Source organism: Streptomyces sp. NPDC020192, from assembly GCF_044388685.1.
Classification (GTDB): Bacteria; Actinomycetota; Actinomycetes; order Streptomycetales; family Streptomycetaceae; genus Streptomyces.
In genome coordinates this window covers 1-113,758 of the sequence record NZ_JBIRXG010000022.1, presented here as the reverse complement: position 1 = coordinate 113,758, position 113,758 = coordinate 1, and the positions used below count along the sequence as shown (strand labels likewise).

At 72.5% G+C, this 113,758-nt stretch carries 99 protein-coding genes and 4 pseudogenes (1 of these 103 cut by a window edge); 53 read left to right on the top strand and 50 right to left on the bottom strand.

The genetic code is table 11. The annotated features are described in order from the left end of the window. Positions 1–984, top strand: the 3' portion of a protein-coding gene (gene asnB, locus ACH47Z_RS34415; protein ID WP_399080820.1) for an asparagine synthase (glutamine-hydrolyzing). 858 nt of this gene lie to the left of the window's left edge; only the last 984 of its 1,842 coding nucleotides appear in the window; its start codon lies beyond the left edge, outside the window; the stop codon is at positions 982–984. Here the strand turns inward: asnB and ACH47Z_RS34410 are convergent. Together ACH47Z_RS34410 and ACH47Z_RS34405 are read right to left on the bottom strand one after the other, a co-directional pair. Continuing rightward, the gene (locus tag ACH47Z_RS34410; protein WP_399080818.1) at positions 977–1,516 is read right to left on the bottom strand and encodes a DUF4232 domain-containing protein; all 540 of its coding nucleotides are present in this window, start codon (positions 1,514–1,516) and stop codon (positions 977–979) included. The two genes, asnB and ACH47Z_RS34410, sit on opposite strands and share 8 nt — an antisense overlap. Positions 1,517–1,647: 131 nt before the next feature. Continuing rightward, positions 1,648–3,243, bottom strand: a complete 1,596-nt coding sequence (locus ACH47Z_RS34405) for an alpha/beta hydrolase (RefSeq protein WP_399080816.1) — start codon at positions 3,241–3,243, stop codon at positions 1,648–1,650. A 308-nt stretch (positions 3,244–3,551) separates the two neighbouring features. On the opposite strand from ACH47Z_RS34405, the gene ACH47Z_RS34400 reads away from it, so the two are divergent. From ACH47Z_RS34400 to ACH47Z_RS34390, 3 genes are all read left to right on the top strand, one after another. Next, the gene (locus ACH47Z_RS34400; RefSeq protein ID WP_399080814.1) at positions 3,552–4,226 is read left to right on the top strand and encodes a chaplin; all 675 of its coding nucleotides are present in this window, start codon (positions 3,552–3,554) and stop codon (positions 4,224–4,226) included. Positions 4,227–4,300: 74 nt separating this feature from the next. Next, entirely contained in the window at positions 4,301–4,810 is a 510-nt protein-coding gene (locus ACH47Z_RS34395; RefSeq protein ID WP_399080812.1) for a hypothetical protein, read from the top strand. Continuing rightward, entirely contained in the window at positions 4,807–5,661 is an 855-nt protein-coding gene (locus ACH47Z_RS34390; RefSeq protein WP_399080810.1) for a GNAT family N-acetyltransferase, read from the top strand. Before ACH47Z_RS34395 ends, ACH47Z_RS34390 begins: the two co-directional genes overlap by 4 nt. 41 nt (positions 5,662–5,702) lie before the next feature. Here ACH47Z_RS34390 and ACH47Z_RS34385 read toward each other — a convergent pair whose 3' ends face one another. Both ACH47Z_RS34385 and ACH47Z_RS34380 read right to left on the bottom strand, forming a co-directional pair. Further along, positions 5,703–6,179 (bottom strand): nucleoside deaminase, encoded by a 477-nt coding sequence (locus ACH47Z_RS34385; protein ID WP_399080808.1) that lies wholly within the window; start codon positions 6,177–6,179, stop codon positions 5,703–5,705. Then, positions 6,163–7,461: an MFS transporter gene (locus ACH47Z_RS34380; protein WP_399080806.1), complete on the bottom strand. Its 1,299-nt coding sequence runs from the start codon at positions 7,459–7,461 to the stop codon at positions 6,163–6,165. Before ACH47Z_RS34380 ends, ACH47Z_RS34385 begins: the two co-directional genes overlap by 17 nt. A gap of 59 nt (positions 7,462–7,520) precedes the next feature. On the opposite strand from ACH47Z_RS34380, the gene ACH47Z_RS34375 reads away from it, so the two are divergent. From ACH47Z_RS34375 to ACH47Z_RS34365, 3 genes are all read left to right on the top strand, one after another. Beyond that, complete coding sequence (locus ACH47Z_RS34375; RefSeq protein ID WP_399080898.1) at positions 7,521–7,907, top strand: MerR family transcriptional regulator; 387 nt, start codon at positions 7,521–7,523, stop codon at positions 7,905–7,907. Positions 7,908–7,947: 40 nt separating this feature from the next. Next, a complete protein-coding gene (locus tag ACH47Z_RS34370; protein WP_399080804.1) occupies positions 7,948–8,724 on the top strand; it encodes a GNAT family N-acetyltransferase in 777 nt (258 codons plus the stop codon). Positions 8,725–8,899: 175 nt separating this feature from the next. Further along, positions 8,900–10,390 (top strand): hydrolase, encoded by a 1,491-nt coding sequence (locus ACH47Z_RS34365; RefSeq protein WP_399080802.1) that lies wholly within the window; start codon positions 8,900–8,902, stop codon positions 10,388–10,390. Positions 10,391–10,428: 38 nt separating this feature from the next. Here ACH47Z_RS34365 and ACH47Z_RS34360 read toward each other — a convergent pair whose 3' ends face one another. Further along, complete coding sequence (locus ACH47Z_RS34360; RefSeq protein WP_399080800.1) at positions 10,429–13,128, bottom strand: glycosyl hydrolase 2 galactose-binding domain-containing protein; 2,700 nt, start codon at positions 13,126–13,128, stop codon at positions 10,429–10,431. A gap of 108 nt (positions 13,129–13,236) precedes the next feature. Beyond that, complete coding sequence (locus tag ACH47Z_RS34355; protein ID WP_399080798.1) at positions 13,237–14,439, bottom strand: ROK family protein; 1,203 nt, start codon at positions 14,437–14,439, stop codon at positions 13,237–13,239. Positions 14,440–14,558: 119 nt separating this feature from the next. On the opposite strand from ACH47Z_RS34355, the gene ACH47Z_RS34350 reads away from it, so the two are divergent. The 3 genes from ACH47Z_RS34350 (at position 14,559) to ACH47Z_RS34340 (ending at position 17,574) form a co-directional block, all read left to right on the top strand. Then, a complete protein-coding gene (locus tag ACH47Z_RS34350) occupies positions 14,559–15,992 on the top strand; it encodes an APC family permease (RefSeq protein WP_399080796.1) in 1,434 nt (477 codons plus the stop codon). Between the two features lie 66 nt (positions 15,993–16,058). Beyond that, entirely contained in the window at positions 16,059–16,607 is a 549-nt protein-coding gene (locus ACH47Z_RS34345; protein ID WP_399080794.1) for a GNAT family N-acetyltransferase, read from the top strand. 199 nt (positions 16,608–16,806) lie between these two features. After that, positions 16,807–17,574 (top strand): ArsR/SmtB family transcription factor, encoded by a 768-nt coding sequence (locus ACH47Z_RS34340; protein ID WP_399080896.1) that lies wholly within the window; start codon positions 16,807–16,809, stop codon positions 17,572–17,574. Between the two features lie 91 nt (positions 17,575–17,665). Here ACH47Z_RS34340 and ACH47Z_RS34335 read toward each other — a convergent pair whose 3' ends face one another. Next, on the bottom strand, positions 17,666–18,103 hold the full coding sequence (locus ACH47Z_RS34335) for an SPW repeat protein (protein ID WP_399080792.1): 438 nt from the start codon (positions 18,101–18,103) through the stop codon (positions 17,666–17,668). A 195-nt stretch (positions 18,104–18,298) separates the two neighbouring features. On the opposite strand from ACH47Z_RS34335, the gene ACH47Z_RS34330 reads away from it, so the two are divergent. The 3 genes from ACH47Z_RS34330 (at position 18,299) to ACH47Z_RS34320 (ending at position 20,569) form a co-directional block, all read left to right on the top strand. Continuing rightward, a complete protein-coding gene (locus ACH47Z_RS34330) occupies positions 18,299–18,382 on the top strand; it encodes a putative leader peptide (RefSeq protein WP_399080894.1) in 84 nt (27 codons plus the stop codon). 284 nt (positions 18,383–18,666) lie between these two features. Continuing rightward, complete coding sequence (gene ssuE / locus ACH47Z_RS34325; protein WP_399080790.1) at positions 18,667–19,221, top strand: NADPH-dependent FMN reductase; 555 nt, start codon at positions 18,667–18,669, stop codon at positions 19,219–19,221. A 205-nt stretch (positions 19,222–19,426) separates the two neighbouring features. Then, on the top strand, positions 19,427–20,569 hold the full coding sequence (locus ACH47Z_RS34320; RefSeq protein WP_399080788.1) for an LLM class flavin-dependent oxidoreductase: 1,143 nt from the start codon (positions 19,427–19,429) through the stop codon (positions 20,567–20,569). A gap of 30 nt (positions 20,570–20,599) precedes the next feature. On the opposite strand, the gene ACH47Z_RS34315 is transcribed toward ACH47Z_RS34320, so the two are convergent. Beyond that, positions 20,600–21,637: an acyl-CoA dehydrogenase family protein gene (locus ACH47Z_RS34315; RefSeq protein WP_399080786.1), complete on the bottom strand. Its 1,038-nt coding sequence runs from the start codon at positions 21,635–21,637 to the stop codon at positions 20,600–20,602. Between the two features lie 122 nt (positions 21,638–21,759). Here ACH47Z_RS34315 and ACH47Z_RS34310 point away from each other — a divergent pair, with 122 nt between their 5' ends. From ACH47Z_RS34310 to ACH47Z_RS34275, 8 genes and pseudogenes are all read left to right on the top strand, one after another. Further along, positions 21,760–22,110, top strand: a complete 351-nt coding sequence (locus tag ACH47Z_RS34310; protein ID WP_399080784.1) for a YciI family protein — start codon at positions 21,760–21,762, stop codon at positions 22,108–22,110. Further along, positions 22,110–23,379: pseudogene (locus ACH47Z_RS34305) on the top strand (RNA polymerase sigma factor). The gene ACH47Z_RS34310 and the pseudogene ACH47Z_RS34305 overlap by 1 nt, the downstream one beginning before the upstream one ends. A 136-nt stretch (positions 23,380–23,515) precedes the next feature. Continuing rightward, the gene (locus ACH47Z_RS34300; RefSeq protein ID WP_399080782.1) at positions 23,516–24,838 is read left to right on the top strand and encodes an aldehyde dehydrogenase family protein; all 1,323 of its coding nucleotides are present in this window, start codon (positions 23,516–23,518) and stop codon (positions 24,836–24,838) included. Between the two features lie 55 nt (positions 24,839–24,893). Next, positions 24,894–25,799, top strand: coding sequence for an aldo/keto reductase (locus tag ACH47Z_RS34295; RefSeq protein WP_399080780.1), 906 nt, complete (start codon positions 24,894–24,896; stop codon positions 25,797–25,799). A 174-nt stretch (positions 25,800–25,973) separates the two neighbouring features. After that, the gene (locus ACH47Z_RS34290; RefSeq protein WP_399080778.1) at positions 25,974–26,354 is read left to right on the top strand and encodes a BlaI/MecI/CopY family transcriptional regulator; all 381 of its coding nucleotides are present in this window, start codon (positions 25,974–25,976) and stop codon (positions 26,352–26,354) included. Then, the gene (locus ACH47Z_RS34285; RefSeq protein ID WP_399080776.1) at positions 26,351–27,280 is read left to right on the top strand and encodes a M48 family metalloprotease; all 930 of its coding nucleotides are present in this window, start codon (positions 26,351–26,353) and stop codon (positions 27,278–27,280) included. Before ACH47Z_RS34290 ends, ACH47Z_RS34285 begins: the two co-directional genes overlap by 4 nt. 152 nt (positions 27,281–27,432) lie before the next feature. Beyond that, positions 27,433–27,828 carry a VOC family protein gene (locus ACH47Z_RS34280; protein WP_399080774.1) on the top strand — a complete coding sequence of 132 codons (396 nt, stop codon included), beginning with the start codon at positions 27,433–27,435 and terminating at the stop codon, positions 27,826–27,828. 35 nt (positions 27,829–27,863) lie between these two features. Beyond that, a complete protein-coding gene (locus tag ACH47Z_RS34275; RefSeq protein ID WP_399080772.1) occupies positions 27,864–28,934 on the top strand; it encodes an adenosine deaminase in 1,071 nt (356 codons plus the stop codon). On the opposite strand, the gene ACH47Z_RS34270 is transcribed toward ACH47Z_RS34275, so the two are convergent. From ACH47Z_RS34270 to ACH47Z_RS34255, 4 genes are all read right to left on the bottom strand, one after another. Further along, complete coding sequence (locus ACH47Z_RS34270; protein ID WP_399080770.1) at positions 28,916–29,431, bottom strand: DinB family protein; 516 nt, start codon at positions 29,429–29,431, stop codon at positions 28,916–28,918. The two genes, ACH47Z_RS34275 and ACH47Z_RS34270, sit on opposite strands and share 19 nt — an antisense overlap. 28 nt (positions 29,432–29,459) lie before the next feature. Further along, positions 29,460–30,029, bottom strand: a complete 570-nt coding sequence (locus ACH47Z_RS34265) for a carotenoid oxygenase family protein (RefSeq protein ID WP_399080768.1) — start codon at positions 30,027–30,029, stop codon at positions 29,460–29,462. Further along, positions 30,014–30,760: a carotenoid oxygenase family protein gene (locus tag ACH47Z_RS34260; protein ID WP_399080766.1), complete on the bottom strand. Its 747-nt coding sequence runs from the start codon at positions 30,758–30,760 to the stop codon at positions 30,014–30,016. The genes ACH47Z_RS34265 and ACH47Z_RS34260 overlap by 16 nt, the downstream gene beginning before the upstream one ends. Before the next feature lie 273 nt (positions 30,761–31,033). Beyond that, a complete protein-coding gene (locus tag ACH47Z_RS34255) occupies positions 31,034–31,960 on the bottom strand; it encodes a LysR family transcriptional regulator (RefSeq protein ID WP_399080764.1) in 927 nt (308 codons plus the stop codon). 111 nt (positions 31,961–32,071) lie between these two features. Here ACH47Z_RS34255 and mgrA point away from each other — a divergent pair, with 111 nt between their 5' ends. Then, on the top strand, positions 32,072–33,064 hold the full coding sequence (mgrA, locus tag ACH47Z_RS34250; RefSeq protein ID WP_399080762.1) for an L-glyceraldehyde 3-phosphate reductase: 993 nt from the start codon (positions 32,072–32,074) through the stop codon (positions 33,062–33,064). Positions 33,065–33,134: 70 nt separating this feature from the next. Here the strand turns inward: mgrA and ACH47Z_RS34245 are convergent, their stop codons facing one another. After that, the gene (locus ACH47Z_RS34245; RefSeq protein WP_399080760.1) at positions 33,135–33,533 is read right to left on the bottom strand and encodes a nuclear transport factor 2 family protein; all 399 of its coding nucleotides are present in this window, start codon (positions 33,531–33,533) and stop codon (positions 33,135–33,137) included. A 328-nt stretch (positions 33,534–33,861) separates the two neighbouring features. On the opposite strand from ACH47Z_RS34245, the gene ACH47Z_RS34240 reads away from it, so the two are divergent. The 4 genes from ACH47Z_RS34240 to ACH47Z_RS34225 all read left to right on the top strand — a co-directional run bounded on the left by ACH47Z_RS34240 (position 33,862) and on the right by ACH47Z_RS34225 (position 38,224). Then, positions 33,862–34,272 (top strand): hypothetical protein, encoded by a 411-nt coding sequence (locus ACH47Z_RS34240; protein WP_399080758.1) that lies wholly within the window; start codon positions 33,862–33,864, stop codon positions 34,270–34,272. 72 nt (positions 34,273–34,344) lie between these two features. After that, positions 34,345–36,681 carry an FHA domain-containing protein gene (locus ACH47Z_RS34235; protein WP_399080757.1) on the top strand — a complete coding sequence of 779 codons (2,337 nt, stop codon included), beginning with the start codon at positions 34,345–34,347 and terminating at the stop codon, positions 36,679–36,681. Positions 36,682–36,689: 8 nt separating this feature from the next. Further along, positions 36,690–37,241, top strand: a complete 552-nt coding sequence (locus tag ACH47Z_RS34230; RefSeq protein WP_399080755.1) for a hypothetical protein — start codon at positions 36,690–36,692, stop codon at positions 37,239–37,241. After that, positions 37,241–38,224, top strand: coding sequence for a serine/threonine-protein kinase (locus tag ACH47Z_RS34225; protein WP_399080753.1), 984 nt, complete (start codon positions 37,241–37,243; stop codon positions 38,222–38,224). The genes ACH47Z_RS34230 and ACH47Z_RS34225 overlap by 1 nt, the downstream gene beginning before the upstream one ends. An 18-nt stretch (positions 38,225–38,242) precedes the next feature. Here ACH47Z_RS34225 and ACH47Z_RS34220 read toward each other — a convergent pair whose 3' ends face one another. Next, positions 38,243–39,517 carry a streptophobe family protein gene (locus ACH47Z_RS34220; protein WP_399080751.1) on the bottom strand — a complete coding sequence of 425 codons (1,275 nt, stop codon included), beginning with the start codon at positions 39,515–39,517 and terminating at the stop codon, positions 38,243–38,245. Positions 39,518–39,710: 193 nt separating this feature from the next. Here ACH47Z_RS34220 and ACH47Z_RS34215 point away from each other — a divergent pair. The 3 genes and pseudogenes from ACH47Z_RS34215 to ACH47Z_RS34205 all read left to right on the top strand — a co-directional run. Further along, positions 39,711–40,922 (top strand): annotated as a pseudogene (locus ACH47Z_RS34215) (DUF6777 domain-containing protein); the annotation flags it as partial. A 457-nt stretch (positions 40,923–41,379) separates the two neighbouring features. Then, positions 41,380–41,832, top strand: coding sequence for an ATP-binding protein (locus tag ACH47Z_RS34210; RefSeq protein WP_399080749.1), 453 nt, complete (start codon positions 41,380–41,382; stop codon positions 41,830–41,832). Positions 41,833–41,915: 83 nt separating this feature from the next. Further along, positions 41,916–42,314, top strand: coding sequence for a helix-turn-helix domain-containing protein (locus ACH47Z_RS34205; RefSeq protein ID WP_399080747.1), 399 nt, complete (start codon positions 41,916–41,918; stop codon positions 42,312–42,314). Positions 42,315–42,327: 13 nt separating this feature from the next. On the opposite strand, the gene ACH47Z_RS34200 is transcribed toward ACH47Z_RS34205, so the two are convergent. Continuing rightward, complete coding sequence (locus tag ACH47Z_RS34200; protein WP_399080745.1) at positions 42,328–43,548, bottom strand: epoxide hydrolase family protein; 1,221 nt, start codon at positions 43,546–43,548, stop codon at positions 42,328–42,330. 120 nt (positions 43,549–43,668) lie between these two features. Here ACH47Z_RS34200 and ACH47Z_RS34195 point away from each other — a divergent pair, with 120 nt between their 5' ends. Continuing rightward, a complete protein-coding gene (locus tag ACH47Z_RS34195; protein ID WP_399080744.1) occupies positions 43,669–44,151 on the top strand; it encodes a VOC family protein in 483 nt (160 codons plus the stop codon). A 15-nt stretch (positions 44,152–44,166) separates the two neighbouring features. Here the strand turns inward: ACH47Z_RS34195 and ACH47Z_RS34190 are convergent, their stop codons facing one another. The 4 genes from ACH47Z_RS34190 to ACH47Z_RS34175 form a co-directional block, all read right to left on the bottom strand. Then, complete coding sequence (locus ACH47Z_RS34190; RefSeq protein WP_399080742.1) at positions 44,167–45,042, bottom strand: aminoglycoside phosphotransferase family protein; 876 nt, start codon at positions 45,040–45,042, stop codon at positions 44,167–44,169. Positions 45,043–45,146: 104 nt separating this feature from the next. Then, positions 45,147–46,022: a geranyl diphosphate 2-C-methyltransferase gene (locus tag ACH47Z_RS34185; protein ID WP_399080740.1), complete on the bottom strand. Its 876-nt coding sequence runs from the start codon at positions 46,020–46,022 to the stop codon at positions 45,147–45,149. 64 nt (positions 46,023–46,086) lie between these two features. Next, entirely contained in the window at positions 46,087–47,139 is a 1,053-nt protein-coding gene (locus ACH47Z_RS34180; protein WP_399080738.1) for a family 2 encapsulin nanocompartment cargo protein terpene cyclase, read from the bottom strand. A 16-nt stretch (positions 47,140–47,155) separates the two neighbouring features. After that, positions 47,156–48,592: a family 2B encapsulin nanocompartment shell protein gene (locus ACH47Z_RS34175; protein WP_399080736.1), complete on the bottom strand. Its 1,437-nt coding sequence runs from the start codon at positions 48,590–48,592 to the stop codon at positions 47,156–47,158. A 395-nt stretch (positions 48,593–48,987) separates the two neighbouring features. Between ACH47Z_RS34175 and ACH47Z_RS34170 the strand changes: the two genes are divergently transcribed. Further along, positions 48,988–49,782 (top strand): VOC family protein, encoded by a 795-nt coding sequence (locus ACH47Z_RS34170; protein WP_399080734.1) that lies wholly within the window; start codon positions 48,988–48,990, stop codon positions 49,780–49,782. 72 nt (positions 49,783–49,854) lie between these two features. Beyond that, on the top strand, positions 49,855–50,547 hold the full coding sequence (locus ACH47Z_RS34165) for a ribonuclease H (protein WP_399080732.1): 693 nt from the start codon (positions 49,855–49,857) through the stop codon (positions 50,545–50,547). A 9-nt stretch (positions 50,548–50,556) separates the two neighbouring features. On the opposite strand, the gene ACH47Z_RS34160 is transcribed toward ACH47Z_RS34165, so the two are convergent. Continuing rightward, on the bottom strand, positions 50,557–51,378 hold the full coding sequence (locus tag ACH47Z_RS34160; protein ID WP_399080730.1) for a tyrosinase family protein: 822 nt from the start codon (positions 51,376–51,378) through the stop codon (positions 50,557–50,559). Positions 51,379–51,412: 34 nt separating this feature from the next. Next, positions 51,413–51,805, bottom strand: a complete 393-nt coding sequence (locus ACH47Z_RS34155) for a tyrosinase cofactor (RefSeq protein ID WP_399080728.1) — start codon at positions 51,803–51,805, stop codon at positions 51,413–51,415. Between the two features lie 340 nt (positions 51,806–52,145). On the opposite strand from ACH47Z_RS34155, the gene ACH47Z_RS34150 reads away from it, so the two are divergent. From ACH47Z_RS34150 to ACH47Z_RS34135, 4 genes are all read left to right on the top strand, one after another. After that, positions 52,146–53,342 (top strand): FAD-dependent monooxygenase, encoded by a 1,197-nt coding sequence (locus ACH47Z_RS34150; RefSeq protein ID WP_399080726.1) that lies wholly within the window; start codon positions 52,146–52,148, stop codon positions 53,340–53,342. Positions 53,343–53,399: 57 nt separating this feature from the next. After that, the gene (locus tag ACH47Z_RS34145; RefSeq protein ID WP_399080724.1) at positions 53,400–54,221 is read left to right on the top strand and encodes a lipase family protein; all 822 of its coding nucleotides are present in this window, start codon (positions 53,400–53,402) and stop codon (positions 54,219–54,221) included. A gap of 105 nt (positions 54,222–54,326) precedes the next feature. After that, on the top strand, positions 54,327–55,808 hold the full coding sequence (locus ACH47Z_RS34140; protein WP_399080723.1) for an MFS transporter: 1,482 nt from the start codon (positions 54,327–54,329) through the stop codon (positions 55,806–55,808). Beyond that, on the top strand, positions 55,805–56,401 hold the full coding sequence (locus ACH47Z_RS34135) for a TetR family transcriptional regulator (protein ID WP_399080721.1): 597 nt from the start codon (positions 55,805–55,807) through the stop codon (positions 56,399–56,401). Before ACH47Z_RS34140 ends, ACH47Z_RS34135 begins: the two co-directional genes overlap by 4 nt. A gap of 8 nt (positions 56,402–56,409) precedes the next feature. On the opposite strand, the gene ACH47Z_RS34130 is transcribed toward ACH47Z_RS34135, so the two are convergent. Further along, on the bottom strand, positions 56,410–57,309 hold the full coding sequence (locus ACH47Z_RS34130; protein WP_399080719.1) for a LysR substrate-binding domain-containing protein: 900 nt from the start codon (positions 57,307–57,309) through the stop codon (positions 56,410–56,412). Between the two features lie 139 nt (positions 57,310–57,448). Here ACH47Z_RS34130 and ACH47Z_RS34125 point away from each other — a divergent pair, with 139 nt between their 5' ends. Next, positions 57,449–58,336 (top strand): SDR family oxidoreductase, encoded by an 888-nt coding sequence (locus ACH47Z_RS34125; RefSeq protein WP_399080717.1) that lies wholly within the window; start codon positions 57,449–57,451, stop codon positions 58,334–58,336. Here the strand turns inward: ACH47Z_RS34125 and ACH47Z_RS34120 are convergent, their stop codons facing one another. Beyond that, positions 58,337–60,076: a cholesterol oxidase substrate-binding domain-containing protein gene (locus tag ACH47Z_RS34120; protein WP_399080892.1), complete on the bottom strand. Its 1,740-nt coding sequence runs from the start codon at positions 60,074–60,076 to the stop codon at positions 58,337–58,339. A gap of 151 nt (positions 60,077–60,227) precedes the next feature. Between ACH47Z_RS34120 and ACH47Z_RS34115 the strand changes: the two genes are divergently transcribed. Then, complete coding sequence (locus tag ACH47Z_RS34115) at positions 60,228–61,211, top strand: aldo/keto reductase (RefSeq protein ID WP_399080716.1); 984 nt, start codon at positions 60,228–60,230, stop codon at positions 61,209–61,211. Between the two features lie 51 nt (positions 61,212–61,262). Beyond that, the gene (locus ACH47Z_RS34110; protein ID WP_399080714.1) at positions 61,263–61,802 is read left to right on the top strand and encodes a DUF6328 family protein; all 540 of its coding nucleotides are present in this window, start codon (positions 61,263–61,265) and stop codon (positions 61,800–61,802) included. Here ACH47Z_RS34110 and ACH47Z_RS34105 read toward each other — a convergent pair. The 5 genes from ACH47Z_RS34105 to ACH47Z_RS34085 all read right to left on the bottom strand — a co-directional run bounded on the left by ACH47Z_RS34105 (position 61,799) and on the right by ACH47Z_RS34085 (position 67,427). Next, positions 61,799–62,212: a VOC family protein gene (locus ACH47Z_RS34105; RefSeq protein WP_399080712.1), complete on the bottom strand. Its 414-nt coding sequence runs from the start codon at positions 62,210–62,212 to the stop codon at positions 61,799–61,801. The genes ACH47Z_RS34110 and ACH47Z_RS34105 overlap by 4 nt on opposite strands. A gap of 292 nt (positions 62,213–62,504) precedes the next feature. Beyond that, positions 62,505–63,563 (bottom strand): hypothetical protein, encoded by a 1,059-nt coding sequence (locus ACH47Z_RS34100; protein WP_399080710.1) that lies wholly within the window; start codon positions 63,561–63,563, stop codon positions 62,505–62,507. A gap of 121 nt (positions 63,564–63,684) precedes the next feature. Continuing rightward, positions 63,685–64,656, bottom strand: a complete 972-nt coding sequence (locus tag ACH47Z_RS34095; RefSeq protein WP_399080708.1) for an LLM class F420-dependent oxidoreductase — start codon at positions 64,654–64,656, stop codon at positions 63,685–63,687. A 50-nt stretch (positions 64,657–64,706) separates the two neighbouring features. Beyond that, complete coding sequence (locus tag ACH47Z_RS34090) at positions 64,707–66,323, bottom strand: serine/threonine-protein kinase (protein WP_399080706.1); 1,617 nt, start codon at positions 66,321–66,323, stop codon at positions 64,707–64,709. 144 nt (positions 66,324–66,467) lie between these two features. After that, positions 66,468–67,427 carry a threonine/serine dehydratase gene (locus tag ACH47Z_RS34085; protein ID WP_399080704.1) on the bottom strand — a complete coding sequence of 320 codons (960 nt, stop codon included), beginning with the start codon at positions 67,425–67,427 and terminating at the stop codon, positions 66,468–66,470. A gap of 88 nt (positions 67,428–67,515) precedes the next feature. Between ACH47Z_RS34085 and ACH47Z_RS34080 the strand changes: the two genes are divergently transcribed. Beyond that, on the top strand, positions 67,516–67,644 hold the full coding sequence (locus ACH47Z_RS34080) for a hypothetical protein (protein ID WP_399080900.1): 129 nt from the start codon (positions 67,516–67,518) through the stop codon (positions 67,642–67,644). On the opposite strand, the pseudogene ACH47Z_RS34075 reads toward ACH47Z_RS34080, so the two are convergent. The 4 genes and pseudogenes from ACH47Z_RS34075 to ACH47Z_RS34060 all read right to left on the bottom strand — a co-directional run. Continuing rightward, positions 67,617–68,041 (bottom strand): annotated as a pseudogene (locus ACH47Z_RS34075) (polyprenyl synthetase family protein); the annotation flags it as partial. The gene ACH47Z_RS34080 and the pseudogene ACH47Z_RS34075 sit on opposite strands and share 28 nt — an antisense overlap. Before the next feature lie 133 nt (positions 68,042–68,174). Then, positions 68,175–68,852 carry an AIM24 family protein gene (locus tag ACH47Z_RS34070; RefSeq protein WP_399080702.1) on the bottom strand — a complete coding sequence of 226 codons (678 nt, stop codon included), beginning with the start codon at positions 68,850–68,852 and terminating at the stop codon, positions 68,175–68,177. 56 nt (positions 68,853–68,908) lie between these two features. Next, on the bottom strand, positions 68,909–70,189 hold the full coding sequence (locus ACH47Z_RS34065) for a CAP domain-containing protein (protein ID WP_399080700.1): 1,281 nt from the start codon (positions 70,187–70,189) through the stop codon (positions 68,909–68,911). 26 nt (positions 70,190–70,215) lie between these two features. Then, positions 70,216–71,382, bottom strand: coding sequence for a serine hydrolase domain-containing protein (locus tag ACH47Z_RS34060; RefSeq protein WP_399080698.1), 1,167 nt, complete (start codon positions 71,380–71,382; stop codon positions 70,216–70,218). 312 nt (positions 71,383–71,694) lie between these two features. Between ACH47Z_RS34060 and ACH47Z_RS34055 the strand changes: the two genes are divergently transcribed. From ACH47Z_RS34055 to ACH47Z_RS34035, 5 genes are all read left to right on the top strand, one after another. Further along, entirely contained in the window at positions 71,695–73,494 is a 1,800-nt protein-coding gene (locus ACH47Z_RS34055) for a M4 family metallopeptidase (RefSeq protein WP_399080696.1), read from the top strand. Between the two features lie 170 nt (positions 73,495–73,664). Further along, positions 73,665–74,852, top strand: coding sequence for an ROK family protein (locus tag ACH47Z_RS34050; RefSeq protein WP_399080694.1), 1,188 nt, complete (start codon positions 73,665–73,667; stop codon positions 74,850–74,852). Between the two features lie 37 nt (positions 74,853–74,889). Then, complete coding sequence (locus tag ACH47Z_RS34045) at positions 74,890–76,692, top strand: alpha-galactosidase D (RefSeq protein ID WP_399080692.1); 1,803 nt, start codon at positions 74,890–74,892, stop codon at positions 76,690–76,692. A 238-nt stretch (positions 76,693–76,930) separates the two neighbouring features. Beyond that, on the top strand, positions 76,931–79,291 hold the full coding sequence (locus tag ACH47Z_RS34040; protein ID WP_399080690.1) for a glycosyl hydrolase family 95 catalytic domain-containing protein: 2,361 nt from the start codon (positions 76,931–76,933) through the stop codon (positions 79,289–79,291). Next, complete coding sequence (locus ACH47Z_RS34035) at positions 79,288–80,502, top strand: SGNH/GDSL hydrolase family protein (RefSeq protein WP_399080688.1); 1,215 nt, start codon at positions 79,288–79,290, stop codon at positions 80,500–80,502. Before ACH47Z_RS34040 ends, ACH47Z_RS34035 begins: the two co-directional genes overlap by 4 nt. Before the next feature lie 16 nt (positions 80,503–80,518). On the opposite strand, the gene ACH47Z_RS34030 is transcribed toward ACH47Z_RS34035, so the two are convergent. The 4 genes from ACH47Z_RS34030 to ACH47Z_RS34015 are packed head-to-tail and all read right to left on the bottom strand — an operon-like array spanning position 80,519 to position 87,026. Further along, entirely contained in the window at positions 80,519–83,491 is a 2,973-nt protein-coding gene (locus ACH47Z_RS34030; RefSeq protein WP_399080686.1) for an AAA family ATPase, read from the bottom strand. Between the two features lie 54 nt (positions 83,492–83,545). Continuing rightward, positions 83,546–83,896 carry a UBP-type zinc finger domain-containing protein gene (locus ACH47Z_RS34025; RefSeq protein WP_399080684.1) on the bottom strand — a complete coding sequence of 117 codons (351 nt, stop codon included), beginning with the start codon at positions 83,894–83,896 and terminating at the stop codon, positions 83,546–83,548. Then, a complete protein-coding gene (locus tag ACH47Z_RS34020; RefSeq protein ID WP_399080890.1) occupies positions 83,893–85,338 on the bottom strand; it encodes an ATP-binding protein in 1,446 nt (481 codons plus the stop codon). Before ACH47Z_RS34020 ends, ACH47Z_RS34025 begins: the two co-directional genes overlap by 4 nt. Before the next feature lie 11 nt (positions 85,339–85,349). Next, on the bottom strand, positions 85,350–87,026 hold the full coding sequence (locus tag ACH47Z_RS34015; protein ID WP_399080682.1) for an FAD-dependent oxidoreductase: 1,677 nt from the start codon (positions 87,024–87,026) through the stop codon (positions 85,350–85,352). A 206-nt stretch (positions 87,027–87,232) separates the two neighbouring features. On the opposite strand from ACH47Z_RS34015, the gene ACH47Z_RS34010 reads away from it, so the two are divergent. Continuing rightward, positions 87,233–88,099 (top strand): universal stress protein, encoded by an 867-nt coding sequence (locus ACH47Z_RS34010; RefSeq protein ID WP_399080680.1) that lies wholly within the window; start codon positions 87,233–87,235, stop codon positions 88,097–88,099. A 1-nt stretch (position 88,100) separates the two neighbouring features. On the opposite strand, the gene ACH47Z_RS34005 is transcribed toward ACH47Z_RS34010, so the two are convergent. The 3 genes from ACH47Z_RS34005 to ACH47Z_RS33995 all read right to left on the bottom strand — a co-directional run bounded on the left by ACH47Z_RS34005 (position 88,101) and on the right by ACH47Z_RS33995 (position 90,871). Beyond that, positions 88,101–89,336 carry a DUF4032 domain-containing protein gene (locus tag ACH47Z_RS34005; protein WP_399080678.1) on the bottom strand — a complete coding sequence of 412 codons (1,236 nt, stop codon included), beginning with the start codon at positions 89,334–89,336 and terminating at the stop codon, positions 88,101–88,103. Positions 89,337–89,409: 73 nt separating this feature from the next. Beyond that, positions 89,410–90,156 (bottom strand): MBL fold metallo-hydrolase, encoded by a 747-nt coding sequence (locus ACH47Z_RS34000; protein WP_399080888.1) that lies wholly within the window; start codon positions 90,154–90,156, stop codon positions 89,410–89,412. An 85-nt stretch (positions 90,157–90,241) separates the two neighbouring features. Then, positions 90,242–90,871, bottom strand: a complete 630-nt coding sequence (locus tag ACH47Z_RS33995) for an alpha-ketoglutarate-dependent dioxygenase AlkB family protein (RefSeq protein WP_399080676.1) — start codon at positions 90,869–90,871, stop codon at positions 90,242–90,244. A 110-nt stretch (positions 90,872–90,981) separates the two neighbouring features. Here ACH47Z_RS33995 and ACH47Z_RS33990 point away from each other — a divergent pair, with 110 nt between their 5' ends. After that, the gene (locus ACH47Z_RS33990) at positions 90,982–91,608 is read left to right on the top strand and encodes a TetR/AcrR family transcriptional regulator (protein WP_399080674.1); all 627 of its coding nucleotides are present in this window, start codon (positions 90,982–90,984) and stop codon (positions 91,606–91,608) included. Between the two features lie 17 nt (positions 91,609–91,625). Next, complete coding sequence (locus ACH47Z_RS33985) at positions 91,626–93,299, top strand: FAD-binding dehydrogenase (RefSeq protein WP_399080886.1); 1,674 nt, start codon at positions 91,626–91,628, stop codon at positions 93,297–93,299. Between the two features lie 21 nt (positions 93,300–93,320). Here the strand turns inward: ACH47Z_RS33985 and ACH47Z_RS33980 are convergent. Further along, positions 93,321–93,653 (bottom strand): annotated as a pseudogene (locus ACH47Z_RS33980) (DUF488 domain-containing protein); the annotation flags it as partial. Positions 93,654–93,819: 166 nt separating this feature from the next. Between ACH47Z_RS33980 and ACH47Z_RS33975 the strand changes: the two are divergent. From ACH47Z_RS33975 to ACH47Z_RS33965, 3 genes are all read left to right on the top strand, one after another. Beyond that, complete coding sequence (locus ACH47Z_RS33975; RefSeq protein ID WP_399080672.1) at positions 93,820–95,247, top strand: M1 family metallopeptidase; 1,428 nt, start codon at positions 93,820–93,822, stop codon at positions 95,245–95,247. Between the two features lie 122 nt (positions 95,248–95,369). After that, entirely contained in the window at positions 95,370–96,074 is a 705-nt protein-coding gene (locus ACH47Z_RS33970) for a response regulator transcription factor (protein WP_399080671.1), read from the top strand. Next, positions 96,071–97,906 (top strand): sensor histidine kinase, encoded by a 1,836-nt coding sequence (locus ACH47Z_RS33965; protein WP_399080669.1) that lies wholly within the window; start codon positions 96,071–96,073, stop codon positions 97,904–97,906. The genes ACH47Z_RS33970 and ACH47Z_RS33965 overlap by 4 nt, the downstream gene beginning before the upstream one ends. 179 nt (positions 97,907–98,085) lie before the next feature. Here the strand turns inward: ACH47Z_RS33965 and ACH47Z_RS33960 are convergent, their stop codons facing one another. Both ACH47Z_RS33960 and ACH47Z_RS33955 read right to left on the bottom strand, forming a co-directional pair. Beyond that, entirely contained in the window at positions 98,086–98,337 is a 252-nt protein-coding gene (locus ACH47Z_RS33960) for a WhiB family transcriptional regulator (protein WP_399080667.1), read from the bottom strand. A 341-nt stretch (positions 98,338–98,678) separates the two neighbouring features. Beyond that, positions 98,679–99,563, bottom strand: a complete 885-nt coding sequence (locus ACH47Z_RS33955) for a LysR family transcriptional regulator ArgP (RefSeq protein ID WP_399080665.1) — start codon at positions 99,561–99,563, stop codon at positions 98,679–98,681. Positions 99,564–99,630: 67 nt separating this feature from the next. Between ACH47Z_RS33955 and ACH47Z_RS33950 the strand changes: the two genes are divergently transcribed. After that, positions 99,631–100,248, top strand: coding sequence for a LysE/ArgO family amino acid transporter (locus ACH47Z_RS33950; protein ID WP_399080663.1), 618 nt, complete (start codon positions 99,631–99,633; stop codon positions 100,246–100,248). Positions 100,249–100,331: 83 nt separating this feature from the next. Then, complete coding sequence (locus tag ACH47Z_RS33945; protein WP_399080661.1) at positions 100,332–101,633, top strand: MFS transporter; 1,302 nt, start codon at positions 100,332–100,334, stop codon at positions 101,631–101,633. A 9-nt stretch (positions 101,634–101,642) separates the two neighbouring features. On the opposite strand, the gene ACH47Z_RS33940 is transcribed toward ACH47Z_RS33945, so the two are convergent. The 8 genes from ACH47Z_RS33940 to ACH47Z_RS33905 form a co-directional block, all read right to left on the bottom strand. Beyond that, positions 101,643–102,101: a cyclic nucleotide-binding domain-containing protein gene (locus tag ACH47Z_RS33940; RefSeq protein WP_399080659.1), complete on the bottom strand. Its 459-nt coding sequence runs from the start codon at positions 102,099–102,101 to the stop codon at positions 101,643–101,645. Positions 102,102–102,383: 282 nt separating this feature from the next. Further along, positions 102,384–104,636: an FUSC family protein gene (locus tag ACH47Z_RS33935; protein WP_399080657.1), complete on the bottom strand. Its 2,253-nt coding sequence runs from the start codon at positions 104,634–104,636 to the stop codon at positions 102,384–102,386. Positions 104,637–104,776: 140 nt separating this feature from the next. Further along, positions 104,777–106,153 carry an NAD(P)/FAD-dependent oxidoreductase gene (locus ACH47Z_RS33930; RefSeq protein ID WP_399080655.1) on the bottom strand — a complete coding sequence of 459 codons (1,377 nt, stop codon included), beginning with the start codon at positions 106,151–106,153 and terminating at the stop codon, positions 104,777–104,779. 240 nt (positions 106,154–106,393) lie between these two features. Next, positions 106,394–108,292, bottom strand: coding sequence for an AMP-dependent synthetase/ligase (locus tag ACH47Z_RS33925; RefSeq protein ID WP_399080653.1), 1,899 nt, complete (start codon positions 108,290–108,292; stop codon positions 106,394–106,396). Positions 108,293–108,463: 171 nt separating this feature from the next. Next, a complete protein-coding gene (locus ACH47Z_RS33920; protein ID WP_399080651.1) occupies positions 108,464–109,552 on the bottom strand; it encodes a glutamate--cysteine ligase in 1,089 nt (362 codons plus the stop codon). A gap of 92 nt (positions 109,553–109,644) precedes the next feature. Further along, entirely contained in the window at positions 109,645–111,858 is a 2,214-nt protein-coding gene (gene glgB, locus ACH47Z_RS33915) for a 1,4-alpha-glucan branching enzyme (RefSeq protein ID WP_399080649.1), read from the bottom strand. 4 nt (positions 111,859–111,862) lie between these two features. Then, positions 111,863–113,227, bottom strand: a complete 1,365-nt coding sequence (locus tag ACH47Z_RS33910; RefSeq protein ID WP_399080647.1) for a maltokinase — start codon at positions 113,225–113,227, stop codon at positions 111,863–111,865. A 30-nt stretch (positions 113,228–113,257) separates the two neighbouring features. Then, positions 113,258–113,758: alpha-glucosidase C-terminal domain-containing protein (locus ACH47Z_RS33905; RefSeq protein ID WP_399080645.1), on the bottom strand; the 501-nt coding region annotated here is incomplete at its 5' end.

The following is a 113,758-nucleotide window of genomic DNA, read 5'->3' as shown; positions in this document are numbered from 1 at the left end:
CGGAGTTTCGCCGTCGACTTCGTCGGCCAGACCGACAACTTCGTCGCCGACGAACTGCGCGGCACCCCCGACACGCCCTTCGTGCACGACGTGGCCGAGCTCGCCCGGACCGACCACCAGGACATCGTGCTCGACGCCCAGTCCCTCGCCGACCCCGCCGTGCGCGAGCGGGTGATCCGCGCCCGCGATCTGCCGGCCGGCTTCGGTGACATGGACTCCTCGCTGCTGCTGCTCTTCCGTGCCATCCGAGAGAAGTCCACGGTCGCCCTGTCCGGCGAGTCCGCCGACGAAGTCTTCGGCGGTTACCTGCAGTTCTTCGACGAGGAGGCGCGCCGCGCCGACACCTTCCCCTGGCTGGCCAGTTTCAGCCGGCACTTCGGCGAGGACGCCGACGTCCTGCGCGCCGACCTCACCAAGTCCCTGGACCTGGAGAGCTACGTCGCCGACGGCTATCGCACCGCCGTCGCCGGCATCGAACGGCTCGACGGCGAGAGCGACTTCGAGTACCGGATGCGGCAGATGAGCCATCTGCACCTGACCCGCTTCGTGCGCGCCCTGCTCGACCGCAAGGACCGGATGAGCATGGCCGTGGGCCTGGAGGTCCGGGTGCCGTTCTGCGACCACCGGCTGGTCGAGTACGTCTACAACGCCCCCTGGGCCCTGAAGTCCTTCGACGGCCGGGAGAAGAGCCTGCTGCGCGAGGCGGCCGCGGACGTCCTGCCGCGCTCGGTGTACGAGCGGGTGAAGAGCCCGTACCCCTCCACCCAGGACCCGGAGTACGCCGTCGCCCTGCAGGCACAGGCCAAGGACCTCCTCTCCCGGCCCTCCCACCCGGTCTTCGACCTCGTCGACCGGGAGCGGCTCCGCGAGGCCGCCGAGCGCGAGACCCCGGTCAGCACCCAGGTGGAGCGGCGTGTCCTGGAACGCGCCCTGGAACTCGCGGGCTGGCTGGACGCCTATTCCCCCGAGGTGGTGCTCAGCTGAGGCCGATGGCCCGGTCCGCGGCCGCCGCCGTGGGCTGCCACCACGTGGTCACCGGCTCCCACACCGGCACCTGCCTGCCGGTGCCGAGCCGGTCGGCAGGGAACGTGCGGCCCCAGTGCGCGGCCGAGGCGGCCACGGTGAGGCTGTCCGTCCGTCGGGCCTGCGGGTCCGCCGGGTTCACGATGGTCCGCACGTCCGCGTACGCGGACCGGCCCGCCGCGAGCCGGTAGCTGCCGGTGCCGCCCGCCGGCACCGGCAGCGCCGCTCCGTCCAGGTCCCCGAAGGTCACCGTGGGCACGCGGTCGACCACGCACGCGCGGGCGGTGCGGTTGGTGACGCTCATGCGCACCACGGTCGGACGGCCGGGCACGGCCTTCGCCCGGACCGTCAGCGCCGACTCGGCGCAGCGGACGGCCCGTGCGTGATCGCCGGCGGCCTTGGTGGTCGTGGTCGTGGCGGCCTGGCCCGGCTGCGCGGTCAGCAGCAGGGCCGCCGAGGCGGCGGGTACGGCGAGGGCGGCGCGGATGCGCATGACGGTCTCTCCCTGTCGCGGTCACGTACGCGGATACGGCGGCCGAAGCGCGCCTGCACAGGGCGACGTCCGGGTACGGCGGAAGGTTGTACCGGATGCACGCCCGTCACCCGGTTGCGCCTCACCTGTCATCAGTTGTCGGTGTTGCCGCTCGCGCTCCAGTCCTTCCCGTCCGCCGGGCAGGAACTGCCGCTCGGGGGCAGGGTGCCGTACAGCAGGAAGTCGTCGATCTTCTGGTGGACGCACACGGAGGAGGTGTACCCGGTGTGGCCGTCACCCTTGTTGTCGAGCACCACCGCCGACGGGCCGAGCCGGGCCGCCGTCTCCACGGTCCACCGGTACGGCGTCGCCGGGTCGCCGCGCGTGCCCACGAGCAGCATCTTCGCGCTGTCGACGTTCTTCACCCGGTCGCGGATGAAGTCGGTGCCCCTGGGCCGGCCGTAGCACATGAGCAGCTGGGTGAGCCGGTAGCGGCCGAAGACCGGGGAGGCCTGCTGGTACCTGTCCTGCAGATCCCTGAGGTCCTCGGTGATCCGGGCCGCGTCGGGCCGGTCGGGGTCGTCCGCGCAGTTGATCGCCATCAGCGCGGCCGCCAGATTGTCCGCCGGGACGTCCTGCGGATCGACCGGCCCGCCGCCCGACCGGACCGGCAGGCCGGTGCCCCCGGTGGCGAAGTTCAGCACGCCCCGGGTGTCGTCGTCCTGGACCAGCGAGGCCAGCGCCCGCTCCAGCGAGGGCCACAACTGCTTGCTGTAGAGGGCCTGTCCGATGGCTCCCACCAGATCCTGCCCGGAGAACTTGGTGCCGAAGTCGGTGGGCACCGGGTGCTCGTCGAGCGAGTTCACCAGCCGTACGACCTGGTCCCCGGCCGCTCGCCGGTCCTGCCCGAACGGACAGGCGACATCCGCCGTACACCAGTCCAGGAAATCGTCCAGCGCGGTCTGCTGTCCCTCGGCCCCGGCCACCCCCTGCTCGGACAGCGGCTCGGTCAGCGTGTCCACGCCGTCGAGGGCGAACCGGCCGACCCTGTGCGGGAACTGCGCCGCGTACACCGCGCCGAGCCGGGTTCCGTAGGAGAAGCCCAGGTAGTTGAGCCTCTTGTCGCCGAGTGCCTGGCGGATGACGTCCAGGTCGCGGGAGGCGTTCACGGTGCCGATGTGGGCCAGCACCGGGCCGGAGTACCGGGCACACTCGCCGGCGGCCCGCTCCAACTGCCGCAGCAGTGCCTGCGGATGGGCGAGGTCGACGGTGCCGTCCGTCGTGCCGGAGGCGTCGTCGCCGCCCTCGCCGCAGCTGACGGGGGAGGAGCCGCCGACACCGCGCGGGTCGAAGGTCACCACGTCGTAGCCGTTGGTCAGGTCCATGAACTCCCGGCTGTCGGAGGCGAGTTCACTGACCCCCGGGCCGCCCGGTCCGCCGAAGTTCAGCAGTACCGAGCCCTGTGACGTCCCCGTCGCCCGGTAGCGGGCCAGGGCTATGTCGAGGGTGCCCGCGCGGGGGCGGGCGTAGTCGAGCGGGACGGTGACCTTGGCGCACTGCAGGTCCTTCGGCATGTCCGGGCCCTTGCAGGCAGTCCAGGTCGGCTTCTGCCGGTAGAACCGGGACAGGTCGGGCTGCGGCCGGTCGGCCACGGCCGCGGGCAGCCCCGCGCCGAGCAGCGCCAGGGTGAGGAATCCGATACCCGCGCAGCGCCGCACGGCGGGCCGTGTGGACGGCTTGGCCTGCATCGATCGCCTCCCGGGACGCCTGTCGCGGACCGGGGGACGGCGCCCTCGGATCACCATAAGCGGGCCCCGGAGCGCCCGCCTCCGGACGAGCGGGACGGTGCCTGGTGTCATATGATTCGCACTTTTTATTTCCAGGTGATGATCATTGAGAGGCTTTGTGTACGGTTCGATGACAGTGTCGCCCAAGTGGGTGAAAGACCGATTGGCCATAACTCGGATGGTTCGCCTGCGTTTTAGAGGGTGCGGGCGAGTGCCCGCGACGATGTCTGGAAGGCAGGGAACCTATGAGACGGGCTACCCGAAACGGCGTGATCGCCCTCGTCGCAGCCTCCGGAGCGATGGCCGTGGCGCTGCCGGTGTCCGCCGCTTTCGCGGCCGACGGCGCCGCCGCCGACGGCTCCGCGGCCGGCTCGCCCGGGCTGATCTCCGGCAACGGCATCCAGCTCCCGGTGGACGTGCCGGTGAACGTGTGCGGCAACACCGTGAACGTGGCCGGACTGCTCAACCCCGCGGCGGGCAACCGCTGCGCGAACACCGGCGCAGCCGCGACGAGCGGATCGGCCACGTCCGGCGGCGCCTCGGCCCACGGCACCGCCCAGGACTCGCCCGGCGTGCTCTCCGGCAACGGTGTCCAGCTTCCGGTCCACCTGCCGGTGAACGTCAGCGGCAACAGCGTCAACGTGGTCGGCATCGGCAACCCGGTCGAGGGCAACACATCGGTCAACGGTCCCGCCGAGGAGCCCCGGCAACCGCAGACCCCGCACACGCCGGCCCCCACATCCCCGGCCCCCACAGGCCCGGCCCCCACGCCCCCGGCGCCCGTGAAGCACCACCCGGCCCCGGCCGCCGCTCCCCACTCGATCGTGACCTCCCTGGCCCACACCGGTACGGACGCGACCCTCCCCGCGGTCGCCGGCAGCGCCGCGCTGCTCCTCAGCGGCACGATGCTCTACCGCCGCTTCCGCCCGGGCCGCACCCGCTGATTCACCCCACCCCGCACGGCCCCACCGGACGCCGGCCCGGTGGGGCCGGATCATGGGTGCAGTACGTTGTCCCGGTGACGGACGGCATACGCGGACGATGGCGGGCGCTGCCGCGCCGGGCGCGGGCGGCTCTCGTGGTCTACGCCGCCGGATTCCTGGAAGGGACCGGCGATCACGCCCTGGTCCTGGCGCGCGGCGGACCGCACGCCTATGCCGGCTTCGGCCCCGTGCCGTTGCAGGTGTTCTTCGTCGCTCTGGTCGTCCTCGACCCGCTCGCCGCCGCCCTGACCCTGGGGCTGCGGCCCTGGGGCTTCCGGCTGGCGGCCGCGGTGATGACACTGGACGTCCTCGGCAACTGGTACGTCAACCGGCGCTGGGTGAAGGCGCATCCCGAAGAACTGCTGCGGCCGGTGGGGCTGTTGCCGATCACCCTCTTCGGACTGTTCGTCGTCGCCACGGCGCCTGTGCTGCTGCGTGTGGTGCGGGGTGTCGTAACGGCTGATCTTCCCGTGGCGCGGCCTGCGTCGGTCCGCAAGGATGCGGTACGGCAGTCCGGTCCCGACGGAAATGGAGCGCACCGATGACCTCTGCGGCCCCCCACGACCTCGTCGTCACCCAGGCCACCCTCGCCGACTGGCCGGTGATCGCCGGGTGGGCGGCGGCGGAGGGCTGGAATCCCGGAGTGTCCGACGGGCCGGCGTTCTTCGCGCAGGACCCCGACGGGTTCTTCCTCGGCCGGATCGACGGGGAGCCCGTCTCGGCCATCTCGGTCGTCAACTACGGCTCCGACTACGCCTTCCTGGGCTGCTACCTGGTCCGCCCCGACCTGCGCGGCCACGGCCACGGCCTCACCACCTGGAAGACCGCCCTAGCCCACGCCGGCAACCGCACCGTCGGCCTGGACGGAGTCGTCGCCCAGCAGCACAATTACCGCCAGTCCGGGTTCGAACTCGCCTACCGCACCATCCGGTTCACCGGCACCGCACCCGAGGGCGAGGTGCCCGACGGCATCCGGCCGGCCGGTCCCGCCGACCTCGCCGCGATCAGCGCCTACGACGGTGTCTGCTACCCGGCCGACCGTCCGCGCTTCCTCGCCGAGTGGCTGACCGGCCCCGGCCACCGGGCCTTCGTCCGTCACGACGGCGAACGTCTCACCGGCTACGGCGTGCTGCGCCCCGGCCGCGACAGCCTGCGCATCGGCCCCCTCTTCGCCGACACCACCGAGGACGCCCGGGCTCTCTTCGCCGCCCTCACGGCCGAGGCCGCCGGCCGCGAGGTCGCCATCGACGTGCCCGAGCCGAACACGGCCGGCCTCGCCCTCGCCGAAGAGGCCGGATTCCACGCCTCGTTCGAGACCGCCCGGATGTACACCGGGCCGGTCCGCGCCCACGCCCAGCACCGCGTGTACGGCGTCACCACCCTCGAACTCGGCTGAAATACCAAGGAGTTACCGAACCAGGCGGTGAGGCGGGGGAGTTACGACAGGAAGCGGCGCCGGTGCAGCTCGCGTACCTGGTCCACCAGCTCCGGCACCGGCCCCTCCACGGCCACACCGGGTGCGACCTCCTGGACGGGCAGCGCCCGCACCGGCGCCTGCGGTACCCCCCACTCGGCCAGCCAGCCGGACAGTTGCGCGGACGAGGCGACGTACACGATGCGGCCGAGCCCCGCCCAGGCGTGCGCGGCCGCGCACATCGGGCAGTGCTCGCCGGAGGTGTAGACGGTGGCCCCCGTCCGTTCCTCGGGCGTCAGATGCGCGGCCGACCAGCGGGCCAGCTCGAACTCGGGATGCCGGGTGCCGTCGCCGCCGGCCACCCGGTTGCGGTCCTCGGCCAGCACCGTGCCGTCCGCGCCCACGAGCAGCGACCCGAAGGGCTCGTCACCGGCGTCCAGCGCCTCACCGGCCAGCTCCACACAGCGGCGCAGATACCGCAGCTCACAGTCGTTCACCATCGCGCACCGACCTCCTCACCACATGATCTCCGGCGGCGCAGGGTACGGCCACCGCACCCGGCTCGGCCGACGGGCCTGCCTCCGGGGCACCACCGCGCCGCACGGCCGGGAAGGCGTACCGGCGGCCCGCCGTGACCGTGGCGAGCGCCAGCACGGCCGGTGCCAGCGCGGTCCACGGCAGGGCACCGACGCCCAGCGAGTCCAGCGCCACCCCGCCGGTGAGTGAACCGGCCGCGATGCCCGCGTTGTACACCGTGGTCTGCAGCGAGGTCGCCACATCGGCGTCGGCCGGGCCGGATGCGTCGACCAGCGCGGTCTGGATCAGCGTCGGCGCCCCGCCGAAGGCCATGCCCCACACCGCGACCGCGCCGACCAGCAGCGCGTGCGCCCCCGCACCCAGGCCCAGCACCGGCAGCACGCCCGCGAACAGGGCGAGCGCCACCAGCAGTGTGCGGCGCGGCCACCGGTCGATCAGCACACCGGTGAGCCAGATCCCGGCCACCGTGGCCGTCCCGAACACCGCGAGCAGCAGGCCCGTACGGCCGTACCCCACCTGCGCGGCGAACGGGGCGATGTACGTGTACATCACCTGGTGCCCCAGCAGCAGGAACAGGGTCACCGACAGCACCGGGCGGATCCCGGGGCGCCGTGCGACCCGGGTGAGCGGCACGCGCGCGTGCGCCGGTTCGCCGGGGAAGGCGGGCACGGACAGCCGTACCCAGCCCACGAGCAGCACGGCGAGCGCGGCCAGCGTGCCGAAGGCCGCGCGCCAGCCCACCGCACCGGCCAGCGCGGTACCTGCGGGCACGCCGAGCGACAGCGCCAGGGTGATCCCGGCGAGCACGACGGCGATGGCCCGCCCGCGCCGCTCGGCCGGCACCATCCGGGCCGCGTAGCCGGCCAGCATCGCCCACAGGGTGCCGCCCATCGCACCGGCCAGCAGCCGCGCCGCGAAGGTGAGCGGGTACGACGAGGACAGCGCGACCAGCGCGTTGCTCACGGCGAAGCCGAGCAGCGCCCCGGACAGCACCAGCCGCCGCGGCAGCCCGCGCAGCGCGGCGGTGACCGGGACCGCGGCCGCGAACGAGGCGGCCGCGTAGGCCGTGACGAGGAACCCGATCCGGGACTCGGCGACCCCGAGCGGCGGCGCCATCGCGGGTAGCAGCCCGGCCGGGAGGAGTTCCGTCATGACGGCGGTGAACGCGGCGCAGGACAGGGCGAGCAGCCCCGACCACGGCAAACGAACGCCCTTGACCTGGGAAGACGTGGAGAACATGGTCATGCGACCATGGTCGGAGCCTCACATCAATGTGAAGGTCAAACATGTGGCGGGAGGCCATGATGCGGATCGGTGAACTGTCGCGCCGCACCGGTGTCCCCACCCGGCTGCTGCGCTACTACGAGGAACAGGACCTGCTCCACCCCGAGCGCGCGGACAACGGCTACCGCAGCTATCCCGAGTCCGCGGTGGCCGACGTCCAGCAGATCCGCGGCCTGCTGGACTCCGGGCTCACCACCGAGATGATCCGCGTGATCCTGCCGTACCTCTCCGGGCCCGGCGAGCTGCACCCGCCCGCCGAGTGCGTGACCCCGCAGACGGCCGCCCTGCTCCAGGGGCACATCGACCGCATCCAGACGCGCATCGACTGCCTGGCCCGCAACCGTGACCGGCTCACCGCCTACCTCGCCGCCGTACGGCCGGACGCGAGCGGGTCCGACAGGCGGTAATTCCGTTGCCCGGCCGGGGCCGACCTGATCGGCTGTGCGCATGGATCACACAGCGGTACTCGCCCTCTACGACCGAGACATGCGTGAACGCGTCCGCCCCGACGGCCCCGGCGCCCGGATCGAACGGGCCGGCGCGGTCGTGCGCCACGTCGCGGACGCCCAGGGCTGGAACGGCGTGCTCTGGAGCGACCTGGACACGGCCGGCGCCGACCGGGCGATCCGCGAGCAGATCGAGTACTTCACCTCTCTCGGCCGGGACTTCGAGTGGAAGCTCTACGGCCACGACCAACCCGCGGACCTGGGCGCCCGGCTCACCGCCGCCGGATTCCGGGCCGAACCCGAGGAGACGCTGCTCGTCGCCGAGACCGGCCGGCTCGCTCTGGACGCCGAACCACCCGCCGGCATCCGGCTCGTGGCGGCCGCCGACGAGGCCGGCGTCGACCTCGTCGTGGCCGTGCACGAGCAGGCCTTCGGCACCGACGGCACCCGGCTGCGGCACCAGATGCTCACCCGGCTGGCCGCCGACCCCGGCACCGTCGTCGCCGTGGTCGCGCTCGCCGGGGACACACCGGTCAGCTCCGCCCGGATGGAGCTGGTGCCCGGCATCCCCTTCGCCGGGCTGTGGGGCGGCGGCACCGTCGAAGCCTGGCGCGGCCGGGGCATCTACCGCGCCCTGGTCGCCCACCGCGCCCGCATCGCCGCCGCCCACGGCTACCGCTACCTCCAGGTCGACGCCTCACCCATGAGCCGCCCGATCCTCGAGCGCCTCGGCTTCCACGCCCTGAGCACCACCACGCCCTATCTGTACGGAGAGTGAGGCGCCGCCCTCGCCCAGGGGGCTGTCCGTTCATTGCCAGGACTTTCTGTTCACCGGGCCTTCATGCCATGTACCTTTCAAACAGTCCACGCGTGTAGAACCCTCAATCCGGTTCTACGCGCGCAGATTTGGGCGCCCCCACCGCCCCTCCCCACCCCTCATGGAGGTTCGCCGGATGCTTGGATCCAGGAGATCCCGCCGCAGACTCACCACCGCCCTGGCCGGATTCGGGCTGCTCCTCACCGGAGCCGCCGTCCAGGTCGGCAGCGGCAGCACCCCCGCCCACGCGGCGACCACGCACCGCATCCTGTTCGACAACGCCCACGCCGAGACGGCCGGCAACGCCGACTGGATCATCTCCACCAGTCAGCCCGACCCGCTCGGCGAGAACTCCTCACCGTCCGCCGAGACGGACTGGACCGGCGCCCTCTCCTCCTGGGGTGTGGCGCTGCAGAAGACGGGCAACTACAGCCTGAAGACGCTGCCTTCGGGCAACAGCCTCAGCTACGGCGGCTCGTCCTCGCTCGACCTGTCGAACTTCGACACGCTGGTCCTGCCGGAGCCCAACACGCTGTTCACGAGCGCCGAGAAGACGGCGATCATGAACTTCGTGAAGAACGGCGGCGGGCTGTTCATGATCTCCGACCACACGAAATCGGACCGCAACAACGACGGTTACGACTCGGTCCAGATCCTCAACGACCTGATGACCAACAACAGCGTCGACTCGACCGACCCGTTCGGCTTCTCGATCGACTCGCTCAACATCTCCTCCGACCACCCGGCCGCGATCAGCGACAGCACCGACCCGGTGCTGCACGGCTCCTTCGGCACGGTCACCAAGAGCCTCATCGCCAACGGGACGACGGCCACGCTCAAGCCCGCCGACAACTCCTCCGTCAAGGGCCTGCTCTACCGCACCGGTTACTCCGGCAACACCGGCGCCTTCTTCCTGACCAGCGCCTTCGGCAGCGGCCGCGTCGCCTACTGGGGCGACAGCTCCCCGATCGACGACGGCACCGGCCAGGCGGGCAACACCCTGTACGACGGCTGGAACGACTCCAGTGCCACCAACGCGGCCCTCGCGCTCAACGCCACCGAGTGGCTCTCCGGCGCGAGCGGCACCAGCGGCGGCGGGACCGGAGGCGGCGGCACCGGAGGCGGCGGGACCGGAGGCGGCGGCACCGGCACCTGCACCGCCGCCCAGCTCCTCGGCAACCCGGGCTTCGAGTCCGGCAACACCACCTGGAGCGCGTCCAGCGGGGTGATCACCAACGCGACCGGTGAGTCGGCTCATTCGGGCTCGTACTACGCCTGGCTCGACGGCTACGGCACCGCCACCACCGACACCCTCTCCCAGTCGGTGACCATCCCGTCCGGCTGCTCAACGGCGACATTCGGCTTCTCCCTGCACGTCGACACCGCCGAGACCTCCACCAGCACGGCCTACGACACCCTCAAGGTGCAGGTGCTGAACAGCTCCGGCACGGTCCTGGGCACCCTGGCCACGTACTCGAACCTCGACGCGGCCTCCGGCTACACCCAGCGCAGCTTCGACCTCAGCGGCTACGCCGGGCAGACCGTCACGCTGAAGTTCACCGGCACCGAGGGCTCCCAGTACCAGACGTCCTTCGTCGTGGACGACACCGCGCTCAACGTCGCCTGACGCACCGGGGCCCGGCCTCGCGCCGGGCCCCACTCATGTCACGCCGCCGGAACCGTCCGCTCCGGCGTGTTCCAGCCGGAGATCCGCACACCCGGCGCCGAGCCCGCCAGATCGGCCGTCCGGTACGTCGCCGTCAGCGTCACCGACTCGCCCGGCCACAAGCTCACCTCGTTGTCCGACCAGCGCACCGGCAGCACCGGCCTGCCCTGCGTGTCCACGAGATGAACGTCCGTCAGCAGGGCCGGGGTCGTCCCGCTCCCGGTGTTGCGCAGGGTCACCGTCGTGGTCGACGTCCCGTCCGACGCGCTCGTGGCCGCCGTCGCCGAGACCGGCACCTGGGCCATCGAGGCGAGCCCCGTGAGATCGGCGTAGCTCGTCGTCGGTGTGTAGTACCAGGTGGTGCCGGACCAGTCGAGGGTGTCGGGCCGGGTGGAGAGCCAGTACACGTTCCGGCTCACCTCCTTGCCGTCCGTGTCCGTCAGCGTCAGGCGCAGCAGATACGTCGTCGACAGTGCGCTCACCGAGGCGGGCAGGGTGAGCGGGGTGGTGTGGGCGCCGTCGCCGGTCACCGAGACACCGCTCACCGACCTGTCGTACTTCTGTGTGCCGTCGGGGTCGAAGAGCGTGGCCCGCGCGGTCAGTCCGTGGACCGCGTCGTGCCGGTTGTTCACGACGGCGACCGAGCGGCTGTCGTAGCCGTACTGGATGTGCAGCGGCTCGTTCGCCTTCTTCGCGCCGAAGTAGGCGCCGCCCTGGTCGAGATAACGATCCGTCAGCTGCCAGTGCAGGGACGTCCAGCCGCTGTTGAACATCCAGTGGATCACTCCGGTGGCGGGCTTCGCGGAGTCGGCCGCGTTCCGCCCGTACGCCTCGAACTGGGCGCGGACGTTCTCGTACTGGGCCAGCTGGGCCTTGCGGACATAGTCGGCGAGGCTCTTCGGGGCGCCGTAGCGGCCGGTGAGGGCGGCGCCGTAGATCTTGAGGGTGTCGAAGACGGGGGACGGCGAGCGGTGGTACTGCCGGGCGCCCGGGTCCTTCCAGAGGGTGTCGAGTTCGGCCGGGGTGAGCATGCGGCGCAGGGTGTCGAGGGTGGGGATGCTCGGGCCCGCGCTGGTCTCGGAGTTGAAGCCGGTGGCCCCGCCCTCGCGCTTGGCGTACCAGTAGCCGGGCGGCACCCAGTCGTACGGCCCGGTCATCTTCAGCCCCGAACTGCCCAGCTGGGGCGAGGAGTTGTCGGAGGCGGCGGAGATCACCGGGGTGGTCCAGTCGGCGGCCTTCAGGGCGTCGAGGTAGGTCTTCTCGATCGTCGCGTCGGGTGCGAAGTCGCTGCCGATCAGGAAGGAGATCACGCTGGGGTGGTCGCGCAGCCGGGCGGCCTCGGCGGCCATGGACGCCTTCGCCACCGGATAGTCGGCGTCGGTCCACGGCTCCCCGGGCTCCGCGTCGCCGTTGACGTTGCCCTCCCACTTGTCGCAGCATTCCCAGCCGGGGAGGATGAGGATGCCGTAGCGGTCGGCCAGGTCGAAGAACTCGTCCGGCTCCAGGTGTCCTTCCAGGCGGATCGCGTTCAGGCCCAGGTCGACGGCGTACTTCAGCCGGTCCTCGGCGTAACGGCTGTCCCAGCGCAGGAACTCGTCCGGTGACCAGCCGCCGCCCTTGATCAGCAGCCGGCGGCCGTTGATCCGGTACTGGCGGGCGCCGTCGGAGTTCAGCGGTGCCCGGACGTCGCGGATGCCGAAGCTCTCGTGCGCGGTGTCCGAGGTCGTCCCGGCGACGGACGCGGTGAGGTCGAGGTCGTACAGCGGCTGTCCGCCCATCCCGGCCGGCCACCACACCCTGGGTGCGCTCAGACGCAGGCCCGGGGTGTCGGCGGGGGAGAAGGCGACGGTCCTCGTCTCGTGCGCGGCGAGCGTGACCTGCCGGGAGAAGCTCGCCCTGCCCACGGTGCCGGTGATCTCGGCCGTGACCGGCGCGCCGGTGTCGTTGCGGGCCTGTGCCTTCACCGTCAGGTCGGCGGTGGCGAGCGAGGGCACGGCCAGCCGGGTGAGCACGTGCGCGTCGCGCAGCGCGACCGGGCCGCCCCTGCGCACCAGGACGTCCCGGACGATCCCCATGTTCCGGTCGGGCGGCGGCTGGAGCCAGTCGATCCAGCCCATGGTCAGCTCGTTGTCGGGGTCGTTGGGCCGGATCCGGAAGGCGACCGTGTTCGTGCCCGGCCTGACCAGCGAGGTGACGTCCAGCTCGTGGTGGGTGTAGGCGCCGGTGACGTCCTCGGCGGTCGCGGCCCGGCGGCCGTTGACGTAGACGTCGGCCGCCGAGACGACCCCGCTGAAGTCGAGGGACGTGCGCCGGGCGGTGTCGTCGACGGTGAAGTCGGCGCGGTACCACCAGGGAACCTGGAAGTCGGCCCGCGGGATCTTCCGCAGGTTGGTGGAGAAGAACGGGTCGGCGTAGACGCCGTCGGCGAGCAGCGCGGCCAGCACGGTGGAGCGCGGGCCCGCCGGATACCAGCCCTGCGCCGGATAGCCGGGCGAGGAGACCGTGGCGGCGGAGTCGCTGACCTTCGCCGAGGACTGGATGGCGTATCCGGCGAGCGGGGTGCCGGTGCCTGCGGCGGAGGGGACCCGGGTGACCGGGGCCGGTGCCGGCTGATGGCGGGCGCCGGCCCAGGCGCCACCGCTCAGCGAGCCGAGCAGGCCCAGGACCAGTGCGGTGACGGCGTACCGGCGTGCGGACACGGCAGAGCTCCGCTCTTGTAAAGTTAGGAAACTTTACTAATCCGGCTTCACGTTAGGGGCCGGTGCGGGCCATGTCAATGAGCACGGCCGCCTCCGCCCCCGACATGGTCAGGCGCCGGCCGCCCGGCGCTCGAACACCAGGTCCCGGGCCGTGTCCAGCGCCGTGGCCACCGCGCCCAGCAGCACCGCGTCCTCGCCGAGCCGGCTCGGGGCGATGTGCGGGCGCAGTGGGGTGAGGGCGCGCAAGTGCTCCTGGACGGGGCGCAGCAGCAGGTCGACGCTGTGGCCGACGCCGCCGCCGAGCACCACGAGGTCCGGGTCGAGCACGGCGGCGGCCGCCGCGACGGTGTGCGCGATCCGCTCGCCCTCCAGCTCCACCGCCTTGACCGCGGCCGGATTGCCCTGCCGGGCCGCGTCGAAGACGGCCTTCGCCGTGAGCTGCCCGCTCATCCCGAACTGCCGGGCGGCCTCCACCACGGCCACCCCGGACACCGCGTCCTCCAGCCGCTCCGGCTTCTGCCGCCCCGGCCAGGGCAGGAAGCCGATCTCGCCGGCCAGTCCGTGCGCCCCCGTGAACAGCCGCCCCTCGCTGACCACCCCCATGCCGAGGCCGGTGCCGATGAGGATGTACGCGAACAGCCGGCTGCCGGTGCCGACGCCGTACGTGTACTCGCCGAGCGCGGCGAGATTGGCGTCGTTGTGCACCTCCAGCGGCACGCCCAGCTCCTCGCGCATCCGGTCGACCAGCCCCGCGCGGCCCCAGCCCGGCAGATGCATCGCGTACCGCACGCGCCGCTGCTTGTCGTCGTAGACACCCGGCGTGCCGATCACCCCGTGCACCACCTCGGCCGGGTCCACGCCCGAGCCCGCGATCACCTGGCGGGCGGTGCCCACCACCAGGTCGGCCAGCGCGGCGGAGGTGCGGGCCCGGTTGCGTACGTCGGCGCGGGCGACGACCGTGCCGTCCAGGTCGGCCACCGCCACCCGCAGCCAGCCCCGGCCGATGTCGACGCCGAGGGCGTGCCCGGCGGCCGGGTCGGGGGAGTAGAGCACGGCGGTACGCCCGCGCTCCGGGGCGTGGGTGCCGACCTCGTGCACCAGGCCGGCCCGGGCGAGTGAGGCCAGCGCGCTGGAGACCGTCGGCTTCGACAGGCCGGTCTCCCGGGCCAGTTGCGCGCGCGAGGCGGCGCCCTGGGCGCGCAGCCGGTCCAGCAGCAGCCGCTCGTTGGTGCTGCGCAGGCGCCTGCGGTTCCAGGGCTGTTCCTGCTGCTCCATGACATCACCGGCGGCCATCGCACCATTCTCACGCATTGCCCACGGATACTTGACGCAGCTAGTAAGGCTCCTTAACTTTATCGGCCAGTCAGCCCGGCCCGGGCGAGTCAGAGCGCCGGCACGTGGGCCGCGCGCCCGTCGCGTCAGGAGTCCCCATGTCCGGTAGCCCGCCGCCCACGGGTGGTTTCGTCCGCCGTGTCGGCCTGTTCCAGGCCACGGCCATCAACATGAGCCAGATGTGCGGCATCGGTCCGTTCGTGACGATCCCGCTGATGGTCGCCGCGTTCGGCGGTCCGCAAGCCGTCATCGGCTTCGTCGCGGGCGCGGTCCTCGCGCTGTGCGACGGACTGGTCTGGGCCGAGCTGGGCGCCTCGATGCCCGGTTCCGGCGGCAGTTACGTCTATCTGCGCCAGGCCTTCCAGTACCGCACCGGCCGGCTCGTGCCGTTCCTGTTCGTGTGGACGGCGATGCTCTTCATCCCGCTGATCATGTCGACCGGAGTGGTCGGTTTCGTGCAGTATCTGGGCTATCTGGCCCCCGGTCTCGGGCAGACGGCGGGCGACCTGACCGGCCTCGGCGTCATCGCCCTGGTGGTGATCCTGCTGTGGCGCGGCATCGAGCACATCGCCCGGATCACCGCCGTGATGTGGGCCGTGATGATCGCCTCCGTACTGCTGGTGATCACCGCCGCCGCCACCGACTTCAGCCCGCACCTGGCCTTCACCTACCCGTCGGGCGCCTTCGACCTGACGAGCGATCACTTCTGGCTCGGCTTCGCCGCGGGCCTGACCATCGGCATCTACGACTACCTCGGCTACAACACCACGGCCTACATGGGCGCCGAGATCAAGGACCCGGGCCGCAACCTCCCGCGCTCCATCCTCTACTCGATCGTCGGCATCATGGCGATCTATCTGCTGCTGCAGATCGGCACCCTCGGGGTGATCGACTGGCGCCGGATGACCGACCCGCACGACATCGCCTCCACCTCGGTGGCCTCGGCGGTGCTGGAGAAGACCTGGGGCAGGGGCGCGGCCGACACGGTGACCGTGCTGATCCTCGTCACCGCGTTCGCCTCGGTCTTCACCGGCCTGCTCGGCGGCTCCCGCGTGCCGTACGACGCCGCCCGTGACCGCGTCTTCTTCCGCCCGTACGAGAAGCTGCACCCGAAGCACCGCTTCCCCGTGCTGGGTCTCGCGACGATGGGTGTGATCACCGCGGTCGGCTTCCTGATCGGACGGCACACCGACCTCGCCACTCTGATCCAGTTGCTCACCACGGTCATGGTGATCGTCCAGGCGCTCGCCCAGATCGTCGCGCTGACCGTCCTGCGCAGGCGACAGCCGGAACTGCCCCGCCCGTACCGGATGTGGCTCTACCCGCTGCCGAGCATCCTCGCGTTCGCCGGCTGGTGCGTGATCTACGGCTACGCCGACAAGAGCTCCCCGGGCCGTCACCCCATCGAATGGTCGCTGGCCTGGCTGGCCCTCGGCTGTGTGGCCTTCCTGGTCTGGGCACGGCTGGAGAAGGTGTGGCCGTTCGGGCGGAAGGAGATCGCCGAGGAGTACAAGGTCCTTGAGATGAGCTAGAGTTACGGCAGTCTTCGCGAGCCTCCCCGGAACGGACGTCCTGTCCGCCGGGGAGGCTCTCGTTCTATGACCGACACATTCTCATCGGACGTGACCGTCCGACCCGCGACCCCTGACGACCGGCCCACCGTCGAACGCCTGTGGCTGATGTTCCGCCACGACCTCTCCGAGTTCCGGGGTGTCCTGCCCGGCCCGGAAGGTACCTTCCGCGACGAGTGGGTGGAGTACGCCTTCACCCGGCCGGGCTGGGCGCCGTATCTGTTCCTGTGCGGCGAACGGCCGGCCGGCTTCGCGTTCGTGCGCGCGCTGGACGAGCCGGTGCGGGTGCTGAACAGCTTCTTCGTCGTGCGCGGGGCGCGGCGCCGGCGCGTCGGGCTGCGGGCCGTACGCGCGGTGCTCACCCGGCATCCCGGCCCCTGGGAGATCGCCTTCCAGCACGACAACCCCGCCGCCGTGGCCTTCTGGCACGGGGTCGCCTCGGACCTCGCCGGGGACGCCTGGACGCGGGAACTCCGTCCGGTTCCGGACCGGCCCGAACTGCCGCCGGACGTCTGGCTGTCCTTCCACGTCGGGCCGGCCGTGCCACCGTTCGGGCTTCAGCGCACGGGTGGCTGACGGGTCACCGGGGAGCGACGGCCGTCGCCCGCAGCGGGGCCGGTCACCACGCCACGCGCGCGGACCGATCGAGGTGACGGTGAGCGCCTCGGACATCCGGGCACCGGAGACCGGCCGGGCCGTCCGGGTTTCGGGTCCGATTGACATGCAAGTGATTGCCTGCATAACGTTGAGTGTGCGATCAGACGACGACACCGGGATGGACAAGGTCTTCAAGGCGCTGGCCGACGACACACGCAGGCGCCTGCTGGACCGGCTCCACGAGAACAACGGCCAGACCCTGGGCGAACTGTGCGAGCGCATCGCCATGACGCGCCAGGCGGTGACCCAGCACCTGGCCGTCCTGGAGGCCGCCAATCTGATCACCACCGTGCGGCGGGGGCGGGAAAAGCTGCACTACCTCAATCCCGTGCCGCTCCACGAGATCCAGGAGCGGTGGATCGACAAGTTCGAGCGCCCGCGCCTGCGCGCGCTCGGCGCCCTGAAGCGACGAGCCGAGGAAGCCATGACCGACAAGCCCAGCTTTGTGTACGTCACCTACATCGCGAGCACGCCCGAGAAGGTCTGGGAGGCGCTCACCGACGCCGACCTCACGGCCGCCTACTGGGGTCACCGCAACGAGTCCGACTGGCAGGTCGGCTCCCGCTGGGCGCATGTGCGCACCGACGGCTCCGGGGTCGAGGACGTCGTCGGCCGGGTGGTCGAGAGCGAGCCGCCGACCCGGCTGGTCACCACCTGGGCCGCGCCCGGCGAGGAGGACCAGGAGGACCGGCACTCGAGGGTCACCTACGAGATCCGGCCGCACGGGGACATCGTCCGGCTGACCGTCATCCACGAGGACCTCAACGACGAGCGCGCGCGCTCGGAGGTCGGTTCCGGCTGGCCGGCCGTGCTGTCCAACCTCAAGTCCCTGCTGGAGACCGGGCGAACCCTGCCGCAGGAGCCCTGGCTGGTGCCGAGCCACTGAGCGGGCGCGGGGGAGGCCGGTCCGCCCGGAGCGGACCGGCCTCCTGTGCATGCCGGTTCGTGTGGCCTCCGCTTCCTTTCTCGCGTCTCCTCTACGGCTTGGGTGTGCTCTTGGCCGCCGTGCCGGCGCAGACCAGTCCGAGCACGAGCGCCAGTGCGCCGATGACGACGTTGTTGATGATCACGCCCTTGTCGGGGGCACTCCCCACGACCCAGGGGGCGATGATCAGCCAGATGCCCATGGCGCACATGGCCCAGCTCAGGCCGTACATCCGCTCGGGAGCCCTGGTGAAACCGAGTGCCAGCAGGCCTATCGCCACGCCCATGATCAGGTTGTGGGTCATGAGCGCGGGCTGGCTCGCCGTGTAGTGCACGATCCACGGAGATGCCGCGCAGTACAGGCCGAGCAGGAACACCGGCCCGTCCACGAGCGCCACATCGCGACCGCCGAGCATGCGGGCGTAGCGTTCCCGCATTTCGGAGACATCGGGGTGGGTCGACAGATCACCCCTGTGCGAGACGTCTGACATGACTCGTCTCCTTTGACTTCGCAGGCCAGACCGCGTCTGGTGCGGTGCGGGTAAGCACCGCTTGACTCCATTTTGCTCTTATTTCTTCTTTATGTGTAGGTCTTCGATGCGCGGCGCCATCCGCCCTGGTCCGCGATACGAGACCGGTTCGGATCTTCCTTGACGGCCTCATCGGCGGCTGCGACGATCGACGCCATGATGATGCGACTGGACCTCACGCGGCGACGCCATGTCGACCTCGCGCGCGTTGCCAGCGCCTCCTGTTGTGCCGCGGTCTGATCAGCTGACCCTTCCTCCGGTCCGCCGCGCCTTTCTCCCGCCCGTTCTCGGCTGAACCTCCCCGCCTTCCCGGCGCGCGGAATCCGGCATGTCCGAAGAACGTCACCGAACAACTCCGCACCGGGAGTTCCGCATGCCCGGGGACCGCGTACTCCGGCGTGTGCGCGCTGCCGCTCGTCACGGGAGCCGGAGGCTCAACCCGTCGATGAGGAGCGGGAGTCGGGGCGAAACGCGATTCGGGCCTGACCGTCACACCATCGCGCACTCCCAGAAACGAGGCATCCATGGCCACCGTCCTGTCCGTCTCCGGCAGCCCCTCCGCCACCTCGCGCACCGTTCGCCTGCTGCGCCACCTGGACCAGCGGCTGACCGCCCAGGGGCATGACGTGATCCCGCTCGACGTCCGTGCCCTCCCGGCCGAGGCCCTGCTCGGCGCTGACGTCCGGCACCCGGCCATCACCCGGGCCGCCGAGCTGTTCGCCCGCGCCGACGGCGTCCTGATCGGCACGCCCATCTACAAGGCGTCGTACTCCGGTGTGCTCAAGGCGCTGCTCGATCTGCTCCCGCAGTACGCGCTCACCGGCAAGACCGTGCTGCCGCTCGCCACGGGTGGGTCCACCGCCCATGTGCTCGCCATCGACTACGCGCTGCGGCCGGTGCTGAACTCCATGGGTGCCGCCCACATAGTCCAGGGCTGGTTCACCCTCGACAAGGACATCACCGTACGCGAGGACGGCTCGCTGACTCTCGCCCCGGCCACCGCCGAGGCGCTCGGGCAGGTGGTGGACCAGTTCTCGGCCGCTCTCGGCCGGACCCCGGTTCTGGCGGCGGCGAGCTGAGCGTGCCCGCACGGTCGCCGGCCGGCACCCGTTCGGTGCTCAACTCCCTCAACTCGCACCGTCAGCGGGGCCACGCCGCCCGTCCCCGACCCCCTCACGAGCCGCCTCGCCGGAAGGTCCAGCACCTCGCCCGGTACGCGCCGACCGGAACCCGGTCGCCCCGCCACGGCCCGCTCTGACGCACGATCCCGAACGGAGAATCCCCGTGTCCCTCACCTTCCACTGGTTCCTGCCCACCAACGGTGACAGCCGCCATGTCGTCGGCGGCGGTCACGGCACCCCGGCGACCGCCTCCGGCCTGGACCGGCCGCCCACGGTCGCCTGTCTGAGCCAGATCGCCCGGGCCGCCGAGCAACTCGGCTTCGCCGCCGCGCTCACGCCGACCGGTGCCTGGTGCGAGGACGCGTGGCTGACCACCGCCATGGTCAGCCAGAACTCCGAGCGGCTGAAGTTCCTGGTCGCCTTCCGGCCCGGCTCCGTCTCGCCGACGCTCGCCGCGCAGATGGCGTCCACCTTCCAGCGGCAGAGCGGCGGACGGCTGCTGCTCAACGTCGTCACCGGCGGCGAGACCCGCGAGCAGCGGGCCTACGGCGACTTCCTCGACAAGGACGCCCGCTATCGCCGTACCGGTGAATTCCTGCACATCGTGCGCCAGTTGTGGGACGGCAAGAGCGTCGACCTGCACGGGGAGCACCTCCAGGTGGAGGACGCCAGGCTCAGCCGGGTGCCCGACCCGGTGCCCGAGGTGTACTTCGGCGGCTCCTCGCCCGCCGCGGGTGAGGTCGCGGCCAAGTACGCCGACGTGTACCTCACGTGGGGCGAACCGCCCGCCCAGGTCGCCGAGAAGATCGCCTGGATCCGCGAACTGGCCGCGGCGCACGGCCGTACCCTGCGTTTCGGCATCCGGCTGCACGTCATCACCCGGGACACCTCGGAGCAGGCCTGGGCGGAGGCGGACCGGCTGCTCGACGGCTTCGACCCCGCGACCGTCGAGGCCGTACAGGCGGGGCTCGCGCGCAGCGAGTCCGAGGGCCAGCAGCGCATGCTCGCCCTGCACGGCGGCAGCCGGGAGAGCCTGGAGATCCACCCCAACCTGTGGGCCGGCATCGGCCTGGTGCGCGGCGGCGCGGGCACGGCCCTGGTCGGCAGCCACGACGAGGTGGTGGAGCGGATCAAGGAGTACCACGCCCTCGGCATCGACGAGTTCGTGCTGTCCGGCTACCCGCACCTGGAGGAGGCGTACTGGTTCGGCGAGGGCGTCCTGCCCCGGCTCGCCGCACAGGGGCTGTGGACCCACCCCTACGCCGAGCCGGCCACTCCCTCGCCCCAGGTGCCGTTCGCGAGCTGAACAAACGGCCAGGGCCTCGCTTTGCGTGGCTCAGGCTCCGCCCAGCGCCCGCAGGTGGGCCGTACGGGTCTCGGCCGTCTGCCCCTGCACCAGCAGGAACAGTGCCTCCCGGGCAAGGCGCTGGGCCCGGTTCGTCAGCGCCATGGACCGGCCGCCCCCGGCGACCACCGCCGCCGTGGTGGCCGTACGGAGCATCTCGTACGCCGCCGCCCGCACCGCCAGCCGCTCCTCGGCCCGCTCCAGCGGCGCCGGATGGTCGGCCAGGGCGTAGGCCCGCCGGCGGACGTCGGCGAGGCGGGCGCGCAGCGGGGCGGCCGCCTCCTCGTCCAGCAGGCACAGGGCGGCCTCGGCGACGCCGAAGACCGCCGGGTTGGCATTCAGCGTCCGGGCCCGGTCTCCCGGCGCCCAGCGCTCGTACGGCATCCGCAGGGCCACCGCCTCCTCGGGCAGCCACAGTCCCGTCAGCTCCAGCGACACCGTGCGCGCGGCGGTGAGGGCGGCCAGGCGCATCGGCGCCGAGGCCCGCAGCCCCGGCTGGTCGCGGGCCTCGGCGAAGGCGAACAGCACCTCACCGGCGTCGGTCACCCCGGCGAGCAGCATCACGTCGTTCAGCCCCCAGCCGGTGTACCAGGGCACCGTCCCGTCGAACCGCCGGCCGCCGCCCTCCCGGCGCACACGCACCGGCACGCGCGGATACGACCGCAGATGCGCGTACGCCACCCCGGCCAGCAGCTCACCGCGCGCCAGCGGGCCCAACAGGCGCTCACGGACGGGCAGTTCACTCTGTGCGAGGGTCTGCACCGGGGTGTGGTGCTGGGTCTGCACGAACCAGGTCGAGCAGCACGCACCGGCCAGGATCTCGGCGGTCTCCCGCAGTACGGCGGGCGGAGCGCCGGCACCGCCGTACGCGACCGGTGCCACCACACCCAGCAGCCCGGACCGCTTCACCGCCGCGATGTGGCTCGCGGGCACGCCCTCCTGGTCCACCCGCCCGGCCTCGGGGACGAGCAGTTCGGCGGCGAGCCGGCGGGCACGGGTGACGAGCGGATGCGCGGTGGTGGTGGTCATGGCGAGGATTCTTCCGGACTCCTTCTTCCGGAATTCCGGGGCGCGGTGTCGATCCGGGGACCCGGCGTTCGTGTAGGAGGTGACAGAGAGCCGAGAGGCTCCGCAGCACCGAGGAGGACACCATGAAGCACTACCTGCTCAGCGTGGTCACACCGGCCGACGGCACCCCGCCCGCTCCCGACGCGCTCGCCGCGATCATGCGCGACGTGAAGGCCTTCAACGACGAGCTGCGCGCCGCCGGGGCCTGGGTCTTCGCGGGCGGACTGCACGGCCCGGAGACCGCCACCATGCTCCGTCCCCAGGGCGGCGACGTCCTGATCACCGACGGCCCTTACGCCGAGGGCAAGGAGTACCTGGGCGGACTGTGCCTGATCCGGGCCGCCGACCTGGACGAGGCGCTGGAGTGGGGGCGCAAGGCCGCGCTCGCGACCACGCTGCCCATCGAGGTACGGCCGTTCGTCGACGAGCACTGATGGGTACGGCCGCGGGCGTCGAGGCCGTCTTCCGTGCCGAGTACGGACGCGCGGTCTCCGTCCTCGTCCGCTTCCTCGGCGACATCGACCTCGCCGAGGAAGCGGTGCAGGACGCCTTCACCACCGCCGTACGCACCTGGCCGGAGACCGGTGTGCCGCCGAGCCCGGCCGGCTGGATCATCACCACCGCCCGCAACCGGGCCATCGACCGGCTGCGCCGCGAGTCCTCCCGGGACGCACGGCAGGCCGACGCCGCCCGGCTGTACACGCCCCACCCGTACCCGACCGACCCGCACGCGCCCGACGCATCGCCCGAGGAGGGCCCCGTGCGCGACGACCGGCTCCGCCTGATCTTCACCTGCTGCCACCCCGCGCTCGCCCTCCAGTCCCGCGTCGCCCTCACCCTGCGCCTGCTCGGCGGCCTGAGCACCGCCCAGATCGCCCGCGCGTTCCTGGTGCCGGAGCCGACCCTCGTCTGGGGGTCCCCCCGGCTCGAGCGAAGCCGAGAGTTGGGGGAGGTTGGTCCGCGCCAAGGCCAAGATCCGTGACGCGGGCATCCCGTACCGCGTGCCCCGTGACGCCGATCTGCCCGACCGGCTCGGCGGTGTCCTCGCGGTCGTCTACCTGATCTTCAACGAGGGTTACACCGGCGACCCCGCCCTGTGCGCGGAGGCGCTGCGGCTCGGCCGGCTGCTCGCCGCGCTGATGCCGGACGAACCGGAGGTCATCGGCCTGCTCGCGCTGATGCTGCTGATCGAGGCGCGCCGGCCGGCCCGGCAGGACGCGGACGGCGCCCTCGTACCGCTGCCCGAGCAGGACCGCGAGCTCTGGGACCGCGCGCTGGTCACCGAGGGCCTGGACCTGGTCCGCCGCTGTCTGCGCCTGGGCCGACCGGGGCCGTACCAGATCCAGGCCGCGATCAACGCCGTACACAGCGACGCCCCGAACGCCGGCGCCACCGACTGGGGGCAGATCCTGGCGCTGTACGACCAGCTCACGGCCGTGGCGCCGTCCCCGGTGGTCGCCCTGAACCGGGCGGTCGCGGTGGCCGAGACCGAGGGACCGGCCGCCGCCCTGACCCTGGTCGACGCGCTGGACCTCGGCCGCTATCACGTGCTGTACGCCGTACGCGCCGACCTGCTGCGCCGGCTGGGCCGGACCGCCGAGGCGGCGACGGAGTACGGCCTGGCCGCCGAACTGGCCGGGAGCGAGGCCGAGCGGGCCTGTCTGGAGCGGCGCCGCCGGGAGATCGACCCACCGGAGAAGTGACACGGGTGTGGCTGGGGAGTGACCCGCGTCACCGAAGGCCGCCGGAATGAACTTGAGGACCTGAAAGGTTGGCAAATACATCCACTGAGTCCTAGGCTCGGGCCGAACCAGCCCGTGCACCACCAGCGAGGCATCCGTGAACCATCCCGCCATCGAGCAGCCCGCCGACATCGTGGCCCGGCTGCGTGCCACCTTCGCCACCGGCCGCACCAAGCCCGTCGAGTGGCGCGTCGACCAGCTGCGCCGCCTGCGCGCGATGCTCACGGAACGCGGTGCGGACCTCGCCGCCGCCCTCCGTGCCGACCTGGGCAAGAGCCGCACCGAGGCCTACCGGACCGAGATCGACTTCACCGTCCGGGAGATCGACCACACCCTGGACCATCTGGCGGACTGGCTGCGCCCCGAGCCTGCGCCCGTCCCGGCGCACCTCGGCGCCGACGCCACGGCCTGGACGCAGTACGACCCGCTCGGCGTCGTCCTCGTCATCGCCCCCTGGAACTACCCGGCGCAGCTGCTGCTCGCCCCCATGGTCGGCGCGCTGGCCTCCGGCAACGCCGTGGTCGCCAAGCCGAGCGAGCTGGCCCCGGCCACCTCGGCCGCACTGGCCGAGCTGATCCCCGCCTACCTCGACACCGACGCGGTCGCCGTGGTCGAGGGCGGCATCCCGGAGACCACGGCCCTGCTGGCCGAGCGCTTCGACCACATCTTCTACACCGGCAACGGCACCGTCGGCCGGATCGTGATGCGCGCCGCCGCCGAGCACCTCACCCCGGTCACCCTCGAACTGGGCGGCAAGTCCCCGGTGTTCGTGGACCGCGACGCCGACCTCGGCGTGGTCGCGGACCGGCTGGCCCGCGGCAAGTTCCTCAACGCCGGGCAGACCTGCGTCGCCCCCGACTACGTGCTGACCGACCCGGAGACCGCCGCGGCCCTGGAGACGGCGCTGGTCCGTGCCGTGGAAGGGGTGTTCGGCACCGATCCGGCCGAGTCGCCGGAGTACGGCAGGATCGTCAACGAGCGCCATTTCGACCGGCTGTCGGGCCTGCTCGACTCGGGCCGGGTGGCGGTCGGCGGCGAGAGCGACCGTACGACGAAGTACATCGCGCCGACCGTGCTGGCGGACGTCGACCCCACGTCGGCGGTCATGCAGGAGGAGATCTTCGGCCCGATCCTGCCGATCGTCACCGTGGCCGGTCTGGACGAGGCGATCGCCTTCATCAACGACCGCGACAAGCCGCTCGCGCTGTACGTCTTCAGCGAGTCCGAGGAGACCCGCGGGCGCATCGCCGCCGAGACCTCCTCCGGCGGCCTCGGGTACGGTCTGCCCCTCGCCCATCTCACCGTCTCCGACCTGCCGTTCGGCGGTGTGGGGGAGAGCGGCATGGGCAACTACCACGGCCGCTACTCGATCGAGACCTTCAGCCACCGCAAGGCGGTGCTGGAAAAGCCGCTGAGCTAGAAACCCTGGGCTGAATTCGCTTACGCGGCACGCCGGATGTGCGAAACTCCGCCGAATGACCGCTGAAACGATCACCGCGGAAGCCTCCGGCACCTTCACACTCGGCGACCTGCCCGTCCACCGCATCGGCTTCGGAGCCATGCGGCTGACGGGCAGCGCCGCGTTCCACCTGGGCACCCCGAGCGACCGGGAACGCTCGACAGCGGTACTCCGGCGGGCGGTGGAGCTCGGCGTGAACCACATCGACACGGCCGCCTTCTACTTCTCCGCCACGCGCTCGGCCAACGAACTGATCAACACGGCCCTCGCGCCGTACGCCGACGACCTGGTCATCACCACCAAGGTCGGCCCCTTCCGGGACTACTCCGGCGAGTGGGGCACCTCGGCCCGGCCCGACCAGCTGCGCGGCCATGTCGAGGAGAACCTGCGCCAGCTCGGCCGCGACCACCTCGACGTCGTCAACTTGCGCCGGATGCGCCAGGACTCGATCGCCGAGCACTTCGGCGCCCTCGCCGAGTTGCGCGAGGCCGGCCTGATCCGCCACCTCGGCATCTCCGGCGTAGAACCGCGCCACCTCACCGAAGCGCTCGAGATCGTCCCGGTGGTGTGCGTCCAGAACCGGTTCGCCCTGGACCGTCCCGACCCCGTCGACGACGAGATGCTGCGCCTGTGCGGCGAGCACGGCATCGCGTTCGTCCCCTTCTACGCCGTCGCCGGCGAGGCAGGCCCCCAGCCGGCGGCCACCGATCACGCCGACGAGGTACTGGCCATCGCCAACGCCCACGGCGTGAGCCCCGCCCAGCTCCGCATCGCCTGGACCCTCCACCAGGGCCCCCACGTCCTCGCCATCCCCGGCACCGGCAACCCCGACCACCTGACGCAGAACGTCGCGGCGGGCGCTCTGCGCCTCACGGCGGAGGAGCTGGCCCGCCTGGACGCCTTGCACAGCGGGAGCGGCTGAGGCGGGGAGTGCCGGGGCTGCGCACTCCAGAACCCGCACCTCCAGCCGCCGCCCCTCCGGCCCGCCGCTCTCTCATCATGGGCATACCGGCGTACAGTCGTGCGAAGGTCCGGTTGACTACCATCGTGTAGACGGTCTCCGGGCCGCAGACGAGGACGGGGTGAGGAACGTTCCATGACCGAGGCGAAGGACGAGCGCCGGCCGGCCGGTGAGCTCGAGGCGAGTGTCATGGCCGCGCTCTGGGCGGCGAGGGTGCCCCAGACGCCCGGTCAGGTCCAGTCGAGCCTCCGCGCGGACCTGGCCCGTACGACGGTGACGACGATCCTCACCCGGCTGTATGACAAGGGGGTCGTCGAGCGGCACCGGCAGGGGCGTGGGTACGCCTATTTCCCCGTGCGGGACGTTCAGGACGCCCAGGGGCTGACCGCCCGGCGCATGCACAGCGAGCTGGACCGGGACAACGACCGTGAGACCGTGCTCGCCCGGTTCGTCGCCCAGCTCAGCCCCGACGACGAGCGCGTCCTGCGGGACCTGCTCGAATCCGACGAACGATGACCGGCCTGCTCCTGCTCCCCCTGCTGCTGCCGTTCGCGCTGCCGGCCCTGGCCCGCCGTGCGCTGGACCGGCTGGCCCCGGTCGCCGCCCTGTGGGCGCTCACCGTCTGCGCGGTCGTCCTCGCCGGCTGCTCGCTGGCCGCGCTCGGCGCGTTCGTGCTGGTCGGGCTGTTCAAGCTCCCGCTCGTCGCCGCGCTCGGCGAACTGGTCCGTCCGCTGCACACCGCCTCCGATCTCGTCGTCCTGCCGGCCGCCGCCACCTCGGTCGGCGTTCTCTCCGTGTGCGGCTGGACCCTCGTACGCTCCGTGCTGCGCCAGACCCGCGCCTTCCGCGCCGCGCGCACGCAGGCCGGGCGCGGACCCGCCGCCGGTGACCTGTGCGTGGTCGACTCGCCCCGGCCGGACGCGTACGCCCTGCCCGGCCGCCCGCACCGCATCGTCGTCACCACCGCGATGCTGCGCAGCCTGGACGGCCCCGAGCGGGAGGCGCTGTTCGCGCACGAGCGGGCGCACAACGACGGCGGTCACCACTACTTCCTCGCCGCCGCCGAACTCGCCGCGCACTGCCACCCCGCCCTGCGCCCGGTCCGCGAGACGATCCGCCTCGCCGCCGAGCGCGCCGCCGACGAGGCCGCCGCGGCCCGGGTCGGCGACCGGCGGCTGACCGCCCGCGCCATCGCCCGCGCGGCCCTCGCCGGACAGACCACCCGTTCCGAGCGCCCCGACTTCGCGCCCGCCGCGACCACCGGTCCGGTCCCGCAGCGCGTCCAGGCCCTGCTGGCCGCCGCCCCCCGGGCGCCCCGGGCCGGGCGTGCCGTCGCTTCTCTCCTCCTCGCCTGCACCGCCGTCTCCTGCGTGGCCTCCGTCGCCGGCATGGCCGACTTCCACCACCGTGTGGAGATCGCCCAGGGCGACGAATCCCCCTGACCCGTCCACCGCGGGACACCTTGCGGCAGCCCTTTCGCAACACGCGTAGAAGACCCTGACCGCAACGCGCGTAGAACAGGACTGGCGTCCAGGAAGTTTTACGTATAACCTCACCCGCTAACACCCCGCCGGAAGGTCCCCGAAAGGTCCCGATGCGACGCGTCGCCCTGGTCACCCTCGTCGTCGACGACTACGACGAGGCCATCCGCTTCTACACCGAGGCCCTCGGCTTCCGGCTCGCCGAGGACGCCCCGCGCCCCGACGGCTCCCGCTGGGTCGTCGTGGAGCCCGGGGATCCCGCGGCCGGCACCGGGCTGCTGCTCGCCCGCGCCAAGGACGAGGAGCAGCGCGCCCGCGTCGGCGACCAGACCGGCGGCCGCGTCGGCTTCTTCCTGCACACCGACGACTTCGCCCGCGACCACGCCCGCATGACCGCGGCCGCAGTGACCTTCCTGGAGGACCCGCGGCACGAGCCGTACGGCACCGTCGCCGTCTTCCAGGACCTGTACGGCAACCGCTGGGACCTGCTCCAGCCCGCCGACCGCTGACCCACCACCGCACCACCTGCCGAGGAAACACGCCCATGACCGCGCCCCGCATCGACACCGAGACCCTCCGCCGGCTCCCCAAGGCCGTGCTGCACGACCACCTCGACGGCGGCCTGCGCCCCGCCACCGTCGTCGAACTCGCGGCGGAGATCGGTCACACCCTGCCCACCACCGACCCCGACGAGCTGGCCGCCTGGTACTTCGAGGCCGCCAACTCCGGCGACCTGGTCCGCTACATCGCCACCTTCGAGCACACCCTCGCCGTCATGCAGACCCGCGAGGGCCTGCTGCGCACCGCCGAGGAGTACGTGCTGGACCTCGCCGCCGACGGCGTCGTCTACGCCGAGGTGCGCTACGCCCCCGAGCTGAACACGAACGGCGGGCTGTCGCTCGGCGAGGTCGTCGAGACCGTGCAGGAGGGTCTCGCCGCCGGCATGGCCAAGGCGGCCGCCGCCGGCACCCCCGTGCGCGTCGGCACCCTGCTGTGCGGCATGCGGATGTTCGACCGGGTCCGCGACGCCGCCGACCTCGCCGTGGCCTACCGGGACGCCGGTGTCATCGGCTTCGACATCGCCGGCGCCGAGGACGGCTTCCCGCCCGCCGACCACCTCGAGGCCTTCGAGCACCTGCGCCGTGAGAGCGTGCCCTTCACCATCCACGCCGGCGAGGCGCACGGCCTGCCCAGCATCCACCAGGCCCTGCAGGTGTGCGGCGCCCAGCGCATCGGCCACGGTGTGCGCCTCACCGAGGACATCGTGGACGGCAAGCTCGGCCGGCTCGCCTCCTGGGTCCGCGACCGCCGTATCGCCCTGGAGATGTGCCCCACCTCCAACCTGCAGACCGGCTGCGCCACCTCGATAGCCGAGCACCCCATCACCGCGCTGAAGGACCTCGGCTTCCGGGTCACCCTCAACACCGACAACCGGCTGGTCTCGGGGACGACGATGACCCGGGAGATGTCCCTGCTGGTCGAGGAGGCCGGCTGGACCGTCGAGGACCTGCGCACGGTCACGGTGAACGCCCTCAAGAGCGCGTTCATCCCGTTCGACGAGCGCAACGCCCTCATCGAGGACGTGGTCCTGCCGGGTTACGCGGCCGCGCTCTGAAGCAGCCCCCTGAGGTAGGCGGCCTGTCCGACGTGCTGAAGGTCGTCGGACAGGACGCTCACCAGGCGGACCCCCAGGGTGACCGGGGGATCCCAGCCCTCGTCCACGACGCGTTCCAGATCCTTGGCGGCGAGATCCCTGAGCGCGCCGAGGGTCTGCTCGTGGACGGCGTCGTAGTACCCGGTGAGCAGGTCGGCGGAGTCGACCCTGACCTTCGCGACCTTCGCGGGGGTGTGCCCGTACCCGTGGTCGCGGGGCGGCAGGTCGAGGCCGAAGCGCTTCTGCCAGTCCTGGGTGAGCCAGACCTGCTCGAGGCCGAACGCGTCGGCGATGTGGTCGTCCTGCACCCGGGTGAGGTGCCAGACCAGCCAGGTGATGGAGTTGGCGTCGGGCTCCGGGCGGTGGTTCAGCTCGTCCGGTCCGAGGCCGTCGAGGGCGGCATGGACTTCTTCCTGGATGCGGCCGTAGCCGTCGATGAGGATGTCCTTGGCATGCATACCGTCCACCATCCCAAAGAGCGGCCGTTCACGCGTCCGGAATCCAGCTCCCGTGGAAGCCCAGCGGGACCCGCCCCGGCAGATGCACCCGCGCCACCGGTTCGCCGGTGAAGTCCTGCGCCGCGAGGATCACCAGGTCGGCCAGGCCCCGGTCCGGGTTGTGGACGTACGCGAGCGCGTACCCGTCGTCCTCCGCCGCCCGCCGGTCGTCCGGATCGCGCGGCACGAACACCGCCTCGCCCGCCGCCGCTCCCCTCGGCAGCCGGTGCACCTGGGTGGTGTCGCGCAGCAGGTCGTGCTTGACCAGCGCGTTGGAGAAGGCGCCGTCGGGCGGGGTGCCGCCGTCCGGCGTCAGATACGCGGCCGTCAGCTCGGCGGCCGCCGCCGTGTAGCCGTAGCGGTGGCGCCGCGCCACCAACGACTCGTTCACGCGCGGGAATTCCTGCGGCCGGTCGTCCAGCACCCGCTGCCGTACCCGCCCGTGGCGCAGATCGACCGTCCAGCGTTCCAGCCTGCCCGTGCCCGCGTCGTACGGACCGCCCGAGCCGCGCCCGGCGACCAGGAACGGCGCCGGACAGGCCATCAGGTCGACCACCACCGACCCGCCCTCGTCGTAGGCGTTGAGGGTGTGCGAGTAGGGACCGGCTCGATGCCGAACCAGCGGACCGGGCCGCCGGTGCGCCGCATGACCCCCACCCGGGTCGGATGGTTCCGGTTCCAGACGTACGGCACCGGGGCGCCGCGCCCGGCCGCCGCCGCGTCGAAGGTGATCGGCAGGTCGAAGACGACGACGTACCGCTCGGTCAGCGCGAAGTCGTGCATCATCGGCGCGTCCGCCACCGGGATCCGGGTCGTGCGGGCGACCCTCCCGGAGGCGTCCACGACCAGGTGCCGGACATGGTCCCGGTCCGGGTGGTAGGCGATGGCGTGCAACTCGCCCGCGTGCGCGTCGTACTTGGTGTGCGCCGCGAACGCGCCCTCCAGCGTGCCCCGGAAGTCGTACGTGCCCACCGTGCCCAGCTCACCGTCGAGTTCGTACGGCAGCGGGCCGCTCTCCTGGAGCGCCAGGATCCGCCCCTGGTAGGGGATGACATGCGTGTTGCACGCGAAGTCCTCCTCCGGCACCGGACCCGGACACGGCTCGCCGAGCTTCTTCGCGACCTGCGAGGAGCGCACCCAGCGGTTGCGGTACCACTCGGCCTTCCCGTCCCGCAGCCGCACTCCGTGCACCATGCCCTCGCCGAGCATCCAGTGATGGGCGCGGGGATCCTCCAGGCCCAGCACATTGGGGCCGTTGCGCAGGAAGCGGCCGTTCAGCTCGCGCGGCACGCGTCCGGTGACCGGCAGGTCGAAGGCCGTCAGCTCCTCGGTGACGGGGGCGAACGCGCCTTCCAGGAAGGATAGTGACGTTTCGTCAACTCTCCTGCGGGGCGGGCCGCTGCGTGACCCGCTCCCGTGCCGCCCACGAGTGCGCCCGCCGCCGCGAGTCCGGCCGTGCCGCGCAGCACGGTGCGCCGTGTGTGTTCCGCCATGACCTGTTCCCCCTGAACCGTCGTGGTGAGGGCCGACGGTCCTTGAGTCTGGCGCGGTGGACGGCCGGAATCAGTGGCTCTGGCCGCCCTCCCGGGGTGGTGCCAGGCCCCCTGTCCCGCCTCCTGTTTCCAGGAGGGTGACCAGTGCGCGGGCGGCGGGGCTGGTGGCCCGGTCCGGGGGCAGCAGGGCGACGGTCTCGTACTCCGCCTCGCCCGTGCCCTTCAGCGGGAGCGCCGTGAGCGCGGGCCGCTTGTGCCGGAAGTGCCGGGGGACGACCGCGATCCCCAGGTTCTCGTCCACCAGGTCCAGCAGGCTGTGCACGTCGTTCACCTCCAGCGCCACCGTGCGCCGTACCCCGGCCGCGGTGAACGCGGCGTCGGTCGTACGACGCGGCCCCCAGTCCGGATGGAAGTCCACGAAGACCTCCCCGGCCAGGTCCTCCGGGATCAGCGCCGCGCCCGCCGAGGCCAGCCGGTGGCCGGGATGGCACAGCACGGTCATCGGCTCGCTCGTCAGCGCCACCGAACGCAACTGGTCGGAGTCCGCCTGCGTGCGGTAGGCGAAGGCCAGGTCGAGCCGCCCGGCCGCGACCTCCTCGGCCAGCGCGCCCGAGCCGGCCTGCCGCAGCCGGATCTCCACGTCCGGATGCCGCCCCCGGAACCCGGCGAGCAGCCGCGCCACATGCACCCCGGCGATGCACTGCTCGGTGCCGAGGGCCAGCGTGCCGCGCAGCACGCCCTGCACCGCCGCCACCGCCTCGTGCGCCGAGCGCACCTGCGCCAGGATCCGCTCCGCCTCCACCAGCAGCGCCCGCCCCGCCTCGGTGAGCGTCACCCGCCGGGTGGTCCGTACGAACAGCGGCGCCCGCAGCTCCCGCTCCAGGGCCCTGATGGAGGCGGACAGACCGGACTGCGACACCATCAGGCGTTCGGCTGCCCGGGTGAAGTGCTGGTCCTCGGCGACCGCGACGAAGTGCTGGAGATGGCGCAGTTCCATGATTGAGAAGCCTAGCCGCACAATTCCATCGGATTCTCCTGTTGGACCGCTGCGTGCCGCGCGCGGAAGAGTGGCACGGGTAGACCGTGTGCCAACCCCTCTGGAGTCGCGTTGTACACCGCACACCCCGACCGCTACGACGGCATGCCCTACCGGCGCACCGGGCGCAGCGGACTGAAGCTCCCCGCGCTGTCCCTCGGCCTGTGGCACAACTTCGGCCCGGACCGGCCCGTCGAGACCCAGCGGGCCATTCTGCGGCGCGCCTTCGACCTGGGCGTCACCCACTTCGACCTCGCGAACAACTACGGCCCGCCGCCCGGCGCCGCCGAGTCCGCGCTCGGCGAGGCCCTGAAGGCCGACTTCGCGCCGTACCGCGACGAGCTGGTCATCTCCACCAAGGCCGGCTACCTCATGTGGCCCGGCCCGTACGGCGAATGGGGCTCGCGCAAGTACCTGCTGTCCTCGCTGGACCAGAGCCTCGCGCGCATGGGCCTGGACTACGTGGACGTCTTCTACTCGCACCGCCCCGACCCGGACACTCCGCTGGAGGAGACGATGGGCGCCCTGCACTCGGCGGTGCGGCAGGGCAAGGCGCTCTACGTCGGCGTCTCCAACTACTCGGCCGAGCAGACCCGCGAGGCCGCCCGCATCCTCGCCGACCTCGGCACCCCGCTCCTCATCCACCAGCCGCGCTACTCGATGCTCGACCGGCGCCCCGAGGACGAGGGCCTGCTCGACGCCCTGGACGAGCTCCAGGTCGGCTCCATCGTCTACTCCCCGCTGGAGCAGGGCCTGCTCACCGGCCGCTACCTCGACGGCATCCCCGAGGACTCCCGCGCCGCGAGCGACAGCCCCTTCCTCAACTCCGACGCGGTCACCGAGGACCTGGTCGCCCGGCTGCGCGCCCTGGACGAGATCGCCACGTCCCGCGGCCAGACCCTGGCCCAACTGGCCCTGTCCTGGGTCCTGCGGGGCGGCCGCGTCACCTCCGCGCTGGTCGGCGCGAGCAGCGCACGGCAGATCGAGGACAGCGTCGGCGCGATCCGGAACCTGGACTTCGACGCCGAGGAACTGACCCGGATCGACGCGATCGTGAAGGGCTGAGAACGGCGGGCGGGGCGGCCTGCGCGGCGGTCTTCCGCTCAGCCCCGCCGGCCCGGTTCCACGGCGTGTGTCAGGCACCCTCCGGCACCCGGTCCAGGAAGCCCAGGACCTGGCGGATGCGGCCCTCCTCGTCCAGGATGACCACGTCGAACCCGGCGACCGGTGCCGACCCTCCCCCGGGGGTACCCCCAGCCTCGCTGACCAGCTCCCAGCCGAAGCGCGCGGTGTCGTGGTGGCCGTCCACCATGCCCAGCGGGCGGAAGACGAACCCCGGGAACTGCTCGTGGACCGCGGTGATCACGGCGGCGATGCCCTCGTGGCCGCGGACGTCGGCGAGGGGGTCGGTGTAACCCCCGTCCGCGGTCCACGCGGCGGCGACCGCCTTCTTCAGTGCCTCCGGCTCGGTGGCGTTCCAGGCCTCGAAGTAACGGGCGGCCGCGGTCTCGTAACGGTCGGTGTTCACGGACATGCTGAATCAGCCTCCATCGAAGTCGTGTGAGGTCGTATCTGCTGGTCAGGCCCGGATCCGGGGCTTCGCCGATCCGGTGTGACCACCATGCCGGAGGTCGAGGGGGCGGGTCGATTACCTCTCTGGTCATGCCCGGGGGCGCGTAACAGCCCGGTGCAATTTCGGCCAGAACGGGCGCCGAATATGCCAACAGGCTGGCCGGAAAGGCATGGTGACAGTGTTTCGGGAGAGGCGATACTCGAACGCCAGGGGCACTTCACCGCACAGGAGCCGCACGGAAAGCGAGGGCCTGAGCCGGCACACCAGCGAGGCGACGGGGGAGTGAGACGTGCACGACGAGTTCCTGTGCCATGTCACGGCGTACGGCATGTGCGACGGCCGGCGCATCGGCGTACCGCTCGGCACCTATCGCGCGCCGACGCTGGCCCTGGCGCTGTGGTGGTTACGGGACCGGGCGTCCTGGATCGCCGAGCGGCTCGACCCCAGCCCGGAGGACCAGGCCTTCCCCGCGGGCGCGCTGGTGCCGGTGGCCGAGACGGTCGCCGACGTGCCCACGCTGCTGCGCGCCTGGTGTGCCGACGACGTCCGGCAGGAGCTGGTGGCCGACGAACTGGCGGGCGGCCGGCTGGTGCGGATCGCCGCCAGCGACGACACCACCGAGTACGAACTGCTCGCCGAGTCCGTCGACGCCCTGCGGATGCAGCGCACCCTGCCCGTCCTCGTCGTACCCGTCGCCTGACACGTGTCCGTACGCCGGGTCTGTACCTCTCCACTGCGGCGTATATGTGAACGAATCGGTACAATTCTGGCCATGGCGGAGCGACAGGTCGCCCCGACGGCGCCCGACATCGTCCTGGAGACCGACGCGGGCTCCACGGTGATGAGCCCGGGCCGTGACTACCACGTCGGACGCGACCCGTTGAGCGACATCGTCCTCGACGATGCCCGGGTCTCGTGGCACCACGCCGTGCTGCGCTGCGACCACGACCACTGGATCCTGGCGGACCAGCACAGCACCAACGGCACCTACGCCGACGGCCGCAGGATCGACGAGCGGGCCGTCAGCCCCGGCGACGTGATCCGCTTCGGCGGTCCCACCGGCCCTCGCGCGGTGCTCGCCGGCGCCCCGCGGCCCGCCCCCGACCGCCCCTCCGCGGTGTCGCTGCCCCTGCTGACCGGCACCTTCCGCCGCCCCACCAGCGTCCGCCCGCTGCCCGTGCGCACCGTCCGCATCGGCCGGGCACCCGACAACGACCTCGTGGTGGACGACCTGATCGTCTCCCGCCGCCACGCCGAACTGCGCGCCCACGCGGACGGCACGTACGAGATCGCCGACCTCGGCAGCCACAACGGCACCTACCTCAACGGCCGGCCCGTCACCCGGGCCCGCCTCGGCCCCGGCGACATCGTCGGCATCGGGCACTCGGCGTTCTGCCTGGCCGGCGACGGACTCCAGGAGTACGTCGACACCGGCGAGGTCTCCCTCGACGTCCAGGGCCTCACCGTCGCCGTCGACGGCGGCCGCAAGATCCTGCTGGACCACGTCTCCTTCCCGGTGGGCGAGAAGTGTCTGCTCGCCGTGGTCGGTCCGAGCGGCGCCGGCAAGTCCACGCTGCTCGGCGCCCTCACCGGACAGCGCCCCGCGGAGCACGGCACCGTCCTGTACGACGGTCGCGACCTCTACCGCGACTACGCCGAACTGCGTCAGCGCATCGGCCTGGTCCCGCAGGACGATATCCTGCACGTCCAGCTGACCGTGCGCAGCGCCCTCACCTACGCCGCCGAACTGCGCTTCCCCGAGGACACCGCGAGGTCCGAGCGGCGGCAGCGGGTCGAGGAGGTCATCCGGGAGCTGGGCCTCGAACAGCGCGCCGAGCAGCCCGTGCACAGCCTCTCCGGCGGGCAGCGCAAACGGGTGAGCGTGGCCCTGGAGCTGCTGACCAAGCCGTCGCTGCTCTTCCTCGACGAGCCGACCTCCGGCCTCGACCCCGGCATGGACCGGTCGGTGATGAACATGCTGCGCGGCCTCGCCGACGACGGCCGCACCGTCATCGTCGTCACCCACAGCGTGCTCAGCCTGGACGTCTGCGACCGCCTCCTGGTGCTGGCGCCGGGCGGGCGGACGGCCTACTTCGGGCCGCCCGGCGACGCCCTCGGCTTCTTCGGGTTCGACGAGTGGCCGGAGGCGTTCGAGGCGTTCGAGCGGGACACCGGCCGGGACTGGGCGGGGCAGTACCGCGACTCGTCGTACCACCGCGAGCACATCGTGAACTCCAGCGCGCAGCCGCAGGCGCCGCGCACCGGCCCGGTCGCCGCCGCGCCACCGCCGAGGCCGCGCAGCTGGGGAGCCCAGTTCTCGACCCTGGTGCGCCGCTACACGGCCGTCCTCGCCGCCGACCGCACCTTCCTCGCCATCATGATCGGGCTGCCGTTCGTCATGGGCGCGATGGCCCGGGCCGTCGCCGGCAGCAGACTCACCTTTGACACCGCGACCAACGCGCTGCTCACCCTGTGCGTGGGCGGCGTACTGATCGGCGCCGCCAACGCCGTGCGCGAACTGGTCAAGGAACGTGTCGTCTACCAGCGCGAGAGAGCCGTCGGCCTGCCCCGATCGGCCTATGTGATGTCGAAGGTCGTCGTCCTCGGCGTCATCACCGCGCTGCAGGCGGTCGTCCTCACCCTCGTCGGCCTGGCCGGCGTCGACCTCGACGCGCCCCGCGGCGACGGAGTGCTGATGCCACCCCTGTTCGAGATCACCGTCGCCGTGGCCGTGCTCGCCTTCACCGCGATGATGCTCGGCCTGGTGATCTCCGCGCTGGTCCGCAAGGAGGAAGTGACGATGCCGCTGCTGGTGCTGCTCACCGTCGTCCAGGTCGTCTTCTGCGGGACCCTGCTGAAACTGAACGGCGTGCCCGGTCTCGAGCAGATCGCCTGGCTGGTCCCCTCGCGGTGGGCGCTGGGCGCCATGGCCGGTACCGTCGACCTGGGCCGGATCGTGCCGGGCACGCTCACCGCGGACCCGTTCTTCCGGCACTCGGCCGGCGTGTGGCTGCGCAACATGGGCATGCTGATGGTGCTGGCCGCCGTCTTCGGCTGTGTCCTGTCCCGGCTGCTGCGCCGGCACGAGCCCGCTGTGATGCGGAAGTAGGCGGCACGATGACAAAAGGCCCCGGCCCCGGATTCCGGCCCACGCACGTCGTCCCGCCGCGCGGCATGGCCGCCTGGGAGGCCCCCGACCCGGCCCGGCCCACCCTGCCCCTGGACGCGCTGCTGCCGGTCCAGCTCGTGGAACGGCGCGGCGACTGGGGACACATCCGCTGCGCCAACGGCTGGGCCGCCTGGGTCGACAGCCGCCACCTCGTCGCCGTACCCGAGGACCCGCCCGCCGCCGACAGCCAGGCCGGCACCGCCGATCCCCGGCCCCTGCTGGCCGCCGCCGCCGAGGCCCTCGCCGACTACCGCTCCGCCGTGGAGGACCTGGCGGCCGGCGCCCTCGACGGCGAGGACTTCGCGGACCGCACCCGGGGGCTGAGGATCGGGATCGTCGTCGACGGGGAGTCCATGTGGCTGTACGACCCCGAGGAGAGCCGCTGGATGTACGGCGACGGACGCCGGATCACCACCTACGCCACCGACCGGTCGGTCACCGGCGACACCGACACCGGGCACGCTCCGACCCGGCTGGTGGCACCCGACGGTGAGCCCTGATGGCGCGCCAGACCAGCCTGTTCTCCGGGCGGCCCTCCGAGCTGATCGGCCGGAAGGTGGCGAGCTACCTGATCGAGAGCGAGGTCGGGCGCGGCGGCATGGCGGTCGTCTTCCGCGCCCGCGACCTGCGCCTGGACCGCACGGTCGCCCTCAAACTGCTCGCGCCCGAACTGGCCCGCAACGACACCTTCCGGCAGCGCTTCACCCATGAGTCCCAGGTGGCCGCCGCGATCGACCACCCGCACATCGTGCCGGTCTTCGACGCCGGTGAGACCGACGGCGTGCTCTACATCGCCATGCGGTTCGTGTCCGGCAGCGACCTGCGCCATCTGCTGGACGACCGCGGACCGCTGCCGCTCCCGGACGCCGTCCGCATCGCCGGGCAGGTGGCCTCCGCCCTCGACGCCGCCCACGAGCACGGCCTGGTCCACCGGGACGTCAAGCCCGGCAACATCCTGGTCGCCGAGGGCACCGACAGCGACCACCCCGAGCACGTGTACCTCACCGACTTCGGGCTCACCAAGAAGTCGCTGTCCCTGACCGGCTTCACCAGCGTCGGCCAGTTCGTCGGCACCCTCGACTACGTGGCCCCCGAGCAGATCTCCGGCCGCCCCGTCGACGGCCGCTGCGACGTCTACGGGCTGGCCTGCGTCGTCTACGAGACCCTCGCCGGCCGCCCGCCCTTCCAGCGCGACGACGACATGGCCCTGCTGTGGGCCCACCAGTACGACGAACCGTCCCCGCCGAGCGCGGCCCGCCCCGGTCTCGACCCGGCCGCCGACGCCGTGTTCGCCAAGGCCCTCGCCAAGAGCCCGGACGACCGCTACGACACCTGTCTCGCCTTCGTCGCCGCCCTGCGCGCCACCATGGCGGCCGGCCCGGCCGGGGTCCACCCCGCGACGGAGTCCGGGACGGAGCCCGCCCGCACGGTGACCGAGACCCCGGCACCCCCGCACTGGGCCGGGCCGGTGTTCCACGGCTGACAGGGCCCGGGCGACGGCTCAGCGCGTCGGTTCGCCGACCTCGCCCCGGCGCCGCACCGGCAGGGCCAGGAGTCCGCCCAGCAGCCCGGCGACCAGGCCCCACAGTGCGCCGAGGCCCACCGCCTGCCAGAGCTGTGGCCTGAGGAACAGCTCGCCGGACAGGCCGCCGCCCAGGTTGCCGATGCCGAGCAGGGACAGGCCGTAGTGCGCCGAGACACTGCCCGTCAGACAGATCATCAGCACGGTCAGCGCCAGCGCCACGCCCAGGTGCAGGGCGTGCTGCCACACCCGGATCCGGGCCGGTGAGACGGCAGCCGTCCAGAAGGCCACGGCGAGCAGCAGGAGCGCGTCCACGACCACCAGCCACCACCAGCGGCCGTCGTAGCCGGTGAGCGAGCGCAGATTCAGCACGGAGACGTCCGGGGTGCGCAGCAGCACGTTCAGGACATGCGGCATCGGCAACCCGAACGGGCCGTCCACCCGGCCGTTCCAGGTCGCGCCCAGGCCGATGGTGAGGGCCAGCCAGGCCAGGTTGGGCAGCCCGAGGAGGATCAGCGCGAAGGTCGCCGGGGCATGTCCGCGAGCGGCCGCCGTGATCAGCGCGACGACCAGGCCGACGACGACGTAGGCGAGGAGCAGGACGACCATCGCGTGCGCCGCCGGACGCACCGACTCCTGGAAGCGCAGCAGCCGCCCCGGCAGCGGAGCCCCGCGCGCGACCAGCACCGCCAGCAGCAGCACCCCGGCCAGCCACAGCAGCCCGAACAGCACGGTCAGCGGCACGTTCGTGGTGAAGCCGACCCTCGGCGCGGCCTCGAACAGCCCGGTCAGATCGCTGAGGGTGCCGCTGCCCACGTCGACGGCGAAGGTCTGCCGGGCGCCGAAGGCCAGGCCGATCAGCACCAGCAGCCACAGCACCGCCAGCCGGGCGGCCCAGCCGGCCAGCTCCGCGGCCGAGGCCACCGCCCGGTGCCGCAACGGGCGCAGAAAGCCCGCCCCGATCACCAGGGCACCGGCCAGCGTCACCGACAGCGGGATCACGGTGAGACCGGCGTGGCTCTCCGCCAGCACCCCGGCATCACCGGACAGTTCGACGGTGCCGCCCACGGCCGTGGCCAGGGTCGCGGCCACCACCCTCGGGAACGCGCCGTCCGGCAGATCCGACGCACCGGCCGCCCACAGACCCAGCGCCGCCACCAGGACCATGACGGCCAGCCCGGTCAGCACCGCGCCCAGGGCATGGGCCCAGCCGTGGCGAGTGGCGGGCCGCGCGGTGACGGTCGGAGGGCTCACATCAGCCACGCTAAGCAGCGGCCGGGGACCCCGCTCGTCGGCTTGCGAGCATCGTGGTCCTGCGACACACAATGGGGTCAATGTGCAGCCAAATGCACCAAACGGAACTTGACTGCGAAATGCCGCACTGAGAAAGGCCGCGCCGAAAAGCCGGCCTGAGAAAAGCCGCCCATCGCGACGGGAAGAAGTGCTCGTGAGCGTCGAACCTCCGTCATCCGGCCGCCCCACCGGGCCGCCCTCCGGCCCCCTGTCGGGGGGCTCCCAGCCGCCCGCCGGACCGCCCGCCGGGCCGCCGTCCGGCACCGGGCCCAAGGGGCCGCACGGGCCGTGGTGGAAGTCCGTACCGCGCATGGCCGCCGTGAGCGCCGCCGTGGTCGCCGCCGTGGTCCTCGCCGTCGTCTTCACCCGTCCGGGCGGCGGATCCTCCGCCAAGGGCGGCGAGGTCTTCCTGCAGTCCGCCGCCAGCACCGGCCAGGACCCCTACACACACTCGACGGCGAAGCAGAGTTCCGCTCCACCACCCCCCTCCCCCTCCGCCGCGCCCTCCGGCGCCGCCACCACGGTGCAGGAAGTGCAGGGCGGGGCGCCCGGCCTGTACGGCGGCACCCAGAAGATCGCCGCCTGTGACGTGGAGCAGCAGATCAAGGCCCTCCAGGCGGACCCGGGCAAGAACAGGGCGTTCGCCTCCGTGGCCGGCGTCCAGCCGTCCAGTGTGCCCGCCTACCTGCGCTCGCTCACCCCGGTCCAGCTGCGCGTCGACACACGCGTCACCAACCACGGCTACCGGAACGGCGCCGCCACCAGCTACCAGTCCGTGCTCCAGGCGGGTACGGCCGTGCTGGTCGACAACCACGGCGTGCCCCGGGTGCGCTGCGCCTGCGGCAACCCGCTGACCTCGCCGGTCGCCGAGAAGGCCACACCCAAGCTGGTGGGCCCGCGCTGGCCGGCCTACCGGCCCTCGAACGTGGTCGTGGTGACGCCCGCGCCGGTGATCGTCAAGGTCTTCGTGATCTACGACTCCCACCACGACGACTGGATCCACCGCCCGCAGGGCAACCAGGGCTGGCAGCACGACGAGCACGGCAGGCCGCCGCAGTTCCCGCACCCCTGGTTCCCGCCGCCGTTCTCCTCCCCGACGTGCCCGCCCGGGACGAAGCACTGCCCGTCCCCCACATCGGGCAGGCCGAGCCCGTCGACCACATCGGGCAAGCCGAACCCGTCGACGTCGTCCTCCTCGTCGAGCGCGTCCCCCTCGTCCTCGTCGAGCAGCGCGTCTCCCTCGACCTCGGCATCCTCCTCGTCCTCGTCCTCGTCCCCGTCCTCGCCGTCGTCGTCGAGTGCGTCCCCGTCGTCCTCCTCGTCCTCCTCGCCGTCGTCCGCGTCCTCGGGACCCAAGTCGGCGTCGTCGTCCCCGGCCACCTCGCCGTCGTCCTCGTCGTCCTCGGCCGCGCCCTCCACTGCCGGGCCCTCGTCACCGTCCCCGGGCTCGCCGTCGAGCGAGTCGTCGGCCGTGACCTCGTCGGGCGGCGGGTCCGGGCAGTCCACGCAGCAGCAGACGAGCGTCTCCGCGCCCCCGGCCACGCAGAACTCCGGGCCCGGCGCGGTGACCCCCGGGACGACCGGCCAGCCGCCGGGGAACGGGAACGGCACCGGAAACGGCAACGGGAACGGCACCGGGAACGGGAACGGCAATGGCAACGGGAACGGGCAGCAGTCGTAGGGCCGGTCCGGGGGCGATCCGAGAGTGACCATCGCCACTGTGCGCGGTCGGCGAACGCTTCGGGGGACTGCCGGGCCCGGCTCGGGGTAACAGGACTGGTGCAACAGGCGACCGGCCGGACCCGGCATTCGAGAGAGACAGCATGACCGAGCACCTGGGCGGGGATGTGATACCGACTGGTTTCGACGTACCCGTGGAACCGCTGCGCCGCGCGGCGCACTACACCGGCGAACCCGGCTCCATAGCGGAGGCACGGGCCTTCGCGGCACGGTTTCTGGAACAGCTGAAGACCGAGTGGTGCGCCACTCCCGACCGCCGTGCCGACGGCGAGCTGCTCCTGCTCGTGAGCGAGCTGGTCACCAATGCCGAGCGGCACAGCAACGGCCCCTACATCCTGGAGCTGGAGGGCACGGACAGCGTGGTCACGGTGTGCGTCTACGACAGCAGCTCCGCCCTGCCCCGCCGCTACCCCAGGGACCCCGAGCGGGTCGGGCGGCACGGCTTGGAGATCGTGGACGCCCTGGCCACCGAGGTCACCGCCGAGCGGGTGCCGGTCGGCAAGCGGGTGCGCGCCCGCTTCCCGCTCCAGCGCTGAGCCCAGGCCCCGCCGCGCCGATTTCCCTCAGGGCGCAACGCCGGGCCCTTGTCCCGCGGCCTCCCGCTCCTAGGCTGACGTGGGTGAGCAACCAGGTGAGCAACGAAGCCCGAGTGATCCCGCTGCGCCCGGCGCCCGCCCGCCCGCAGGAGCCCGAGTCCGAGCCCGGGGAGACCGGCAAAGAGCCCCTCTGGCGCGATCTGGTCGGCGAGGTGCTGCGGCGCGAACGGCAGGCGCAGGACCGCACCCTGAAGGACGTGGCCGACGCGGCCCGGATCTCGCTGCCCTACCTGTCCGAGATCGAGCGCGGCCGCAAGGAGGCCTCCTCGGAGGTGCTCGCCGCCGCCGCGCACGCCCTCGGACTGGGCCTCGGCGACCTGCTGTCGCTGGCACACGGCCGGCTCACCCGGCGGACGAGCACCCACCGCCGTCCGGCGGCCGCACCGCACCGGCCTTACAACGGACTCTGCCTGGCCGCCTGAGCGGGCGCCCGGCTCAGTTCTCCCGCAGCTGCCGGAAGAACGCGCGCACATCGCCGACCAGCAGATCCGGCTCCTCCATGGCCGCGAAGTGCCCGCCCCGGTCGAACTCCGTCCAGCGCACGAGGTTCTCGGTCCGCTCGGCCCGGTGCCGCAGCGGAAGCTGGAGTTCGGCCGGGAACACGGCGAGCGCCGTCGGCGCCGTGGACGGCTCGGCGGGCAGGGCCCGGCGGCCGGCGGCGTGCGCCCGCTCGTAGTAGATGCGTGCCGACGAACCGGCCGTGCCGGTCAGCCAGTACAGCATCACGCCGGTGAGCAGCCGGTCCCGGTCCACCGCCTCCTCCGGTAGCTCCTCGGAGTCCGTCCAGGCCCGGAACTTCTCGACGATCCAGGCGAGTTGACCGACGGGCGAGTCCGTCAGGGCGTAGCCGAGGGTGTGCGGCCGGGTGGACTGCAGGGCGGCGTACGCGCTGTCCTCGCGGGACCAGTCCGCCCACTGGCGCCAGGACCGCAGCGTCCGCTCCCGCTCCTCGGGCCCGAGCGCGCCCAGCTCCTCCTCGGTCGGCTCGGTCGTCGCCTGCGCGCCGGGCAACAGATTGAGGTGGACGCCGATGATCCGGCCCGGGTGGGCGCGGCCCAGCTCGCGGGAGATCATCGCGCCCCAGTCCCCGCCCTGCGTCCCGAACCGCTCGTAGCCGAGCCGCCGCATCAGCTCCACCCAGGCATCGGCCACCCGGCCCGCCTCCCAGCCCCGTTCGACGGTGGGCCCGGACAGCCCGAAGCCGGGGATGCTCGGGACGACGACATGGAAGGCGTCGGCCGCGTCGCCGCCGTGCGCCACCGGGTCGGTGAGCGGGCCGACGACATCCAGGAACTCCACGATCGAGCCCGGCCAGCCGTGGGTCAGCAGCAGCGGGGTGGCGTCCGGTTCGGGCGAGCGGACATGGGCGAAATGGACATTCGCACCGTCGATCGTGGTCGTGAACTGCGGCCACCGGTTGAGCTCGGCCTCGGCCGCGCGCCAGTCGTACGCGTGCCGCCAGTAGTGGACCAGCTCCTTCAGATAGCCGGCCGGGACCCCGTACTCCCAGCCCGCGCCTGGCAGCTCGGCGGGCCAGCGGGTCCGGTCCAGGCGGTCGTACAGATCGTCGAGGTCGCTCTGCGGCACCGACAGCCGGAAGGGCTCGACGCTCTCGCCGGGTGTCTCGTCACGTGTCTCGCGGGGTGTGGAGGTCATGATCCGGATGCTAGGCGGGTGCGCCGCTCGCCCGTCCGGATCAATCTCGGGCCCGCCGATGAGTTTCGCGGCGCGCGGCGGTCGATACACATGACCGCGTTCCCCGTCCAGGAGGTACTCATGACCACCGACGGTTTCATCACCTGTCTCTGGTTCGACGGCCAGGCCGAGGAGGCCGCCGAGTTCTACGTCTCGGTCTTCAAGAACTCGTCCATCCACGGGGTCACCCGCTGGCCCGAGTCCGGGCCCGGTGAGGCCGGCTCGGTGCTGACGGTCGACTTCACGGCCAACGGGCAGAGGTTCGTCGCGCTCAACGGCGGCCCGCAGTTCACGTTCAACGAGGCGATCTCCTTCCAGATCCACTGTGCCGACCAGCAGGAGATCGACCACTACTGGACCAAGCTCACCGAGAACGGTGGCGAGCCCGGCCCGTGCGGCTGGCTCAAGGACCGGTACGGCGTCTCCTGGCAGGTCGTCTACGACCGCTTGCCCGTACTGATCAGCGACCCGGACCCGGAGAAGGCAGCCCGCGCCACCAAGGCCATGATGGCCATGGGCAAGCTGGACGTCGCCACGCTGGAGAAGGCGTACGCGGGGGAGTAGCCGGCCGAGGGGCCCTCACCCGGTCTCGGCGAGGATCTCGGCGATGACATGCCGGGAGTTCTCCGCCAGTGCCGGGTTGGTGTCCCAGTAGTACGGCAGCTGGATCAGCGAGATCGACAGGGCCCAGCCCCGCCCGCGGGCCCACTGGGCGTCGTCGGCGCCGACGGCCTCGCGGAAGGTGTCCCGGGCGCTCGCGGGCAGCAGGTTCCAGGCGACGATCAGATCCACGGCCGGATCGCCGACGCCGGCGCAGCCGAAGTCGATCACGGCGGTCAGCCGGCCGCCGTCGACCAGCACATTGCCCGGGGAGAGGTCTGCGTGGGCCCACACGGCGGGCCCGGTGTGGGCCGGGGCGCCGAGGGCCCGCTCCCACAGGGCGGTGGCCGCGTCGGTGTCGATCCGTCCGTCCAGGTCGGCGAGGGCGGCGCGGGTCGGCTCGTCCCGCTCCCGGAGCGGACCGGCCCGGTAGCCGGGCGGTGCGTCCTGCGGGTCGACCCGGCGCAGCGCGCGGACGAACGCCCCGAGTTCCGCGGCGAGTTGCCGCGGTTCCCGGACGGCCCCCGCCACCGGATTGCGCCCCTCCAGCCAGCGGTAGACGGACCACGGCCAGGGGAACTCCTCATCGGGTCCGCCGATGCCGAGCGGCTCGGGCACGGGCACCGGCAGGTGCGGACCGAGCCGGGGCAGCCAGTGCTGCTCGTGCGTCACGTCCGGTACGGCGCCGGGCCGCCGGGGCAGCCGTACCAGCAGGTCGGAGCCGAGCCGGAACATGGCGTTCTCGGTGCCGGAGGAAGCGAGGCGCCGTACCCGCAGGCCGGCCCAGCGCGGGAACCGGCGGGCGACCAGCCGGCCGACGAGCGGGGCGTCGAGGTGCACCTCGTCCGCGTGCATGCGCGGCGATGGGGTGCTCGCAGGGGTGTCGGCATTCATCGAAGGCCATCCCAGCGCCTCGGCGCCCGCGCTGTCGACCGGATTTCACCGGATCGCCTACGGGCTCAGACCCGGTCGGCCACGATCAGCAGGTACTGGAAGCTGCCGTTGCGGTAGGCGTCCAGGAACGCGTCCTCGATGCCCGTCACCAGGTGGTCGGCCTGTTTGCGCAGCTCCCAGTACGGGATCGTCGCCTCGGTCAGGTCCTCCACATGGACCGGCACCAGCCGGTTCCTGGCCATCGCCCGGAAGTACTCCGACCTCGGGTGGATGTCGCAGATGTAGTGCGCGTTGATCAGGGACACCTCGCGCGAGGCCCGGCCGTAGGTGTCGTTGTAGCAGCCGGTGACCGTCACATAGCGTCCGCCGCGGCGCAGCAGCCGGGCGTGCTCGGCGAACAGCAGGTCCAGCTCGACGTACATCGTGGACTCGTTGTTCCACGAGGCCGCGTACGCCCCCGACGGGAAGCCGGTGTCCAGCATGTTGCGGTGGTGATAGCGCACCTTGTCGCCGACCCCCCGCTTGCGGGCCATCTCATTGGCGAATTCGGCCTGCTTCGCGGAGATGGTGACTCCGTCGGCGTGGCAGCCGTAGCGCAGGTTCGCCACGATGCTGCCGCCGCCCCGGCCGCAGCCGGCGTCGAAGACCCGGTCGGCCGGGGTGAGCGGGCCGAGGTGGGAGGCCAGCACCTCGGCCTGGGCGTGCTCCAGGCGGTGCAGTTCGCTGGTGATCCGTTCCTTGCGCAGCTCGGGATCGGGTTCGTCGAGCACCGACCGGTCGGCCTCACCGATGCCGTAGTGATGGTGGTACAGGTCGTCGATCTTGCCGAGTTCGAGGTTGACCGGGTTCTCCTCGGCGTTCCAGTAGTCCGCGACCCGGCTCTGGTAGATGGACTGGGTCGGGACCGGAACCGCGTTGGTCCGGGCGGGGGCAGTGGTCAACGATGACTCCTCTGGAACATGGAACGGCGTTGCGGAGAGGCTGGTTCGCCCGTGACCGGGCGCATCACCAGTAGTCGGGCAGGTGGTAGCGGTTGCTGTTGGTGGCGTGCCACTCGTGGTTGCCGGCGACCCAGGCGGCGAGGCCCTGGGCGTACCGCTCGACGAGGGGCGAGGTGGCGGACAGGGCGGCCGACTCCTCCTCGAAGGCCTCCATGATCCGGTTGTGGATCTCGACGGACTTCAGATAGGCCGCCTTCAGGCCGCGCCGGTCGTTGGCGGCGACCACCTGCGGCAGATTGAGGTGGTCCGGATCGCTCGCCAGCTCCTTGGTGAAGGAGTACAGGTCGTTCACGATCGTGGTGGCGTTGCACGCCAGAGTGGTGATCCGCTGGATCTCCGGGCGGGCGTAGATCTGCTCGGGCAGTTCGTAGCCGTCCACCGCGTCGACGAGCGACAGACAGGGGCGGAAGTTGTTGAACTGCCGCATCACCAGGTACTCCCAGACGCGGGGCGTGTACCGGGTCTCCATCCAGGCGGCCTCGCCGAGATAGCCCAGGTGCAGCCGGGCGATGTCGTGCACGAACCGGCCGGTCTGGCTGGGCGTGGCGAACGTGGCGTAGTCCGCGAGGGCGTAGTGGTACGAGCGCAGCGGGCCCTCGGCCTGGATACCCTCGCGCCACTCGGCCTCCAGCTCCGGGACGCCGTGGAAGGGGTCCAGCGCCGACTGGGCGATGATCAGCGGGCCGCCGAGGCCGCGCCGCGATCCGCCCCGCCCCTCGTCCTCCTCGCAGTAGCAGGAGTCCACGATGTTCTCGGCGAGCAGCAGCTTGCCGGCGGCGGTGAGCCGGTCCAGGTCGAGGCCGCCCGGGTGCTGGAGGACGATGGCCCGGCCGGTCTGGAAGTCCGAGAAGTCCCCCGTCCAGGCCTCGGGGAACAGATCCAGCTCCCGGGCCCAGGTCTCCAGCCGACGGTCGATCTCGGCCGCCTTCTCCGGGTCGGCGGGCACGGCGGGCCGGTGGTGCAGTCCGGGGACCACGCCGGTGCGCCGGGACGGACGCAGGGTCTGGGCGATGTTCGGCGGGCCGGGCAGCGTGTAGGCGGTGGTGGGTGTGCTCATGGCGTGCTCCGGGCCGTCAGTCGGCGGTTCGGCCGAGCTGGACGTTCTCCAGGATCCCCGCCGCGTCGGGGACGAGGATGGCCATCGAGTAGTAGGCGGTGACCAGGTAGTTGATGACGGCCTGCTCGTTGATGCCCATGAAGCGGACGTTCAGGCCCGGCTGGAACTCCTCCGGGATACCGGTCTGGTAGAGGCCGATGACGCCCTGGTCGGCCTCGCCGGTGCGCAGCGCGATGATGCTCGTGGTGTGGTCGTCGCTGATCGGGATCTTGCTGCACGGGTAGATCGGCACGCCGCGCCAGGCGGGCACCTCGTGCCCGTCGACGTTCACCGAAGGGGGCACCAGACCGCGCCGGTTGCACTGCCGGAAGAACGCGGCGATCGCCTTTGGGTGGGCGAGGAACACCTTGGTCTTGCGCCGCATGGACAGCAGCTCGTCCATGTCGTCCGGGCAGGGCGGGCCGGTGAAGGTGCTGATCCGCTGGCCGTAGTCGACGTTGTGCAGGAGGCCGAACTCGCGGTTGTTGACCAGCTCCCACTCCTGGCGCTCGCGGATCTCCTCGACGGTCAGGCGCAGCTGTTGCTGTGTCTGGTCCATGGGGTGGTTGTAGAGGTCGGCGATGCGGGTGTGCACCCGCAGCACGGTCTGGGTGAGGGACAACTCGTATTCACGCGGGGCGAGTTCGTAGTCCACGAAGCCGCCCTGGAGTGTGGGCTCGCCGACGTGGCCGGCCTGCACCGGCACCTCGGCCTCGCCCTTGCGGTTCATGGGCTTCGCCTGCTGCTCGACGTACGCCTGGAGATGCGCGGCGAGGGACGGCGCCCGCTGGGTGACCTCCTGGACGGCGGCCCAGGGCAGCGACAGCACCACGCCCGCGGTGTCGGCGCGCACCGAGGACAGCCACAGCGGGTCGGACTGCCCGACCGCCTCGTCGCCCATCTGGTCGCCGGCGGTGACGACCCCGGTGATCTCCTCGTCGCCGTACTTGCCGTTGCTGTAGCGGGTGAACCGGCCGTGGACGACCAGATACGCCTCCGTCACCGGCTGGCCGGCCTCGAACAGCACCTGTCCGGCGCGCACCTCGCGAGGCTGGAAACGGCCGGCGATCTCCCGCAGCACGTCGCCATCGGGGTAGCCGCGCAGAATCGGCAACTCGGTCAGCGTCTCCGGGATGACCCGGATGTCGTCGGCGCCGTTGTGCTCGAAGTGCACCCGGCCGCGTCCGGTGCGCAGCTGCAGCCGGCGGTTGACCCGGTAGGTGCCGCCCTTGACGTCCACCCACGGCAGCGTCTTCAGCAGCCATCGGGAGGTGATGGCCTGCATCTGCGGTTCGGACTTGGTGGTCGTGGCGAGCTGGCGTGCCGCCCGGGTGCTCAGGCTGCTGAGCTGCCCCTCCGGGTCGGGGGCGGGTTCCTCGATGACGGAACCGGTGGCGCTGTCCGGTGTGGACACATTCCCTCCAGCGGGCGCAACGGGGGTGACGGGATCGGTCGGTGGTGCTCCAGATGGAGCTGCGCACGGACCAGCCAAACAGGCCGGATGATCACCGGGTAAGGCGTGAAAGGGGGCGGTTGCGCGCGCGAGTTGTGCAAACCCGCCACTCGTGTCAAACAAGCGGCATGCGGCTGTGTGCGCGCTTCCGGTCGCCTCCGCGCCGGGGTTTCCCGCCCGCGTTTCACCCTCGCGGGTGACCGGATGCTCCCAGAACCTCACTTTCCGCGACCGCCCGCGCGGCCGGCTCCGGCCCCGGGCGCTCGGCGCGCGTGCCGACGGCGGGATGGCTAGCGTGAGCAGCGGGGTGGCAAGCGGGAGCAATCGGGAGATACGACACCAGGAGGGCCGTGGGCATGGCCGTGCAACCCGAGGGAACGCCCTGTTGGGCCGACGCGATGTTCAGTGACGTCGAGGGAGCCAAGCGCTTCTACGGCGACGTCCTCGGCTGGACCTTCGGCGAGTCGTCGTCGGAGTACGGCAACTACACCCAGGCCTTCGTGAACGGCAAGGCGGTGGCCGCCGTCGTCCCGCCCATGCCCGGCCAGGAGGCCCAGTCCCAGTGGTGCCTGTACTTCGCCTCGTCGGACGCCGCCGCCACCGCCCGCAGGATCCGGGACAACGGCGGCGAGGTCCTGATGGAGCCGATGAAGATCGGCGACTTCGGCACCATGTGCCTGGCCAGGGAGCCCAGCGGAACCGTGTTCGGTGTCTGGCAGGGTGCCACCCACGAGGGGTTCGAGGCGACCGGGGCCCCAGGCGCCTACTGCTGGGCCGAGGTCTTCACCCGGGAACCTGAGCGGGCCGACACCTTCCTCTCCGCCGTCTTCCCGTACCGGATGAAGCAGATGGAGGACCCCGCGATCGACTACCGGATGTTCGACGTGGGTGACCGGACCGTGCTCGGCCGGATGAAGATGACCGACGACTTCCCGCCCGAGGTGCCGTCGTACATCAATGTCTACTTCAGCGTCGACGACTGCGACCAGGCGGTGGAGCGCGCCGTCAAGCTCGGCGGTGTCCTGCGCTTCGGGCCGGTGAGCAGCCCCTTCGGCCGGTTCGCGGCGCTGAGCGACCCGCAGGGCGCGGACTTCTCGGTGATCGACACCGCGACGACCGAGGGGGAGATGCCCGCGGTCAAGGACGTCTGAGGGCGGGGGTGGGGGTGGGGCGGGGAGGCACGACGGGCAGGGGGCGGGCACGGCCGTCCGCGTCACCATGGCATGATCGTGCGTATGCGTGAACGTGTGGTGGCCGCGTGCGACGGGGCTTCGAAGGGAAACCCCGGACCGGCCGGATGGGCGTGGGTGGTCTCCGACGACGAGCGGACCCCCGCCCGCTGGGAGGCCGGACCGCTCGGCCGGGCCACCAACAACGTCGCCGAACTCACCGCTCTGGAGCGCCTGCTCACGGCGGTCGCGCCGGAGGTGCCGCTGGAGATCCGCATGGACTCCCAGTACGCGATGAAGGCCGTCACCACCTGGCTGCCCGGCTGGAAGCGCAACGGCTGGAAGACCGCCGCCGGCAAGCCGGTCGCCAACCAGGACCTGGTCGTGCGTATCGACGAGCTGCTCGACGGCCGGTCGGTGGAGTTCCGCTATGTCCCGGCCCACCAGGTCGACGGTGATCCGCTGAACGACTTCGCCGACCGTGCGGCCAGCCAGGCGGCCTCCGGGCAGGAGGAGGCCGGCAGTGCGCTCGGCTCCCCGGAGCCGCCGCCCTCGCCCGACACCCCGAAGGCGGCCGCCCCGCGCAAGAAGGCGCCCCACCGCACCGGCGCCGGGGCGGCCGCCCGCACGATCAAGGCGAAGTTCCCCGGCCGCTGCCTGTGCGGCCGCTCCTACGCGGCCGGCGAGTCCATCGCCAAGAACGCGCAGGGCTGGGGCCACCCGGAGTGCCGTACCGCCGAGGCCTGATCAGGCGCTTCAGCTGTCGAAGGTGTAGAACTTCGTGTGGTCCAGCAGGTCTGCCGGACGTACGTCGTTCCACGGCTTCATCGTCTCGTCCAGGTCGACGACGTCCGGCGTGCCACCGGTCGGCAGATAGCCCGCGTCGGGGTGCCGGCGCTGCCACTGGGCCCACAGCTTGTCGACAAAGGCGTGGTGCAGCCAGAACACCGGGTCGTTGGGGGAGACCCCGGTGGCCATCTGCCCGCCGACCCAGACATGGACCCGGTTGTGCAGATTGACCCCGCGCCACCCCTCCAGGTTGTTGCGGAAGCCGTCCGAGGCGCTGTTGTACGGCGCCATGTCGTACGTCGCTATCGACAGCACCGAGTCCACCTCCGCCCGCGTCGGCAGTTCGCGTACGGCCGTGCCGAGCGAGCGGCGCAGGAACGTACGGCCGTCCACCCGTACGTTGATCGGCCAGTTTCCGGCAGACGCGGAGAACGGGCCGTCCATCACCCGGCCGTCCGTGCTGCGCCCGGTGCCGCCGAGGAAGTCCGGCGCCCACAGCGAGGCCCGCAGGGTGCGGTCGGTGCTCCAGTCCCAGTACGGCAGGGTGACCGAGGAGTCCACCGACTGAAGGGCCTGTTCGAAGTCGAGCAGGAATCTGCGGTGCCAGGGCAGGAAGGACGGGGAGCGGTGGCCGGTCCGCTCACTGGTGTCGGTGTCCGACATGATGAACTCGTTGTGCGTGCGGACGAAGTCGTCGTAGCGTCCGCTGCGCTTGAGCTCGAGGACGGCGCCGACGAAACGCTTCTTCTCGTCGGTGGTCAGGGTGGCCTGGTTCTTGCGTACGGTCATGTGCGGGGTACTCCGGAAGTCCTTGCGGGGGCGGTCAGTTGGCGGGCATGGGCATCTGCATCGGCACCAGCGGGGCGCCCTGCAGCTCGTCCACCGCGGCCCGGGCGGCGGCGCGCGGGGTGGCCACCGGGTCGTAGTGGCTGACGACGCTGATCCAGGTGCCGTCGGCGTTGCGCATCACGTGCAGCTGGACGCCGTCGATCACCACCTCGAATCCGCCGCCGTGTTCGTGGTGGTGGCCGCCGCCGCTCATCGGGCGGCCCTGTATCCGGCGGCCCTTGTAGACCTCGTCGAAGGTCATCGGCATCGGCATGGGGTGCTCGTGGGCCGCGGCCGTGGCGGCGGGCGCGACGACGCCGGCGGCGGTGGCCGTGGCGGCCAGGGCGGCCGCGGCGGTGAGCGCGCGGCGACGGCTGATGTCGGGCATGCGGGTCCTCCTGGAGGGTGCTGTCGGTGGTGACGACGCATGCCTATCGGGGCCTTCGGTACCGGAAGAAATCGCCCGGAACCGGTTGGCTGCGATCCGGACAATTAACCACATGTCGTACAGGGTTGAACGAAGTTGATCTTGTCGCGGCCGGCAGGTGATCCACCCCGGAACGGGGAATTCCTTGCCCCGGCGACCGCCTTTTCGGTGATCTCTCTCGGGTTCCGTCTGTCCGAGTGGTGCTGCTCACCACGCCAAACTGGCGCGATCGCGCGGCCTGAACCTCCTGCTACCCTGCGGTGCAGTCCGAGCACGTTCAGTGACTGACAGAGGTGTGTGCGTGAAGGTCGTCTGTGCCGGGGGCGGGCCCGCGGGTCTGTACCTCGCCATCCTGCTCAAGCGGCGGAACCCGTCCGACGACATCACCGTCCACGAGCGCGACCCCGAGGGCTCGACGTACGGCTGGGGCGTGACCTACTGGCGCGGCCTCCTCGGCCGGCTCCAGGAGTGCGACCCCGACTCGGCGCGGGCGATCGAGGACGCCTCCGTCCGCTGGAGCGACGGCGTCGCCCACGTCCGCGAGCTGACGACCCGTCACCACGGTGACGAGGGCTTCGGCATCGGCCGCCACCGGCTGCTCGACCTGCTCGCCGACCGGGCCCGCGCGCTCGGGGTGCGGCTGGAGTACGAGAGCAAGCTCACCGAACCGCCCGCGGACGCCGACCTCGTCGTCGCGGCCGACGGCGTGCACAGCGCCCTGCGCACCCGGCACGCCGACGCCTTCGGCACCGAGATCACCTCGGGCCGCAACCACTACATCTGGCTCGGCACCACCCAGGTCTTCGACGCCTTCACCTTCGCCTTCACCGAGACCGCCCACGGCTGGATCTGGGCCTACGGCTACGGCTACGGCGACGGGCACAGCACCTGTGTCGTCGAGTGCTCCCCGGAGACCCTCACCGGCCTCGGCCTGGACCGGGCGGACGAGGCGGAGGGACTCGCGCTGCTGGAGGAACTCTTCGCGGACATCCTCGACGGCCGCCCCCTCATCGGCCGCCCCGGCGCCGGATGGCTGAACTTCCGCACCCTGACCAACCGCACCTGGCGCAACGGCAACCTGGTGCTGCTCGGCGACGCGGCCCACACCACCCACTACTCCATCGGCGCCGGCACCACCCTCGCCCTGGAGGACGCCATGTGCCTCGCCGACGCCCTGCACACCCACCCCGGCCTGCCCGAGGCCCTCGCCGCCTACGAGCACCGCCGCAGGTCCGAGCTGCTGTCCGCGCAGAGCGCCGCCCGCTACAGCGCCCGCTGGTACGAGAACCTGCCCCGCTACATCGACCTGCCCCCGCACCGGATGTTCGCCCTGCTCGGCCAGCGCCACTCACCGCTGCTGCCGTACGTCCCGCCGCAGCTGTACTACGGCCTCGACAAGGTGGCCGGAGAGCTTCAGGTGCTGCGCCGGTTCAAGCGGTGGCTCGGCCCCCGGGCGGCGCGCGCCCTGCACGGCCGTTCCGCCATCCGCCGTGGTTAGCGCGGCTCCCTGATTCCCCCCACCCCGCAATCCCCCCACACGCAAGGAGTCCCGTCCATGGCTCTCTCCGACACCTTCGACCAGACCTCCTCCGGCTACAGCGTGCGACGCGCCTACTGGCTGGCCCAGGCGGCCGACCTGGCCTACAAGGACCGTGCCGTCATCGAGGACCAGGCCGCGAAGTGGGGCTTCGGGCAGGTGCGGCACCACGAGACCCGGTTCACCCCGCCGTTCCCGCTGCAGGACACCCAGGCGTACACGATGGTGAGTGACCGGATGATCGTCACCGCGTTCCGCGGCACCGAACCGACCCAGATCAAGGACTGGCTCACCGACGCCACGACCCCGCCCGTCGCCGGCCCCGGTGGCAACGGGCACGTCCACCACGGCTTCGCCGAGGCCCTGCGCTCGGTGTACCCGGACGTCGCCGACACGCTCGAGGAACTGCGCGGCGACGGCCAGAGCCTGTACTTCACCGGGCACAGCCTCGGCGGCGCCCTCGCCATGCTCGCCGGTGCCCGGATGTACCTGGAGAACCCGCACCTCGCGGCGGACGGCGTCTACACCTTCGGCCAGCCGCGCACCTGCGACCGGCTGCTCGCCGAGGCGTTCCACCGGGGGCTCGGCAGCCGTACGTACCGCTTCGTCAACAACAACGACATCGTGCCCCAGCTGCCGCCCGAGCCCGTCTTCACCCATGTCCGGGCCCTGCGCTACATCGACTCCAAGGGCAAGCTGCACGACAGCATGCCGGTGTTCTCGGCCCTCACCGACCGGGCCGCGGGGCTGACCGCCGACGTCTTCGCGCCCGCGTCCGACGGAATCCGCGACCACTTCATGCACAACTACCTCACGGCCCTGGAGAAGAACCTGGGCTGACTCGGGCGCGGCTCGGGAACGGGTGAAAGGCGTTGGTGAACAGGCATTCACCCGATAGGGTGAATTGTTATTCACCATGCCCTCGCCCCGTCCCCAGGAGTGCCGATGGACCGCCCCGTCCCGATATCCCGGCCGCCCGACGCCCCGGCCGCGGCAGCCGCGCCGCGGGACCGGTTCACCATCCCGGTGCTGGCGTCGGGCGGCATCCTCATGGCGGTCATGCAGACCGTCGTCGTCCCCCTGCTGCCGGACCTGCCCCGGCTCACCGGAGCGTCCGCCGCGACCGTCTCCTGGATGGTCACCGCGACCCTGCTCTCCGGCGCCGTGCTCACCCCCGTGCTCGGCCGGGCCGGTGACATGTACGGCAAGAAGCGGGTGCTCACGGCCGCGCTCGCGCTGATGACCGCCGGCTCGGTGCTGTGCGCCCTGTCCTCCGACATCGGCGTGCTCATCGCCGCCCGCGCACTGCAGGGCGCCGCCGCCTCCGTCGTCCCCCTGTCGATCAGCATCCTGCGGGACGAACTCCCGCCGGAACGCCGGGGGTCGGCCGTGGCGCTGATGAGTTCCACGGTCGGCATCGGCGCCGCGCTCGGCCTGCCGCTCGCCGCGCTGGTCGTCCAGTACGCCGACTGGCACACCATGTTCTGGCTGACCGGCGCCCTGGGCGCGCTGGGCGTCGCGGGCACCTGGTGGGCGGTCAGGGAGTCGCCGGTGCGCGAGCCCGGCCGCTTCGACGTGCCCGGCGCGCTGGGACTCGCCGCCGGGCTGGTGTGTCTGCTGCTGGGCGTCTCCCAGGGCGGCACCTGGGGCTGGGGCAGCGCCCGGGTCCTCGGGCTGTTCCTCGCGGCCGCCGTCGTCCTCGCCCTGTGGTGGTGGCAGCAGCTGAGGGCCGAACGGCCGCTGGTGGACCTGAGTCTGGTCACCCGGCCGCGGGTCGGTCTGTCGCATGTGGCGGCCCTGCTGACCGGGTTCGCCTTCTACGCCAACTCCCTCGTCACCGCCCAGCTGGTGCAGGCGCCGAAGGCCACCGGCTACGGCCTCGGCCTGTCGATCGTCGCCACCGGTCTGTGCCTGCTGCCCGGCGGCGTGACCATGCTGCTGTTCTCGCCGCTGTCGGCCCGGATCTCCGCCGCGCGCGGCCCGCGGATCACCCTGGCGCTGGGCGCCGCCGTCATCGCCTGCGGCTACGCCGTCCGCATCGCCGACAGCCGCGACCTGTGGATGATCATCCTCGGTGCCACGGTGGTGGCGACCGGCACGACCCTCGCCTACTCCGCGCTGCCGACCCTGATCCTGCGCGCGGTCCCGGCGAGTCAGACCGCCTCCGCGAACGGCGTCAACGTCCTCATGCGCACCATCGGCCAGGCCGTCTCCAGTGCCGCCGTCGCCGCCGTCCTCGTCCACCACGGCAGCCCGGTCGGCGGCGTCCCGGTCCCGACCCTGCACGGCTATCTGCTCGCGTTCGCGATGGCGGGCGCCGTCGCCCTCGCCGCCTGCGCGACCGCCCTGACCATCCCCGCCGACGGCACCCGCCGGGCCCGGGCCGCCACCCGCAACGCGCGCGACGACGCACTGGAGGGAGCATGAGCACCGTGAGCACCCCACCCGGGCCGGACACCCGCGCCCCCGGCCGCCGTGACGCCGAGGTCACCAAGGCCGCCATCCTCAAGGCCGCCCGCTCCCTCCTGGCCCGCCAGGCCCACGCCGACATCACCCTCAAGGCGGTCGCCGAACGGGCCGGTGTCAGCCCGCCGTTGATCCTGAAGTACTTCGGCAACAAGGACACCCTGTTCGCCCGCGTCATGTCCTTCGACACCGACGCGGACGCCCTGCTCGACGCACCGCTGCCCGGACTCGGCCGGCACATGGCCCGGCACGTCCTGGCCAGCCAGCGCGAGCGGGGCGCTGACCCGTTGCTGCGCATCGCCTTCGCCCCGCTGCACGGCGACCACGGCGACGTCCTGCGCGCCAACTTCCGCGCCCAGGTGACCGAACGCCTCGCCGCCCGGCTCCCCGGCCCCGAGCCGGGCCTGCGTGCCGAACTCGCCGTCGCCGCGCTGGTCGGGCTCGGGGTGATGTACGGCATCGCCCGCGGACCCCATCTGAGGGAGACCGACGTCGACGCCATCGCCGACCGCTACGGACCGCTCGTACAGGCCCAGTTGACCCCGGAAGGCTGACTCGGGGCTCAGCGATCCTCGCCCGGCCCGGTGAGCAGGGCCTCGGCGGACGTGCGGAAGGCCGCGAGCAGACGGCCGTCGTCGCCCGCGCGGGTCGCCAGGACGACCTGGCTGGGCTTGACGCCGTGCAGCGGGACCGTGGTCAGGTCCGGGCGGATCTGCAGGCCCGGAACGCCCGCCGTGATCGCCAGCGTCCGTCCGGAGGCGACGAGTTCGAACTTGTCCTCGAAGTCGTCGACGTACGGCCCGTCGGGTGCCGGGCGCCCGTCGGGCCGTGGGTCGATGCGCCAGAACGCGTCGCGGACCGGGTCCCCGACCCGGGGGAGCGGCTCGTCGGCGATGTCGTCCAGGGTGACCGACTCCTTGCCGGCCAGCCGGTGGCCGACCGGGACGACGAGGACGCGGGGCTCGTCGTAGAGGACCGTCACCCGCAGGCCCTCGACCGGGAACGGCAGCCGGGCCACGAACGCGTCCACGCGGTGCTCGAGCAGCGCCTCGCGGGCCTCCTGCCAGTGCATGTGCGCGGTCCGTACGTCGGCGTCCGGGAACCCGCGCCGCAGCTCGCGCACGGCCGGGGTGACGTAGACCCCGGTGGCGTACCCGATGGTGATCCGGTGGGGCTCGGCGGCGGCGCGGGCCACGGCGGCCGCCTGTGCCGCGGCGCGCAGCAGGGCTCTCGCCCGCGGCAGGAAGGCCTCGCCCGCCTCGGTGAGCCGGGTGCCGCTCGGGGTCCGGTCGAGCAGCCGGGCTCCGAGCACCTGCTCCAGGCGGCGCACCTGACGGCTCAGCGACGGCTGGGTGATGTGCAGCGCGGTGGCGGCACGCCCGAAGTGCCGGTGCTCGGCGACGACGGTGAAGTACCGCACCAGTCGCAGATCGAGGTCGGTGGTGCCTGCCGGTCCGTCCATGGCGCCAGCGTACGTTCCCTTCCCGACCTGGTGTGATGCCTCAGGTGTATCGCCCTGTGCGGAACAGGCCTTGGACGCGGCCGGCCCGGTGGCCGAACGATGGAGTCACGTCCACCCAGCATCCGAGGAGCACATCCGCATGCGTGTTTTCGTCACCGGTGCCACCGGGTTCATCGGCTCCGCCGTCGTTCCCGAACTGATCGGCGCGGGCCACCAGGTCGTCGGCCTCGCCCGCTCGGACGACGGCGCCGTCGCGCTGAAGGCGGCCGGGGCCGAGGTCCACCGGGGCAGCCTGGAGGACCCCGAGGGCCTGGCCCGTGCGGCGGCCGCGGCCGACGGCGTCATCCACCTCGCCGCCATCCACGGCGGCACCGACCCCCACGCCGCGGGCGCCGCCGACCTGCGCGCCATCGAGGCGATGGGCGCCGCGCTCGCGGGCTCCGACCGGCCTTTCGTGGCCACGTCGGGCACGGCGATCGCCGCGGTGGGCCGCCTCGTCACCGAGGAGTACGGGCCCGCGCCGGGCACCCACCGGACCGCCTCCGAGGAAGCGGCCGTCGCGCTGGCCGAACGCGGCGTGCGCAGCTCGCTGGTCCGGCTCGCGCCGAGCGTGCACGGCCGCGGCGACCAGGGCTATGTGCCGCGCCTGATCGCGATCGCCCGCGAGAAGGGCGTCTCGGCGTACGTCGGTGACGGCGCCAACCGCTGGCCCGGCGTCCACCGGTACGACGCCGCCCGGCTGTTCCGGCTGGCCCTGGAGAAGGCACCGGCGGGCAGCCGACTCCACGGCACGGACGAGGAAGGGGTGCCGTACCGGGACATCGCCGAGGTCATCGGCCGGCATCTGGGCATGCCGGTCACCGGGATCCCGGCCGAGCGGGCGTACGACCACTTCGGCTTCCTCGGCCGGTGGATCGCGGTGGACAACCCCACCTCCAGCGCGCTGACCCGCACGTTGCTCGGCTGGGAGCCACGCGAGGCGGGACTCCTCGCGGACCTGGACGAGGGCCACTACTTCCAGGCCTAGTCAGCGAAGCAGCCGGTCCAGGAAGGCATTGCCGAACACCCGGTGCGGGTCGAGGCGGTCGAGGGTCGCGACCGCCCGGGTCCACACCTGCCGGCCGGAGGTGCCCGGCACGACCGTGCCGAGCACCTCCGCGTCGCTCCAGGCGGAGCCGTCGGTGTACGCCCAGCCCTTGGACCACTCCGCGCGGGCGAGGGCGTACCGGCCGTCGTAGGTGCCGAACAGGAACCGCTCCAGCTCGCGCAGGAACGCCTCCGCATGCGGCGTGCCGGGCAGCGTCAGCACGTCCAGCCACACCGCGGTGTCCCACTCGGGACGCTCCGCGCGCGGCCGCACCGCCGACAGCAGCGGGGTCCGCGCACCGGGAACGCCCGCGTCGGCCGGGTCGTCCAGGCTGGTCACCCGGATCTCCACCGAGCCGTTGACCGGGAAGCGGCCCCGCGCGGCGTACGCGGCGAGCAACTCCCGGTAGCGGCCGGTGAATTCGTGCACCACCCGCTGCACCCCGGCCCGTGAGGTGAGCACCGCGTACCCGTTCGCGGTCACCCGCAGCGTGGTCGGCCGCAGATACAGCAGGGTGTTCTTCGACGGCCCCCACAGGTCGGCCGAGTCCGTGGCCGCCAACCCCAGCCTGGCCACCGTGAGCTGCGCGGTGCCCACCTCCGGCGCCAGATACCAGCCCGCGCCCGCGACCAGCCGGCCCACCAGGTCGGCCACCGGCGTCGGCACGCTGTCGGAGAACGGGTAGTTGTACGGCGAGGTGACGTGTCGTGCGCCGGGCGGCCGTACCGGTGTGACGCTCCACTCCTTCAGCCACGGGAACTCGGTGAAGGCGAACCAGATCGCCTCGACACGGCCCGAGCGGCGCAGAAAGCGCTCCAGGGTGCGCCCGCCGGAGCCCGGCGCCGCGAACAGTTCGCGGGCCGCGATGTCGGTACGGCTCGCACATCGCAGGGTGCTGTCCGGGCCGACCCGCAGCACCGCCTCGGTGACGAAGGCCCGGCCGAGGTGGGTGAGCAGCGCGGCGCAGTCCGCCTCCTCGCGACGGAACGTCCGCAACACGTACGCCCCGCTGTCCGCGTCCCACACCACCGCCGTCAGCTCCAGGACACGGTTGCTGAGCGAGCCGTACGTGCTCCCCGGCGGCGGGCGTTCGCCGTCTGCCGGTACGGCGGTGCCGTGCGCGTCGATCGCCAGGGCGCCGCCGAGGGTCAGATCGCCCGGCGCGGGTGTCGCCGTGAGCCCGAGTCCGTGCCCCTCCAGGAAGGTGAGCAGGGCCTCCAGGGTCACCCCGGTGCCGGCGCGGACCGCCGAGCCGGACTCCAGGGCCAGGCCGGTCAGATGGGGAGCGGTGTCGACCAGCACGGTCCGCGTCCCCGCCGTCGTCCCCTCGGTGATCGTGAGCGGCGACCAGCCGTGCGAGCGGCCCCTTGCCCGGACCCGCCAGCCGCTGCGCCAGGCCCAGTTCACCACGGCGAGCACCTGATCCGGTCCGGTCGGGGCACAGGCCCACAGCCCGTCGGCGGTGATCTCACCCACCCAGTTGCGGTAGGCCGAGCGGTAGAGCCTCACCTCGGCCGGAAACCCGGGGAGTTCGGCCGCGGCCACCGCCGGGTCGGCCTCGAGCAGCACCGGCACGGCGGCCAGCGCAGCGGCGCCGCGCAGCAGACCGCGACGGCTGAAGGCACCCGAACCGCCGTACGGAGAAGGGGAGTTGCCTGGCGTGTCCACGGAACGATCGATCACGGGCTCACCGTAAGCGTGCGCTTGACGTCCACCGCTCTTTCGTTCGCCCATATCACCCGTGTGGGTGAAAAACGCGCAGGGGGCGCACAGGAGGCGGGCCCGAGCCGCCCGTTCCGCGCGGACCGGTGCCGGATGACACACTGGCGCCATGGACGAACGCGAATTCGGCAGGTCGGGCCAGTGGGCCTCGGTGGTCGGTCTCGGCACCTGGCAGCTGGGCGCCGACTGGGGCGACGTGGACGACAAGGAGGCCCTGGCCGTCCTGGAGACGGCGGCCGAGTCGGGGGTCACCTTCTTCGACACGGCCGACGTGTACGGCGACGGACGCAGCGAGGAGACCATCGCCTCGTTCCTGCGCGGCCGCCCCGACCTGCACGTGCTCGTCGCCACCAAGATGGGCCGCCGGGTCGAGCAGATCCCCGAGAACTACGTTCTGGACAACTTCCGCGCCTGGAACGACCGCTCGCGCCGCAACCTCGGCGTCGACCGCATCGACCTGGTGCAGCTGCACTGCCCGCCGACGCCCGTCTACTCCTCCGACGCGGTCTTCGACGCCCTGGACACCCTCGTCGAGGAGGAGCGGATCGCGGCGTACGGGGTGAGCGTGGAGACCTGCGCCGAGGCGCTCACCGCGATCACCCGGCCGAACGTGGCGAGCGTGCAGATCATCCTCAACCCGTTCCGGATGAAGCCCCTGCACGAGGTGCTGCCGGCCGCCCGCGAGGCCGGGGTCGGCATCATCGCGCGCGTGCCGCTCGCCTCCGGCCTGCTGTCCGGGAAGTACACCAAGGACACCGTGTTCGCCGCCAACGACCACCGCACCTACAACCGGCACGGCGAGGCCTTCGACCAGGGCGAGACCTTCTCCGGCGTCGACTACGACACCGGTGTCGAGGCGGCCGCCGAGTTCGCCGCGCTCGCCCCCGAGGGGTACACCCCGGCCCAGCTGGCGCTGCGCTGGATCGTCGAGCAGGACGGCGTGACGACGGTCATCCCCGGTGCCCGCACCCCCGAGCAGGCCCGCGCCAACGCGGCCGCCGCCAAGCTGCCGCCGCTGCCCGGGGAGACGTTCACCGCGGTCCGTGAGCTGTACGAGCGCCGGATCAAGGACCAGGTCGAGGGGCGCTGGTAGTCACCCCATGGCACCTGTTTGAACGAACGGCCGGGCGGTTACACGGACCGCATGGCGGAGGCAGGACGGCGCAGGGGGCGGCACGAGACCGAGGAGGAGCGGGCCGACCGGATGTGGGGCGAGCTCATCCAGGAGGTCCGGGTCGCCCAGACGGGCGTGCAGATCCTGTTCGGCTTCCTGCTGACCGTCGCCTTCCAGCCCAGGTACGCCACGCTGCCCCACAGCGACCGGGTCATCTACATCGTGACCGTCGTCCTGGGCGCCTGCGCGACCGGTGCCCTCGTCGGACCGGTGTCCCTGCACCGCATCGTCTCCGGCTTCCGGGTGAAACCGCGGGCGGTACGGCTGGCGTCCCGGCTGACGTTCGTCGGCCTGGCGCTGCTCCTCGCGACGATGACCTCCGCCCTGCTGCTGATCCTCCGGGTCGCCACGCACGGGGGCTTCGTGCCCTACCTGGTCGCGGCCGTCGTCGCCTGGTACCTGGTCTGCTGGTACGGACTGCCCCTGTGGGCCCGCCGCCGGCACACGGTCCGCCCGGACGACCGGGCCCCCGGCCTGCCGCCGGGAGGCCCGGGACCCGGACGCGGCTAGGGGCGGACGTACGGCCGCGTCATGATCTCCATGTTGTGCCCGGACGGGTCGGCGAAGTACGCGCCAAGGCCGCCGAAGAGACGGTTGACTCGCCCAGGCTCGCGGTGGTGGGGATCGGCGTAGTAGGTGACGCCGAGCGCCTCCAGTCGGGTGATCATGCCGTCGAACCGCTCCTCGGGCACGAGGAAGGCGTAGTGCTGCGGCTGGATGGGCTCGTCGCGCCGCTCGTAGTAGTCGAGTGTGACCCCGTTGCCGAGGTCGACCGGCAGGAACGGCCCGAACGGGGCGCCGACCCTCAGCCCGAGGACGGCGGCGATGAACTCCGCGGACAACTGCCGGTCCCGCGCGAGGACGGCGGTGTGGTCGAGCCGGACGGTGGTCGCCGGGGTGTGCTGTGCGGTGGTCTGCATGGGTGGAGGCGTCTTTCGGGTCTCGAGGTCCGTGGGGAGCGGTGCCGCTGCGGGCACCGGGGCAGGAGCACTCGGAGACGACGGCGGGCCTCGCGCCCGCCTCGCGCTCACGCCGAGGCCGGGAACCTCACTCGTGTGTGGCCCATGGCCGACCCGGCAGTCACCCGGCCGACCCTACCGATCACCACCGGCCGGGGCAACGCCCTCCAGAGCCCGCAGCCGGCGGTCGTGGAGGCGGCCACGCCCGCGAACACGACGGACGGCACACGGCGCGGCGCGGGATGGGCACCACTCAGCCCCGCGGCTGCTCCCCACGCGCTCCGCGCAGCGCGGTCAGGCAGCTGCCGATGGCCTGCTGGAGGTCCTCCAGGCGCTGGACCATGTCGTCCTCGTAGAAGTCCTGGGCGTCGTCGAAGGTCAGCTCCTCGAACGCCTTGGTGGCCTTCTGCAGGCTGTTGTAGAACCTGGTCCGCCGTTCCTGGACGCGCAGTTCGGGGTCGGCCTCGACCGCCTCGGCGACGAGCGACTTCATGGTGTCGTAGGCCTCGGTGGCCCACTCGCCGGTGTCCTCGGTGTCCTCCAGCTCGTCGATGAGCGACAGATGCCGCTCGGCCTCCTCGCGCAGCTCGGCCGGGGCCTCGACGGTCTGCCCGGCCGGGGTCCTGAACTGCCCGGACTCGGCGATCTGGCGGACGTAGCCGATCCGGTCGGCGGCCCGGCTCTCGGTCGCGACGGCCTTCTTCAGGTCGTCGGTGCGGACGACGTCCCGCGCCAGCTCGGCCTGGAGGTCCGGGTCCTCCCGCAGCCGGTCCAGCAGCGCGGTGCGGGCCGCGCGGGCGGTGGAGGGGTCGGCGAGGATGGCGGCGCGCAGGGCGGTCGGGTTCTCGGCGACCTCCAGCGCCTTGGTCGGGCGGATGCCCTCCGCCTCGGCGGCCTCGGCGATCGCGGTGCCGCGCTCGGAGGCGGCGCTGTTACGGGAGACGTAGTAGGTCAACCACACGTCCGCGTCCGGCAGTTCGACGTCCTGCCCGGGCTCGAGGGTCTCGAACTGCGGCACGAGTCCGTCGTCGGCGGCCCGGTCCCATGCCTTGTAGTAGCGCATGACCCGCTCCGGGGAGCAGCCGGCCAGCTGCGCGAACTCCTTCGCCGACACCTTCGGCGTCTCACCGGCGGCCTGCCCGCCCGGCCGCACACTGCGGGCCACCATCAGCGCGAAGGCCCAGCCTCCGGTGCGCGCGTAGACGCCGAACTCACGGGCGTCGCGCGCCACGAGGTCGGACAGCGGCGCGGCGGCCGGGGCGGACGTCCCGGATGCCTCGGACGTCTCGGACGGGTCGATGACCAGGGTCACGGATGACTCTCCTGCAAGGATGGCTCGAGGGACCGCACCCGGAAGCGGGCGCGGACAGGAAAGCCTATATGGCCGCATTGACCATGCTTTGCCAGACCCGTGCGGGCGCGGCCGGCGACTGTCAGCCGAAGGCCTCCCGCAGCGCGGGGAGCAGGGTCCTCGCCGACCAGTCCAGGTACGCGGGCTGCGTGTCGCCGCCGATCTGCACGAGCGCGATCTCCCCGAACCCGGCCTCGGCGTAGGGCCGTACGGCCTCGACGAAGGCGTCCGGGGCGTCACCGCACGGGATCGCGGCGGCCACGTCGTCCTCGTCCACGAACCGCGTCGCCGACTCGAAGGAGTCCGGGTGCGGCAGCTCGGCGTTCACCTTCCAGCCGAGCCCGAACCAGCGGAACTGGGCGTGGGCGCGCTTGACGGCCGTGTCCCGGTCGGGGTCGTAGCACACCGGCAGCTGGCCGACGCGGGGCTTTCCGCCGCCGCCGTGCCGGTCGAAGGCCGCCAGCAGTTCCGCTTTCGGTTCCGTCGCGATGACCAGGTCGGCGAGGTGCCCGGCCAGCGCGCAGGACTGCTCGCCGGAGACGGCGATGCCGATCGGCGGCGGCTGCTCCGGCAGGTCCCACAACCGGGCGGACTCCACGTCGTAGTGCTGTCCGTGGTGGGTGACATGACCGCCGGCGAACAGCGCGCGGATGATCTTCACGGCCTCCTCGAGCATCTCGTGGCGCACGTCCACCGGGGGCCAGCCGCCGCCCACCACATGCTCGTTCAGGTTCTCGCCCGCGCCCAGTCCGAGCCGGAACCTGCCCCGCGACAGCAGCTGCACGGTGGCCGCCTTCTGCGCCACGATCGCCGGGTGGTAGCGGAGGATGGGGCAGGTCACATAGGTCATCAGCGGTATCCGCGAGGTGGCCTGGGCGGCGGCGCCCAGCACGCTCCACGCGTACGAGGAGTGGCCCTGCGCGTGCAGCCACGGAAAGTAGTGGTCGGAGATCACCGAGAAGTCGAACCCGGTCTCCTCGGCCCGCACGAGGTGGTCCACGAGGTCCCGGGGCCCGGTCTGCTCCGTCATCATCGTGTATCCGATGTGCACCATGGGCGGCGAGTCCCCAGGTCGGCGGATCGGAAACGAGGCTCCGGCGCCGGTCAGTCCCGCGGCGCGCGGAACGTCGCCAGGAAGGTCTTCAGCGCCAGCCGGTTCGCGGCGTCGTCCCAGGTCGCGGCCGGGGTGGTGAAGCGCAGGGAGAAGCTGCGCCCGCCGCCGATCAGGAAGCCGCGCCCGAACGTGTGCACCCGGGTGTCCCCGGTCCCCGACAGCCACTCCAGGTCGGCGGCCCGGTGGCCCTGGTACGTGGTGGCATGTGCGGCGGTGACGTTCTGGTAGCCGGGGAGCCGCTCCAGGTCCGGTTCGACGTCGTCCTGCCAGACGGCCACCGGGTCCGGGCCGACGTGTTCGCTGTAGGTGACGGCGAGCGTGGGGGAGGAGCCGCCCGCGCCGAAGGTGATCCGGTAGGCGTCCGTGACGCGCGTGGTGACCAGCCGCTTCCAGCCGTCCGGCAGCGCCACCGAGAAGCCCTCCGGCGCGCTGTAGCGGTGGTATCCGGCGGGCAGGGCGGCCGGGGCCGTCGCCGACGCGGTCGGCTTGGGGCTGGGAGGGGGCGAGGCCGTCGCGGAGGCGGAGGGCGGGGCGGCCGGGCCGGTTGAGGTGGTCGGTGTGGCCGGGGTGCCCGAGGTTTCCGAGGTGGTGGGGTGGGTCGGCGCGTGCGCGGTGGCGGTGCCCGGCAGCTGGTGGGTGACGGCCAGGGCCGTCACGGCGACGGCGACCACGGCCAGCGCGCTGGCGGCGGCCAGGATCCGTCTGCTCCGGACCCCTCCGGGGAGCCGCACGCCGGGGTGGACACCGCGCAGCCGGGGCACGGGGGCCGTCGGCAGGTCCGCGTCGCCGTCGTCGTCCAGGGCCCGGGTCAGGGCCGCGCGGGTCACCTGCCGGGGCAGCCGCTCGCGCGAGTTCTTCCGCAGCAGCCCCTGCACGGCCTGGGTGAGCGGGCCCGCGCGCAGCGGGGTGCGCAGCGGCAGCCGGTCCACGGCCTTCAGGGTGGCCTCGGGCCGGCCCCGGTCCCGGAACGGGGGCCGGCCCTCCACCATCGTGTACAGCAGCGCGCCCAGCGCCCACAGGTCGGCGGCCGGGCCGATCCGCTCGTCACGGGCCTGCTCCGGCGAGGCGTACGACGGTGCCGTGAGCCGCGGTACCAGGGTCGCCCCGGCCAGCCCGAACCCGGTGACGATCACCGGGCCGCCCTCCGGGACGAAGACCTGGCCAGGGCTCAGCTCGCCATGGGTGATGCCCTCGTCGTGCGCGGCCTGGAGCACGTCGAGCAGCTCCAGGCCGATCCGGGCCGACCGCTCCGGAGGGAACGAGCCCTCGCGGTCGAGGAGTTCGGTGAGCGGGGTGCCGTCGATCCACTCGGTGACCGTCCACAGGGTGCCGGACTCCACCACGGCGTCCACGACCGCGGCGACCTGGCCGGGGCGCAGCAGCCGCATGGTCTCCGAGGTCCGGATGACCCGGGCCTTGATCCGACGCACCGTGTCCTGGTCGAACGGCTCCGGCAGCGCGGTCTGCGCCACCAGCCGGGGCTGCTCCGCCGTCACGTCCTCGGCGTACCACCACAGGCGGTTCGTCTCGCGGGCGAAGACCTCCAGCAGCCGGTACCGTCCGGCGACCAACTCGTGTGCGGAGACGTGCGCCTTGACCATGGTCATCCCTCGCTGAAACCCCTGTCCGGTGTCTCCCAGGGGTACGCGGGGCGCGTGGGGGTGCGTTCAAAGAAATCCCGAATGCGCCCCCTTTTCCATGGATTCCGGGACGCGCCCGTGCTCACCGGCTGCGGGACGGCCCCGCACCGCTCACCTCAGCCCGAACCCGTCGGCCCATCCCATGAGTTCCCGGGGCGTCGTGTTGCCGCCGCACACCACGAGTCCCAGCCGGGCGCCGTCGCCGACCCGGGCCAGCACCTGCCGGGCCGCCGGCAGCAGACAGCCCGCGGCCGGCTCGGCCCACACCTTGGCGTGGTCGGCGAGGTCCAGACAGCCCTGCACGGCCTCCCGGTCCGGCACCACGAGCACCTCCTCGACCAGCGCGGACACATGGTCGTAGGTCAACTGGGACACGGACGGCGCGCTCAGGGTGGTGGCGAGCGAGGACACCGGCACCGGCAGCGGACCGCCCGCCTTCAGCGCGGCCGACATGGCCTCGGCGCCCTCCGTCTCCACGCCCCACACCCGCACGTCCGGGCGCCGGGCGCGCAGCGCGGCCGCCACTCCGGCGATCAGGCCTCCGCCGCCGATGCTGACGATCACGTCCGTCAGCTCCCGCGCGTCCTCGGCGAACTCCAGCCCCACGGTGCCCTGTCCGGCGATCACGACAGGGTCGTCGAACGGATGGACCAGGGTCAGCCCCTCGTCCCGCAGCCGGAGCACCAGCTGGAACGCGCTGTCCATGCCGTCGGTCAGCCGCACCGACGCCCCGGCCGCCTCGGCGAGTTCGATGGAACGCGCGGGCGCGGTCCGGGGCATCACCACGGTCGCCTTCACATCGAGGGCCGCCGCCATCACCGCGAGGGCGATGCCGTGGTTGCCGCCGCTGACCGCGACCACGCCCGCCGCCCGTTCGGCCTCGCTCAGCGACAGCAGTTTCGCGGTGGCCCCGCGCGCCTTGAACGAGCCGGTGCGCTGGAGCAGTTCGAGCTTGGTGGTGACCGGGACGCGGAGCAGCGCGGTCAGACCCGGGCTCGGTACGGTCGGCGTCCGTACGACGTGTCCGGCGATCCGTTCCGCGGCGGCTTCGATGTCCGAGATGCCGATCAAGGTGCTTCACCCTTCCGGCGCGGGGGTGGGAACCGCGCCCCTCGCACCCTCACCCGCCCGGACTCTCCAGGTCAACACCGTTTCGCAGGTGGCCCGTCAGGTGGTCCAGCAGCGTGAGCAGCTCCCCGACGGCCGCGGGGGAGCCGAGCGCGACCAGCACCGGGAACGCCCGGCCCGCTCCGGCACGCCGGGCGTCCCCCGCTCCGGGCCGGCGTGAGGCCGGGTGGCGAACAGCAGGTCGTCGGTCTGCCCGCGCGCCGGATCGGCGAGGGCCGCCGAGCGCAGCCGCAGGGCGCCGGGACCGCGCGGTGCCGTGGCCGGATCCGCACCACGAGGGCGAAGAGGGCGTCCCCGGCCAGTACGGCCGGTCCCGTGCCGTACGCCTTCCACACGGCCAGGCGGCGCCGCCTGGTCCCGTGCACCAGCTCCACGGCGACCGCCGCCGGTACGCCGGCTCGGCCGTTGGACCAGCCGAAGGAGTACGCGGCCATCTCGGCCACCCGCGGATGCGGCCCGCCCACCGCCTCCTGAAGCGCGGGCCGCACCGACTCCCGGCAGTTCTCCCGCCCGTGCTTGAGCCCGTCGCCCTCCAACCTGCTGCCCTGGGCGAACAGTGGGCCGTCATGGGTGACCTGGAACGGCTTCTCACCCTGGGACGCGCAGCACACGGCTACGTCACGCGGCGAAGCAGACCCCGGATTGACCAACAGTGTCCCAGGGGCCGGGGCGCAAACGGTCTGGGAAGGTTCAGTGCTGCTGGGCCTTCTGCGGGGTCTCCTCGCTCGGCCGTACCACCACGAAGCCCTCGCCCTGGAGCATGAGCTGCACCGCCTCGCCCGAACCGCCGCGCAGCATCGACCCGATGGACTGCGAGCGGTGCAGCGAGGTCTGCAGCTGCGCGGTCCAGCCGACCACCGCGTCCGTGTCGACGTACACCGGGGACTGCGGGGTGACCGGGATGACCAGCGGATTGCCCTCGCAGACCAGACCGAGCCGGCCCTGCCCGCTGAACACGCTGTTGAACAGCCCGCCGCCGGCGATGCCGGACCCCTTCACCGTCTTGATCTCGTACGACAGCGAGGGGTCGAAGCACAGCACGTTGCGTCCGTTGACCGTGAACCGGTCGCCGGACTCGACCTCGACGACGAAGCAGTTCTGCGCCTCGTGCGCGAACCAGGCCTCGCCCTGCCCGCGCACCGCCATGAGGGGCAGCCCCTCACCGGTGACCGCACGCTTCAGCATGCCGCCGACGCCCTGGCCCTTGCGCTCGAACTTCAGGTCGCCCCGGTAGGCGACCATCGCACCCTGGCGCGCGTACATCTCGCCGCTCACCGCGTAGCGGATGCACTTGGCGTTCTCGACGGACATGCCCGGCGCCAGGGCCGGCTGCACCATGTACTCACTGGAAAAGAGATCACCCTTCATGTCGGGCATGGTGTCCCGGAAGGCCTCGTTCCGCCAAGATCACGCAAAGTGGCCGGTCAGCCACCGAACAGCTGACACCAGTAGGTGCCCGCCCGGCCGCCGCCCGCGAACCCGATGCCTATGTGGCCGAACTCGCGCTTGAGGATGTTGGCCCGGTGCCCGGGGCTGTTCATCCAGCCCGTCACGACCTCGGCGGGAGAACGCTGGCCGCAGGCGATGTTCTCGCCGATGGTCCGCAGCCGGGAGCCGGCCCGGGCCGCCCGGTCCCAGGGCTGGGCGCCGTCGGGGGAGGTGTGGTCGTAGAAGTCCCGGGCCACCATGTCCGCACAGTGTGCCTGCGCCGCGGCCGTGAGCAGCGGATCGACGGCCAGCGGGGCCAGCCCGATCCGCCCGCGCTCGGCGTTGGTGAGCGCGACGACCTCGGCGGCCGCCCGGCCCAGCGCGTCCGGGGTCAGCGGAGCGGCCCACACGGCGGTCCAGTACCGGTCGCCCGCGTCGGCGTGGGCGAGGGCGGCATGCCGGAACCCGGGATCGAGCAGTGTCCGCCGGGACCGCTCGGACCCCAGGCAGTACTCGACGAACTCGGCGGGAGTGCGCGGCCCGGAGACCAGATGCTCCCCGACGGTGATGTACGCGTACCCGGCACCGGTGATCCGCTGATGAACCGAGACCCCGTCCCGCCCCTCGGCCCCCAGCCGCCCGGCGTCCGCCATGGCCCGGGCATGCGACCGCGCGGCGGACACGAGACGTGGTTCGAGGGCGATCCGCGGTGAACCGGCCTGCACACGGGCCCAGTTGACCAGTCGGAGGAAGTCGTCGTCGGCGGGGGAGCGGCCGTCGGCGGGGGAACCGTCATCGGTGACGTCCACCCCGAAGTCCCGGGCGAGCCCGGCCAGCCCGTCCGCGTACCCCTGCCCGATCGCCCGCAGCTTCCAGCCGGTGCCTGCCCGCAGATACAGCTCGGCCAGCAGCAGCACGGTCTCCGGTCCGGGTTGCGGCGGCGCGAACCGAGCCACGGCACGACCGGACCCGTCCGTGACCTCGAGCCGGGGAGCGGGCAACCGCCCGAGCGGCGTACCGGGCTCGGCCGCACTCACGACGACGGTGACGCGACACGCGCCGGCCCGTAGTCGCCCCGGTTCGACGGCCAGGGTGTCACCGCGCAACTGGACACCCGGCGCCTGGGGCTGGTTGTAGAACACGAAGTCGGCGTCGGACCCGACCCTGCCGTCCGCCCCCGTGACGAGGGCGGACACATCGAACTCGCCGGCCACCCGAAGCCGCACGGCGCCCTCGGGCAGGACCAGATTCCCTCCAGCCGTCAACTCGCGTGTCACACAAGCCAATCTACGGCGAGAACCCCCTACCCCTTGGCCTTCCCCTGCTTCCCGCAGAACGCGGACTCCAGCACGCCCCCCATCGCACTCTGCACCCCCTCGTTGTTGGACGTGTTCGCGACCGCCGCAAGACTCCGCGAACCGTCCTTCGTGGCGAAGGCGTACGTGTAGTACCCCTGCACGATCCCGGTGTGCCCGTACACGAAGACCCCGCACGACAGCGCACGCCGACGCAGCCCGAGCCCGTACGCGGTCGTACTGTTCACCGGACCGAACCGCTCCATCTCGCCGAGCCGCGCGGCGGACATCAGCCTGCCGCTCAGCAGCGCGGAGTAGAACGTGTCGAGATCCCGCGTGCTGGAGATGATCGCCCCCGCGCTCTGCGCCCAGGACACGGTCTGGACGGTGGCGTCGACCAGCGGGGTACCTGCCCGGTCGGGGGTGAGGTAGCCGCGGGCGTACCGGCCGGGGATCGTGGTCTCGGGGTGGACGTAGAACGTGTCGCGCAGCTTCAGGGGCTTGAAGATGCGGTCCTCGTACGCGGTCCGCACGGACTGCCCGGTGAGCTTCTCGATGAGCATCCCGGCGACGACGAAGTTGGTGTTGGAGTACGCGTACGCGGCGCCGGGCGCGTTGGTGCGGGGCTTCTTCAGGGAGAGGGCGACCAGCTGGCGGTAGGTGAAGACCTTGTTCCGCACCGCCTCGAAGCCGGACACGCTGTCGGCGAACATGTCGTTGGTGTAGTCGTACAGCCCGCTGCGGTGACTGAGCACCTGACGGACGGTGATCCGGTCGTCCGGCAGCAGCTTCGGCAGATAGCGGTTGACCGGCGCGTCGAGCGCCAGCCGGTGTTCGTCGGCGAGCTGGAGCAGGACGACCGCCGAGAAGGTCTTGGTGACGCTGCCGATACGGAACCGGTCGTCGGCGGTGAGGGCCCGCCGGGTGCTCCGGTCGGCGAGGCCGAGCGTCGCCTTGTACGTCGTGCCGTGGTCGTCGATGAGCGCCATGGCACCCGGCGCGCCCGCGCTCACCGCCTGCTTCAGCGCGGCGGCCACGCCGGCGGTGTCGGGCGCCGCGAGCGACGCTTCTCCCGGCGTGTCCGGCTCCGCCGTCGCGGCTCGCGCCGGAACGGCGAAGAGCGAGAGCGCGACCGCGCCGAGGACCGCACCCCGCCCCACCCTTGCTGAGACCATTCGGCACCCACTCCCATCCGTACGACATCTGATGCGATGTCGGTCACATCCCGGCCTTGGAACCTAAGGGGTCCGACCCGGCATCTCCACAGTCGACACACAGTTGATCAGTTTGCGATCACTCTATGGCGCTCGTTCGTAAAGGAATTCCATAGAAGTTCGCGAAACCGATCATTCCACCTTTACGTGCACATGACTGATCCGTAAGGGTTACCCCTCAGGGGCCCGACCAGCCCCCCGTGGCGCCGAACTGCGCCATGTCTCAAGGCGGTTGGTGATCCCGGCCGTCTTCGAACGAAGGAACCCTGATCAGTGCGTAGACCGCACATACGCGGCGTCGCCGTCGCCATCGCGGTGACGACCGCCGCCACGGGCCTGGCCGGTACGGCCTTCGCGGGGTCCGACACGGGGGTGGAGCGGTCCGCCGCGTCCGCCGGCACGAACGCCTCGGCGGTGGTGAAGGCGGCGCAGACCGCGGCCTTCGCAAACGCCTCGGCGACCGGCGTCTCGCAGGGCGACGAACTGCACGCCCAGGACGTCATGATCGACCCGGAGGGTGCCCGGCACGTCCGCTTCGTCCGGACGCACAACGGCATGCCGGTGCTCGGCGGCGACCTCGTCGTCCACCTCGACCGCACACTGGCCTACACCGGCGTGACCAGCGCGGCCGACCGCGCCGTCAAGCCGGCCACCGCAGCTCGGGCCAAGCTGACCGCGGACCAGGCCGCCGCCAGGGCCGCCCAGGTCGCCCAGGGTGACGCGGGCAGCGCCACGCTCGTCGTCGACGCCCGCGGCGGCGCCTCCGCCCTCGCCTACCAGGTGACGGTGACCGACCAGCAGGGCACCAACACCGTCGTCATCGACGCCGTCACCGGCAAGGTGCGCAGCAACACCCCCGACAGCGACGAGTTCCTGTCGCCCAAGCTGCTCGACAACCTGCGCCAGAACGGCGAGACGCTCGACCCGGCCACCGGCACCGCCTCCGGCGCCCCCGAGGCCGGCCTGCTCGGCTCCGGCGTCTCCGGCGTCTCCGGCGTCACCCGGTACCCCTCGCCCGCGAAGGGCACCGGCAAGACCCTCTTCGTGGGCAGCGTCGGCCTGACCACCACGGCCACCTCCAAGGGGCACTACCGGCTCAAGGACCCGAGCCGGTACGGCACCGAGACGCGCGACGCCAAGGGCACGTACACCGAGAAGTTCAGCGCGGGCTCGGCGTTCACCAGCACCACCGACGTGTGGGGCAACGGCACCACGGGCAACCGCGCCAGCGCCGCCGCGGACGCCCAGTACGGCATCACCAAGACCCTGGACTTCTACAAGGCCGCCTTCGGCCGCAAGGGCATCGCCGACAACAGCAGGGCCGCCCAGGGCATGGTCCACTGGGGCAGCAAGGTCGCCAACGCCTTCTGGGACCCGACCTGCACCTGCATGCTGTACGGCGACGGCGACGGCAAGACCTTCAAGAAGCCGCTCGTCGTCCTCGACGTCACCGGTCACGAGCTGACCCACGGTGTCGTCGACGCCACCGCCAAGCTGCAGCCGACGTATGTCGACCCCAAGGGCAACCAGTACGGCGAGCCCGGCGCGCTGAACGAGTCCCTCGCGGACATCTTCGGCTCGAACGTCGAGTTCTACGCCAACAACCCCAAGGACACGCCGGACTACCTGATCGGCGAGAAGCTGGGCCTCGCGCAGAAGTTCCTGCGCCGCCTCGACCACCCGTCGCTCGACAAGCTCGAGCACACGATCGACTACTGGTCGACGGACACCTACTACACCGAGGTGCACGCGGGCTCCGGTGTCTCCTCGCACGCCTACTACCTCCTCGCCGAGGGCAGCGGCAAGAAGACGATCAACGGCGTCGCCTACGACTCGCCGACCTACAACCACGCCACGGTCAAGGGCATCGGCCGCGCCAAGGCCACCGCCATCTTCTACCGTGCGCTCACCCGCTACATGGTCTCCACGACCGACTTCCACGACGCGCGCATCGCGACGCTGAAGGCGGCCAAGGACCTCTACGGCGCGAACAGCACCGAGTACAAGACGGTGGACAACGCGTGGGCCGCGGTCAACGTCACCGCCGCCAACACGCCGGCCGCCCGTCACTGACACCACCGTCGAACGGATTGCCGTACCCCTGGATGCCCCGCCCCGCGCGGGGCATCCGCATGTCCGGGGCCGAGCGCGCTGCCCGGCGCGCGCAGGTGTCCCAACTGCCTCCGTAACAGCCCTTGTTTCTTTTATTGACAGCGGAAAATAACGGCCATAGGTTCCCGGCCATGCGCTCGACCCCGCACGCCGAGACGTTCCCCGCGCACACGCCGGCCGTCTCACAGGTCTTCACGGCGGTGCTGTCCCACGGCCCGCTGACCCGCCTGGAGGCGGGCCGCCGGGCCGGTCTGTCCCCGGCCGCGGTCACCAAGGCCGTACGACCGCTGCTGGCCGCCGGCTATCTGGCGGAGGGCGCCGACGAGGAGGCCCGCGCCGCCCCCGGCCGGCCCGCCAGCCTGGTCCGGGTCAACGGCGAACGGGCCCTGTTCCTCGGTGTGAAGGTCACCGGCACCGAGCTGATCGCCGTCCTGGCGGACCTGTGCTGCCGTATCCGCCTCGCCCGCCGCAGGCCCCTGCCGGACCCGGAACCCGGAGCCGCGCTGGCCTCGATCGCCGGCCTCGTCCAGGAACTCCTCGCCCACGCCGCCGAGTCGGACGCGCCGGTCGCCGGGCTCGGCATCGCGGTCTCCGGCGCTGTCGACCGCGCCAAGGGCGTCGTACGCTACTCGCCCTTCCTGGACTGGTACGACGTACCCCTCGCCGAACTCGCGGGCATGACCACCGGGTTGCCGGTCACCGTCGACAACGACGTGCGCGCCCTGACCGTCGCCGAGCAGTGGTTCGGCGCCGGCGCCGGACTCCCCGGCTTCGCCCTCGTGACCGTCGGCACGGGCATCGGCTGCGGACTCGTCGTGCACGGGCAGGTGGTCGCCGGTGCCCACGGAGTGGCCGGGGAGATCGGGCATGTCGTCGTGGACCCCGCCGGACCCGAGTGCCACTGCGGCAACCGGGGCTGTGTGGAGGCGATCGCCGGCGAGTCCGCGATCCTCGCCCGCATGGCAGAGGCGACGGACCGCCATATCGCCGACAGCGCACAGGCGGTGGCCCTCGCGCGTGACGGCGTGCCCGGGGCGCGGGAGGTGTACGCGCGGGCCGGGGACGCCATCGGCCGGGGCATCGCCACCGTGGCCAATCTGCTCGGCCCCGAGCGCGTGATCATCTCCGGTGAGGGGCTCGCCGCCTACGACCTCTTCGCCGACCACATCCGCCAGGCGTTCACCACGGCCGCCTTCGGCTCCGCCGCCCGGTGCGACGTCCTGACCCGCCCGCTGCCCTTCGAGGAGTGGGCCCGTGGCGCCGCGGCCGCCGCGATCCAGTCCTTCATCACCCAGCCCCCCGGAAACCGAAAGGGCTGAGCCGCCCCGATCCGAACCCACCCAGGAGGTAGGGCCCATGCGGTCACCCTCGTACTCCCTGCTGCCCGCCCGCGGGCTCAGAGCCGCCGTCGTCCTGGCCCTCACCGCGGGCCTCGCCACCGCCGTCCCCGCCACCGCCCACGCGGAACCCACACCGGTCATGGCCGCCAAGCCCTATATGGGCTGGTCGAGTTGGAGCATGCAGTCCTCCAGGTACCCGGGCCTCAACCCGGACGGCGACTACAGCTATCTCACCGAGGCGAACGTCCTGAAGCAGGCCGCTGCCCTGGCCACCGAACTGAAGCCGTACGGCTACGAGTACGTCAACATCGACGCCGGGTGGTGGAGGGACAACACCTGGAAACCCGGGTTCGACGGCTACGCACGCCAGCAGGCCGACCCGCACCGCTTCCCGCACGGCATGAAGGCGGTCGCCGACCGTATCCACGCACTCGGCCTGAAGGCCGGGATCTATCTGCCGGTCGGCCTCGAGAAGGAGGCCTACGGCGACGGCAAGGTTCCCATCCGGGACGCCGACGGCTGCACCACCGCCGACGTCGTCTACGGCGACCTGCGCACGACCAACGGCTGGGACAGCGCCTACAAGCTCGACCTGTCCAAGCCCTGCGCCCGCAAGTACATAGACTCCCAGGCCCAGTTGCTGGCCTCCTGGGGCTATGACTTCCTCAAACTCGACGGCGTGGGCCCCGGCTCCTTCAAGAGCGGGGACAACTACGACAACGTTGCCGACGTCGCCGCCTGGCAGCAGGCGCTGGCCGCCACCGGCCGCCCGGTCCATCTGGAGATCTCCTGGTCCCTGGACATCGGTCATGCCGCCGACTGGAAGAAGTACTCCAACGGCTGGCGTGTCGACACCGATGTCGAGTGCTACTGCAACACCCTTGTCACCTGGGGGAATTCGGTCGACGACCGCTTCGACGACACCCCCGGCTGGACCCGGCACGCCGGCCCCGGAGGCTGGAACGACCTCGACTCCCTCGACGTCGGAAACGGCACCATGGACGGCCTGACCAAGGCGGAACGGCAGAGCTACGCCACCCTGTGGGCCATCGCCAAGTCCCCCCTCTACACCGGCGACGACCTCACCAGGCTCGACGACTACGGAGTCAGACTCCTCACCAACCGCGAGGTCATCGCCGTGGACCAGGGCGACACCCCGCCCGCCCGTCCGGTCACCCCCTCCGACCCACAGCAGGTCTGGGCCGCGAAGAACCCCAACGGCACCTACACGGTCGCCCTGTTCAACCTCGCCGACAGCCCCGCCGCCGTCACCGCCGACTTCTCCGCCCTCGGCTTCACCGGCAAGGCGGCCGTACGGGACCTGTGGAACCACGAGAACCTGGGTTCGTACCGGAACAGGGTCACCGAGGCCCTGCCCGCTCACGGCTCCCGCCTGTTCACCGTCACCCCGCACGGCGGAGCGGTGCGGACCACCGGCTACGAGGCCGAGTCCGCCGCCAACACCCTGAGCGGCAACGCCTCCGTCGCCGACTGCTCCGCCTGCTCCGGCGGCAAGAAGGTCGGCAACCTCTACCTCGGCGGCGCACTCCGCTTCAACGACATCGTCGTGGACCGCCCCGGCACCTACCTGATCAAGGTCGCCTACGTCAGCGGCGACGCCCGGCCGGTCAATATCTCGGCCAACTCCGCCGCCTCCACCCGCCATCGCTTCCCCTCGACCGGCGACTGGGGAACCGTTGAGACGGTGAGTGTCCCGGTCACCCTCAAGGCCGGCACCAACACCGTGACCTTCGACAGCGGTTCGGACTACGCCCCGGACATCGACCGGATCGACGTTCCCCTCTCTCCCCGCCAGTGATCGGAGCCCGTGTCATGCAGACCCCGCCCAGCAGACGCGGCTTCCTCGCCCTCGCCGCGCTGACGCTCCGCTGAGAGCGCCCTGGGGAACTGCGGGTCCGCTGTGGCTTGTCGCTCCCCCACTCTCGACTTCGCTCGAGCGGGGGGACCCCCATCGCGGCGGAGCCGCACATCGATACAGCCCCGCGCCCCCAGGGGCGCGCCGTACGCATCCTCTTTCCCAAGTGCCGGAGGTTGTCATGGATCCCAGACCCCCCAGCAGACGCGGCTTCCTCGCCCTCGCCGCCGCCACCGGAGCCCTCGCCTCGCTGCCCGCCTTCACCGCCACCGCCGGCGCCGCACCACTGCGTCCTGCCGAGGCTCCCGCCGCCGACCCCCGCCACCAGCTCTGGTGGCGGGCCCCCGCCGACGAGCACTCGCTCATCACCCAGGGTCTGCCCGTCGGCAACGGCCGGCTCGGGGCCCTCGCGACCAACGACCCCGGCCGGGAACTCCTCCTCGTCACCGATGCCACGATGTGGACCGGCGGCCGCAACGACACGCTGGACTCCGACGGCCAGTTCCCGTACGGCCGGGACGACTTCGGCTCCCTCACCCTGCTCGCCCGGCTCGCCGTCGATCTGCCCGACCACGACCTGTCCGCCGTCACCGGCTACCGCCGCACCCTCGACCTCGCGCAGGGCGTGGTGACGACGTCGTACGTCCGCTCCGGTGTCACCTACCGGCGGCAGCTGTTCGCCAGCCGTCCCGACGACGTGATCGTGCTGCACTTCACCCAGAGCGGTGGCGGGCGGTACACCGGCACCCTCACGCTCGAAGGCACCCATGGCGAGACCGGGGGAGCGGCCGATTCCTTCGCCGGAGCCTTTCCCAACGGGCTGAAGTACGGCGCCGCCGTCACCGCCCACGGCAGCGGCGGTAGTGTCCACGTCGACGGCGGTCACATCGCCTTCTCCGGCTGCCGCGAGCTGACCGTGATCCTCAGCGGCGGCACCAACTACGCGCCCGACGCCGCCGCCCACTACCGCGACCCGTCCCTCGACCCCCTGGCGCTGGCCCACGCCAAGGTCGGCGCCGCCGCCCGGCACTCCGCCGACGTGCTGCTGCGCACGCACACCGCCGACCACGGCGCCCTCTACGACCGGTTCGGGCTCTCCCTCGGCACCTCGAGCCCCGAACAGCGCTCCCTCGACGCCTGGGAGCGGATCCAGGCCCGCGCCCGGGACGGCGAGCCCGACCCCGAACTGGAGGCCCTGTACGTCCAGTTCGGGCGCTACCTGATGATCTCCGGCTCGCGGGGCAGCCTGCCGCTCGGTCTGCAGGGGCTCTGGCTCGACGGCAACGACCCGGACTGGATGGGCGACTACCACACCGACATCAACCTCCAGATGAACTACTGGGCGGCCGACCGGGCGGGCCTGTCCCCGTGCTTCGACGCCCTCACCGACTACTGCCTCGCCCAGCTCCCCTCTTGGACCGACCTCACCCGGCGCCTGTTCAACGACCCCCGCAACCGCTACCGCAACTCCAGCGGGAGGAACGCCGGCTGGACCCTGGCCATCTCCACCAACCCCCATGGCGGAGGCGGCTGGTGGTGGCACCCGGCCGGGAACGCCTGGCTGGCCAACACCCTCTTCGAGCACTACGAGTTCACCCACTCCCGCACTCACCTGGCGAAGATCTACCCGCTGCTCAAGGGCGCCTGCGAGTTCTGGGAGGCGCGGCTGCTCACCACCACCCTGCCCGACACCGGCCGGGAGGTGCTCGTCGCCGACAGCGACTGGTCCCCGGAACAGGGCCCGCTCGACGCCAAGGGCATCACCTACGCGCAGGAACTGGTGTGGGCCCTCTTCGGCAACTACCAGTCGGCAGCGGCCGAGTTGGGCCGGGACGCCGACCACGCCCGCACCGTCGGCGCCCTGCGCGAGCGGCTGTACCTGCCCGCGGTGAGCCCGAAGACCGGCTGGCTGGAGGAGTGGATGTCCCCGGACAACCTCGGCGAGACCACCCACCGCCATCTCTCCCCGCTCATCGGCCTGTTCCCCGGCGACCGCATCCGGCCCGACGGCTCCACCCCCGCTGGTATCGTCACCGGAGCCACCGCCCTGCTCACCGCGCGCGGCATGAACAGCTTCGGCTGGGCCAACGCCTGGCGCGCCCTGTGCTGGGCCCGGCTGAAGAACGCCGGCAAGGCCTACCAGCTCGTCGTCAACAACCTGCGCCCGTCCGAGAACGGCTCCAACGGCACCGCCCCCAACCTCTTCGACATCTACGAGGTCTCCCCGGGCCGGGGCATCTTCCAGATCGACGCCAACTTCGGCACCCCGGCCGCCGTCGCCGAGATGCTGCTGTACTCCCGCCCCGGCCGGCTCGAACTGCTGCCGGCCCTGCCGGACGCCTGGGCGGCCGCCGGTTCGGTGACCGGAGCCGGGGCCCGCGGCGGGTTCGTCGTCGACCTCCACTGGCGGGACGGCACGCCCACCGAGGTGCGGATCCGCAGCGTCGGCGGGACCATGACCTCCGTGGGATACGCAGGCCGGTCCCGGACCGTCCGCATACGGCCCGGCGAGTCCGTCACACTCCGGGAATTCGCCCGGTGAGCGGCCGCTTCGCACGCGGCCGCCGCCTCGCCGCCGCCCTGCTCACCGCCGTCGTCTGCCAGTCCGTGCCCGCCCAGGCGGCCGCCCCCCTGCCCGCCTCCCGCGCCTCCGGAGTCGTCACCTGGGCGGCGAGCGCCGACCGCATGGGCGAGGGCACGGCGGGCCAGGGCTACCGGCTGATCGTGCACACCAGCGTCGGCGGCACCGGTCTGCGCGTCCGCGTGACCAACGCCTTCGGCGACCGGCCGCTGACCCTGGACAGCGTCTACGCCGGCCTGCCCGACCAGGGCGCGGCGCTGCGCCCCGGCAGCAACCGGCGGCTGACCTTCGGCGGCTCCCGTACGGTCACCGTGCCGGCCGGCGCCGTCGCCTGGAGCGATCCGCTGCCGGGTACGGTCCCGGCCGGGGCGGACCTCGCGGTCAGCCTGCACACCCCGGACGCGGCCGGCCCGGCGACCGGCCACTGGATGGCGCTGCAGACGTCGTACACCGGCCAGGGCGATCACACCGCCGAGGAGAGCGGCACCAACTGGGCGCGGACGACCGGCTCCTGGTGGTACCTCGACGCAGTGTCCGTACGGCCCTCCCGCGCGGCCGCCGGGGCCGTGGTCGCGCTGGGCGACTCCATCACCGACGGCTGGCACTCCACCGGCGACCTGAACCGCCGCTGGCCCGACTACCTCGCCCGGCGCCTGAGCACAGCGCACTCCGCCGTCATGGGCGTGGCCGACGAGGGCTTCTCGGGCAACCAGGTACTCGCGGACGGCGCCGGGCAGAGCGCCCTGAACCGGCTGGACCGGGACGTACTGTCCCTGCCCGGCGTCCGGACCGTCTTCCTCTTCGAGGGGGTGAACGACATCAAGGCGCACACCGGCGTCACCGCGGCCGACCTGATCGCCGGGTACCGGAAGATCGCCGAGCGGGTGCACGCGGCCGGCAAGTGCGTGGTCGCCGCCACGGTCGGACCGTTCGAGGGCTGGCCCGAATGGGACCCTGCGGCCGAGGCCGTGCGCCGGGACGTGAACCGGTTCATCCGCACCGGCGGGCTGTTCGACGCGGTCACCGACTTCGACCGCACCCTGCGCAGCCCCTACGACTCCGCGCGGCTGCTGCCGTTCCTCGACGGCGGTGACCACATCCACCCCAATGACAAGGGCATGGGGGCGCTGGCCGACGCCGTCGACCTCGGCAGCCTCGACTGCACCCGCTGACCGGGCTCCGGCCGGGTCAGCCCGACCCGGCCGGCTCCGGCGCGATCAGCCCCTGGCGATAGGCGACCGCCACCGCCTCCGTACGGCTCGCCGCGCCCAGCTTGGCCAGGATGTTGGAGACGTGCACACTCGCCGTCTTGCCCGTGATGAACAGCTCCTCGCCGATCTGCCGGTTGCTGCGCCCCCGCGCGAGCAGCCGCAGCACGTCCTGCTCCCGGGCGGTCAGGGACACGGCCTTCTCAGGTGCGGCCGCCGAGAGCCGGCCCCGGCGGGACAGCGCGTCGATCCGCTCCAGCAGCGGCACCGCACCGAGCCGGGCCGCCGTCTCCCGGGCCAGTGCCGTCTGTTCCGCCGCCTCAGTACGGCGCTCCACGGCCAGCAGCGCCTGCGCGTACCGCACCCGGCAGCGGGCCTGCTCGTACACATCGCCGTACCCGAACGCGGCGACCGCCTTCTCCCAGGCCGCCGGATCCGGCCCGGACACGGCCGTCGCCCACTCCGCCTCGGCGCGGGCCCGCCAGGCCTGGCCCTCCGGGCCCTGCGTGCGGTCCTCCTCGTCGGAGGCGGCCGTGGCACGCGCCAGCTCCACGAGTTCGGTCGCGGTGCCGGTCCAGCGGGCGAGGTCCCGGTCGTCGCCGGTCCGGCGCAGCTCCGCCGTGCGGTCGGCGACCGCCGTCAGACACAGCGCGGCGAGCCGGACCAGCACGCCCGGGTGGCGTTTCGTCTCGTCGGACAGGGCCGCGGCCGCCTCCCGCATCCGCTCGACGGCCGCCTCCGGATCGCCGCCCTGCGCGGCCGCGTCGGTGAGGACCACTCCCGCCACGAGCGTGCCCATCCAGTCGAACGGGCCCGTCAGCAGGGCCCGGGCCCCGGCCACGGCGCCCTCGTCGTCACCGCGCGCCAGCGCCACGTAGAGCACGGGACTGTCGGCGAAGCCGGCGGCTGCCGGGAGCGACAGGACCGCCGGGTCGGCCGCGGCGGCCAGGCACGCGTCCCAGCGGCCCAGCGTGTACAGCGCCAGCAGCCGCAGATAGCGCAGCCCCAACGGATACATGGAGGACAGCAGACCCGCGCGGCGCGCCCGGTCCAGGCCCTCGCCCAGCAGGGACAGGCATGCCTCGGGATCGCCGCTCTCGAAGGCGCCGAGGGCCAGGTTGAACAGCGCGCGCATCTCCACCGGCGCGTCACCGGCGGCCCGGGCCAGCTCCCGCGCCCGGTGCAGCCGCTCCCTGCCCTCCCGGGTGCCCCGGCCCGCCCCTTCGAGGCCGACGACGGAGATCAGCAGGTCGGCCTGGGCGCCGGTCACGCCGAGGTGCTCGGCGACGGGCAGGGCCTGCCGGGCGACGCGCAGCGCGGTCTCGTCCTCGCCGACCTGCCGGGCCGCCGATACATGCGTGGCCGCCGCCCACACCCACGTCCGTGACGGCGGCTCGGCGGGGATCAGCGCCAGCGCCTCGCTGCTGTAGCGGTACGCCGCCGTCAGGCTGTCCACGCTCAGCAGGTTCCCCGCGAGGGTGTACCGCACCCGGGCGGCCAGTTCGGAGTCGGCGTCCCGGCCGATCCCGGCGAGCGCGGCGCGGGTCAGCGAGACCGCGCGGTGCGCGTCTCCCGCGTGCGCGGCCGCCGCCGAGGCGCGCAGGGTCAGCGTGATCCGGTCCTGGCCCGCGGCCGGGGACCGCTGCGCACGTGTGGCCTCCGGCACCGAGGGCCACAGGTCCAGGGCGGTCTCCAGATGCCGCAGCTCCTCGGCGGGCGCGCCGAGCAACCGGGCGTGGTCGGCCGCCTCCAGACAGGCGGCGAGCGCCCCGGGCAGATCGTGGCTCTCGCGGGCGTGATGGGCGCGTTCCGCGGCGGTCTCCGGGGCCGGGCCCCGTGTGGTGAGCAGCCGGGCGTACGCGCCGTGCAGCCGGGACCGCTCGCCGGGCAGCAGATCGGCGTAGACGGCCTCGCGGGTCAGGGCGTGCCGGAAGGCGTACGTGCCGGCGGGCCCGGGGACGAGCAGTTGCCGTCCGACGGCCTCGCGCAGCGCCGCCTCCAGCTCGTCCTCGGGGAGCCCGGCGGCCTCGCGCAGCAGGTCGTGCTCCACCCGGCGCCCGGCCACCGCGGCCGTCCGCAGCACCTGCTGGGCGGTCTCGGGCAGCTGCTCGACCCGGATCAGCAGCAGATCGGCGAGCCCGCTGGGCACCCCGCCACCACCCGCGCCGGCCGCCGCGAACAGCTCCTGCGCATAGAACGCGTTGCCCTCCGCGCGGGCCACGATGCCGCGTACGACGGAGTCGGGCAGCGGGCGGTCCTCCAGGGCCCGCACCAGCCGCGCCACCTCCGCGTCCGGCAGCGGCCGCAGCTCCAGCCGCTCCACCGCCGGCAGCCGGACCAGCTCGGCGAGCAGCGGGCGCAAGGGGTGGCGGCGGTGCAGATCGTCCGCGCGGTACGAGGCGAGGACCGTGAGCCGCCGGCCCGGGCCGGCGCTGCCCGGCCGGTGCAGCACGCCCCGGCTGAGCAGGAAGCGCAGCAGGTCCCGGGAGGACTGGTCGGCCCAGTGCAGATCCTCCAGGACGAGCAGCAGCGGTGCCACGGCGGCCAGTTCGGCCAGCAGCCCGGCGACGTCCTCGAACAGCCGCAGCCGGCCGTCCGGACCGCCCGCCGCCTCCGTGCCCGCGCCCAGCAGCCGGTCCACCACCGGATGCGCGGCCAGCACGGAGGCGAAGCGCGCGTCGGTGGCGAGCACCCCGAGGATCTCCGTGAACGGCAGATACGGCAGCCCGACGTCCCCGAGGTCCACACAGTGCCCGGTGACGACGGTCGTACCCGCCCGCGCCGCCCGCCCCGCGACCTCGTCCAGCAGCCGTGTCTTGCCGACCCCCGCGTCCCCGGCGACCAGCACGGCCCGCACCTCACCGGCCCGGGCACGCTCCAGCACACCCGTGAGCCGGGCCAGTTCCTGGTCCCGCCCGATCAACGGCGGCGTGGTGAAGGCGTTCTGAGACACCCCCCCATCCTGACACGCGGGACCGACAAGGCGGTTCGTCCGGCCGTCCGCGCTTCAGCGCAGCGTCTCCGCCCAGTTCTCCGGCACCCGCCCCGCAGGGCCCGGCACCGGCTGGTCCGCGGGATGACTGGCCGGCGGAGCCAGTTCCGGGCCCGAGGCGTACAACTCGTCCGTGACGTAGTTCCAGAACCACTCCTCGCCCGGCTCGAAGCTCCGGATCACCGGGTGCCCGGTGGCGTGGTAGTGGGCGGTGGCGTGCTTGGCGGGGGAGTCGTCGCAGCAGCCGATGTGCCCGCACTGCGCGCAGCGGCGCAGATGGAACCACCAGCCGCCGGCCTCCTCGCACTCCACGCACCCGGTGCCGCTGGGCGGAGCGGTCGTGTCGAATCCCTCGACGTGGCTCATACGGTCTCCTCCGCTTCCGCGTCCGGTGTCTCGGCGGTCAGGGGCAGCAGCACCTGGAACCGGGTGTCGCCGGGCACCGACTCCACGCGGAGCGTGCCGTGGTGCTTGTTGACGACGATCCGCCAGGAGATGTCCAGGCCCAGCCCGGTGCCCTGGCCGACCGGTTTCGTGGTGAAGAACGGGTCGAAGATCCGGTCCTTGATCTCCGGCGGCACGCCCGGACCGGTGTCCCGGAACTCCACCAGCAGCCGCTCGTGGTCCAGCGCGGTCCGCACGGTCAGCGTGCCCGTGCCGCCCGCGCCGTTGACGGCGCAGACCGCGTTGTCGATCAGGTTGGTCCACACCTGGTTCAGCTCCGCCGGATAGGCGGGCACCGGCGGGAGGGTGCGGTCGTACTCCTTGACGACCTCGATGCCCGGTCCGATCTTCGCGGAGAGCATCAGCAGGGTGCTGTCGAGGAGTTCATGGACGTCGACCACCCGGTAGGGCGCCCGGTCCAGCTGCGAGTACTGCTTGGCCGCGTCGACCAGATGCGAGATCCGGCTGGTGGAGTCCTCGATCTCGGTCATCAACAGCTCGGTCTCGATGGTGTAGTTGAGCCAGCCGATCGCCCCGGGCAGGATCTCCTCGTCCACGGCCGCCGCGACCTGCTCGAACCAGTCGACGTCCAGCCCGGCCTGCACGAAGGTCGGCGCGAGCTGCCAGCCGTAGTCGATGCCGTGGTCCTCCAGCCAGTCGGTGAGCAGGTCCTCCCGGTCGGTGGCTTCCAGCGGGCTGAGCACGGGGGCCTTCGCGACCCGCTCGGCGGTGCGCTCCTGGATCTCGATCAGGCTCGCCAACTGGTCGCGGGAGAAGGGGCCTTCGGCGATCACGGCGAGCTTGTGCCGCATCTTCGCGACCCGTTCGCGCAGCGTGGCCGTGGCCCGCACCGCGGCCGCCGCCGGGTTGTTCAGCTCGTGCGTGAGCCCCGCCGACAGCGAGCCCAGCGCCAGCAGCCTCTCCTGCTGCCCGATCGCCGCCTGGGTGCGCTTCGACCCGAAGAACAGGCCCTCCAGCAGGTGTACGGCCATCGGGAACCACTCGGTCATGACGTCGGCGAAGATGTCCGCCGGCAGCACGAAGAACCGGGTCGGCTCCGTCACCCGCATCGAGTTGGTGTAGACCTGCCGCACCCGGTCGCCGATGTAGGCCTGCATCGCGCCCGCGTACACCCCGCGCTGCGAGGAGCGGGTGACCTCCACGTCGTCGCCGCCGACCCGGCGCGACATCACCACGGTGCCCTCGATCATCACGAAGAAGCAGGTGGCCGGGTCGCCCTCGGTGTACACCGGGCCGGGCTCGAACAGCTCCACCCGCCCCTCGCTGCACAGCCGCCCCAGCTGTTCGGGGCTCAGCTTCTCGAAGAGGAAGAGCGAGCCGACCTCCTTGGGGCTGCACGGCATGATCCGCCCGCTCACGACTGCTCCAGATACCGGTGGACGAGCATCACGGCCATGGCTCCCTCTCCGACGGCGGACGCGACCCGCTTGGCGGACTCGGCACGGGCGTCGCCCGCCACGAACACGCCCGGGACACTGGTCTCCAGATGGTACGGCGGCCGGTCCAGCTCCCAGCCGGCCGGCGGGCGCCCGTCGGCGGTCAGGTCGGGCCCCGCCAGGATGAACCCGCGCTCGTCGCGCAGCACCGCGTCGCCCAGCCAGTCGGTCAGCGGGGCGGCGCCGATGAACACGAACATCCACTGGGCGTCGACCCGTTCGCTCTCGCCGGTCCCCGTGTGCCGCAGCGTCAGCTGCTCCAGGCGCTCGGCGCCGTGCGCGGCGTCGACCACGGTGTGGCTGCGCACCGAGATGTTCGGGGCCTCGTCGATCTGCTGGATGAGGTAGTGGGACATCGACGCCGACAGGTCGGGGCCGCGCACCAGCAGCGTCACCGACTTGGCGAACCGGGACAGGTACATCGCCGCCTGGCCCGCCGAGTTGGCGCCGCCGACGATGTACACGTCGTGCCCCTGGCAGGCCGCCGCCTCGGTCAGCGCCGAGCCGTAGAACACCCCGCAGCCGGTCAGATCGATGCAGCCGGCGGCCTCCAGCTGCCGGTACTGCACCCCGGTCGCGAGGATCACGCTGTGCGCGGCGATCGCCGTACCGTCCGCGAACCGTACGACCCGGGCGGCGCCGTTGACCTCGAGCCCCGTGACCTCACGGGCGGTCAGGATCTCGGCGCCGAACTTGGCCGCCTGCCGCCGCGCCCGGTCGGTGAGCTGGGCACCGGAGACCCCGTCGGGGAAGCCCAGGTAGTTCTCGATCCGGGAGCTCTGCCCGGCCTGCCCGCCGGTCGCCGACCGCTCCACCAGCACGGTCCTGAGCCCCTCGGAGGCCCCGTACACGGCCGCGCCGAGCCCGGCCGGGCCGCCGCCGATCACCACGAGGTCGTAGAAGTCGGCCGTCGGCGTCGTCGCCAGGCCCACCTTCGCCGCCAGCTCGGGCGCCTCCGGCTCCACCAGGGCCGTGCCCTCCGGGGTGATCACCAGCGGCAGCCGGTGCCCGTCCTGCCCGGCGGCGGCCAGCAGCCGCTGTCCCTCCGGCTCCTCCACCGAGTACCAGCGGTACGGCACCTGGTTGCGGGCCAGGAACTCGCGCACGTCCGACGACCGCGCCGACCAGCGGTGCCCGACCACCTTGGTGCTGGGCACGGGCCGGTAGTCACTGGTGCGCCACGCCTGGAGCAGATCGTCGAGCACCGGATAGAGCTTCTCCTCCGGCGGGTCCCAGGGCTTGAGCAGATAGTGATCGAGATCGACGACGTTGATCGCGTCGATCGCCGCGTTGGTGTCCGCGTACGCGGTCAGCAGCACCCGCCGCGCCCCCGGATACACGTCGAGCGCCTGCTCCAGGAACTCGATCCCGTTCATCTGCGGCATGCGGAAGTCGGCCAGGATCACCGCCACCAGGTCGCCACGCAGCTTCAGCTCGCGCAGCGCCTCCAACGCGGACTCGCCGGACTCCGCGCGCACGATCCGGTACGACTCGCCGTAGCGCCGCCGCAGATCGCGGGCGACGGCACGGGAGACCCCCGGGTCGTCGTCCACGGTCAGGATGACGGTCCGCGCGGTATCGGCGGCCTGTGCCATACGTCTCCCACCCCGAGCATCGGTTCCCGCGGCCCGGCGTCATGGGGACCGCCGCACCGGTTCCCAGCCATCGTATGTTCGATCGCCCCGGTTCGCCCCGGGATACGGCGGGGACCGCGATCAGCCCGGGTGCCGGTCGGCGGACGGGGCGCGCCCGGGGGATGATCGTCCCGCGGGACGCGCCGCGACGACGAGGAGGCCCACGCATGACACGCCCGATCACGGCAGGGGTGGACGGTTCGCAGGAGAGCCTGGCCGCACTGGAGTGGGCCGGCCGGGAGGCCGTGCGCCGGGGGCTGCCGTTGCGTGTGGTGCACGCGTGGCGCTATGCCGAGCAGCTCGCCACGGCCGACCGCGGCACCCAGCAGGGGTGGGTGTCGGGCGGCGTGACACAGGCCGTGCGGGCCGTCGCCGAGCGGCATCCGCAGCTCGCCACGACCGTCGACGTCGTCGAGGGCGAGCCCGCGCACGCGCTGGTCCGGGCGGCGGCGGACGCCGAGATGCTGGTGCTGGGCTCGCGCGGGCACGGCCCCGTCGTCGGGTTCCTGCTCGGCTCGGTCGGCCAGCAGGTGATCGCCGAGACGGCCCGGCCGGTGGTCCTGGTCCGCGCCGAGGACCGGCCCGCGGCCGAGGTGGCCGGGCGGGACGTCGTCGTCGGCCAGCAGGGCGACGGCGACGACAGCGCGGCCGCGCTGCGGTTCGCCTTCGAGACGGCGGCCGCGCGCGGCGCGACCGTGCGGGCGGTACGGGCCTGGACGCTGCCGCCGGTCTTCGCCTACAGCCCCGGTTCGCTCAGGCTGCTGGACGAAGTCGGCGGTCTCGAGCCGTACGAGAAGCAGGCGCTGAGCGAGGCCCTCAAGCCGTGGCGGGAGCGGTTCCCCGACGTGCCGGTGGCCGAGCAGGTCGAGATGGGCAGCGCGGGCCAGGTGCTGCTGTCGGTGGCCGGACGGGCCCAGCTGATGGTCGTCGGCCGGCGGGCACACCAGACGGCCGTCGGCGCCCGGATCGGCTCGGTCGCGCACGGGGTGCTGCACCACGCCGGGTGCCCGGTCGCCGTCGTCCCGCACGACTGAGCTACTCGGGGGTGGTGGGCTCCAGGGTGGCCCGGGCCTTCGGCAGGACGTTCTCGATGTAGTCCTTGACGGCCGTGTCGAGGCCGATGTCGTGCTGCGCGCGCTCGGACAGGTACCAGCGGTGTTCGAGGAGTTCGTGGTAGATCTCCGCCGGGTCCATGGTGCCGCGCAGCTCCAGCGGTACGGCCCGCACGGTGGGCCGGAACACGTCCCGCACCCAGCGGTGGGCGAGCACCTCGGGGCGGGCGGCGAGGGGGTCGCCGGGCGCGTAGTCGTCCTGGGTGGCCATCCAGCTCTCCAGGTCGCTCAGCAGCCGCCGCGCCTGGTTCTCCTCGGTGTCCAGGCCGGTCAGCCGCAGCAGCTGGCGCTGGTGATGGCCGGCGTCGACGACCTTGGGCACGAAGGTGACCGAGTCGCCGGTGGAAGAGTGCTCGATCTGCATCTCGGCCACGTCGAAGCCCAGCTCGTTCAGGCGGCGGATCCGGCGCTCGATGTAGTGGTACTTGCCGACCGGGTACACCGAGGTGCGGGTCAGTTCCTGCCACAGCCCCTCGTACCGGGTGCAGATCTCGTGCCCGAACTCCACCGGGTCGACGGACGGGTGCAGCGCGCCGGACGCCTCCAGGTCCAGCAGCTCGCCGCTGATGTTCACCCGGGCCAGATCGAGGTCGTACTCCCGTTGCCCCGGGCTCAGCCGGGGGTGCAGGTCACCGGTCTCGGCGTCGACCAGATAGGCGGCGTAGGCGCCCGCGTCCCGCCGGAACAGGGTGTTGGACAGCGAGCAGTCGCCCCAGGCGAAGCCGGCCAGATGGAGGCGGACCAGCAGCACGGCGAGGGCGTCCATCAGCCGGTGCATGGTCGCGGGGCGCATGGTCGTCTCGAACATCGAACGGTACGGCAGCGAGCCGCGCAGATGCCGGGTGATCAGGACCGGCTCCAGTGGTTCGCCGGTGCGGTCGGTGCGGCCGGTGACCACGGCGAGGGGGTCGACGGCGGGGATGGCGAGCCGGTCGAGGTCGCGCAGCAGCTCGTACTCGCGCAGCGCGGGCCGCTCGGCCAGCTCCTTGACGGCGATCACCTCGTCGCCGGCCTGCGCGTACCGCACGACGTGCCGGGAGATGCCCCTCGGGAGCGGGACGAGGTACTCCTCGGGCCACTCCTCCAGGGGCACGTCCCAGGGCAGGGCGAGCAGGAGCGCGGGGTGCTCCGGGTTCGTGGCGCTGATCTGCAAGGCCATGACACGAACCCTAAGGCCCCGCGCGGGTGTTCCAGGAGGCCCCTCCCGAGTTCCGGGAGGGGCCTCCTGAGATCTAGGAGGCCCGTTCCCGGGCCTGTTCGGCCGCCGTACGCACCGAACCCCGGTGGACCGGCCCGTGCCCCGGCAGCAGGGTGTCGCCCTCCAGCTCGCCGATCGTCTTCAGGGAGGCGATCGCCTGGGCGCGGTCGTGGTGGAAGAAGTCGGTCAGCAACTGCGGGCCCTTGACCTGCGAGATCGCGTGCCCGGTGACCAGTGCGTCGCCGGAGATGGCGATCCCCGCGTCGGGCAGGTGGTAGACGCAGTGGCCGTCGGTGTGGCCGGGGGTGAGCACGGGCACCGGACGGCCGGGCAGGTCCAGCGGGCCCTCGGCCGGGAACGGCTCGGGTGCGGTGACCGGGTGCTGTTCGGTGCCGCCGACCCGGATCGTGTGCACGGCCCAGGGCAGGACGCCCGGCCGCCAGATGTTGCGCACCACGTCGCCGATGGTGGCCTGCTGGAGGAACTCCCGGCGCGCGTGCGGGACTTCCACGGGATGCAGATAGACCGGGGTGCCGTGGGTCGCGCGCAGGTACTCGGCCGAGCCCAGGTGGTCGTTGTGCGCGTGGGTGATCAGTACGGCGGCGACCGCCTCCGGCGAACTGCCGACCGCCGCGAGGGACTCCAGGACCCCCTGCCGGTCGCCGGGGTAGCCGGTGTCCACGAGGGTGACGGCGTCCCCGTCCTTGAGGATCACCCAGTTGACGTTGTTGCCGTGCACCAGATAGATGCCGTCGGCCACTTGCTGTACTTCTGCCCGCATGGTCTTCCCGCCCCGGTTGCCGCTGCTCGTCGCGGCACAGCCAACCAGATGGGGCACCGCCGCGCGCAAGAGGGTGCGGGCCATGTCACCGAACACCCTGCGGCCGGAACTGCACGCTGATCCGGGGCCCCGCGGCCCGGGCGGTCTTCGGCACGCAGTGCTCCCAGGTGCGCTGGCAGGAGCCGCCCATCACGATCAGATCGCCGTGCCCGAGCGGGCGCCGCACCGTCGTACCACCTCCGCCGGCGGGTCGTAGCAGCAGGTCGCGGGGCGCGCCGACGGAGAGGATCGCGATCATCGTGTCCTCGCGGGCGCCCCGCCCGATCCGGTCCCCGTGCCAGGCCACACTGTCCCGGCCGTCCCGGTAGAAGCACAGCCCGGCGGTGGTGAACGGCTCGCCCAGCTCCTCGGCGTAGCGCCGGGACAGGACGTCGCGCGCCTCGTCCAGCACGGGATGGGGGAGCGGGTCCGCGGCCGCGTAGAAGGCCAGCAGGCGCGGTACGGCCACCACGCTGTCGTACATCTTCCGGCGCTCGGCCCGCCACGGCACATCCGCCGCCAGCCGCTCGAACAGGGCGTCGGCCCCGCTCAGCCAGCCCGGCAGTACGTCGATCCAGGCACCGGCGCCCAGCTCGGTCCGGCGCAGCCCGTCGAGCGGGCCGAGCCGCAGCTCGTCGGTCTGGTCGAACAGCGAGCCCTGGAGGTGCGTGGACATGGGTCCAGCGTACTCCTTAATCGAAAATCTGTTCCCATTACATTGAGGGAGGCAGGCTTTCGATACGTTGGTGTATCCGATACATTCACGTATCGAACGGAGGTGGGGACATGACAGTGGACGGCGCGACCAAGCGCGTCACCCGGCGCCGGGCGCAGACCCGCGCCCGGCTGCTCGACGCCGCGTTCACCGTGTTCGCCGCCAAGGGCTTCGGGCGGGTCTCCATCGAGGAGGTCTGCGAGGCCGCCGGGTTCAGCCGAGGCGCCTTCTACTCCAACTTCGCCACCCTGGACGAGCTGTTCTTCGCCCTCTACCGGGAGCGCGCCGATCTCCTCGCCCGGCAGGTCGCCGACGCGCTCGCCCTCGACGGACCCGACCTGGACGTGCCCGCCTCCGTGGACCGGGTCACCGACGTGCTGCTCCTCGATGTGGACTGGCTCCTGGTGAAGACGGACTTCCTGGTGCACGCCGCCCGGGACCCGGCCGTCGCCCAGGCCCTCCTCGACCACCGCGCCCGGCTCCGGCAGGCCATCGCCGACCGGCTCTCCCAGGCCCGCGGTCACACTCCGCTCCCCGCCGTACTCGGCGACGTCGACAGCGCCGCCCGCGCCGTGGTCGCGGCCTACGACGGAGTCACCACCCAACTGCTGCTCGACAGGGACGGGGACCGTGCCCGTGCCTGGCTCAAACAACTGCTCACCGCGCTGCTGACCGACGGCAGCACCCCACTCGCATGAGAAAGGCAACGGTCGCCATGGACGCGGACGTCATCGTCGTCGGAGCGGGCCTCGCCGGTCTGGTCGCGGCGCACGAACTCAACCGCCGGGGCCGCCGGGTGGCCCTGGTCGACCAGGAGAACGCCGCCAACCTCGGCGGCCAGGCGTTCTGGTCCTTCGGCGGGCTCTTCCTCGTCGACTCCCCCGAGCAGCGCCGCCTCGGCATCAAGGACTCCTTCGACCTGGCCTGGAACGACTGGCAGGGCAGCGCCCGGTTCGACCGGCTGGACGACGAGGACTCCTGGGCGGTGCGCTGGGCCCGCGCCTACGTCGAGTTCGCGGCCGGTGAGAAGCGCTCCTGGCTCCAGGGGCACGGCATCGAGCTGCTGCCGACCGTCGGCTGGGCCGAGCGCGGCGACCTCAGGGCGAACGGGCACGGCAACTCCGTCCCCCGCTTCCACATCGCCTGGGGAACCGGCACGGGCGTCGTCGAGCCCTTCGTGACGTACGCCCGCCAGGCCGCCCGCGACGGGCTGCTCACCTTCCACCACCGCCACCAGGTGGACGAGCTGGTCATCGAGGACGGCACGGTCCGCGGGGTGCGCGGCACGGTGCTCGCCGAGGACCGCTCGCCGCGCGGGGTGGCCTCCAACCGCGACCGCGCCGGCGCCTTCGAACTCACCGCCCAGGCCGTCGTCGTCACCACCGGCGGCATCGGCGCCAACCACGACATCGTCCGCCGCCACTGGCCCGAGCGGCTCGGCACCCCGCCCGCCGAGATGGTCACCGGCGTCCCCGCCTACGTCGACGGCCGCATGCTCGACATCAGCGCCGGGGCGGGCGTCCGCCTGGTCAACCGGGACCGCATGTGGCACTACACCGAGGGCCTCGAGAACTGGGACCCGATCTGGCCCGGCCACGGCATCCGCATCCTGCCCGGCCCGTCCTCGATCTGGCTGGACGCCCTTGGCCGCCGGCTGCCCGACCCCTGCCTGCCGGGCTACGACACCCTGAACACCCTCAAGTACCTGCGCACCACCGACGACATCGCCGGATACGACCACTCGTGGTTCGTCCTCACCCGGAAGATCATCGAGAAGGAGTTCGCGCTCTCCGGCTCCGAGCAGAACCCCGACATCACCGCCAAGGACCGGGGCGCCGTGCTGAAGGACCGGCTGCTCGGCAAGGGCGCGCCCGGACCGGTGCAGGCCTTCCTCGACAAGGGCGCGGACTTCGTCACCGCCGGCAGTCTGGAGCAGCTGGTTGAGAAGATGAACGGCCTCACCGGCAAGCCGCTGCTGGACGCGGCCGAGGTGCGCCGTCAGATCGAGGCCCGCGACCTGCAGATCGCCAACCCGTACAGCAAGGACTCCCAGATCCAGGGCATCCGCAACGCCCGCCGCTACATCGGTGACCGCCTCGGCCGGGTCGCCGGCCCGCACCGCATCCTCGACCCGGCCGCCGGCCCCCTCATCGGCGTGAAGCTGCACGTGCTGACCCGCAAGACCCTCGGCGGCATCCAGACCGACCTCGACTCCCGCGCCCTGGCCGCCGACGGCACCCCGATCGAGGGGCTGTACGCGGCGGGCGAGGTGGCCGGCTTCGGCGGCGGCGGAGTGCACGGCTACAACGCGCTGGAGGGCACGTTCCTCGGCGGCTGCCTGTTCTCGGGGCGTGCGGCGGGCCGGCACGCGGCCCGGCAGACGGGCTGACGGGTTGCGGGAGGGCCAGCCCTCGAGCAGCTCCAGCAGCACCTGCGCATGGCTCTGCTCCGGCGTCCTGGACGCCGTCAGCAGGGTCACGCGGGCCGACGTGCGCAGGCCGTCGAGCAGCTCGGCGGCCTCGGGAGCCGCCGGCTCCGCCTCGCAGCGGTGCCGGAACTCCTCGTACGAGCCGCCGTCTTGGAACCACGTGCGCAGCTCGTTCGACGGCGTGAGGTCCTTCGGCCACTCGTCCACGTGCGCCTCGTCCTTCGCGACGCCACGCGGCCACAGCCGGTCGACCAGGACCCGCAGGCCGTCGTCGGGTTCGGGCTCTTCGTAGAGCCGGCGCACACGCACGCTCACTTCGGGCCCCTCTCGGGTGGTGGACGGTGCCGTGAGCCTGACGGCGGCGGACCGCGGCCGGCTGGTGCGACGCGGCACAACGTGGCCAGAAGGAGCCGATCAGGAAGGCCGTGGCGCGCCTACTCTGGCGGCCAGACGATCAGCGGCCACGCCCCGAGGAGTGCATGTGACGCCATCTCGCAGACAGACCGCCCGGCGCCGTACCACCGTCCTGCGGCGCCGGGCGGTCCTCGCCACCGTTCCCGTCGCCGTCGCGGCCCTCCTCGGCGCCGCCGCGCCCACGGCACCCGGCACGGCCGGCGCGCCCGGCGCGGGCGACCCCTACTTCCCGCTCAGCGGCAACGGCGGCTACCACGTCGGGCACTACGATCTGACCCTGCGTTACGACACCGCGACCCGGCACCTCGACGGCAGGGCGGTCCTCACCGCCCGTGCCACCCAGCGGCTGAGCCGCTTCGACCTCGACCTCACGGGCCTGAAGGTCACCGCGGTCACCGTCGACCGCACCCCGGCCGCGTTCCGGCGCGACGGCCAGGAACTCGTCGTCACCCCGCGCCGCACCCTGCCCGCGGGCCACGCGTTCGAGATCGCCGTCGGCTACCAGGGCACCCCCCAGCCGGTCACCGACCCCGACGGCTCCCGGGACGGCTGGATCCCCACCGACGACGGCGCGTTCGTGGCGGGCGAGCCACAGGGCGCGATGACCTGGTTCCCGGCCAACGCCCACCCCAGGGACAAGTCGTCGTACGACTTCACGCTCACCGTCCCGCAAGGGCGCACCGCCGTCGCCAACGGCGAGCTGCTCTCCCAGCGCACCGCGCACGGGCGGACGACCTTCCACTGGCGCGAGCCCCGCCCCATGGCCGCCTACCTGGCCACCGCGACCATCGGCACCTTCCAGGTCCAGCGCTCCACCACCCCCGACGGCATCCGGATCTACAACGCCGTCGACCCCCGGGAGGCGTCCTCCGCCGCGCCGGTGCTGAAGAAGCTGCCGTCGGTCCTCGCCTGGGAGAGCAAGCTGTTCGGGCCGTACCCGTACCGGTCCGCCGGGGCGATCGTCGACCACGCCCCGGACGTCGGCTACGCGCTGGAGACCCAGACCCGGCCGGTGTACGACGCCGCGCCCGACCTGGCCACCCTCGTCCACGAGAGCGCCCACCAGTGGTTCGGCGACTCCGTCTCGCTGACCGCCTGGAAGGACATCTGGCTCAACGAGGGCTTCGCCACCTACGCCGAGTGGCTCTACGCCGAACAGCACGGCGGTGACAGCGCCCAGAAGACCTTCGACGCCCTCTACGCCTCCCCGGCGGGCGACGCGCTGTGGGCCTACCCGCCGGGCGATCCGGGCAGCGGCAAGAACCTCTTCGGCACGCCCGTCTACGCCCGCGGCGCCATGGCCCTGCACGAACTGCGGGGGGCCGTGGGCGACGGGCCCTTCTTCCGGATCCTGCGCGCCTGGGCGGCGGAGCACCGCGACGGCCACGGTACGACCGCACAGTTCACGCGGCTCGCCCAGCGGGTGTCCGGGAAGCGGCTGGACGGGCTGTTCCACACCTGGCTGTATACCAAGGGCAAGCCGAACACGGCCTGAATCCTCACCGGTTCCAAACAAGTGTCGGCCAAGGTCGGCACCATGATCCATCGCAGAACCGCCGTCTGGTCGCACGTCGACGCCGACCGGCTCGCGGGCCGGGCCGCCTAGGATCCGAACTCGTGTGCGCACATGTGCTGGTCGCCGAGGACGACGAGAAACAGGCCGAGCTGATCCGCCGCACCCTGCTGGCCGAGGGACACACCGCGACGGTCGTGCACGACGGCGCCGCCGCGCTGGACGCCGCCCGGCGGCTGCGGCCCGACCTCGTCGTCCTGGACCTGATGCTCCCGGTCGTCGACGGATTCGGCGTGTGCCGGACGCTGCGCGGCGGTGAGGACCCGGAGATCCCGGTCGTCATGCTCACCGCCCGCTCCGCCGAGGACGACGTGCTGCTCGGCCTCGAAGTGGGCGCCGACGACTACATGACCAAGCCCTACAGCCCGCGCGAGCTGATGGCCCGCATCCGCACGGTGCTCCGGCGCAGCGGGCGGGCCACGGGTGCCCGGGACGGCGACCCGGTGGTCCGGGCCGCCGCGATCACCGTCGACCCCGAACGGCACGAGGTGCGCTGCGACGGCGTACCGGTGGAGTGCACCCCCGCCGAGTTCCAGATCCTGCTGGCCATGGCGGGCGAACCGGAGCGGGTGTTCACCCGGCGCCAACTGCTGCACTGCACGCGGGGCTTCGACCGTTCCTCCACCGAGCGGGCCGTCGACGTCCACATCATGAACCTGCGCCGCAAGATCGAACCCGACCCCCGCCGCCCGGTCCGCCTGCTGACCGTCTTCGGCGTCGGCTACAAGCTGAGCGGGGGGCGTTCGTGAAGCGTCGGATCCCGTTGCGTAAACGGCTGCTCGTCCGGCTGCTGTCCGTCTCCGCTCTGATCGCCGTCTGTTCGGTGGCCGCCACCGCCTGGCTCGCGGTCACGACGACGACCAGCGCGCTGAAGGAGGAGCAGGGCCAGGATCTCGCGGCCGACAACCGCATCCTGGCCGCGCTCAGCGGCTACGCCGCCACCCACGCCGACTGGTCCGGGGTCCGGCGCACGGTCCGGGACCTGGCCGCCAAGACCGGCCGCCGCATCGCGCTGACCACCGCCGACCGCATCCCGCTCGCCGACTCCGCGCCCCGCGGCACCCCGCTGCCGCCCGGGCCCGCCGCCACCGTCGACCCGCTGCGCACCGACACCTACAGCGAGACCGGAGCCCAGCTCAGCGGCATCGACCCGCGCGTGGTGGGCCCTTACCGGCTCCCGGCGGGGGAGCGGGCGAAGCTGGAGACGCTGGCCACCGTGCGTAAGCGGTGCTACGAGCGCTACGGCCTCCAGGCCACCGTCGCCCGCACGACGAGCGGACGGCCCGTCGTCACCGGCGCGGACGGCGCCGATCCCACCGGCTTCGGCGCCACGGTGTGTGAGGACGAGCGGCTCGACACGCCCACCCCGACCGAGCGCAGGGCCCTGGACGCGCTCACCGACCTCGCCCGGCCCTGTCTGAAACAGGCGGGCCTGAACGTCGACGGCCGGCTGTTCCTCACCTACGACCCCAGTGGCAAGGACCCCTTCGCCGGCGGCTACCTCGTCGCCAAGTACGCCAGGGCGGGCAACGCGGCGACGGCCGGGGCGGCCCGGACGTGTGTCCTGACCGCCCGGCGCACCCAGCTGGAGCCCTACGTCGCCCCGGTGGCGGACCTGTTCCTCGGCATCGGCGACCAGAGCCCGTCCCGCTTCGACATGTCGACGGCCAACAAGGCCAAGGTGATCGGCGCGGCCGGCCTCGTCCTCGCCGTCACCGTCGCCGTGACCGCCGTCGTCGCCATCCGGCTGGTACGGCCCCTGCGCGCGCTGACCGAGGCCGCCGGAGCACCGCCCGAACTGCACATACGGGTGCCGGTGACCACCCGGGACGAGACCGGCATCCTCGCGGAGGCCTTCAACGACCTGACCGAGCGCCGCGAGCGCCTGGAGGCCCAGCGCAAGGCGATGGTCAGCGACATCGCGCACGAACTGCGCAGCCCGCTGACCAACATCCGGGGCTGGCTGGAGGTCGTCCGGGACGGCGTCGTCGACCCCGAACCGGCCCTGCTGGACTCGCTGCACGAGGAGGCGCTCGTCCTCCAGCGGATCATCGACGACCTCCAGGACCTCGCCGCCGCCGACGCCGGCACCCTGCGGCTGCACCGCGAACCGCTGCGCGCCGCCGACCTGCTCGACCAGGTGGCCGCCGCGCACCGCGTCGCCGCCGACGCCGCCGGGGTCGCCCTGCACACCGCCGCCGGTCCGGCCGCCTGGCTGGACGCCGACCCGGTGCGGATGCGCCAGGCTCTCGGCAACCTGGTCTCCAACGCGCTGCGGCACACCCCGGCCGACGGCACGGTCACGCTGGCCGCCCGCCGGGACGGTACCGATGTCGTCCTCACCGTCACCGACACCGGTACGGGCATCGCGGCCGAGGATCTGCCGCATGTCTTCGAGCGGTTCTGGCGCGCGGAGAAGTCCCGCAGCCGCCGCACCGGCGGCAGCGGCCTGGGCCTGTCCATCGTGCGCCACCTGGTCGCCGCCCACGGCGGCACCGCGGAGGCCACGAGCGAGCCGGGCGCGGGCGCGGCGTTCACCCTGCGCCTGGCCGCCACCGAGCCGCCCGGCGACGAGCCCTGACGGACCGGGCGGCGGGTGGGGTGCGTGAGGCACGCGGCCGGGTGCGGGCCGTCGTGGCCGGTCGCGCCACGCGGCGGAGCCGCATGCCGATCCCGTCACGCGCCCCTTCGGTGCGCGGCTCCCTGACCGCCGACCACCGCCTTGTCCGTCAGCGCCCGCCTTGACGCCCGTGCGCCGGGTCAGCGCAGGCGCGGTCGGGAGTGTGCGCGGCGCCGCAGCGTCCGGCGCTCGGTCTCGGTCGTGCCGCCCCAGATGCCCGTGCTCTGGCCGGTCTCCAACGCCCAGTCCAGGCAGGGCTCCCGGGCCGGGCAGGTCCCGCACACCGCCTTGGCCCGCTCGGTCTGCACCAGCGCGGGTCCGGTGGTGCCGACGGGGAAGAACAGGTCGGGGTCCACGTGACGGCAGGCGGCATGGTCGCGCCAGTTGTCCATCGAAGTCTCCTGGATGCGTCTCCTGGATCGGATCGAAGTCGAGTCGTCCGGGCGGGTCGAAAACCGTTCTCGGGATGCGGGTGACCGGTCGGCGCGGCGGGAAACGGGGCGAGTGAGCCGTAGGCGCTCAACAGGCCGGGGAACGGGGCCGGATGAGCCGCAGGGCCAGGGCACCCGTGCCCGACCGGGCACCGGAAGCGCGGAGTTGGGGGCGACGAGCGGGTGGACCGCCGTCCGCCGCGCCACCGTCCGACCACCGTACTCCGCCGACGGCCGCCCGGCACCGGTCGGACGACGGGATTCCGCCGCCCGGCACCCGCCGGGTGACCGGACGCCGACGGTCAGTGGCGCAGCGCCTGCGCCGCCGTCGCCGTCACCGCGTCGGCCAGGGCGGCCAGCGCGGGGGAGTCGAGCTTCCACTGCTGCCAGTACAAGGTGACGTCCATCCACTCCCCGGGGGAGAGCAGCTCCAGCCGGCCCTCCGCCAGCAGCGGCCCCGCCTGGGCCTCGGGGACCAGGCCCCAGCCGAGGCCCGCGGCGACCGCGGCGGCGAACCCCTCCGAGGTGGGCACGTAGTGGCGCAGGGGGCTCGCGGACCCGCGGCCCAGCCGGCGTACGAAGCCGTCCTGGAAGTCGTCCTTGCGGTCGAAGACCACCACCGGGGCCCCGGGCAGCAGCTCGGGCAGCGGACCGGCCAGGTGCCCTTCGGCGAACTCCGGTGCGGCGACCGGGAGATAGCGCATCCTGCCGAGCGGGCGGACCGTGCAGCCCGGCACGGGGTCGGGCAGCGTGGTCACCGCCGCCATCACCAGCCCCTCGCGCAGCAGCGCCGCCGTGTGGTCCTCGTCCTCCCGGTACAGTTCGAAGCAGAGCCCCGCCGCCCGGGTCAGCGCCGGCAGGAACCAGGTCGCCAGCGAGTCCGCGTTCACCGCGACCGACACCCGGGTCGGCTCCCCGGCACCGCTCAGCCCCAGCTCGCCCCACGCGTCCCGCTCCAGCCGGGCCAGCTGCCGGGCGAACCGCACCAGCACCGCGCCGGACTCCGTGGGCCGCACCGGTTTGGTGCGCTGGAGCAGCACCCGGCCGGTGCGCTGCTCCAGCGCCTTGACCCGCTGACTGACTGCCGACGGGGTCACATGCAGGGCCGCCGCCGCGGCGTCGAAGGTGCCCTCGTCCACCACGGCGAGCAGCGTCCGCACCTGGTCCAGGGGAAGGTCGGTCATCACAATCGCTAAGGCTACTTAAGAATCTTTAGCTGTACTTGAGTGACGGTGTTTCCTTAGCGTCGACGGCATGAACCACGCTCTGACCGCCGCGGCCGCCGGATTCGGCAGCGGACTCTCCCTGATCGTCGCCATCGGTGCCCAGAACGCCTTCGTCCTGCGCCAGGGGGTGCGCCGGGACGCCGTGCTCGCCGTGGTCGGCATCTGCGCGCTGTCCGACGCGGTGCTCATCGCGCTCGGCGTCGGCGGGGTCGGGGCGGTCGTGGTGGCCTGGCCGGGCGCGGTCCGCGCGGTCGGCGTCGTGGGCGGCGCCTTCCTGCTCTGTTACGGCGCCCTCGCCGCCCGCCGGGTGCTCCGGCCCGGCACGGCCGGGCTGAGCACCGAGGGAGAGGCGGCCGGATCCCGGCGCCGGGCGGTGCTCACCTGCCTGGCGATGACCTGGCTCAACCCGCACGTCTACCTGGACACGGTGTTCCTGCTCGGCTCCCTCGCCGCCGACCGGGGCCCGCTGCGCTGGACCTTCGGGCTCGGCGCCGCGCTCGCCAGCCTGTGCTGGTTCGCCGCGCTCGGCTTCGGCGCCCGGCTGCTCGGCCGCTTCCTGGCCCGGCCCGCCGCCTGGCGGGTGCTGGACGGCCTGGTCGCCGTCACGATGCTGGCCATGGGGACCATGCTCATGGCCGGATCCTGAGACAAACGGTTCGGTCCGCACGGGTGTTGCTGAGATAGTCAGCTTCGCGAATCGAAAAGATGTAACGAGCAACCAGGACACCCGTGGACACGAGCGAGCGCAGCGGCACCGAACCCGGCCCCACGACGGAGGAGGCGGCTGGTCCACCCCGGCGCGGCTGGCGCCGCTGGGCGATGGACACCCGCCCCCTGCGCATCCCCGCCTACCGGCGCCTGTGGACGTCGACCATCGTCACGGCCGTGGGCAGCCAGCTCACCGCCGTCGCCGTACCCAAGCAGATCTACGACATCACCCACTCCTCGGCCTGGGTCGGCTACGCGAGCCTGGCCGGACTCGTGCCCATGGTGGCGTTCGCGCTGTGGGGCGGGGCGGTCGCCGACACCGTGGACCGGCGCAAGCTGCTGCTGGTCACCAACAGCGGCATCGCCGTGACCTCGCTGCTGTTCTGGGCGCAGGCGGTCACCGGTCTGGACTCGGTCCCCGTGCTCATGGTGCTGCTCGCGTTCCAGCAGGCCTTCTTCGGCCTCAACGCCCCCGCCCGCAACGCCTCCATCGCCCGCCTGGTGCCCGCCGGGGAACTGCCCGCGGCCAACGCCCTCGGCTCCACGGTCACGCAGACCGGACTGGTGGCGGGCCCGCTGCTCGCCGGTGCGCTCATCCCGGTCATCGGGCTGCCCGAGCTGTACCTCGTCGACGCCCTCGCGCTCTGCGTCACGGTCTGGGCCGTGTACCGGCTGCCCGCACTGCCGCCGCTCGGCGACACCACCGCCCGCCGGGCCGGGATGGGCGCGATAGCCGAGGGCTTCCGCTACATCTCCCGGCACAAGGTGCTGCTGCTGTCCTTCCTCGCCGACATCGTCGCCATGGTCCTCGGCATGCCCCGCGCCCTGTTCCCGCAGCTGGCCGCGCAGACCTACCACTCCTACGGCGAAGGGCTCGCGCTGGGTGTGCTGTTCGCGGGCATCCCGGTCGGCGCGGTGCTCGGCGGCCTGTTCTCCGGGGTGTTCTCACGGGCCCGCCGGCACGGCTGGATGGTGATCGGCGCGGTGGTCGGCTGGGGCGTGGCCGTCGCCGGGGCCGGGCTGAGCGGGAACCTCTGGGTGGCGATGGCCTTCCTCGCCGCGGCCGGGGTCGCCGACATGGTCTCGATGGTGTTCCGCGGCGCGATCCTGCTGTCGGCCGCGACCGACGAGATGCGCGGCCGGATGCAGGGCGTGTTCACGGTCGTCGTCGCGGGCGGACCCCGCCTGGCCGACGTGCTGCACGGCACCGCCGGCTCCGCCTTCGGCCCGCGGGCGGCGGTGGCGGGCGGCGGCGCACTGGTCGTCGTGGTGATGCTGACCCTGGCCGCCGCGGTCCCGGCGCTGCGCCGCTACCGGATCTGAGGTCCCGCTTCAGAGGGGGCCGCCGCGCCGCCGGATCGCGTACTGGTCCAGCAGCTTGCCGCGGGTCGTCTCCAGGCGGCCCGCGAGGACCTCGGCCACCGTCCGCACCAGCGACAGTCCGAGCAGCGGATCCTCCACGCACAGCGCGAGCACCGCGGGCCCGTCGAACTGATAGGCCCGTACGTCGGTGAAGGCCACCGCGCCGAAGTCCCACTCGTACGGCGGGAACAGCCAGGACCAGCCGAGCAGGTCGCCCGCGCCGAGCGTGGCCACCGTCACCCGCTGCCGGGAGGTGACCTGCTGGTCCAGATGGACCGCGCCCGAGCGGATCACCCAGAACCGGTCGGCGGTGCCGCCCGCCTCGAAGATGCGGGTGTCCTCCGGGAAGGAGACCTCCTCGGCCAGCTCCATCAGGCGCTCGCGCTGCTGCTGGGGCAGGGCGGTGAGCAGTTTGATCGCTTTGGTCATGGCGCGGGGCTCCTCACCGGCGGCGGTTCCGGGTGAATTTCCGTAAGCCCATTTCAGCCGCTGGCGCCGTCCCGGGCACCTCGAAGGGCGGGGAGCCGTGCGCCGATCACCTGTCCGGTGGCGCGCGCGGGCAGCAGAAAGCCCTGGCTGGACGGGGGAGGCCAGCCAGGGCCGCTTTCTGGTGACGCGACGGAGAGCGGAAGGACGGTTCCGGTCCACTCCGGCATCACGTATGTATGAACGATAAACCATCTGGTGTGCCGGAGCGCAATCCGGAGCGGGTCACGTGACCTGTTTCACCTTCCCGCCGGAGCCGGTACCGGCGTCGGCGCCCGGCCGGGGCACGCCCAGCGGCCGGGCCAGACCCGACACCGCCTCGTCCAGGCGCTGCAGATGACGCAGCACCCGGTCGGTCACCCGGCCGTAGCGCGGAGTGCGCAGGGTGCCCGGCTCCAGCATCGAGGCGATACTCGGGCCGGTCTCGATCGCGGCCGCGGAGCGCGGGTCGGCGACATGGGCCGCGATCGCCTCGATGTTGTGCAGGATCCGCGCGCACGCCCCGCTCAGCCGGGGATCCGCAGCGATCGACGGGTGCGTCGGCAGCAGCTCGGCCGTGGCCGCGAGGGAGCGCGCGTGATAGGCGCACGTCTCCAGCAGCGCCACCACGTACCGGGCGGTGTCCCGGCGCGAGCGCAGCGGGGTGATCGGATGCGTCAGCGGGTCGATGGCCGCGCGCAGATCGGCGAGCGCCTGGTCCAGATCGCGCGCCTGCTCCACCAGGTCGGCACCCGCCCCGCCGCTCAGCTGGTCGACGGCGGCCCGGGCGACCCCGGCCAGCCGGTCCAGCACCCCGACGAGCAGTTCGTTGGTACGGCGGTCGGTGTGGATCGGCAGCACCACCGCCGCCGCGATGACCCCGCAGGCCGCGCCGAGCGCCGTCTCCCCGATCCGCAGCACCAGCACGGACAGGCTGTAGGTGTTCAGCAGCGTGTACAGCAGGCCGAGCATCGCCGTGACGAAGAACGACATCAGCGTGTACGACAGAGGCGCCGTGTAGAACATCGCGAAGATGAACACCAGCACCAGCGCGAACGCCGTCCACGTGTGCTGTCCGACCAGCCCGGCGAGCCCGATGCCGGCCACCACGCCGAGCACCGTGCCCAGCAGTCGCCGGTAGCCCTTGACCAGGATCTCGCCGGTGGAGGCGGTGTTGATGAACACGATCCAGCAGGTCAGCACCGCCCAGTACCAGCGCTGGCTGGACAGCAGCTCACCGCCCGCGATGGCCAGCGACGAGCCGACGGCCACCTGGACCGCGGCCCGCGTGGTGGGCCGCATCAGCCCGGTCGGCTCCGGCTTCTCGGCCTCGCGCTCCTCGCCCGCCTCGATCGCGGCGTCCTCCGCGTCCAGCTCCTCGCGCGAACGGATGGTCGCCGGGCTGTCGTCGGACTCGTCCTGCGCCCCGTCCAGGGCGACCCTGAGGCCGAGCGCGGCCCGGGCGGCCTCGCCGAGACCGCGGAAGACGTCCTGCACGGCCGGGGAGGCCTTCGGCAGGTTCTCCTCCTCGCGGTAGCCGAGCAGCCGGTTGCGCAGATGCGCGAGCGCCGTGCCCCGGGCCTCGCCGACCGGACGGAGCATCAGCAGCCGCAGCGCCTGAAGGTCCCGGCGCAGCGCCGCCGTCGCCTCGTCCCGCACCGGCAGCGAGCCACCGGAGGACAGCTGGGCACCGGGCAGATGCAGGGTGAGGGTGTCGGTCCGCTCGGCGCTGCGCGCGGTGAGCAGCAGCAGCCCGAGCCGCTCGGAGGCGATCTCGGCATCGGCGATCCGGCGTTGCAGCAGCCGCGCCACCGCCGGGTCCGAGGCGCCGTCCTCCAGCCGTCCCTGGATCATCAGCGCCGTCTCGTGCAGCCGGGCGGTGGCGGTGCGCAGCTCCTCCAGGATTTTCTCCACCTCGTCCGGCCCGGCGTCCGGCAACTCGGCCTGTACGGCGATCAGCTGGGCGAGCCGCGCGCGGAAGGCCCGCCGCAGGCGGTCCAGGGTGCCCGCCGGGGTCTGCGGCAGCAGCACGAAACGCGCGAGGGCGCTGCACGCGAACGCCACACAGAAGACCCCGTACAGCGCGGGCAGCATCGCGGCGGTCGCGTGGACGAACAGCGACAGGAAGTAGATCTGGAAGCCGATCAGGCCCAGCGCCGTACCGCGGTCACCGAACCGGCGGCCGTAGACCGCGCCGAAGATGAGGACGACGAAGAACAGGTCGCCGACGACGACCCGTTGGTTCAGCAGCGCGCCCAGCGACACCGAGGCCAGCGCCACCGGCAGACCGAGCGCGAGCGTCACGGCCTGCTGGGCGCGCGACTTCTCCCGGATGGCGAAGGTCGACACCATCGCCGCCATGGCACCGGCGACCAGATGCGGCACCGGCACCCGCAGCGCGGCCAGGACGGCGAGGGTGAGGGCGATCGCGGTGACCGTGCGCGCTCCCGCGGTCAGCCGCAGCAACCCCGGATCCGACGCAGCGAGCCGGTCCCGCATCCGTACCCGCCCCGACCGTCCCGCTGCCCTCACGCCGCCGCGCTCTCTCCCGTACCAGAAATCGATCTCCGTCCCAGCATCGCACGAGTGCGCGAACCCTTTGCCCTCGCCCGAGGCGAGGGCAAAGGGCATCGGCGTGGTCAGGAACTCTCGCCGGCCCCGCCCTCCACCCGGCCCCGCACCTGCTCCGGTGTCAGATACGCGTTCGTGTACTCGAAGTCCTTCAGCCGGGCGGGCTTGCCGGCCTGGAAGCCGGTGCGGACGAAGTCGTCGCCGGCGACCGCGTTCAGCAGCCAGTTGGTCATCACCCGGGTCTTGGCCACGTTGGTGCGCAGCGCCGACCAGTGGTAGCCGCGGGCCACCGCCTGGGCGGGCACCCCGCGCAGCTCGACGCCGAGCGGCTTGGACACCGCGTCCTTGCCACCGAGGTCCACGACGAGCCCCAGGTCCCTGTGCACGTACGGCGTCAGGGGTGCGCCCCGCAGGGTCGCGATGACGTTGTCGGCCACCTTCTTGCCCTGCCGCATGGCGTGCTGCGCGGTGGGCGGGCAGACCGCGCCCGTCTCGTCCTTGGCCAGATCGGGTACGGCGGCCGCGTCCCCGAGCGCGAACGCACCGTCGTACCCGGGCACGGTCATCTCCGAGGTGACCGCCAGCCGGCCGCGCACCGTCTCCGCGCCGAGCGTGCCGATCAGCGGGCTCGCGACCACACCGGCCGTCCAGATCAGCGTGTGCGTCGGCACCACCCGGCCGTCGGTGAAGGTGACCTCCTCGGGGCCGGCCTTCTCGATCGACACCCCGAGCGAGACGTCGATACCGCGCCGGCGCAGGATCTCCTGCGCGCTGCGCCCGAGCTTCTCGCCCAGCTCCGGCATCAGCCGCGGCGCGATGTCGATGAGATGCCACTTGATCAGGCCGGGGTCGATGCGCGGATAGCGCTGTACGGCGGCGTGGGTGAGCCGTTGCAGACAGGCGGCGGTCTCGGTGCCGGCGTATCCGCCGCCCACCACCACGAACTGCAGCCGCGCGGCCCGCTCGACCGGGTTGTCGCTGGCGTCGGCGAGGTCGAGCTGGGTGATGACGTGGTCGCGGATGTAGGCGGCCTCGGCGAGCGTCTTCATCCCGAAGGCGTGCTCGGTCAGCCCCGGGATGTCGAAGGTGCGGGTCACGCTGCCCGGGGCCAGCACGAGGTAGTCGTACGGCTCGTTGACGACCGTGTCGGTGATGGTGCGCACGACGGCGACCTTGGCCTTCAGGTCCACGCCGATCGCGCCGCCCGGCAGGATCCGGGTGCGGTACTTCTTGCTGCGGCGCAGACTGATGGCGATCGACTGCGGGGTGAGCACACCCGAGGCGACCTGGGGCAGCAGCGGCAGATAGAGCTGGTAGGAGAACGGCGTCACCAGGGTGACGTCGGCCTCGTCGGGGGCGAGTTTCCGCTCCAGGCGGCGGACGCACTCGACTCCGGCGAAGCCTGCGCCGACCACCAGGATCCTGGGTCGTGTCACGGTGTTCATCCCTTTCTGCGGCTCCAGGCGGTCCGACTCCACGCCGTTCGCATGCCCCGGACCGCTGCGCACCGCTTCGATCCCACCGTGCCCCGAGCCGTTCCGCGAGCCGGGTGCGGCAGGCAGACGAACGCGTGGGGTCCAGCATGCACCCGCCGAGGGCCGAGTGACCGGTTGTCGCACGGATAACCGTCCACCGATGTCGGCGCAGGTCCGGCCGTGTCCGCTCAGCGGAACGCGCGGGTCCGCTCAGCGGAAGACGTCGTCCGGCTCGTCCCAGTCCGCCGGCTCCCGCACACCCCGCCCGGTCCGGGAGCGCGCCTGGTACATCGCGTCGATCTCGGCGGCGTAGTGGCGCACGACCGCGTCCCGGCGCAGCTTCCTCGACGGGGTGAGCAGACCGCCCACCGCCTCGAACGGCTCCGGCAGGACGCGGTAGACGCGGATGGACTCCGCACGGGAGACGGCGCTGTTCGCGGAGGCCACGGCGCGGGCGATCTCGTCCCGCAGCGCGTTCTCCTCGCGGCTCTCCCGGCCCGGGCTGTTGCCCGGCAGCGCCAGGGTGCCCCGCCAGTGCGCGAGGAACTCCGGGTCCAGCGTGATCAGCGCGCCCACGCAGGGCCGGTCGTCGCCGAGCACGACGGCCTGGTGGACCAGGGGGTGCATGCGCAGCCGCTGCTCCAGCGGGGCGGGGGCGACGCTCTTGCCGCCGCTCGTGACGATGACGTCCTTCTTGCGTCCGGTGATCGTCAGATAGCCCTCGGAGTCCAGCCGCCCGATGTCCCCGGTGGACAGCCAGCCGCCGCGCAGCGTGGCCCGGGTCGCCGCCTCGTCGCCGACGTACCCCTGGAACACCGACGGGCCGCGCACCAGGATCTCCCCGTCGTCGGCCACCTGGACCTCCGTGCCGGGCAGCGGCCGGCCCACGGTCCCGGACTTCGACCGGCCGAGCGGCTGCATGGTGATCCCGCCGGAGGCCTCGGTGAGCCCGTAGCCGTCGTTGACGAGGATCCCCACGCCCTCGTAGAACAGGGTCAGTTCACGGCTGAGGGAGGAGCCCCCGGAGGTGCCGCGCATCACCCGGCCGCCGAGCGCCGCGCGCAGCCTGCGGTACACCGTCCGCTCGAACAGGGCGTGCTGGAGCCGCAGTTCGAGCCCGGGACCCGGACCGGTACCCAGCCGCCGGCGCTCCTCGGCCGCGGCGAAGTCCCGCGCGGTCTGCGCGGCCCGCTCGAACAGGGCACCCCGGCCCGACTGTTCGGCCGTGCGCAGGAAGTTCTTGTGCAGCTTCTCGAACACGCTCGGCACGCCGTACAGATACGTCGGCCGGAACGTGGTGAGCGCCGACGCCAGCGAGGCCTCGGACAGCTCCGGCTCGTGCGCCATCAGCGCGCCGCCGCGCACGCACGTGAGCATGATCATGATGCCGTACACATGCGAGAACGGCAGGAAGGCCAGCACCGACGGCTGCTCGCCCGGCGGGGCCGCCGTGTGCGCCCAGCCGGCCAGCAGGGTGTCGCAGGGGTAGGCCAGGCCGCGGTGGCTCAGCGCGCAGCCCTGGGGGCGGCCGGAGGTGCCGGAGGTGTAGACGACGGCCGCGGTGGCGTCCGGCAGCACGATCCGGCGCAGCGACTCCACGGTGGTGTACGGCACCCTCGCGCCCCGCTCGACGAGTTCGGGCAGCGCGCCCGCGTCCAGCTGCCAGACATGGCGCAGCCGCGGCAGCCGGGTGCACACCGTGCCGACGGTCATGACGCCCAGTTCGTCCTCCACGACCACGGCCACACAGCCGGCGTCCCGCAGGATCCACTCGACCTGCTCGCGCGAGGAGGACGGATGGACCGGCACCACCTCCGCGCCCACGGCCCACAGCGCATGGGCGAAGACGGTCCACTCGTAGCGGGTGCGGGCCATCACGGCCACCCGGTGGCCGGGCGAGATCCCGGCGGCGACCAGGCCCTTGGCCAGGCCCACCACCTCGTCCCGCAGCTCGGCCGCCGTCACCTCCCGCCACACGGTGGACGCGGAGTCCGCGCGGTGGGCGAGGAGGGGCAGCGCGGGGCTGTGCTCGGCGGTGTCGAAGACGCTGTCGGCGAGGCCGCCGGTGAGCGGCGGGGTAACGGCGGGAGCGAGGGCGACGTCGCGCATGCGCTGCTCCTGAATGTACGGAGGGTCACACCGCCGATCGGCTCTGTGGTCGGCGGTGCTCGAATGTAGCCGAGGTGAGCGCTTTCGGTGCAGGGAACGGGCAAGTCGTGATCAGGTGATGACCAGGCCGTGTCCGTCACCGGTGTCATACGCCCCGTGCCGCCGAGCCGTTCAGCCCTGGGTGTGCCGGACGCACTCGGTGACGACCTCCCGCAGGCTGCCGGTGCGTTCCAGCATCCCGCGCTGCTCACGTGCGCCCGTGCCCCGGCGCAGCAGCTCGCCGACGGCCTCCTCGACCGGCGCCGCGTCCCCGCTGCCGGCGAGCGCCTCCCCGGTGTGCTCCAGCAGCGCGCGCACCACCTCGGGGGCCGGCCGGGGCCGCATCGTCACGGGATCGAGCAGTTCCCGGTCCAGGCCGGAGCGGGCGGCGTGCCAGGCGGCCAGCCTCAGCAGGCTCACGCTGTGGTCGGGCGGCGGCCGTCCGGCCCGCCACTCCCGCGCGGCCGTCTCCACCAGGGCGCGGACCAGCGTGGCGAGGAGCACCGTGGTCTCCGCGCGCAGGCACACGTCCGCCACCCGGATCTCCACCGTCGGGTACTTCGCGGACAGCCGCGCGTCGAAGTACACCATTCCCTGGTCGAGGATGACCCCGCTGGCCAGCATGTCCGTCACCTGCCGGTGATAGCGCGCGGGCGAGCCGAACAGCTCGGTCGGCCCCGCCGACGGAGCGCGCCCCCACAGCCGGCTGCGGAAGCTGGCGTGACCGGTGTCCCGGCCCTGCCAGTACGGCGAGTTGGCGCTGAGCGCGCGCAGCACCGGAAGCCAGGGCCGCAACCGGTCGAGGACGGCGACGCCCTCCTCGTCGGACTCCACCGCCACGTGCGCGTGACAGCCGCACACGAGCCAGTCCTGGGTGGTGATCGCGTACTGTCCGGCCATCCACCGGTAGCGCTCGTGCTCGGTGAGCGAGCCGGTGATCGGCAGCGGGCACGTGGCCAGCGCGGCGACCGCGCAGCCGACCTCGCCGGCGAGCCGGGCGGCCTCCTTGCGGGAGCGCACGATCTCGGCCCCGAGTTCCGCCATGTCCGTGTGCGGATGCGTGGCGAGTTCCAGCATCTGCCCGAACAGCTCCAGCTGGAAGACGTCCTGCCCCGGATCGTCCTGGACGGCCCGGGTCAGGACGGCGGCCGACAGTGCCTTCGGCTCGCCGGTGTCCGGATCCACGAGAAGAAGTTCCTCCTCCACACCGACAGTACGCACGTGGGGCCGCCCTTCTGTTCGGGCCACGAGGGGCAGACGAAAGTCCGTACGACCCTCACTGCCCCCCGGGCGTCTGCCCGACTCCTGCGAGTTCAGGGCACGGGCGTCAACCAGACAGTGGCGAGCGGCGGCAGCCTGAGCCGCAGGCACCCGTCCTGCGGCCGCACGGGAGCCCCGGGAACCCCGGCACGGACCCCGCTGCCGCCGTAGCGCGCGTCGTCCGTGTTCAGCGCCTCCTGCCAGGCCGGGAAGGGATCCGGAACCCACAGACGGTAGTCGTCGCGGACGACCGGCGAGAAGTTCGACACCGCCAGCACAGGGGAGCCCTCGGTGTCGAACCGCAGGAACGCGAATACGTTGTCGTCCGCCGCGTCACACAGCACCCATTGGAAACCGCCCGGATCGGTGTCCCGCTGCCACAGGGCCGGCGTCGCCCGGTACGTGGTGTTGAGGTCCCGCACGAGGTCCTGGACACCCCGGTGGTCACCCGCCGAATGGTAGTCGTCGCCGAGCAGCCACCACTCGGGGCCGTGCGCCTCGGACCACTCGGCTCCCTGGGCGAACTCCTGCCCCATGAAGAGGAGTTGCTTGCCGGGGTGGGCCCACATGAAGCCGAGGTAGGCCCGGTGGTTGGCGCGCCGCTGCCACCAGTCGCCCGGCATCTTCGACACCAGCGCCTGTTTGCCGTGCACCACCTCGTCGTGCGAGATCGGCAGCACGTAGTTCTCGCTGTAGGCGTACACCATCGAGAACGTCATCTCGTTGTGGTGGTACTTGCGGTGCACCGGCTCCTTCTGCACGTACTCCAGCGAGTCGTGCATCCAGCCCATGTTCCACTTCAGCCCGAAGCCGAGCCCGCCGCTGTCGGTCGGCCGGGTCACTCCGTCCCACGCGGTGGACTCCTCCGCGATCGTCACCACCCCCGGGCAGCGGCGGTAGACGGTCGCGTTCATCTCCTGCAGGAAGGCGACCGCGTCCAGGTCCTCCCGCCCGCCGAAGACGTTCGGCTCCCACTGCCCGGAGTCCCGCGAGTAGTCGAGGTAGAGCATCGAGGCGACGGCGTCCACCCGCAGCCCGTCGATGTGGAACTCCTCGCACCAGTACACGGCGTTGGCGACGAGGAAGTTGCGCACCTCGGTCCGGCCGAAGTCGAACTCGTACGTCCCCCAGTCCGGATGCTCGGCCCGCCGCCAGTCCCCGGGCTCGTACAGCGGCTCCCCGTCGAACCGGGCCAGCGCCCAGTCGTCCTTCGGGAAGTGCGCCGGCACCCAGTCCATGATCACGCCGAGTCCGGCCCGGTGCAGCCGGTCCACCAGGTACCTGAAGTCGTCCGGCGAGCCGAGCCGGGGCGTCGGCGCGTAGTACGAGGTGACCTGATAGCCCCACGACCCGCTGAACGGATGCCCGGCGACCGGCATCAGCTCCACATGCGTGAAGCCCAACTCCTTGACGTACTGGGGCAGTTCATCGGCGAGTTGACGATAGGTCAATCCCGGTCGCCAGGACGGGAGATGGACCTCGTACACCGAGAACGGCGCCCGGTGCAGCGGCGTGTCGCCCCGGTGGGCCATCCACCGCGCGTCGCCCCACTCGTAGCGGGACGCCGTGACGACCGACGCCGTGTCGGGCGGCACCTCGGTGCACCGCGCCATCGGGTCGGCCTTGAGGAACCGGTGGCCGTGCCGGGAGGTGATCTCGAACTTGTAGCGGGCGCCCTCACCGATCCCGGGCAGGAACAGCTCCCACACCCCGGACGCGCCGAGCGAGCGCATCGGGTACTGCGTACCGTCCCAGTACGTGAAGTCCCCGGCCACCCGCACCCCTTGGGCGTTCGGCGCCCACACGGTGAAGCGGGTGCCGGTCACGCCCTGGTGCGTCATCGGCTCGGCGCCGAGCGCCTGCCACAGCTGCTCGTGCCGGCCCTCCCGGATCAGATGCAGGTCCAGCTCGCCCAGCGCGGGCAGGAAGCGGTACGGATCGTGCACCTCCTGCTCGGTGTCGTCGTACGCCACCAGCAGCGTGTACGACTCCGGGATCTCGGTGAACGGCAGCACGGCCGCGAAGAGACCGCCGCCCTCCGACACGAGCGGATGGCGCGCGCCGTCGGCCACGACGCTCACCGCGCGGGCGTTCGGGCGCAGCGCCCGGAACAGGGTGCCGCCGGGCACCGGATGGGCGCCCAGCAGGGCGTGCGGATCGTGATGGGCGCCGCCGAGCAGCCGCCCGCGTTCGGGCTCGTCCAGCAGAAGGGCCTTGACCGGCGCGGGGCCGGCGGCCTCGGGGAGAGAGGTGTCCCGCAGAGCCATGCCGTCAGCCTCCCCACACGGCGAGCCGCTTGATCGCCGCCATCGGAACCGGCAGCCAGTCCGGCCGGTGTCTCGCCTCGTACAGCACCTCGTAGACCGCCCTGTCCGTCTCGTGCGCGCGCAGCAGCGCGTGCTTCTTGCGTGGATCCCAGCCCGCGTGGGCCGCGTAGCCCGCGCAGAACGCCTCCCGGCAGCGGCGCGCCCATTCGGGTCGCCAGGGGCGGCGCTGCCGGGCCGCGTAGTCGAAGGAGCGCAGCATTCCCGCCACGTCCCGCACCGGGGACTGCGGGGCCCGGCGCTCGGCCAGCGGCCGGGACGGCTCGCCCTCGAAGTCGATGACGAACCAGTCGCGCCCGGCCTGCAGCACCTGCCCCAGGTGCAGATCGCCGTGGACGCGCTGGGCGGGCGGCCCGCTGTCGCACGTGGCGAGCGCCCCGAACGCGGCCTTGAGCCCCGGCACATAGGGCCGTAGCCCCGGTACGGCGTGCGCGGCCGCGTTCAGCCGGGCGCACATCGCCCGTGCCGTGCGGCCGTTCTCGCCCGGCCCGGACGGGCCGAACGCCTCGGCCAGCGCCAGATGCACCTCGGCCATGGCCCGGCCCAGCTCCCAGGCCTCGGTGGTGAAGTCATCGCCCGCGGCGAGCGCGCGCAGCGCCAGCGTCCAGCCGTCCGTCGCGTCCGGCAGGAACGGCTGGAGCACCCCCAGGGTGGCCGGCCGCGGCGCGCTCGTCCCGAACCAGGCCACCGGCGCCGGCACCCGGCCGCACCCCTGCGCGGCGAGCGCGGCCGACACCTCCAGGTCCGGGTTGACGCCCGGCTGGATCCGCCGGAAGACCTTCAGGATGTACGCGTCGCCGTACACGATCGACGAGTTGGACTGCTCGACGTCCAGCAGCCGCGGCGGCAGCCCGCCGGGCACCAGGACCTGCGGATCCGCCTCGAACCGCAGCGGGCCCGCCGCGCCCGGGTGCCGCAGCCGTTCCAGCAGCAGATGCGCCGAGCGCGGATCGTTCAGCGCGTCGTACACCGCGAGCCCGGCGAACGGCCCCTGCTCGGCACGTCCGATGAACGCCCGTTCCAGCCGCGGGGCCAGGTGTTCACGCAGACCGAGCAGCAGCTGGTAGCAGTCGCCGGGCGGGGGAGTGCCGCCCGGCGGGGGCACCGGGGCGTGCGAGGCGTGCACCAGCAGATGCAGACACCCCGGGAACAGCTCGGTCACGGACAGCACCGAAAGGTCCGTGACGGGCCGGTCCTTGCCGGCGAACCAGCGCTGCCGCGGCAGCCACTCGCGCAGCAGCCCGCCCAGCGAGGCCAGGGGGCCATCGAGGCCGACCGCGGTTCTCGGTCGGTCAGTGATGGTCTTCGGCATGACGCGCGTCCTTTCCTCGGCCCCGGGCGTTCAGTGGCGGCCGATGCGGGATGCGACTCGGGTGAGCCGGAACCAGTAGAAGCCGTGTCCCTGCAGGGTGAGCAGGTACGGCAGTTCACCGATGGCGGGAAAGCGCACCCCGCCGATCAGCTCGACCGGATGCCGGCCGTCGTAGGCTCGCAGGTCGAGTTCGGTCGGCTGGGCGAAGCGGGAGAAGTTGTTGACGCACAGCACGAGGTCGTCGCCGTACTCGCGCAGGAAGGCGAGCACCGCCGGGTTGGAGGACTGGAGTTCGTTGTAGGACCCCAGTCCGAAGGCGGGGTTCTGCTTGCGGATCTCGATCATGCGGCGGGTCCAGTGCAGCAGCGACGACGGCGAGGACATCGCGGCTTCCACGTTGGTGACCTGGTAGCCGTAGACCGGGTCCATGATCGTCGGCAGGAAGAGTCGTCCGGGATCGCTGGACGAGAAGCCGGCGTTGCGGTCGGGGGTCCACTGCATCGGGGTGCGGACGGCGTCGCGGTCGCCGAG

Excerpts from the sequence above, each read along its gene's own strand:
- ACH47Z_RS34095 (WP_399080708.1), bottom strand. The coding sequence starts at position 64,656 with ATGGTGCACATCGGATACACGATGATGACGGAGCAGACCGGGCCCCGG.
- ACH47Z_RS34235 (WP_399080757.1), top strand. The coding sequence starts at position 34,345 with ATGGCGGAGCGACAGGTCGCCCCGACGGCGCCCGACATCGTCCTGGAG.
- ACH47Z_RS34170 (WP_399080734.1), top strand. The coding sequence starts at position 48,988 with ATGGCCGTGCAACCCGAGGGAACGCCCTGTTGGGCCGACGCGATGTTC.
- ACH47Z_RS34200 (WP_399080745.1), bottom strand. The coding sequence starts at position 43,548 with ATGACCTCCACACCCCGCGAGACACGTGACGAGACACCCGGCGAGAGC.
- ACH47Z_RS34045 (WP_399080692.1), top strand. The coding sequence starts at position 74,890 with ATGCGGTCACCCTCGTACTCCCTGCTGCCCGCCCGCGGGCTCAGAGCC.
- ACH47Z_RS34405 (WP_399080816.1), bottom strand. The coding sequence starts at position 3,243 with ATGCAGGCCAAGCCGTCCACACGGCCCGCCGTGCGGCGCTGCGCGGGT.
- ACH47Z_RS34380 (WP_399080806.1), bottom strand. The coding sequence starts at position 7,461 with ATGACCATGTTCTCCACGTCTTCCCAGGTCAAGGGCGTTCGTTTGCCG.
- ACH47Z_RS34285 (WP_399080776.1), top strand. The coding sequence starts at position 26,351 with ATGACCGGCCTGCTCCTGCTCCCCCTGCTGCTGCCGTTCGCGCTGCCG.
- ACH47Z_RS34020 (WP_399080890.1), bottom strand. The coding sequence starts at position 85,338 with ATGCCGTGCAGCCCCAAGGAGGTCGGCTCGCTCTTCCTCTTCGAGAAG.
- ACH47Z_RS34105 (WP_399080712.1), bottom strand. The coding sequence starts at position 62,212 with ATGCAGACCACCGCACAGCACACCCCGGCGACCACCGTCCGGCTCGAC.
- ACH47Z_RS34060 (WP_399080698.1), bottom strand. The coding sequence starts at position 71,382 with ATGGTCTCAGCAAGGGTGGGGCGGGGTGCGGTCCTCGGCGCGGTCGCG.
- ACH47Z_RS33985 (WP_399080886.1), top strand. The coding sequence starts at position 91,626 with ATGGACGCGGACGTCATCGTCGTCGGAGCGGGCCTCGCCGGTCTGGTC.
- ACH47Z_RS34040 (WP_399080690.1), top strand. The coding sequence starts at position 76,931 with ATGGATCCCAGACCCCCCAGCAGACGCGGCTTCCTCGCCCTCGCCGCC.
- ACH47Z_RS34290 (WP_399080778.1), top strand. The coding sequence starts at position 25,974 with ATGACCGAGGCGAAGGACGAGCGCCGGCCGGCCGGTGAGCTCGAGGCG.
- ACH47Z_RS34280 (WP_399080774.1), top strand. The coding sequence starts at position 27,433 with ATGCGACGCGTCGCCCTGGTCACCCTCGTCGTCGACGACTACGACGAG.
- ACH47Z_RS34370 (WP_399080804.1), top strand. The coding sequence starts at position 7,948 with ATGGATCACACAGCGGTACTCGCCCTCTACGACCGAGACATGCGTGAA.
- ACH47Z_RS34155 (WP_399080728.1), bottom strand. The coding sequence starts at position 51,805 with ATGCCCGACATCAGCCGTCGCCGCGCGCTCACCGCCGCGGCCGCCCTG.
- ACH47Z_RS34110 (WP_399080714.1), top strand. The coding sequence starts at position 61,263 with ATGGCGGAGGCAGGACGGCGCAGGGGGCGGCACGAGACCGAGGAGGAG.
- ACH47Z_RS34145 (WP_399080724.1), top strand. The coding sequence starts at position 53,400 with ATGGCTCTCTCCGACACCTTCGACCAGACCTCCTCCGGCTACAGCGTG.
- ACH47Z_RS34335 (WP_399080792.1), bottom strand. The coding sequence starts at position 18,103 with ATGTCAGACGTCTCGCACAGGGGTGATCTGTCGACCCACCCCGATGTC.
- ACH47Z_RS34015 (WP_399080682.1), bottom strand. The coding sequence starts at position 87,026 with ATGGCACAGGCCGCCGATACCGCGCGGACCGTCATCCTGACCGTGGAC.
- ACH47Z_RS34050 (WP_399080694.1), top strand. The coding sequence starts at position 73,665 with ATGCGCTCGACCCCGCACGCCGAGACGTTCCCCGCGCACACGCCGGCC.
- ACH47Z_RS34410 (WP_399080818.1), bottom strand. The coding sequence starts at position 1,516 with ATGCGCATCCGCGCCGCCCTCGCCGTACCCGCCGCCTCGGCGGCCCTG.
- ACH47Z_RS34025 (WP_399080684.1), bottom strand. The coding sequence starts at position 83,896 with ATGAGCCACGTCGAGGGATTCGACACGACCGCTCCGCCCAGCGGCACC.
- ACH47Z_RS34270 (WP_399080770.1), bottom strand. The coding sequence starts at position 29,431 with ATGCATGCCAAGGACATCCTCATCGACGGCTACGGCCGCATCCAGGAA.
- ACH47Z_RS34340 (WP_399080896.1), top strand. The coding sequence starts at position 16,807 with ATGGACAAGGTCTTCAAGGCGCTGGCCGACGACACACGCAGGCGCCTG.
- ACH47Z_RS34140 (WP_399080723.1), top strand. The coding sequence starts at position 54,327 with ATGGACCGCCCCGTCCCGATATCCCGGCCGCCCGACGCCCCGGCCGCG.
- ACH47Z_RS34000 (WP_399080888.1), bottom strand. The coding sequence starts at position 90,156 with ATGCGGGCAGAAGTACAGCAAGTGGCCGACGGCATCTATCTGGTGCAC.
- ACH47Z_RS34180 (WP_399080738.1), bottom strand. The coding sequence starts at position 47,139 with ATGAGCACACCCACCACCGCCTACACGCTGCCCGGCCCGCCGAACATC.
- ACH47Z_RS33930 (WP_399080655.1), bottom strand. The coding sequence starts at position 106,153 with ATGAACACCGTGACACGACCCAGGATCCTGGTGGTCGGCGCAGGCTTC.
- ACH47Z_RS34070 (WP_399080702.1), bottom strand. The coding sequence starts at position 68,852 with ATGAAGGGTGATCTCTTTTCCAGTGAGTACATGGTGCAGCCGGCCCTG.
- ACH47Z_RS34295 (WP_399080780.1), top strand. The coding sequence starts at position 24,894 with ATGACCGCTGAAACGATCACCGCGGAAGCCTCCGGCACCTTCACACTC.
- ACH47Z_RS34005 (WP_399080678.1), bottom strand. The coding sequence starts at position 89,336 with ATGGCCTTGCAGATCAGCGCCACGAACCCGGAGCACCCCGCGCTCCTG.
- ACH47Z_RS34160 (WP_399080730.1), bottom strand. The coding sequence starts at position 51,378 with ATGACCGTACGCAAGAACCAGGCCACCCTGACCACCGACGAGAAGAAG.
- ACH47Z_RS33995 (WP_399080676.1), bottom strand. The coding sequence starts at position 90,871 with ATGTCCACGCACCTCCAGGGCTCGCTGTTCGACCAGACCGACGAGCTG.
- ACH47Z_RS34355 (WP_399080798.1), bottom strand. The coding sequence starts at position 14,439 with ATGCGTGAGAATGGTGCGATGGCCGCCGGTGATGTCATGGAGCAGCAG.
- ACH47Z_RS33935 (WP_399080657.1), bottom strand. The coding sequence starts at position 104,636 with ATGCGGGACCGGCTCGCTGCGTCGGATCCGGGGTTGCTGCGGCTGACC.
- ACH47Z_RS34165 (WP_399080732.1), top strand. The coding sequence starts at position 49,855 with ATGATCGTGCGTATGCGTGAACGTGTGGTGGCCGCGTGCGACGGGGCT.
- ACH47Z_RS34330 (WP_399080894.1), top strand. The coding sequence starts at position 18,299 with ATGATGATGCGACTGGACCTCACGCGGCGACGCCATGTCGACCTCGCG.
- ACH47Z_RS34375 (WP_399080898.1), top strand. The coding sequence starts at position 7,521 with ATGCGGATCGGTGAACTGTCGCGCCGCACCGGTGTCCCCACCCGGCTG.
- ACH47Z_RS34090 (WP_399080706.1), bottom strand. The coding sequence starts at position 66,323 with ATGACCATGGTCAAGGCGCACGTCTCCGCACACGAGTTGGTCGCCGGA.
- ACH47Z_RS34245 (WP_399080760.1), bottom strand. The coding sequence starts at position 33,533 with ATGTCCGTGAACACCGACCGTTACGAGACCGCGGCCGCCCGTTACTTC.
- ACH47Z_RS34125 (WP_399080717.1), top strand. The coding sequence starts at position 57,449 with ATGCGTGTTTTCGTCACCGGTGCCACCGGGTTCATCGGCTCCGCCGTC.
- ACH47Z_RS34190 (WP_399080742.1), bottom strand. The coding sequence starts at position 45,042 with ATGCACGCGGACGAGGTGCACCTCGACGCCCCGCTCGTCGGCCGGCTG.
- ACH47Z_RS34275 (WP_399080772.1), top strand. The coding sequence starts at position 27,864 with ATGACCGCGCCCCGCATCGACACCGAGACCCTCCGCCGGCTCCCCAAG.
- ACH47Z_RS34230 (WP_399080755.1), top strand. The coding sequence starts at position 36,690 with ATGACAAAAGGCCCCGGCCCCGGATTCCGGCCCACGCACGTCGTCCCG.
- ACH47Z_RS34365 (WP_399080802.1), top strand. The coding sequence starts at position 8,900 with ATGCTTGGATCCAGGAGATCCCGCCGCAGACTCACCACCGCCCTGGCC.
- ACH47Z_RS34210 (WP_399080749.1), top strand. The coding sequence starts at position 41,380 with ATGACCGAGCACCTGGGCGGGGATGTGATACCGACTGGTTTCGACGTA.
- glgB (WP_399080649.1), bottom strand. The coding sequence starts at position 111,858 with ATGGCTCTGCGGGACACCTCTCTCCCCGAGGCCGCCGGCCCCGCGCCG.
- ACH47Z_RS33910 (WP_399080647.1), bottom strand. The coding sequence starts at position 113,227 with ATGCCGAAGACCATCACTGACCGACCGAGAACCGCGGTCGGCCTCGAT.
- ACH47Z_RS33960 (WP_399080667.1), bottom strand. The coding sequence starts at position 98,337 with ATGGACAACTGGCGCGACCATGCCGCCTGCCGTCACGTGGACCCCGAC.
- ACH47Z_RS34345 (WP_399080794.1), top strand. The coding sequence starts at position 16,059 with ATGACCGACACATTCTCATCGGACGTGACCGTCCGACCCGCGACCCCT.
- ACH47Z_RS34315 (WP_399080786.1), bottom strand. The coding sequence starts at position 21,637 with ATGACCACCACCACCGCGCATCCGCTCGTCACCCGTGCCCGCCGGCTC.
- ACH47Z_RS34385 (WP_399080808.1), bottom strand. The coding sequence starts at position 6,179 with ATGGTGAACGACTGTGAGCTGCGGTATCTGCGCCGCTGTGTGGAGCTG.
- ACH47Z_RS33990 (WP_399080674.1), top strand. The coding sequence starts at position 90,982 with ATGACAGTGGACGGCGCGACCAAGCGCGTCACCCGGCGCCGGGCGCAG.
- ACH47Z_RS34390 (WP_399080810.1), top strand. The coding sequence starts at position 4,807 with ATGACCTCTGCGGCCCCCCACGACCTCGTCGTCACCCAGGCCACCCTC.
- ACH47Z_RS34130 (WP_399080719.1), bottom strand. The coding sequence starts at position 57,309 with ATGGACGGACCGGCAGGCACCACCGACCTCGATCTGCGACTGGTGCGG.
- ACH47Z_RS34255 (WP_399080764.1), bottom strand. The coding sequence starts at position 31,960 with ATGGAACTGCGCCATCTCCAGCACTTCGTCGCGGTCGCCGAGGACCAG.
- ACH47Z_RS33950 (WP_399080663.1), top strand. The coding sequence starts at position 99,631 with ATGAACCACGCTCTGACCGCCGCGGCCGCCGGATTCGGCAGCGGACTC.
- ssuE (WP_399080790.1), top strand. The coding sequence starts at position 18,667 with ATGGCCACCGTCCTGTCCGTCTCCGGCAGCCCCTCCGCCACCTCGCGC.
- ACH47Z_RS34350 (WP_399080796.1), top strand. The coding sequence starts at position 14,559 with ATGTCCGGTAGCCCGCCGCCCACGGGTGGTTTCGTCCGCCGTGTCGGC.
- ACH47Z_RS33925 (WP_399080653.1), bottom strand. The coding sequence starts at position 108,292 with ATGCGCGACGTCGCCCTCGCTCCCGCCGTTACCCCGCCGCTCACCGGC.
- ACH47Z_RS34310 (WP_399080784.1), top strand. The coding sequence starts at position 21,760 with ATGAAGCACTACCTGCTCAGCGTGGTCACACCGGCCGACGGCACCCCG.
- ACH47Z_RS34135 (WP_399080721.1), top strand. The coding sequence starts at position 55,805 with ATGAGCACCGTGAGCACCCCACCCGGGCCGGACACCCGCGCCCCCGGC.
- ACH47Z_RS34115 (WP_399080716.1), top strand. The coding sequence starts at position 60,228 with ATGGACGAACGCGAATTCGGCAGGTCGGGCCAGTGGGCCTCGGTGGTC.
- ACH47Z_RS34225 (WP_399080753.1), top strand. The coding sequence starts at position 37,241 with ATGGCGCGCCAGACCAGCCTGTTCTCCGGGCGGCCCTCCGAGCTGATC.
- ACH47Z_RS34010 (WP_399080680.1), top strand. The coding sequence starts at position 87,233 with ATGACACGCCCGATCACGGCAGGGGTGGACGGTTCGCAGGAGAGCCTG.
- ACH47Z_RS34195 (WP_399080744.1), top strand. The coding sequence starts at position 43,669 with ATGACCACCGACGGTTTCATCACCTGTCTCTGGTTCGACGGCCAGGCC.
- ACH47Z_RS33940 (WP_399080659.1), bottom strand. The coding sequence starts at position 102,101 with ATGACCAAAGCGATCAAACTGCTCACCGCCCTGCCCCAGCAGCAGCGC.